Below are 110,596 nucleotides of genomic sequence, written 5' to 3'. Positions count from 1 at the left end.
AGGGCTTACTGTACCCATAGAAGTGTTTTGAGACTCGTACTTAGCCTTGTAGGTCTGGCCAGGATCTATTTCCCATATTGCATACAGTACGTTATCAGTTCCGTCGTTATCTGCTGCAACATACTTCTTACCTGCAGGAATTTTAGCTGTGGTTGCACTGCTGTCGGTATCCCAACCAACAAATCTATAACCAGTCTTAGCAAAACCAGCCTGTTCAACTGTAGGTGCTGTGAAGCCTACGTTTACACGAAGGTCTTCTCCGTCATCATCCTTATCTACTGTATACTCAGTTCTTACTCCATCGTTACCGTCATTTGACTTGAACAAAACAGAAGTAAGCTCTTCTTCAAGAGGACTTGATGGAATAGTTTCCTCGTAAACAGCCACAAGTGTTACCTTGTTGTCTGTTACTACTGAAGATGTGATTGTAAACGCTTCACCCGGAACGTATGTCTTGTTGCCAAGCTTCCATCCGGTGAATACCCATCCATCATTTACTGAAGGTGGAATAGCAACGATAACACCTGAACCCACTTCGTAGCCTTCGCTGTCTGTAGGCGGATTTGTTCCGTGCTCTCCAGCATCATATATTACATGAACATTTCCTGATCTCTTCCAAACGGCCTTGATGCTGATATTTCTTACTGTTGCATCAAAGTTATAGTTCTTGCCCGGAGAAACTGTATCATCAGGAGCATAAACCCATCCGGCTAATGTCCATCCTTCTTTAACAGTGTTCATAAGGGCTGTCTTATTAACTTTTTCGCCATAAGAAACGTCAAAGTCAGTGCTTACAGTCTCTGTTCCACCATCAAAGTCAATCTTTACATTACATATCTTTTCACCCCACTTAGCATATACGGAAACGTCAGCTGCAGGCATGGTGCTATTCCAATCAAACGGCTGAGTCAGAGTATCATCAGCATACCATCCAAGGAACTCGTACTCAGCAGTTTCAGTTCCGTCTTTAATAGGTGCCTGTGCCTTATAATTACCAAGTTCTGCCTGATAGTAAATATCTGAAACCACTTTAGACTCGGTATTAGGCTCACCTGCTATAGGATTATAGAAGAAAGTAAGACTATACTTGTTACGGCTAAAGTACAGGTATGTATTATGATCTATTGCAATAGACAAATTTGCATAAAGGTCCTGCTGATTACCATTTCGTCCCTGTTTGTACTTGTAAGGTGTGAATCCTGTATAGTAATCACCCCTCATCGTAAAGCCTTGGCCATTTTTTACTACAACACTATTGACCTGTTTATAACCGTTGAAATCATCAATACCACCAAACTGCTGTACATAGTAATATATTGTTTTAGCATCTGAACCGGGATTGTAGGTCTCTTTGGTAAGATACAATGTAGACTCAGTTGTAGTATCTGTAGTATCTGGTTCCCAACCATTAAACAGGAAATCACTAAAGAAAGTAACATGAACGTTGTCGTTCTGTCCTTTCCATTTCCCTTCCGGCCAATCATACGAATCGTCAGCATATTTCAGTGACTGTCCAAATAATCCGGTATATGTCAGGCTTCCATATGTAGTCTGTTTTGTATATCTGGTTCCTGTATATTCGCTTCCCTGGTATGTCCAGTAGACAGTTGAACCCCATGGAATACTTATAAAGCCTATATTTATATAATTTGTTTCTTCATTTCTTTCCAGCTGAACATACTGACCATTAATATATCCGTACTGAGTTCCATTTTCACTAGTAGTTGCTACATAGCTCTCAGTTGCAGTGCCACTGTTTGTGCCACCAAAAACAATATGCATGACCTTACGATCATAGTAAATATTTACAACCGTATCGCCCTTAGGTCCAATAGTTCCTGCAGCGGCTGTCTTGCTGGAAGTTATAGACATTCCGGCATAATAGAAGCCTTCCATGTTGAGTCTCTGATAACTTGCGTAAGAACTTGCAGGAACCTGCTCACCGGTTCTTCCGGTATGTGTATCATCACTCTGATAGAAATCATAGTGCTTTTCTGTATCACCGACACGATCAGTTACTTTCTGTTTCCATACAACGATTGTGAACTTTGTAGTCTCAACAGCAGTCCACTGAGCATAAAGTGTGATATCATTTGATCCCTCTTCAACAACATTCTGAACAAGGGAAGCCCATGATCTATCACCAGTCTCGGCTACCATATTGTTACCTTCAGGATCAAAACTCCATCCGGCAAATGTATATCCATTACGTGTAGGGTTTTCAGGTTTAGCCTTACCAAACACGTCGTCATACTCAAGGAACTGAGGTCCTGTATAAGAAGCACCACCGCCTATCTTAACAGGCTCATCCTGTCCCTCAACATCAACGTATGTATCATCGTTCTCATCGAAGTGTACCCAGTATGCGTCAACGATAACAGGATAAACGTCGCTTACTTCCTTGGCGTTTACTCTGCAATGGCCGGACTCATCTTTAACTATCAGCTTTGTAGGATCACCCTCTACAGTTGACCAGCCCTTGAAGGCCTGCATGTTAGTAGGAGCTGCTACTTCCTCATCGTCAACGATAACCCAAGGAATCTCTTCGCCTATTGCCTCAGCTGATTTTAATGTGTATCTTCCGCCGTTAACGCCATGGAATGTAACGTAGTATATCTTCTTATACTGCGCAACAACCTTAACTTCATCTTCTGCATAACCAGCTGTGCTTTCTATAACCATAGGAAGCTCAATAGGTGTTGACTCACCATCAACATACCATGCGATAAACACGCTGTTGTCTACCTGCGGAGGTATGCCGGGGTCATTGAGTGTGTCACCTTTCTTAACAGTCTGCTCATAGAAAACTGCCTCATCGTCACCATATACAAATGTATAGGTGATCATTTTGCGCTCAATACCCTGATCCTTGGATGCAACAATAAATACTGAGAATTCATCAACGTTGAATTCTACAGCAGTAACAACCTTAGTATCATCCTCAGGGTCGCTGTTTGCATCTTCAGTAGAAATATCTGCAGCAATCTGCTCTACGCTATCGCCATGATCATGAAGGACTGTAAACTCAGTTCCTTCAATAGTAGTTTCAAGTTCAAGATTTACATGCACAAACGTATCTGATGCAGGCTGGATCTCAAACTTCTTACCATCTTCATCAGTATAGTAGAAAGTGATATCAACGCCGACAGCTGCTGTTACGTCATCGCCCAGCTCGCTCTGAGCTGTTGACATAGCCTGGCTCTCACTAATACCATTAATCTTAACTTCTGTTCCCTCAGGGAAAGCACCTGTTTCAGCTTCAAGGGATACAATAAGTCCACCGGCGTGAACGTTAGTCCTCTCGATCTTAGGGAATTTTGTGATCTTTTCTGTCTCTTTGAATACAGCTGTGAAAGTTGCATCTTCTTCGATGTTCTCAGGAACGAATGTAGGAACCGCTGATACTTCTTTTCCGTCCTTATCAACCCAGTTAACAAACTCGAAAGCTTCGTTAAGAGCCTCTGCTGTACAACCCTCAAACTTAGCTGTCTCATCAAGGAGATCAATTGTCTCTGAATTAACTGAAAGCTTTCCACCACGCTCTGTCTTATAAGTAACCTTTACAAGCTTCTGCTCAGGCTCTTCTTCCTCTGCCTCAAATACAGCTGTAAAGCTTGCATTCTCTTCAAGGCCAGAAGGAACAAAGGTAGCGCTAGTTGAAACTTCGCTGCCGTCAGCATCTGTCCAGTTAACGAAGGTATAGCCCTCATCAGCTGTTGCTGTTGAGCCTTCAAACCTGGCATCTTCATCATTTATGTTGATCTCTTCAGAAGTAGAAGAAACGCTACCACCTTCAGTAGCACTGTAAGTAACTTTTACAAGCTTCTCTTCCTTTACCTCTTCGCCTGCCGGAATATCTTCTCCGTCTGCAGGAGCTGCATCGGGATCAACTACTGTGTCGGCAGGATCTACAGCTGTCTTGTCTTCTACAGGCGCTGTAGGATCAACCTCTGCAGGAGTCTCTTCTGTAGGCTCTGCGGGAGTTTCCTCTGCAGGAGTTCCATCTACAGGAGCTCCATCAGCAGGAGTCTCATCATTCCTCTCCTCTTCAGCTTCAGCCACAACAGGAGCTTCCTCTTGGACCTCTTCTGTGGGCTCAGCAAAAGAAAGATCAGACATTTCTGCCTCACCTTCGTCTGAACCACCTTCAGACTCCATGTCTTCGATTCCTTCTACGGCGTAAACTCTTGCGCTTGCAAAATCACTACCGAATGTAGTTGTTACAAGTGCGAATGCCAGTAGAATTGCCAGTAATCTGTTCCACTTACGTAACATAGAATATTACCTCCCTCATTAGATAAACTATTAGTATAGTAGAATGAGCTAAATTAAGATGTTTTGGCTTCGTCGACCTGTATCTGCGCTCCGCTTGCCATTGCCTCGTCCATCAGACGGATCAGCTCCAGCGCACTCCTGAACCTCTCGGTCCGGTTCTCTTCGGCCCAGATAACTTGTCCCTGCCAGGTACCACGCTGCCAGAACTCGATCTTTACAACGAAGGTGCCCTTTTTCCTGTCAATATTATGATTGGTATTGTTTATTGAATCGTTTGTTTTCATAGCAAAATCACCCCTCATGCATACCATTATAAAAAACAACCCATCATACCAATAATCATATTGTGAATTTTTTTTGTTAAATTTGTGAAAAAAGTGTGTCTTTATTTCATTATACTATTTATAAATATTTTATAAAACACATTTTTTCACAAAAACAGGACCCACACCTTTCGGCATGGGTCCCGATTCTTTTAGTTCCCGAGTGAAAAGAGCTTTTAGCTTATGCTTTATGCTTCCTCTTCATCTTCGTCTTTCTTCTTTGTAAAAAGAACTGTTGCTGCTACTGCTGCTGCGATGATAACCGCAATAACTCTTGCAGGAATATTAGCTGTATCCTCTGTTCTGCCTCTTCTTGCTCCGAGAACTGCTGCTACAGGTGCTGCTTCAGGTTCTCTTGTTGCTCCGAGAACTGCTGCTACAGGTGCTGGAGCTACCGGAGCCGGTGCAGGTGCTGGAGCCGGTGCAGGAGTAGGTGCCGGTGTAGGTGCAGGTCCCGGTGTAGGTGTCGGAGGTGTAGGTGTCGGAGTAGGTGTTGCCGGTGTAATGATCAATACTGCAGGAAGATATGTTACTTCGAAGTTACCCTGGAACTGTCCACCGGTAGCTGTTACTGCGTAACCATCAGGATTAACATCTTCTCCAACAACTCTGCTAACCGAATATCTAACAGTACTATTTACCTCAGCCTGAAGGTTAGGATTTGTAGGAGTTGCGGTAGCTCCCAATGCAGGATCAGGCTGTCCGTATTGCTTGGTGCCTCCGATTGCCTGTACTGTAACAGGTGCATAACCGATAACAAGCTCTGCGTTTTTATAACCTACATTGAAACGATCTGTTACATCTCCCTCATCTGACATAATCTGAGGTGTTCCGGAGAATGAAGTCGGATATGTAGCTACGTTTCTACCGCTTGCGCCTGAAGTAACGCCGTTAACAGTATAAGTTACACCATCAATTACAAACTCATTGTTTCCTGCTCTCTCAGATACATCTGCTGCATCTGCCACGATAGCCTGAACATAATTAGCAAATCTATCAATGAGATTCTGAATGAATGATCCGCTTTCCTCTACTGTTACATAGAAGCCTTCTACGCTGTTATCTTCTCCGTTGTAGGTTGTTGATCCGCCTATTGCATTAAGTGTAATGTTCTTCTTCTCTGCATAGTAGAATACAAACTCATTACCTTCTTCCTGGATCACAATAGTATCTTCTGTAGGTCCTACCACATAGAGACCTTCGATAGCTATTGCATGCTCAGTTACTTCTGCTTCATAAGTCTGATTCTCAACTATCTTATCTTCAGCAACTCTGTTTGTAGTATTCTCCTCATAGTAGTGTACTACGTAGCTAAGATCGTTTCTTCTTGTGTAGTAGAAGATGATGTCTTCGTTTACCACCTGAACTTTTCCGCTATAGGATGTAGGCTCAACCGCTACAAATCCCGGAATTGTTACAGCATTCTCTTTGATATCAGCTCCTAATGTAAGGTTCTTAACTACCTCATCAGGAATAAGAGGATCAGTCTTACCAACCTCATAGTAATGAACAGTGTAAGTTAAGTCTGTACGAGGCAGGTAGTAGAAGATTAATACGTTCTCTTCCTGATTAAGAGAAATTGTAATGGTCTGCGTAGCCCGGCTCTTTGCTGTATCAAGAACATATCCTTTATCATACAGATCCAATGCATTTTCAGTATGAGTGCTCTTGTATGCAACGTTTGGAACTGACTTAGTATTTGCTACAGTGGTCTCTTCTTCTATATCGGAGCGTAAGTACTTAACAATATAGCTATATTCTGTGCTGACAACATAGTAGAATATTATCTCTTTCTTGTTTACATCGAGTGTAAATGTCTGACTTGCGTCACCATCTACTGTGAAGCCCTCAACTTCAGGAGCATATTCTGTGTAGGATTTACCGTAGGTCTTGCCGGTTTCGGGCTTGTCTTCTGCTACCTTGTTTGTAGTTTCTACTCCATCTACCTTCTCGTAGTAGTGAACCGTGTACTCGAAGTCAGTTCTTGGAACGTAGTAGAAATCAACATGATTGTCTTCAAGTCCTATTTCAAGTTCTACAGGAAGGTCAACTGCCTCACGATTATAATTTACAAGAATCTCAGCTTCTTTTTCTTCATTTGGATTTACATAAACAGTATCTCCAAATGTCTGGCCATCTACTACATCAGGAACTGCAAGCGGTTTAGCTGCTGTGCCTTCTTCGCCTCTCAAATAGTAGTTTACTGTGTAAGAAAGCGTATTAATCTTTGTGTAGTACAGTGTTATTACATTATTTGCTTCAACGTCTGAAATTGTGATGCTATCAGCTGATGGACTGTCATATGAAAAGCCGGGGATTGTACCATCAGCCTTAATGAAGTTAGCTGCAACAAGGCTCTCTCCGTAATCCATTGATCCTGTATCAGGATCAGCAAGCTCATTTTCTGGTTTGCCTTTCTCTACGTGTTTAACAGTGTATCCATAAGATTCAGCAATGTAGTGTCCATAAACGGTCACATCTGCGCCATCGATAGTAACACTAGTGATCTTCTTGGTCTCATCACCGAAATCAGCTTCTGAAGCGTACCAGCCGTCAAATGTATGACCTACTACCTCTGCAGGCCGTCTCTCGAGTGGCTGAGTGTCACCATCTGAAAGACCTGTGTATGGATCAGGATCATCAGCAAGTCTTGGATCATCAACAAGCTCGAATTTAACCTGATATGTCTTTTCCCATACTGCGAACAGTGCCTGGTAAGGAGTTGCTTCATCTGCAGCTACTCTGGTTGCTTCGGTACTGAATGTCGAATCAGAGTAGAACTTACCGTCGTTGTAGTAGATAAAGTTACTTGCGCTAAGACTCTGAGTCCATTGTCCGTGATCCATGAATGCCTGAGCTTTAGCAGCGGTGTCGCCCATGTCAACCTTAGCCCATCCAAGGAACTTATCATTTTCACGTCCTTCAACACCGGTAGGTGCTGGCTGGATATCAACTGCAGCATTTATCTCAAGTGAGCTTTCCTCAATTGATTCAGACTCAAGTGTATCAACGTGGAAAGCCTTTGTTCCATTGTTATAGAACCATGGAATAAACGTAGGAGTCGGCTCGCCGATATCAACATACTCTGCTCTAAGCTGAACAGTATATGTATATTCGTCTGTTGTGCCTTCCTTAAGTTCTTTATGGGCAAAGTCACCCACTACTGTGAACTTCTCTCCCGGGTTGCAAGTGATAAGATTGCCATCGTCAGAGTATGCATCTACATACTTGTTTTCAGCCTCATCCCATTTCTGCATTACCCAGTATGCGAATCTCTGCTTAGTGCTAGGAGCTGTAACTGCCGGCATTGCTACTGCATCTGCCTGATCAACATAAAGGTTTGTATCTACAGGAGCAGGTGAAGAGGATCCGTTAACATCATACTTAACATTGATTCCGTCAGCGCCGTCAAATACTTTTCTCCACTTAGCGTAGAGGTTGAACTCCTTAGTGATCCAATCTCTGTCTACATCAGAATTGGAATATTCAGCGTAAATCTCGCCCCACTTATTCATTTTATCGGTTAAGTGGCTGCTCTTATCATATGCAAGATACTTATCTGCCCTATCTCTTTCATTGAAAGTAAAGGCGTCAGCATTGAAGAATCCGCTATATGTTTTGTCTGCTGCGTTGTAATCTGTGTACCAGCCAACAAATACATATCCATCCCTTATTCCGGAGGGAACGCTGATCTTACCACCATAAGTAGCACGGAAGTTCATTGCCTGGTCTTCACTTCCCCAATCAAGAGTTTCATCTGTTCCAGCATTGGGATGAAGGAATACTCTGTACTGAATCTGATGCCAGCCTGCATAAACTCTTATACCACCAACAGGCATTGTCTTTCCGGTAAAGTCATATTTTGTATTACATGTGGCATCGGTGTACCAGCCATCAAATACAAAACCTTCAGGTATGTTTTCAGGGACATATTCACCTACAGATTCAGGTATTTCTACTCCCTGACCGATTGTAGCACTCTCACCGATAACATTTGCACTGTTGTCTACAGGCTGTCTGTTTCCATAGACATATTTACCATCCATATACGTTACTTTATAACCCTCGCGTTTATACAGATAGCTCAGGTGATAATATGTGGTACCACTTTCCCTTGTAGTCCATGGACTGTCTGTCTCATTACCGGTAATCGGATTCCATCTATCATCATAGCCGATTGCTTTTTTACTAGAATCTGCAACTACAATATAACCTGTATGCTGTGGTGCATTCTGCTGAGCTACTTTTGTGTTGGACGAACGTACATCCATCACTTCTTTTTGGTAATACGTCACGCCGTTAACTGTATCCTTCTTAGCATCAGCCGGAATTGAAGGATCTGTCGCATCGAACTCATACCAGATATGATATTTCCATGCATAGTAAGAATTGAAACGAACAATAAGGTAATTATCGTTCTTCTTGTTGGTCTTACCAAGAATCTTTTCATCCAGAATACTTATGACACCCTTAACAGTATCAGATCCTCTTCCGGTTCCCGCTCCGGAAGGATTTGCCTCTTTCTTCAGCTCGGTTCCGTTCATCATAACAAAGCTGACAGCTTCAAGTCCTTGTCCATCACTTGATATATCGTCATAGGAAGGCCACTTATCTTCAATATTCTGCCCATAATAAGCATCAATATAGAAGTAATGTCCGGTGTAATTCCCAACCGGTTCTGAAAGAGTATCGCCATTATATGTGGGAGGTGCGCTGTATGAACGATTATGCCATGTAGCAACGCCCCAAACATCATTACCACTGTAAGCATTGGAATTCTCAGCGGTAGTATAACTGTTACCACTTTGTCTTGCAAAGTAGAACTTAAGTCTGTACTCAATTCTATCAAAGTAAAGATTAAGAACTGAATCTTCTTCCGGAGAAATTGTAGTACTCTTCAAAGGGTCTTTTCCCGGAGCTTCATAGTCGATATCTTCCTTATTTCCTTCAGTCTTCTCAGGATTGAAGAAGAAACCGATATAATGCTGCTCTTCCTTTTCAGGATCCGTTGCATTAGTAACTTTTACATAATCCTCGTCATCATAGTCAACAAACTCATAAGGAATTGCCGCATCAACGGTACCTTTTGCATGAACAACTTCCTTAAGGTCGTATCCGTCACGCTTTACATTCTGAGTCCAAATGATAACTGTATATTCAGCATCATCATTTGGTTTCCATTTAGCATATACTCTTGTTGTCTTAGTAATAGTTGTTTTGAATACAAACTTTTCGCCAAGGATAACGTTACCTTTTTCATCCCTCTTGGGATTTCCTTTTTCATCTTCTTCCTGTGCGAGATACCAGCCATCAAATGTATAACCATGTCTGATCATCTCGATAGTAGGCTCTGAAGTTTTTTCACCTTTCTTAATGAACGCAGGAGCTACATATGTGGCACCTTTGTCTTTTTCATTAAGTTTCTCAACAAATACAAGCCAGTGACCTTCAGGTGAATTAACTGAGAATGTTACATTACCTTTAATCTTGATAACATCCTCATTCTTAAATATAGTATTTGCATCATGTGCAGATACAATATTGTCATCTTCGCCTTCATCAAGGTGTAATGTCCATCCTTCGAAGTTGTGCTCTTCATCAACAGGTGTGTAGGACATATTTACTGTATATTCCACGCCACTTTCAGTGTCTTCTTCATCTGCTCTGAAATATACCTCTCCCTGACCAAGAACAACTTTATTTGACTCATCGGAAGACATACCTTCATCAATATAAGTAACAACATACTGCTTAAGGAACATAGCATAATATGTTAATGTAATTCCGCCTTCTTCATCGGCATCTTTTTCCGGAACTGTTGCAAGCTGCTCTGTTACCGCATTACGTATGTCATCAATATTGAGCGCAGCATCAAGATCTTCCTCAGAAGCAGAATAATCTTTATTCTCAGTCCATCCCTTGAAGATAACGCCAGGTTCAAGATTACCTACTCCGGGATCATAGACTACAGTATCAAGGTGCTCAGCAATGTCAGCCTGCTTAACATACATTGAAGCAACTTCTGATGTACCATTCTTGAATACAACCTTGATACGGTTGTCAGGATTGCGTTCGCCGGCAACTACATAAACTGAGAACTCATTTGAATCAAACTCTGCTCCGCCAGCGTCTACAGAAGCACCATCAATAGTCTCAGCTTCGCCATCATGCTCATGAACAAGTGAGAAGCTATCACCTTCAATCTCTTCATCAAGTGTAATCTTTACATGAACGTCTTTTTCATCTGCAGGCTGGATTGACTCACCTTCGTAGATAAAAGAGATATCAACACCCTTAGCTGCGCTGACATTGCCCTCTCCAAGAGCTTTCTCAGCAGTTGCAACAGCCTGGTCATCACTTATAGCACTTACACTTACTTCTGTTCCAAGAGGGAATGTTCCTACTTCAGCATCGATAGAAACAACCAGTCCACCCTCGTGGATATTAGGTACTGACAAAGCAGGCATTGTTACTTCTATGTCGTCAGAAGCCTTGAAATTAGCTGTGAAAACAGCATCTTCTGTGATGTCAGAAGGAACAAACAAGCTTTCCTCTGATACAATCGTGCCATCTTCGTCTGTCCAGTTATCAAATGTGTATTCCTTAAAGAGCGCGATTGCCTCTGAACCCTCAAACTTAGCATCGGGATCATTAAGGTCGATCTTCTCAAGGTACTTTGTAAGTCTTCCGCCCTTAGTTACTTTATAAGTAACCTTGACGATCTTCTCTACAACAGCTTCTTCAAACTCAGCCTTGAAGGTAGTGCTCTCTGTAATATCAGAAGGAACAAAGGTTGCATCCTCAGACACAGTCTCGCCATTCTCATCTACCCAGGCAACAAATTTAAAGCCCTCATCAGCTTTCGCTGTAGAACCTTCAAGTTTTGCTTCCTCATCATCGGGATCCAGTGTCTCTTTTTCCACAGATACTGTTCCGCCTTCGCCTGCTACATAAGTAACAACGATATCTTCTTCATCTTCCTCAGCCTCAGCTGCCTCAAATACAGCTGTGAACTCAGCGTCTTCCTCAAGAAGATCGGGAACAAATTTAGCGTCGGTTGATACTTCCTCGCCATCTGCATTTGTCCAGTTGATGAATACATAGCCTTCATCAGCCTGAGCTTCAGATCCTTCAAAAGCAGCATCTTCTGCATTTACATCGATTTCTTCAGAATCAACTGTTACGCTACCACCTTCTGTAGCCTTGTATGTTACAGTAACGAGTTTCTTCTCGGTTTCATCTTCATCTTCTGCGGGCTCTTCTTCCTCAGGAGTCTCTTCAATCTCTTTTTCCTCCTCTTCTACAGGAGTCTCTCCCTCAACAGCCTTCGCAGCTTCATCAGAGCCTGCTGCAGGTTCTGCAACAACCTCTTCTGTAGGCTCAGCCTTTACAGTATCATCGCCGGAACCCTCTTCAACAGGCGCACCCGGAGTTTCCTCAGCAAAAGAAAGCTCGGAGATTCTGCTCTCTTCAGGATCTGCAGCTTCTTCAGGCTCTTCGGGTTCTTCTGGTTCTTCGGGTTCTTCTGGTTCTTCGGGTACCACAACCTCTTCAGGCTCCGGGTTCCCCTCAGGTTCCACGTCCTCGACTCCATCTACGGCGTAAACCTTGGCGCTTGCAAAATCACTACCGAACGTAGTTATTACAAGTGCGAATGCCAGTAGAAATGCCAGAAATCTGTTCCACTTACGTAACATAGTTAATTACCTCCTCTTAAGAAACTATTACTAGAAGAATTAGTTAACTTTAAGATGTTTTTGCCTCATCAACCTGTACCTGTGCTCCGCTTGCCATGGCTTCGTCCATAAGACGCAGCAGTTCAAGTGCGCTCCTGAACCTCTCAGTCCGGTTTTCCTCGGCCCAGATCACTTGACCTTGCCAGGTACCATGTTGACAAAACTCAATCTTTACGACAAAGGTGCCCTTTTTTTTGTTTACATTCTGATTGTAATCATTCAATGAATCGTCCACTTTCATATAAAGTCACCCCTCATACGAATAATTATAAAAAACGACCCATCATACCAATAATCATATTGTGAACTTTTTTTGTCTTTTTTTTGAAAAATTTGTGTTCTTAGTTTCCGAAAACGCAGGAAATTTCGGTATTTAATTGCAGATATTGTGGTGGCAAGTTTCCAATTGTTTATAAACTGTTATTATTTCTTTTCGTTTATTTTATGGTTTCTTAATCGTTTTCGTACATTATTGCGCGTATACTAAATCTTGTATTATTTGTGAATGTGTTGGGAATTTTGTTGGAAAAAGAGATTTCAACTCTCGATTGGAATCGAGAAGAAAATGGAGAATGAGGTATGAGAAATTATAAAAATAATAAGATTCGTTTAATTGACTGTGTTTCTGATCTGGCGCTGGCCACCATCATATTGGGAATCGGAATGATGGTTCTGGGCAGCACAATGATAATAGGAAGCGCGATAAGGCTGACAAACGGCTACAGCTTATTCGGCGGTTCATCAAGCCTTCTGTTCTTTGGTATCACTCACGGTATTATGTTCATTGCCAACGGCGTACTGCTGTCACTGTTCTGTGTTATGGTGGCAACTACACATCCTCTGGCAGGTTCATTTACAGCACTTAACATCTTCGCACTTATCTGTGCGCTGTTTGATGTCATCGTCCTAATCACATGCGCAGCGCTCGGAGGCGGCGCTCTCGGGGCTGTTGTATCACTTGCAGGCATTGCTATTTCAGCAACTATCACATGCCTGATCAAGAAGCTCCGCACCGGTGCTGAGAAGATGGCAAGATCGCAGGCTTATAACGTGGTTTACGGATTGAAAAAGGCAGGTTGAACGACAGTTTGGATCATTATCATGTATAGAAAATGGCAGCCGGTGGGCTGCCATTTTTGTCGGTTTGTTTAGTTCAGATACTTCTCCGGTTCGTTCAGGAACACATCCGTAACCCCGGCTGCTTCGTATTTGTCAAAAGACATAAGCCTTCCGGTAGGCTGTTCCGGATACAGATGGCCTCCAAACCATGCACGTACTGTGCGGTTCTGGAGCTTCTCAATCGGAAGATCCAGATGCATTCCACCCGGATGAAGGGCGATGCTGCCTTTCTCGATATCGTCCCAGAGTGACTCAAGGCCAATTGCCTTGTAAAGGCAGTTGGAAAGAAGATCGTCAAGAACGCCCAGTTTGGCTGTAGGCTCTAATTCATGGACCTTCACCAGCGATTCGGGATAGAAACTTGAGTATACTATGGAATCCGCAAGGCCCATATCTCCCACGAGCTTCACAATCTTCTCCTCAATTCCCGGATAGTTGTAAACACTGGTCTTCAGCTCAATATTCAGGCGAAGATCTTTTTTTAATTCAGGTGCAAGGAGTTCCAAGACCTCTTTCATGGTAGGGATGGTCTCAGATTTCATTCTGCCGGCGTAGATGTGGAGCGCCTTAAGCTCTTTTAACGAATAATCACGTACGTAGCCAAAGCCATCAGTGGTGCGGTCTACGCGCTCATCGTGGATCACCACCAGTTCTCCATCGCTTGTGAGCTGAATGTCCAGCTCAATTCCCGCTAGATTCGGTATGTTCATAGCCTTCTCAAAGGCCGTCAGCGTGTTCTCGGGATACATCTGCGAGCATCCTCTGTGTGCCCAGATCTTCATAATATCATCTCCTTCTGTATCTAATCATCACTTAAACAGCGCCCTTATGGGATCAATCCCGGCAGCTGTCCTGTTCAGCTCATCCATGTTCTCCCTCAGGTAGGTCTCAAGATTTGCAACCTCTTCCTCAGTAAATCCGCGGTTCGCAGTAATCTTGCAACTCGGTATCTCGCCCTCCGCGAACCGGGTCTTGTCTGCGAAAGTCACATACACGACCTTCCGGCCGTCCTTCTTGCATGCAAGGGAAACCTGCATGTTGAGAACGTCTTCATTTTTGGGGGTAGTTGGCGTTTCCTTTAGTGGTTCCTTTGGGGGTTCCTTTGGGGTTTTAGTCCAGTCAATTGAGAAATCTTGCATGGGTGTTGTTCCTCGCATGTCAACTGCATGTTTAATGTATGGCATATATCATCTTATTCAATTATAAACTTAGATAAAAAAAATGGCTAATTCCGATTTCTGTTCGGAATCAGCCATTAGATCTACGGTTATTACTTTATTATGCTTTCTGCAATTTCTTGATCTGTTTGGAATGCTTGGTGACCGTCTTCTTCAGATTATCAATATCAATGAAAGCAACCTCGAACTTGTCAGATCCATTTCTGTAACGCTGATAAGTGTCAGAATAATTTTTCTGAATATCATCAAGAGTCTTAAGTGCGCCATTCTCAAGCTGTGTAATTCTGATAAAGGTTACATCATCCTGAAGTTTCTGGATGTCAGTCTTCATCGAAGTCATAGTAGAATCGACAGCATTAAATTTTTCATCTACTTCATAAAGTTTCTCGTCTATTTTGGCTAGCCTTGCATCTACTTGATCAAATCTAGCATCGAATATGTCCTTAATTGACTTTAAATCCTCTGTGGTTAATGCCATTTTCTCACCTCCTTTGCCTTATATTCTTCGATAATCATATAAGGTAAAGTCACTCACAAGAATCATAGAACTGAAGCGTAAGACAATTATAAACTACTAACATCAACTCATCAATCAGAACCTGGGAACCTTTGGGCGAACGCCCGGATACCTATATAACTATCTTTGTGCCGTGGCACAGAGAATAATATATCTGATATCCGATCAGCAGTCAAGCTTCACTTCAAATCCACTTCATTTTGATGACAGCCACTGTGAATATGAGTATTTTCGCCTTTTTAAAGATTTATCAAATCTTTTTCATCCTCACTCCTACTTCATGCCAATTTTTCGATTCTCCAAGTGCACACCACATTTTGCCATTGTTATTAAAGAGAATGTTATCATCATGTATAACTTCGTTATCAATAATGATATTCAATGATTCAAGAAGAATAATAAACTCCTGTGCATTGCTTGCCTTAAATCGCTCCGAAAAAGAATCGCTCTCCTCGCAGTCACCATTCCAGGCCTTAACATATTTTGAGTACATATCTATTACATCGATGTCATTTCCCGAATTAATGCTTTGAAAATAAAGGGCTATGAGTTCTGAAATCAATTCGTTATAGCTAGACCAAGAGAAGAATTCTCTTGTAATTCCGATTTTTCTTCTGTATGGCACAAATTCTAAAGGAGTGTGTAGCAATTCATCAAAACCAGACATATATTTTTCAAGTTTATAAAAGTCTGCATTTGATATCCATAAGCATATATGATCATTGCGTTCCCTTATTGAAACTTTTGCATGAAAAAGATCCTTACCTTCATCGACCAGAAATCTTATGGCCCTGTCAAACACCTTCAGAATATTTTTAGTTTCTTTAACAGAGATATAGGCTTTGAGCAATGACATGTCTCCACCGCTATTAGAGGCTTCTTTTTCAACGTCTACTTTTGCCCAATACTCATCATAAATATCGACTTGACAGTTCTTAACATTATCACTATCATCCGCATATTTCTTCAGCCCAACGACCATCTTTTTGATTTCACAAACCTCATCATAAAGCTTTCCAACATGCTGTATATCGTTATAAATCATTTCTGTATCAGCTGACTTACCATATTTTTCATATAGCTCTTTTAATCTTTCATTTAGCATTATCCTCTGCTGAGAACAATTAGCAGGGCCATACCAATTCCTAATTCCCGCATATTTAGAAGGCAGATATGTTCCCCACATAAGTGGTTCAGCATACTCTCTCCTCTCTCGCTCTCTTTTCCTCTCATTCGCCTCTTCTTCATTATACTTTTGAACATCAATCCAGATTCTTTTACTTTCTATTTCATTTTCTACGTTATCAGACAGTTCAATATCATAGTTATAATCTGTAATCTCAGCAAATTCACTATTGATCATCATTTCTTCAAAACACTTCTCAAGACAGATTGCCGTATCGAAATAATTTACATTTCCAAAATGCATAGGTCGCCTACACTCACTTAATTCAATACCTTGCATGTCACATATCTCATTGAAGGGTTCAACTAAATTCACCGGAATATCACTAATATATTTCATGCCATAGTGCACATCAGTGTTTACAGGAGCAAAAGATGTAGTGATGATCCCTGCCGTCATTTCATAATGGTCTATATTCAAAAAATCATCATAGAAACCAGATAGTTCTCTGTAATAACCATATTTTGAAGCATAAAGTATCGGCCTTGAAATCTCATCTATAATAATCAACGGGCGATAGTAGTTTTGCTGATAATGCTTCCCATATCTCAACAGCCTGACTATGTCGACCAGACTATTCCTTAGCTTTTCCACATCACATATACCTTCTTCAACATCCAAAAACCATTCCAAAGCTTTGTAATGCTCCAACTCACCTTTAACATTTTCATAAAGAAAAACATACAGTTCAGACATTTTCTTTCTAAAATAGCAAATAGCTTCCTCATATGTTTTACCAGAATAATCAGAAAAATCCAGTGATATCACAAAATGCCTGTCACAACAATTACTCGCTGTAGATTTCGGATCATATTCTTCATTGTACTGCTGTATAGCTTTAAGATATGAAGTTTTTCCTACGCCAAATGGTCCGCAGATATTTAGATTACGAAATTTTACCCTATCTATGAACTTAGTAAAATCTACTTTACTCATCGCGCTCCCCTTCCTAATATCAGACATTTATTACCAGTGTTGTGTTTATCGCATATGCTTATTACATATGGTATGGTATTTCTTTTTATCTGTCAATGGTTTATAATTGAGATGAGTAAATTCAATCCGAAAGGAGACAAGTTGAAGTGAAACCAATTCTAAATACGAAACGACTTAAAGAAAAAAGAGAAGAAAAAGGCTGGAGCAGAAATCAGGCATCACAAGAAATGGGTTTACTTCAAAGTGCCTATTCACGATATGAAAGCGGTCACACAATACCTTCCCAGTCTGTTTTGAAAATAATGGCTGTCACTTTAGGTACATCAATAGAGTATCTAACAGATAAAACAGATGATCCAGCTCCCAAAGAGCTTATCGTCAACACTAAAGATTACCGCCTTACGTTTATAATTGAATCCTATTCAAAGTTTTCAAACGAAGACAAAGACAGAATGTACAAATATGCCCAAAAAATATGCGGCTCAAAACGTTAACACGTTGAGCCGCACGATGGTGAAGTTTTTCTTTCCATTCCACCAACCTGTCCCCAATATTTAGTTTCAGCATCATTCAAGCCTCCTCTACGAATATTGCAGGGTGTGTTTTGTCATTTTTCAAAGGTAATGTTTCCACTTTAAGGCTTTCAGGCCACATTATTCCATGTCCATAGCTGTTATAAGTGCATGCTTGCGCTTATACTTGGAAAAGGCTCTTTGAAGATTATCTTAATCCAAGCGAAAATCAAATATTTCCTCGCCGCAATCATCACAAACCTTAACATTTGCAACTATTGTTGTGTCCTCACCTAAAACAGGATATGTTTCTTCTTTTTGTATTATGCTGAAGTTCTTGTGTTCGCAAGCCACTTCTCTCCTAGTCATAAAAAATCACCTCCAACTCTCATGTAAACCTAAAAACGAAGATTTCATTCTCATGTCAAAGTAACAGGCTCCAGTACAGGCAATTAAACTTCATCGCTCACAAAAGCGCTTTGTTGGATTCACGAATCCATCTCTTAATGTATTTCTCTGCTTTTCTAGCAATCATTCTGTTGTCCTCCTAAATCGATTTTAACCAGTCTGCCACTTTTGCAAAGAAATATCTTTAATTTTTGCCACTTTTTCAAAAAAATACTGGAGATTTTTGCCACTTTTGCAATGCAAAACGGGAAATGGGGAAATATCAACATTTCCCATTTCCCGTACAAGAAAACCACTTCATTGTTTACTTATTTTTGATTCCTTTTTTGAACTCAATGATGTAATCCATCGTCTTACCTGTTGCAACACAGATCTGTTCGTCAGTAAAACTCCCCGAAGTCAGCATGTTCTCTATAGTAGAGTCTATGCCTTTCTCTATACCCTTTTCTAAAACAACTTCACTCAAATTACACATAACATTCACCTTCTCTGCTGTATCTGTGGCCATCTCCAAACCATACCTTTCGGAGAGATGTTTTTTCTTAATACTCGCTTCTTCTTTCCTGAGAAGTTCTTCCAGCATAGCTATCAAAGCATTCTTGGACTCTCTGGAATTTTCATTACTTCTCAGCCTAATTATAACACCTTGCACTTTATCTATGTTGGGAAGATTCATACAGCTCCCAAATATACTCTCTTGGGTCAAGTTCATCCTAATTATCGAATCTTCGTTATCTCCCGCATCCATACAGATCCATATACTTCGGACTGCCTTCAGATTGTCATAGTCAGACTTAGAAAACTCAACTTCCTTCTGAGACGAAATCATACGCCCAAGATAATAAATTATCCTATTGTCCAGATGATAACCCAGCTTCGATACATCAGAGCTCTTCTGAGCCTCAATATTGATAAGCACTTTTATAAGATCATCACCACAATATACAGAGAATCTAATATCAAAAAATATCTTCCCTTCACCCAGGACATTATCTTCTTCCGAGCTTTTCTTGATCTTATCAGTGTTAGTATGTCCTGGTTCAAGTCGCACCTTTGATACTTCTGGTTCATCAATATTAGATATTATGATTTTAATATCTGTATCTTTAAACTCATCAAGAGTGTATTTGAGAATTCTTGCAAGAATCTGCTTATCCGCCAATAACTCTTTGACACTCTCATCATACCTTGCTCTTTCATAAGTAATATCAACTGCCTGTGCTATATTCGTCTCCATTCAAATACGCTCCGTTCTTATGTCTGGTAGAAGAATAATAGCACGAAAAGTTTAATCGAACAAGTGTTTGTTTTCGATAATTATTGCAACAAACTCAGCACCCCATTTGTTGACTGATTCGCCTGAGCCAGCATAGCTTGTCCGGCCTGCTCCAGGATATTATGTGCTGAGAGTTTCGAATACTCCTTAGCCATATCAGTGTCGCGTATCAGAGACTCTGCTGCCTGAGTATTTTCAAGTGTGTTGCCCACATCGTTATAGGCGTGCTCCAGCTTATTCTGGCTGGCACCGAAAATTCCGCGCTGCTCGGAAATGACCTGGAGGCCTTTCTTGGTCTGTTCTATAGCTGCTCTGGACATTGATGCCGAAAGCGTATTGGTACCTGCCATGCTCAATGAGTTAAGCGTCAGGCAATCCCACAGGAGCTCTATCTGCTCATCTATCGGGCTATTGGGTGATGCCTGTATGACCATACTCTTCTTAGGCGCTATAATCTCTATGTTCATAAAGTCATGTTCATCGATGGTCTTCTTACTTGCAACAGGGGTAAAAGACCTTGTGGCGTCTCCGTCGAAAGACAAGCCCAGATCCGCCGAGCCGCCTGAAGAATGCACTATCTGATAATGGGAAATATCATGATAGAATGAGAACGCATAATTATTGGCGTTACCTTCATTTTCAGCCACAAAGTTCTGTCTGTGAGTCAGTAATCCATCTTTAACCGTTACATCGCCGTCAACTGTATCCCAGTCAGATTCCACCGAAGTATTCATTTTAAACTGCGTCTCAAATGTAGTTCCGGCATCCAAAAGCTCTGCAACTTCTTCATCCGACAGCAGGGTTTCATTTTCGTACCTATAAGTGACATTTGTCCTCTTAAATGTCGTATCCCCTTCCTGTGAAAGACTGACAACAACTTGCTCTGTCTTATCTTTCATGTTGGCTGTACCAAGGGTTCCGTCATATTTTACTTTATATGTCTGCTTCCACTCATAGGTATCGGTTGTCTTCATGTTACCTATAGATGTGGTCTCAGTCATATCAAATTTGTAGTAGCCATCGCTTTCCGCATCATAATAATAGAATGTTCCCTGATTGGTCACTGTCGGCGGTGTGTCATAATCTACAAAAGCGGTTTTACTGTTCGTATGCTCATGTTCCGTCTCCTCACCGGAAACTTTTTCTATAGTCCAGGTTATCTTACCTGAAAGAGCTTCATTGGTGTCAAAATTACGCCCGTAGCCCCTCTGAAGACCAAATCCTACCTTTCCGCTGTCAGCAATCCTTTTGTTATATATAGCCAGCGAGGAACCATCACTGGTAGCAATTGAAGAAGATGTCTTCTTATCGACCAGTGTAGCAGGAGAATATAACGTTCCTGTAAACTTAGTCTCATCCATTGCATCAATAACATGATTCTGGCTGGATACATCTGCCAGGTTATAGGTAAATGCAATAGGCATCGCCGAATTTTTACTTATATATTCATACGTAGCCAGCGTATCAAAAGTGATCTGACTCTGGCCATTGTCGTCATTATCAATACCCCAGTCAACAATAGGAAATCCGCTGCCTGTTTCGTCAATGCCTATGGGGCTTCCGATATGCCTGAACTCTCCCCAGTTTGTAGTAGTCGATGATCCTGTCCCATTGGTCTTATCAGTTATATGCACTCCGTTCGTATTTGCAGAAATCACAAAATCATGGTCGAAATACGACTCGTTTGCTTCGGATGCAACCATTGTGGATCCGGAGTTATATTTAACAATAGGGCGTGTTGTGGTAGATGAAACCGAGAGTTCCCAATATGCAGGCTCAGTAATGCTGTTACCGTTTATTCCGGCCTGGATCCTCTCCATAGAATCTCCATCTGCAATGAGGAATCCTATAGACAAGCCATGATATTCAAAGGTGTAAAGTCCTCCATCAGTCCCGTCACCGTTAACTCCAAGTTCAGCCCATGTTACTGCAGGAACATTATTAACTGAAATACCTGTATCATCTGCAGTCCAGTCATAACGTCTTTTCACATCAGCAAGAGACTGTCCCGATTGAAGCGACAGCCTTACATGTTCACCATCCCATAGGTCAAATTCAACATCCTGATTCTTGGTAGCAATACCATTACTATTAAGACTCATGCCCTTGGAATTGAGTTCGGAAATGTTGTATCTGACATTATTAAATTCCAGACCGCCTAATTTGCCTGTATTATCGTAAAAGAGCTGTGTTTCATAAGGTTCAACTATAGGAATTACCGAAGGGTGGTAAGGCACCCTGAAAATGTAACCCTCGTTAAAGCTTGCACCATCAAATACATTCTGAATCTCTTTCTTTATCTGCTGAACTTCGCTGTCAATATACTCACGATCCTCATCCGTCAGTGTCTCATTAGCTCCTTTGATTGCAAGCTCACTGACTCTCTGAACCATATCATGAATCTCATTCAGATATCCATCTGCAACCTGGCAGAAACTGATTCCGTCCTGAATGTTATCAAGGTTCTGATTCATTCCGCGGATCTGCCTGCGCATTTTCTCACTGATAGCAAGCCCTGCTGCATCATCCGCAGCACGGTTTATCCTATATCCCGATGAAAGCTTCTCAGTTGACTTCTTCTTTACTCCTGTAGTCGTCTTGAGCTGCAGCTGAGTAAATGCAGAAGCCATGTTGTGCTGAATTACCATGCGTCTTCTCCGTAAAACACATTGTGGAACAAAGGGTATATTTCATTTTATATATCGGAAGGTAATTCTGAATTGTAATAGCTAGGATTAGATTTCATAGTTAATAAAATACACTATTAATAAATTTCTCAAATCTTGGTAAAGTCAATGACATGTATCCATACTGTGATCCATTCACCACTCCGCTCTCTATAAGCCTCTTTCTATAGGTAGTAAAAGTATTCGATGTCATACCTGTCATCTCTCTTATGGATTCAATCTTTACATTGGGTGCATTATTCTTCTGAGAGATAGTACTGATGGCTCTTAAGACTTTCTTATCACCCTCCGACAATTCTGACCATATCTTTTCATAAGCAAGTTCTGAAAGAGATATATCCAACTTCAGATAGATATCATCCCATAGCTTATTATCCTGCCTGATACCTGAGCAAAATGCGCTCCAACAGTGATATCCCAAAGCCTGAAAAGCCAAAGAATAACCTTTTGTATTAAAGGCCATTTCCTCAGCTTTTTCCCTGCTTACATCAAGTGTCTTCTGATAATCAGCACATATTGCTGTAATATTCAATCCATCCAGCTCTTTTTCTTTGGCCCTGTACAGGAACGTAAGAGATTTCTTATTTTTAATTGCCTTTATATTCTCCGATAATCCTGTCATCAGAACGTAGATGTCATAATCCGCTCCGGCATATGAAGACATTGCATGTGAGAACTTTGCCACATCCTCACTATATGTAATCTCATCAATGGTAACAAGGACCTTTTTCTTAGCTTTTTTCAAAACACCAAGCATTAGCTTAATAGCATCTTCCTCGTTTGATGCAACAAGCTCAGCGTTTTCAATATGAACACCTATACCAAGCACTGAGAAATCCAGTTTCGCCTTTACAAACAATGCTCTTATGACAGGAATAAGATATAGTCCTCGCGCAAGAGAATCAAGTAAATTGCTCTCAGGATTAATGTCAACAGTAATCCACTCATCCCGAGCATCTATTTTATTGCGTATATCTCCCATCATTACCGTCTTACCTGATCCTCTGACACCTGTGATGAACATGCCTCGATAAGTAGGAACATCCCTGACGTAGTTACTGATTATCTCATTGGTTATCAGTGTCCTTTCGATAAATTGCGGCGGAATATAGCTGAATTGCAGTGTGTATGGGTTCTTGGTCTCTTCAAATTTTTTCATGGATTTTGTCTCCTATCTAAGTATATATTTTACCACTACTTTCCACAACTTTCCACAACTCAAATTATTTTCCACAACTTTCCACAACTTTAAATTTCTTCCACAACCTTCCACAACTTTGGCGGAATGAACCATTTCCTGTTCAAGAAAACCTCTTCATTGTTTACTTATTTTTGATTCCTTTTTTGAACTCAATGATGTAATCCATTGTCTTACCTGTTGCAACACAAATCTGTTCGTCAGTGAAACTCCCCGAAGTCAGCATGTTCTCTATAGTAGAGTCTATACCTTTCTCAACGCCTTTCTCTATACCCTTCTCTAAAACAACTTCACTCAAATTACACATAACATTCGTCTTCTCTGCTATATCTGTGGTCATCTCCAAGCCATACCTTTCGGAGAGATGTTTTTTCTTAATACTCGCTTCTTCTTTCCTGAGAAGTTCTTCAAGCATTGCTATCAAAGTATTCTTTGACCATTTGAAATATCCTCATTTCTGACCTAATATAATATTAGAACACTCTTTCCGTTAACCACGACAAAAAGAACACCAACATATGAAAAACAGTACTGATTTTTTCCGCGACGAAATTAGAAATGGATTCTATATGCCAACGGCGATCAAGCAGTCTCTGGCTGCGCAGCTGGAGGTGCTCTCGATAATCGACAGCATCTGTACAAAGCATGACATCATGTACTTTGCAGACTGGGGCTCCCTCCTTGGTGCAGTTCGTCATGGTGGCATAATTCCATGGGATGACGATGTGGACATTTGTATGAAAAGAGATGACTACAACAAATTCCGTGCTGTGGCTGATGCTGAACTTCCTGAGAATTATGTCATTCATGACTACGAACGAAAAGAGAATCACTGGCTCTTTTTATCCAGAGTAGTAAACAATTCCCATGTATCTTTTGACGAAGATTATCTTCTAACACATCACAATTTCCCCTGGCTCTCCGGCGTGGACATTTTTGTAAAGGACTATCTTTACCGAGATCCCGCCAAAGAAAAAGAGCGCTGCGATGAAATAATGTATATCCTTGCAGTTGCAGAGGGAATCATCACCAATGACTATAATCCGGTCGCACTACGGAATAATCTTGCCCATCTTTCAAAGAAATACTCATATACATTTCCCAAGATAGAACCGGGGCGTGAGCTTGCTGTCGCCCTTTATAAGCTTGCCGAGCTTCAAATGGCGCGTGTTCCTGAAAAAGAATCTGATAGCATCTGCCAGCTTTTCCCCTGGGGTCTGAAAGGTAATAAGGGCGAGCCCAAAGAATATTATGAATCCGCTCTGCGTCTTCCTTTTGAATATACAGCTATCCCGGTTCCATCCAGTTATAATAAAGTCTTATCAAGGCGATACCGTAACTACCTAACAATCCGAAAGGGCACAGCTGCACATGATTATCCTTCATACGAGGCTCAGCGGAAACAGTTTATAGAATCGACAGGAGCTGATCTTCCAAAATTCACCTTTGACCAAAATATGCTCTCTCGCCCTCCTGTCGACAAAAGCTCTGGTTACAAAACCCTGGCAAATGAATGTATTGAGGGCTTTAATCTCTTATACGACAACGCAGTTTCTGCACTTGCCTCAGGAGATACAAACGCTTTCAGTCAGGCACTCAGCGATTCACAGCAACTTGCAACCGATCTTGGAAATACTCTTGAATATGCAAGAGGCGCAGAAGATCCGCATACCCAGGCAGTAGTCTCTATCCTTGAAAGGTTATGTGAGACAATATATAAATGCTATCAGGACGCGCATACACTTGCTCCCATAAAGGATGATCTGGATGAGCTGACGGCAGCCATCAATATCCATATTCTCTCAAGGAAAGAGGTTCTCTTCCTCCCCATCGGGGCCAAGGAATGGAATACTCTCTTTCCCATTTACCGGGATTTGTGCACAGATTCATCCGTGGATATTACTGTCATTCCGCTTCCTCTCATGTTCAAGGACTTCTTTGGCAAAATAATCATGAGTGATGAAGAAATCGAAGCCGAAGAACAGAGCCAATCTTATCCAAAAGGAGTCGTCACAGGCCGATTTTCAGATTATGATCCGGCGTTTCACTGTCCGGACCGGATATATATACAGTTCCCATATGACGGGACAAATCCCTGCCTTACTGTACCAGGCACTTTTTATGCAAAAGAGCTACTGCCGTACACCGAAGATCTCATTTATTTACCAATTGGTGCCAGCACCGAGTTCACCGACAAAGATCACATTGATCAGGCTCTTTTGACGTACTATGTAAATGCGCCGGGTGTAATCCTGTCCGACCATGTATATGTACAATCCGATAATATCAGAGAACAGTATATTAATTCCCTCAGTTCTTTTGCCGGCGAGGGCTCAAGAGATTTCTGGGCGAAAAAAATAACGGCCAGACCGGATCTGTTCCGCCTGGCATCCACCTGTTCCGAAACCAACAAGAAGGAGCTGCTTTTCTGTATCAGTTCCTACGAAGAATTCGAACACGGGGATTTATTTAAGTCGGCCATAATTAATAGGATGTCTGTATTGACTGCTGCCACAGACAAAGTCCATATATCTCTTTGCACCTATCCAGCTGAAAGCCAGGATTCCTTCGTTACAAGCCTTGCAAAAGAAAAAGGAATCGATGTCATCCAAATCGATCTGGACTCTCCCGATTCCTTTGTTTCAGATTATGATGCCTACTACGGCAGTGCATCCCCATTGGTTCCAGTATTCACAGCACAGAAAAAGCCTGTAATGATTGCTAATTTGGATATCGCAGATTCGTAATTCTAATTGCTTTACGCATTGTTGTTCATGTAGGAGACTTCCTCCTCCAGCGCTTTTAACAGAGCATCATTATCATGAGTGTCTCGAATTGCTATTCTCATGTAGCCTGACGACTTCGTCTTGAGCGTAAGGTCTTTGATCAACATGTCATGTTTTATCAGAAGCCTCTTCAGAAGATCTCCGGCAAACTTACCGTTTTTCACCTTGATCATTACATAATTTGCTTGTGAAGGAATTATGCGAATTCCCTCAATCTTATCCAGTTCATCTTCAAATCTTTTTCTTTCTTCTCTGAACCGAACAAGCGCTTTTCTGTAATCCGCCTGGTACTTCTCCTCAATCTGCATAAAAAACTCAGCAAATGAATTGATGTTCCAAATTGCCACCGCAGACTTAACTTTGCTGATTGCTTCCTTATCGCCTGACGCAAGCACACCCAGCCTAAGTCCCGGTACTCCATATGATTTAGAGATACTCTTCATCACAAATAGATTGCCATACTTATTCAATATTCTCTGGTCAATAAGTGTACTGTTTGGTTCATCCGCAAAATCCACAAACGACTCATCCACCACAAGACGAATACCTTTTGACTCAGTCCATTCCACAAATCTTAGCATTTCTTTCTTAGGGATATAGTTACCGCTCGGATTATCAGGATTGATGAGGATCATATTTTTGATCTCTTTATCATCAAAAAAGCTGATCAGATCATCAACAGTATATGAATAGTCCGGGTTATCCGGGGTATATTCAACGCTAAGTTCCTTTGAATATCTGTTTCTGTACTCATCAAACGTCGGAATAACAAAACCGGTTTTCCCCGCAAACTCCTCCAAAAGAGCCTTTATGAGCTCTGAGGCTCCGTTGCCTACAACAATATCATCAATTGAAACTCCGAAATTTTTGGCGGCAAGCAATGAGTTTACACGAAGTCCCGAAGGATATTGCGTAAGCAGCTTGTCAAAATTTGCCTTCATTTCGTCTTTAAGCCTGTCGGGTGGGAAATATGGATTAACAAGGTAGCTAAAATCAAGCAACCTGGGATATCTCCAGTATCCGCCATACCTTCCCTGCATAAGCAGAACTTTTTTATTCTCGTTGGGTATAAAAATGGATTCTGCAATATCAAGATCCTGGATATCATCTATCTCGTACCAACGCTGGCCTCTACTTATTCTCTTCGCTCTGATAACAGGCTTATCAAGCATTGTTATCACTCTCAGCACCTGCTCATAATATTCATTCTGCCCCAGTGCTGACTGGTACGCCTCAAGAAAAGGAATGTAATAGTTTGTTGCAAACTCCTTGCTAAACTTATATATGTTGATAGTTTTGTAATAATTTTTTATATCTTTAAAATCCAGGCGCTTTCCCGGAACAAAATCCGCAATGGAGTCATCCGGCGAGAGCTTAAGGCATGTGCCATCCATCCAGGATTCGTATTTATCAACAAGTGCAAGATTTTCTCTACGATCATTCACAAGATCTTCAAGGATCTCATCCTCAAAGATAATGTCCGATTCAAAAAGCAAAGTATCATCCTGCTTCATTTTGTCTCTGGCAAGGAAGAGGGAATAAATGTTATTGGTCTTGTCATAAACAGGGTTCTCTACATACTCTATAGGTACATTAACATTTAAAGAGCCTATAAAGTTCTTCAACTTCTCCCCTTTATATCCGACAACGACGACTATTCGCGACACATTCTGTTTCTCAATCTGCCCGAGCATTCTCTCAATCAAAGTAACACCATTTACTTTGATCATACACTTTGTATTGTGCGCCGTCAGTCCCTTAAGACGTCTTCCCATACCAGCTGCCAGAATAATAGCCTGCATACGTTTACCTCATAAGCTTAAGCACTTTGCAGAATTCTCTATGCGACGATTCATACCACGTAATACCTTGCCGTGACCTATCTCATAAAACTGCTCTACACCTGCATTTGTCATATTGATAATAGAGTCATACCACCTGACCTGACCGGTGATCTGAGCTATCAGATTCTTCTTTATTGTTTCAGCATCCCGGGCAACCTGCCCCGTGACATTCGAGACCACCTTACAGCGAGGCTCATTAAAATGAGTCTTTTCTATAAGCGGAGTCATTATCTCTGCAGCTTCTCTCATCTGAGGGCTGTGAAAAGCGGCACTAACCGCCAATCTCCTGACCATTATTCCCTCTCGGCCTTCCAGCGCTTTTTCAATCTGTTCAATTCCATTCTGTTCGCCGGAAACAACAAGCTGCTTTGGTGTATTCAGGTTGGCAATAACTACTGCTCCATTTGTATCTTCCACGAAAGGCGCCAGCTCATCCTCGGTAAGACCAATCACAGCTGCCATGGTTCCCTTACCGTTCTGTTTGCTCATGGCAAGACCTCTCTGCCGCACAAGTTTAAGTCCCTCGGCAAAAGAGATAACTCCTGCAGCATACAGCGCACTATATTCTCCAAGGCTGTGTCCCGCAGCGAAGTCGCAATTCAGCCCCTGAGCTCCGGCTTTCTCAAGGTACATGGCGCTACAAGTATAAATAAGAGGCTGCGAGTACTGGGTGTCACTCATTTTTTCCAAGTCGCCTTCAAACATCATGGACCTGATATCAAAATCCATGATATCTGCAGCCTGTTCCAGTATTAACTTTGCCTCAGGAATTGAATCGTATAAGTCTTTGCCCATTCCGGGTTCCTGCGAACCCTGTCCTGGGAAGAGAAATCCTATAGCCATCTATTTAGTCCCTTCTTAAATAATCAATTATCCGAGTTCAAGGTCTTTCATTAAGGAAATATTTCCATGACCAGGTAATATCAATGTGTCCGGGCTAATACTTTCCAGGTATGGACGAGTCCTTTCTGCGTAGTCACGTTTACTCCCTCCGGGCAACCTTGTAATTACATTATTTCCTTGTACGAGGCTATCTCCTGTCGCTAGTGCCACAATATCATCTTTATCATCACGCATTTCTATGCATATGCTGCCCGGTGAATGCCCCGGAGTTTCTCTGAATACAAGATTCAGATATCCCCACATTAACTCATCACCGTCATTAACACTTATATCTGCCAGGCATCTATAGTCATGATCAAATGTCTCAGCTGCCAACTGCTGCTCTTCATCGGTTTTGTTTAGAAACAATACATCAAAGTATTTCGACAAATTACTCTTTGGATAAGGCAAAGCATCCGTACAACGTGCCCCGGCAATCACCGTACATTTAACACTGTTATCACCTGCATATTTGCGAATATAATTAACTCCGGAAATATGATCATAGTGCTCATGTGTAAGAATCACCTTAATGTCTTTAATGTTATTGTCTTCCAAATACTTCAGGGCCTGTTCATTCACATGCGGATCAATGACAAGTGCATTTCTATCTGTCACTAATACATACATTTTAGAATCGATAACCGGAAACGAATAAACCTTTAGGTCCATTCCTGATATCTGCATATCTCCGCCCTCTGTAATATTGATTTTTTATTTTTTTGGAGAAATACACCTATAATTAATTATATAGTTTAACTTGTTTGCGTGCAATGAATGCTCGATATATAATTAATAATGTATCAATATATAAGTTGTGTCACAAACTGTGGAGGCCACTATGTGGGATGCCAAATACCGCGAAGACCTATTGAACAAAAGAGAACAGGCTAAAAAAGGCGGCGGAGAAAAGCGAATTCAAAAGCAGCATGAACTCGGAAAACATACTGCCAGAGAACGAATCGATATGCTGTTTGACCCTGGAAGTTTCGTAGAAATAGAAAGTCTAGTAGAATCCAGAGGTGATGCCTACGGCATGGCAGAAAAATGCATACCCGGTGATGGTGTTATCATCGGCTATGGAAAGGTTAACGGCCGCACAGTATATGCTGCAGCTGAGGATTTTACCGTTATGGGCGGAACTCTCGGCGAGTATCATTCCCGCAAAATCTGCCACATCATGGACATGGCCCTTAAGATGAAAGCTCCCTATGTAGCAATATATGACAGCGGCGGAGCCAGAATAGAGGAAGGAATTACCTCTCTTGATGGTTACAGTAGCATGTTCTATCGAAACACGATGGCTTCAGGCGTTATTCCGCAGATAGCTGTAATAATGGGTCCCTGCGCAGGCGGAGCCTGCTATGCTCCCGGACTGTCGGACTTTATTTTCATGTCTGAGCAGACCGGTCATATGTTTATCACCGGTCCTAAAGTTGTAAAAACCATTATGGGTGAAGATGTTACCAGCGACGAGCTAGGTGGAGCCAAAGTTCAGAGCGAAAAAAGCGGAGTCGTACATTTCAGATACGATGACGACAAATCCTGCCTTGATGGAGTAAAAAAGTTGCTCTCATACCTTCCTCAGAACCTTGATGAGCGTCCCCCTTACGATCCCAATACTGTTACGATAGACAACTCCTTAGAACTTGAAAACATTGTTCCCGATAACCAGCGCAAAGTTTATGATGTGACTAAAGTCATTGAATCTTTTATCGATAAAGATACCCTTTTTGAAGTACAAAAGGATTATGCCCCGAACATTGTTGTTGGATTTGCCAGACTAGATGGAGAAGTAATCGGAATTATTGCGAACCAGCCATATCATATAGGCGGGTCTCTTGACTGCGCAGCTTCAGAAAAGGCAGCAAGATTTATCAGATTCTGCGATTGTTTCCACATTCCTCTTCTCACCATAGAGGATGTCCCCGGTTTCCTTCCCGGAACAAAGCAAGAACACGGAGGAATCATCCGCCGTGGAGCCAAACTTTTGTATGCATATGCGGAAGCGACTGTTCCTAAGATTACTCTCATCACCCGTAAAGCTATCGGTGGTGCCTATATCTGCATGAACAGCAAAGGAATGGGCGCTGATGTTGTTTTTGCGTGGCCTATTGCGCAAACTGCAGTCCTTGGAGCAGATGGAGCTGTTGATATCCTGTATGGAAAATCACTCAAAGAAGACAATGATGACGGAAGTCGTAGAAAAGATCTTACTGATGAATATGAAGAAACTTATATGAATCCCTATATTGCTGCCAAGCGTGGATTCATCGATGAAGTAATTCTTCCTGAGGAAACAAGGGAAAAGATTGCTGATTCCTTTAGGGCCCTAAAAGATAAGCAGTCCAACCATGCAATTATTAAGCCACATGGAAATATACCGCTATAAAGAATAATTCTAGTATCCATTTATAGGCGGGAAGATAGCATACATCCTAACAAGCTTTAAATATCCGACAAAAAATCACTTAAGGTATAGAATCGCCCTTCCGTCACCATATCTTTTCCGCGCTGTTCCTTAACAAATGCAGGCTTGTAAACGTTTTTGAACATTTCTTCAATATAATCATTGTCAAACAATAACTCTGTTGACCTACATTCGCCGCTTTCCACATCAAATGTCAGCATGCGATTAGTACAATACGGAGGAATTGTTATTTCATTGCTACACCTGACTATGCCATAGAATCTTTTTCTTCTATTGCACACATCGCTGCTAATTCGTTCGAAATCATTTGGTAAATCAAAGGCCTTAACCAACGCGTTATCTTTTATCGTCAGTACGCTATTACCTACTTCAGGGAAAATATAAAGCCCGTTATCAGATGTTATCATCAACGGATATAAAAAGCCCTTAGCTGTATTTCCAAGAACTGTGCCGGCATAAGTCTTTATTCTCCCCAAACCCATATCATAACAATACACATTCCAGTCTTTATATGATGTGAAATATATTTTTCCATCAAATACGGCAATCGACGCAAGCTGTAAGCCCTTCATGGGAAGTTTTATAACTCTGTAATCATCGCTTTTAGTATCAAGACACACTATGTGTTCTTCCTGCCATAGTGGAATGTATAACTTGTCTTTATAGAATGCCACCCCACTCCAAAAAGCTGTCTTCCTATGCTTACCAGCATCTGAATATATGCTATCGTCTGGAGATTTGATGTTAACAACCTCTCTGCTCTCCAGATTGATTTTTAGTACAAAATGGCTTTTATATGCATAGCAAATCCATAGATTGTCTCCCTCAAGGAAACAATCTATTCCGGTGGCCTTTTCCCAATTATGAAGTTTGACATACTCAAAAGTTTCTTCTCGTGGGTCATATATACATAGATCCCTTGCCACACTCGGGACAAATACTATTTTGTTTTTCCAAATAAGCGCTCTTTGGTAAAGATTGATTGAAAAGACCATTTCATGCTCAAATTTACCTAGGAAAACAGTCTCTTTCGTCATCAAATTATGCTTGAAAAGTCCATTAAACATATTGCAGGAGAAGAACAGCCAATCACCAATTTCAATTCCAGCACAATAAGTAATATGTAAATCAAATGGGAATAAACTCATAACGATTCTCGTTTCCCTTCTTCACTTAAGCAATCCTACCATCGAGTAATTTCAGTTTCTCTTAGAAACAATCTATCAAAACAGCACCTACAGATAATCCCACACCGAATCCGCATAGAAGCATTTTCGTACCTGAAATAGTACTATCACTATCAATAAGACTATTTATAGCAATAGGAATCGATGAAGAAACAGTGTTACCTGTATTTTTCAGGCTATAAACCATCTGCTTTTCATTTATTCCCAATCTATGCTGAATATTCTTTAGCATATACTGATTTCCCTGATGAAACACAAAATAGTCTATATCCTCTTTATCAATGTCAGTACTGCTTAAAAGATCTTTAACAACCTGCGGTATCCGCTTTATAGAAAAAGCCATTACCTCCGGCCCATTCATCACAAATCCTGTATCTATATCCGGAACTATAATGTCATTATATCCAGAACCATCAGTCCAAAATGCAAACTTTCTCATACAATGTGCCATCTCCGATGTAACCAGGGTAGCAGTAGCTGCATCTCCAAAAATACCTCTGTTAGCATAGTCATCATCACTAATATACTTAGAGTATCTTTCAGAGGTAACAACTATTGCTTGCTTCGCTAAACCAGAATTTATATATGAGTATGCTGTTGATAGCGCATATATATATCCGGAACACCCCATATTAATGTCAAAGCATATCGTACGCTGTGGCAATGACATCCTGTCCTGAAGTACACATGACATGGAGGGAAGAGGATAGTCCGGTGTCTGTGTTACAAATATAAGCATATCTGATTGTCCAACATCTGCCTCTGCCATGTCTTTTAGATTCATCACTGCTTTATAAGCCATGTCTACACACAATTCACCTTTAGAAATATGTCTGAATTCAATTCCAAGCTTATCTCGTGCATAGTCACATGAAAAATCGGGACATTGCGCATGTATATCTTCATTACTGATAATGCATTCCGGTAGATACGTACCTATTTGCCAAAACTTATGATTCATTTATTCCTTCCGCTTTCAGCTTATCCACAATATATAATTCCAGCTCTTTAAAAGTGCAAGATGTATTGTCTTTAAACCTGGGATCGTTCAATAGTTCCAAAGAAATGCCTCTCTCATCTTCTACAGATGACTCTATGAATTCAATAAAGCATACTCGGTCCATGCTATCAAGATCAGAATTCTTTCCGATGAAGATCATCTCTTCAGAATAGTCATACTGACAGCTTGGATCCAGGTTAGCGTTCAAGTCATCTACAGCCCTTAATATTAAATCATGTACATATTCCATACTAAATATCTCCTAAGCATCCGCTTTATAATATTTCATCACTTGTTTGAATAGCCTATTATTTTCCCGGGATTTCCAGACACAATAGCATAATCAGGAACATCTCGCCCGACAACTGCACCCGATCCTATCACAGCACCTTGCCCAATACGAGATACTCCGGGAAGTATTATTGCACGTTCTCCAAGCCATGCTTTCTCATCAATGATCAATTGTGAAAAGCGAATTGGCTGTATTCTGTTTATATATGCAGCATGATCAGTCATGTGCGTGTGAGTGAGGATTAAAACGCCACAGCTGATCTTTACATTATTTTTCAGAATAATACCACCTGAATAATCTATTCTGCTGTCAGAAGCCAAGAGAACGTTGTCCCCTATCTTGATATCACACCCCTCATTATGGGCATTTGTATGTCTTCGCTGCAATTTAACATTATGTCCAACTACCAAGCCTTCCCCAACATCAAAGAATGCCTTATAGAAATATCGCCTAATACGAATCAACTTAAAATCAAAAAAAGTCATTCCTACAATATTCTGCATTATTGCGCGATATTTATATTTTTTTCTACCAGCATGATTGAGTTTGTTTTTAATTCCATCTGTTAAGATGTCACTGATTCTCATATGTATACTCTTTTCAAAAACCATTATATTGTCTGAATTATATCCGTGATGCGAATAATCTCCTCATTTCTTCCCGCAGCATATAAGTCATCCAATATAGTTCCAAACATGTATACCGGAGTGACAATAATACAGTCGCACTTTTTGAGGTTGTCAGCATTCTTTATAGAATAAATAGGTATACCTTTATATTCATTCTCACGAGGAGCCTTATCTATGAAAGCTTGGATTTTCACCGTTTCCTCTGGTAACAGATCCGCAAGCAGTTTACCCACCTGGCCACAACCGTAAACGATTATGGTGGACCATCCACGTTTCATTATATTTTCAGCAATATACGAAACATAATCGCGCCCATTCATTTCCGAGTATTGTCTAAGAAGCGAAACATATACCTTCTGATAACTGTCTAGCTTATTTCGATCCCTTTCCAAAATATCTATACGTCTTTTGAGGTCAGCAATAGCCTCTTTATTATTCTTATAATACTTATGTACCATAGTCCCTGCTACTAACAGCGCGGTACAGGCAATTGCTTTTCGCTTACTCAAAGCCTATTCCTCCTTAGAGAATTCCACCAGATATTTCTACAACTTCACCTGTAATGTAAGATGCTTCTTTAGATGCTAAAAAAGCAATGGCACAAGCAATCTCCTCTGGGCGTCCAAATCGCTTCATTGCTATATAGGATAATGTTTCGCCACGTTCCCTCTCATTAAGACTCCCAGTCATGTCAGTATCGATATATCCCGGGGCTACAGCATTACAAGTAATTCCTCTCGTCGCGTACTCCTTTGCTACACTTTTAGTAAGACCTATAATTGCAGCTTTTGAAGCAGCATAATTTACCTGACCCACATGTCCATACAACCCTGATATTGAGGAAACATTTACGATTCTTCCATATTTTTGTCTTATAAACTGCTTAGATACACAATGAATGGTATTAAAGCAACTTTTCAGATTAACTGATAAGACATGATCAAAGTCCTCATCAGACATATTCATTACAAGATTGTCTTTATTAATACCGGCATTGTTGACAAGCACATCAATTCGTTTAAACTCAGAGATTACATGATCAACCATATGTTTACACTGCGCCGGATCAGATATATCTGCTTGTATCACTGCTGCAGTTGCTCCGCATTTTCTTACAGCATCAGCTATTCTTTCCGCAGCTTCGACACTTTTCATGTAATTAATTATTACAGCATCAGCTCCATTTCTTGCAAATTCTATTGCCGTAGCAGCCCCTATGCCTCGCGACGCCCCTGTTATCAAGCACACCTGCCCATAGAAGTTCATACACCACCTCTTTAATCTACTGTCCCATTACTCTTTGTTCAAGCTTGAATATAGTATTTTTCCGGTACTGCTACGCGGTATCTTGTCAAGGCATCGTACCTCAAAATACATGTAATTTAAGCCTGTAACTTCTGACAAATGTCTTCTTATTTCTTCAATTGATGAATCTTCGTCAACATAGCACATCAGTTTCTTATCTGTACCGGTACATGCACAGTCAACGTCAAATGCCCCTTTTATGATCTGCTCACACTCGTCAAGTCCCACGCGATGCCCATTCAGTTTAAGGAAGCGCTTTTTTCTCCCAACAATATAGAAGAATCCATCGCTATCCATTTTTACCATATCTCCGGTTTTAAGAACCCCGTGACGTTCATCTCCTAATGCCAAATCCTCTGGAGATAATGCATATCCGAGTGTAACGTTTGGTCCCTCATATACCATCTCTCCCATCACATCAGGTTCCGTTATCTTGTCACCATTCTCATCTATCAGATATAACCGCCCTCCGGGAATAGCCTTACCGATGCACCCTGTCTTAGTCAGTGAATACTCTGCAGGAAGGTAGGCCATCCGTGCCGTACCTTCAGTCTGACCATAGGTTGGAATGAATTTTTTGCAAGTACGCTGTGCATATTCTGCAAATGCATGATATATCTCATCTTTGAGTTTCCCTCCACCCTGAGTGATAATCCTAATAGAAGGATACTCTCTGTTCAAAAAACGCAATTTGTATAATAGCTCATATGTATATGGAATGTTAGTGATACTTGTAACTTGATTGTCGTTTAGGAAGGTCCAGTATTCCGAATCCAAAACATTTTTATCAGTAACGAGCACAGTCGCTCCCACAAACAAATGACTGTATAACACAGAAAGCCCCATAGTGTAATAAATCGGTAGATCCAGAAGTGGACGTTCCGTCTCATCTATTTCAAAAAAAGCAGATATATTACGTGCCTGAGCTTCAATATTCGAATAGGAATGTCTTACAAGCTTTGGGCTTCCGGTGGATCCGGATGTCGTAAGCAGAAGTGATAAATCATCATGGATAGGATACACTTCATTACCGGTAGCAATTAGTGCGTACCCATAAGATTCAAATATAGATACTTCCCCTGATTTAAGGCTTTCAGAAGGTTTCCAGATATATGCAGGAAGGTATGTCTCTATCAGATTCTCCAATAGTGCAGAATCCATTCCCACATTAAGAAGAAGTGGTACATTGCAAGATAATAAGCAATTTGTGAAGCCGAGACAACCTCCAACATCATTTCTGCACAAAACAAATATAACAGAGCGCGGCTTGGTTAATGAAGAAAATGTTTCTGCCTCTGCTATAATATCACCGTATGTGAGTACGTTGCCGTCTGAATCTATTATTGCTTCTTTGTCTGTTTTTTTTGCATTTAAATCAAGGAACATAAAAGCACTTCCTTTATTATTCGCATAAGCGGTTTATTGCTTAAGGCTAATATCATAAATAAATCTTTCTAAAGTACCATAGCCCCCCCAATTGTCAGAACCTGCCCGGTTGTATATAACGACATGTCAGATGCAAAATACAAACATGCATCCGCTATATCATCAGTTTCTGCAAGCCTTCCCATTCCAATCTGAGGAATCACATCATGGTATTGCTCTTTTATGGTTGCTTTTAATCTTTCGGTGGCTACCATTCCCGGCGCAACTGCATTGACTCTCACTTTATCCGGTGCCAATTCCTTAGCCATCGATTTTGTAATAGATATTACTGCACCCTTACTGGCAGAATAAGCGATCTGACCGCGACTACCTTCTACCCCAACAATAGAAGAAATATTTATTATACTTCCGGATTTATTTGGTTTCATGAGCTTCATGGCTGCCAATTGTGACAATTCCATCAGTCCGAATACATTCACATCGAACATCTGCCGCATCTTATCTATTGATATCATCCCCAATAGCTCATTCGTAACCATTCCAGCATTATTGACAAGAACGTCCAGTTTCCCACATTCTTTTTTTATCCTCAAGACACATGCCTTTATTCCGGCGCTGTCTGTCATATCAAAATAAACCGGAATAACACTCCCTGCAGAATCAGTAGTAACTTCTGAAGACCAATCGTCTAAACATCCGCCAGTTCTGGCAGTGGCATAAACAGTAGCTCCTTCGGCAGCAAATTTTTCTGCTATTCGTTTACCAATCCCTTTAGATGTCCCAGTAACCAGGCATATTCTGTCTCTCAACAATTTGTCCATGTTCAATCAGTATACTCCTCAGTCTTCAAACATAATTCCGTATTTCTTTAGAATTTCTATACCCTGATCAAAAGTCTTGAAACTCAATAAATCTTCGATTTCAAACATAACATCAAACGCCTCTTCAAGAGCAGATATAAGCGCAATATGACCTACTGAGTCCCAATTTTGGCTCACCCCTCTTTCCAAAGACGAACAATCGGTCTCTTCCGGGATTGCCAACACATCGTATAATGTTTTTTTATATTTAGCTAAATTACTCATGTTTTTTCCTTCCAGCCTGTCAACTAAATATCATCTCACATTTCATGCAAGTTAAGAACACCCTCAGGGTAACAGTCACCCGTTTCAATAATGGGATATATATTGGCTGTGTTAAGAGAAAAGGATGTCACACCCCAAGCAAGCCCTATCCCAAAGCCACTGGCCAGTACCTTTATCTCGGACTTATTTCTATAGTTATCTATCCCTGCACACAATGCCATAGGTATTGAGGCACAAGAAGTATTCCCATACTCATGTAAAGAAATTGGTACCTTTTCTGCCGGCAATTTTAACTTCTTCATCATGCGCTTTATGATAAACATATTGGCCTGATGAAACGCAAAGACATCGTAATCCTCTATATCTGTATGAGTATGAGTCATATACGCTCGTATACTGTCCACTACATCATTTGTTGAAAAAGACAGCACGCCCAGACCATCCATAAACAGTTCATACTTGGTACGCATCACGCCATCAGAGCACTCTACGCTTTCCTCATCAGGCAACAAATCACGAAAGCCTCCTCCGGGAACTATTATAGTCTTAAACCTGAATCCATCAGCCTGAAGCACAGTCTCATGTTCAGCCATTTCATTACGTCCGAATAGAATAGCTGCACCTGCATCTCCCAACATCAGTGAAGTATGATCTGTTCTACTCACCATACGGTTTCCAGTATCTGCAACTATCAAAAGTCCATACTTAGAATCAGATGTCATCATGAGAGATTCCACTATCTGTTGGCCGTAGACAAAACCAGCACATGCCTGCCCAACATCTGTTACCATGCAATCAACTGATAATCCCAATCTCTTCTGCAGAACAGAAGATGTACCAGGCTTCCTATAATCCGTTGCATAGCTCACAAACACCAGAATCCCAATTTTCGATCTGTCTATGTCGAGCTTGTTGAGAAGTGTATCAGCTGCAGTAAAGCCCAAATCTCCTGCCGTCTGCCCCGCATACTGCCCCAGATGTATTGCATTAATCTCAGTTGAAGCCAGTACTCTGTCAACAGCTTCCTTGTCAAAGCGTTTCTCATGATCTGTACGGTCTTCTCTATGTTCAGGAACCGCACACAGTATTCCTTTAATTTCGACTCCACTAGTACGAAACAGCGCCATTATGCCTCCATAACTGATAAAATATCAGCAACAGTCGTAAATCCTTTAAAATCAGATGCACTCAGCTTCTTGCCAAACTCATCTTCAATCAAAACGATTATTGCCAATTTCGTCAAAGAATCATATTCCTCAATTTCGTCAAGTACTAATTCTGGTTTTAATGATCCTTCGTCCATCTCCATCGCTTCTTCCAATAACTTAAGTTTTTCGCTCTCAGACATTTTGCCCAAACCTCCTTATGTTTTGTTTAAGATGTTGTTGCACCACCATCAACCGGAAGTGTAATCCCTGTAATAAACCTTGCCTGTGGACTTAGCAGATACACGATAGCATTTGCAATATCCAATGGTTCAGCAACCCCCAAATATTGCCGCGAAAGCAGGTTATTAACTGCCTCAGCATTTTCATCACTGTTTTCAAGCCATGCCTTGAACATATTTGTATTTGTCAGTGAAGGTGCCACAGCATTTACGCATATTCCTTTTTTTGATAGCTCCAACGCCATACACTGAACCGCGGAATTCATAGCTGCTTTCGAACTGCAATACGCTATCCTTGCTTTATTTCCATGGAATGAAGATACCGAAGACACTCCAACAACACGAAGTCCTGGATTAAATCTCCCCTTGCGGCTGACTTGCCTCACACACTCGACAAACCCAAAAAAATTGGTATTAAAGACATTCTGCATAATTTCAGGCTTAGCCTGTGCAATGGGTGTAAATCTGCTAACTCCCGCGCTATAGACCAAACCATCAAGAGGTCCGGTCTCAGAAATAATGGAAGCGATCTTTAACCCTATGTTATTCAAATCTGAAATGTCCATTTCATATGCGCAGCAAGACTTTTCCCCTAATTCATTTTTTATTTCGCACAACTTATCTATATTACGAGAAATCAAAATAGTCTTGCCGCCATACTGATTTACCAACCTTGCAGTCTGCTCTCCTATCCCAGAAGATGCCCCAATTATCATTACATTTTTATCTTTAAACACATCAATCATCATAGAATTTATCCCATATCAGCTTTCACAAATCCAGTGATTTCTTTCAAATTCCTAGCCAGAATCATCTGTCGAACCACATAATGTATGTACTCTTCTTCGTCCATAATCCATGAATCATAGAAAGTAACCACTTTATATTTATCTTTTATCGGAATCATCATTTTATCCTGAACCGAATGATATATTAAAGCTTCATATCCGGACGAGCAGTCTATAATAGTCTGCAGCGTCGCATTATCAAGGGTTAATTCGTCATACCCCATTATTCCTAATATTGCATTTGCAAAATACGAAACAACAGGCTCATTCCATTCTTCCAAATTTCGGCACAAATTATTATTTAAGTGGTTTATAAGAAAATCATATAGTTTTATGCTGTCAGTTTTTTCACACTGTTCAATCCTTGTTAACTCAGCATCTAGTTTTTGACTAACTTCATATCTACTAATACAATCTTGTTCCAAAACAGTCCTGCAAATTGCAGCTTCCGAAAGCCCTTGTCGACATAGCGTCTCTAATACTCTATCAGTCTTATTACCAATAATTATATTATAGTTTATATCCGCCCTATCATATTCCCGATAAAAATAGTCGCTAAAAACATTCCTGTCTTCATCGAATTGTGGGAAAAAGCCTCTAAACCCATGATCTGCCAAACTATACGTTTCACACTCACGTTTAAGCATTTTTTCATTTAGAATTCTATTACTATATCCTTTTTTTTCAGATGATGAGTAATAATAGTAATCTGCCCAACGTGCAACATGAAGATATTCTACCCATTTATCAAGTCCATCGATAGCTGATTGTTTTTTCACATTACAATCTTCAAAATAAACAATGCTATTATTTGACAAAAACTTTTCGGATAGTTCCAAAAAACGCTTTACCTGTCTAAGCAGCTCTGTTCCCATCATAAGAACAACAGATTTCTCATTTATCCAAGCATCAACTAGACTTGAACTTACAAAATCAATATATTCGCGCTTTCCAGATTGTGTAAAATAAGTAAAAAAGGAAGAAAAATCACTACAAATAATATACCTACAATCATTAAAGCAGCCATCATCAAAATATAAAGTTTTAATTTTATATTTCTCTGCAAATGATTGATTTTCAATATCTTCAGGATAGAAAGATGCCACAGCAAATAGTTGTAGTGTATCATTGTACTTTTTTATAAAATCTTCCACAAATCGAACATCCCCGCACAAAACAAGCGGTTTTAGATCAATTTTGCCAAACTTTTCTATCAACTGCATTATTCCACAGCCCCCTGATTTTTATGCTTACCCTGGTATACTCTGCGTAGTGCTCAACATACTCTTTAAAATCCATAAGCTTGATACCATCAGCAGTCATAATCTCATATTTATGCTCCGGAGTTATAAAATCTAACCTCATGTGTTTCACAACACTTGGATATATCGGAACATCTCCGCTTTGATGCGGGTGATATGGAGCAGATAACTCGCACGCAGACAGGGATGAATCAGTTATTCCAATACAATTCAGTATTCCTTCTATAAGTTTCCAAATTATTGGTCGATTGGGATGCACATAATTCTGATAAAGCATTTCTCTTTGATAATTATCTTTGATATACTCAACAATTTTAACATCCATCCCTTCCTCACCAAGTTCTGATATATGGAAAGTTGTCTTTACTTTGCGAAGAACTTGCTGTTCAGAATAAAAATCCTCAGAGGAAAGTACCTTGATAATGTCAGCGGTAGATAATCCATTTTCTACCAGTTTATTAATATTTACATCTTCCTTTCTATATAATGTGTGGAAAAAATTAAGATCTCTTTTGGAGTTATATGGATAAATATACTCGGGGTTTCTCGCATATAAACGGGACTTCACATTTGGCCAATAAATAGGTACGACCAAATTTGAAACAGATACAAGTTTACAATCTTTCGAAAACATTTCTTGCGTAACATTAAATGTACTATCCTTTTCCATAATACGAGGCATATATATACATATATCGCAAAGTAGTTTTGCATACATAAGCTCTCGACTCAACATAATTGCCATCGGATCCTTAGATGCTTGCACAAATATCGAATAAAACTCTGAAGTAAACTTTGGAACCATACTAATATTCTTATATACGTCCCTTAGTATGCATGATCCATAAAATAAAGCTATCTTCCTACGATTGTACACCGCTGCAGCAATTCCCGAAGAAATAAAATCCGAAAACGGTTTTAGTCCATCCAACGTGAGCTGTCTGTCTATAGAATTGAATGAAAAATAACTGCATATTATTATATAGTCATCATTACTAATATCTTCCGGGGTATATCCACGAACATCTAACCTTTCCAAAAAACGTTTTTCTCCCCACTCTTTGGAATAATTAGTCATACAGCAAACTATATTAAGTTGGTCATGAAACTCTTCATAAAACTCTTCAGCCACTATTCCCACACCAAAAAGAATAATGTTTCTTGTAGCTATTTCATGAAGTATTATTTTCCTGGCTTCTTTTTTATCCACAATTCTCCTAGCTCTTCGATATCACCATTTTCCCATATTCACAGCATCTTTTATGAATCTTATCATGGAACTTTATGAGTCTATCTGCATTAACATATCCATAGGCTTTCTTATTCTCTTCTCGAAGCAACTTAACCAAGTATGACCTGATCTTTAAATAATCATCAGACTTGCCGCCTTTAGAGTGAACAATAAGCCCAGATATCACCGCAACATCATCTGCTTCAGCATAAGTAGCAATGTGTGCACAAACCTTCCCATCACGTTTAATGATTATGCTTCTCCCAACTCCTGATCTAATCCTATCCGCCAGTTGCTTTGCCAACCCATCTACAGAATAGTATCCGCCAATATCTTTGTTCGAGCATATCAAATTAGCTATGTCATATGCATCATCTTCAGACGCAACTGTTACGTCCTCCGAATTATTTTCATAGTATCCCTCATCATCAATTTGGTAGATAACACCATAAGAGGTTTCATATCCAGGTACTATTTTACACAAAAACTCTATAATATCCTTTCTTCCCTCTATCATAGAAACTGGATTTAAAGATATCAGATTTGCAACATCATCTATTATGTGTTGATCTGGCAAACCTTTGCAATAGAGCTGAAAGCTGTCATAATACTTCATTGAGACAAACTCTATTTTTCCATTCTTTTCTTCAATCCAAACTCCGATATTACTATTCTCAAATCTATACTGTTTTATATCAATGTATAGATATAAGCATTCGCTAATAGCACTGCTTAAATATTTAATTACGCGATCATAATCTTTTTCAGATGCTTTTCTCATAAATACTGCCACCAACTATAGCAACAATTAATAATATACAAATTTCACTTAAGCACTATTGGCCTATCAAATGTCAAATTGCCCCTATATAGTTTATCGGAGTCCTTACTCATAAAATTAACATCACGTGTTTTTTAATATTGCTTATATAGCAGTATCTCATTTGCAATTGCGCATAAATTGCCGTTTTGTCTGAATATTCTGTATATATTTTATCATTCTTTTTGTACCATTCCAATTAATTAAGTTGTGAAAAACTTTGCCTGAAATGTATTTCTAAATTCTACTCTAAAGCGCATACGAAATTAACTTTTTCAATTCCCGTTAGGAACTTCTAAATAAGATACTGATTATGAAGCATGACTGGTATCCCTTTTTCTGCACACTTTTCCGCAATCCAGCCTGCATCTCCATAAAATGCGTCCCATTTATCCATATGCTTAATTGCTTCTCCATCAGCATCATATATAACGTTTTCGCATGTGGATCTCATATTACTAACAACATCTTGAAAACGCTTATATAATTCATTATCTATTCTTTTCAATTCAGTATCAGCTTTCTCCTGAGGAAGCATAATAGCTGTCACCTTGTCAGCGCGTTCCGTTAAAACATCCAACGACTCCTTAATCTTCTCTAGGGCTTTATCACATCCTGATAGCAGGAAACTGATTGATATGTAATATATAATGACCTTATTTTCTTTTTCACCGGTAACACGTCTGTGCCACTCTTCATCCTCCTGGCTGCAAACAGGTGAAAAGTCTTCTTTTAGTTCCTCCATTAATACCAGTTTATCTTCCCAATACCTCCTAGTCTGCTCACCGGAAAAAGCAATCAATTTATCAATGTATATGTTCCGAATTTTCTCTGACTTCAAGATCACTTTATCCGCGCTGATTACAGCCGGCTGTTCAATAAGAGTTCCCAATGCCGTGCTTGCTTTATCTCCTCCTGTTTCAGGATCATCCACATCAAAACATGGCATATACACTAACTCGTCCGTATAATTCAGAAGGTTTCCAGAGTAAAAATACTCATGGGCCGTCATTGTTGTGCTCCAGCCATCATATGGTACTTGTATAACAATCCGGTCCGGATGCTCATGTTCAAAATCGTATTTGGTGCAGTCCTCTGTTTTAACATAGCCAGGAAACAGATCACGCTCGTCATGTTTGTCCCCTATCTCACCCTTATAATTTGCATCATAATAAAATATTGGAAGCACATGCACTTCCTCGTTTTCATCCTGCATAGCTTTACGCCATAAAGGTTCCATTGTCTTCCAATGCTTAGCTTTACATGGCAAAAAGACAACTTTTTTCATGGTACGATCTGAATGCGTTTCCGTAAGTCTCTTAATATATCTCCCAACAGATACCAGAAGTTGATTGCTATCGAACGTATATCTATATGGATTATGTCCTATTTTTTCTCTCAGCATCTCCTCTTGTTTTGAATATACCGGGTAATCATGCTCCCCACCGCTTTTGACAATCCTCATAAAATTCTTATATTCAATTCTAAGCATCTTAAGAAATTGTGGAGTCGCTTTAACGCGGCAGTTTTCAAACGGCAACTCAATGCAGTCTTCAAATAACTCTCTTGGAAACACATGATTATTTCTAGTAATAAACAGAGTCATCATAGCAACTCTTGAAGAGTCATTATCTTTGCACTCCGTATGAATTTGTGCAATTTCCCTCATGTACTTATTTTTTTCTCTTAATGTTTTTGCTAAAGAGCATCTTTGTATCAGCTCCTTAACTCTGGCCTTTCTATCCTCCTCTAATTTCGGATCATCATAAACGTTATCCAATGGAAAAATATCTATTCCGACCGTATATGGACATCCATAGAAATCCGCCATATGTTTCTCACCGGCGTCTATAAATGAACAGTTGACTATTCTCCCGGTAAACTCTGTATATTCAGGCTCGTTATCGAGAGTCAGGATTTTATAATCGGATGGAAGTTCTGAAACTGCCACTTCAAAAAACTTATCCCAATCCTTTCTGAGCATACTGATATCCAGATCATCATCCCATGGCACATACCCGGCATGCCTAACAGCACCAATAAGGGTACCGTAATCAGCAAACCATTTAAGTCCGTATTTGTCACAGATTGCTGCAATCTCATGCAGAACCTTAAGTTGAGCCGCCCAGTACCGTTTCATCATAGACGTAACAAAAAAACCTTCTCTGACCTCATCCTCAAAGAAGGTATTTGTAAATGAAAGATTGTCCAGTGAACTCTTCCTCATCGTCAACCTGCCTCCGCGTATAAAGACTCAAACAATTAAAATTCATCATTATTCTGACAGCAATTCTATTATGTTCTCATTATGATCTATGAGCCGCATAGTCCTGTAAAGAAGGTCTGTCACCACATCACTTTCAAATTCCGCAACAATACCGTTCGATATCAGAACACAGTAAAATAGTAAAAGGTATATTTCAGCCTTTTTAAATGTATCGGCATAATCCTTATTCACCACGTTCTCATTGTACATTATCCGCTCAAAAAGATAGCATCTGCAGATATTCTGGGCAAGAAATGGATAGTGTTTCTTAAGTTCTACATCTACCCGCTTTATATCATCCATGCTGATGTGCATATTTCCCAATTTCAATGTATCGTACTGCTCTACTGCCCCTATCTCGGATGCGATATCACGTAGCTTTAGCATAATCTCATCGATATTACTGTTTATAATACCATCATGGAATCCAATGTATTCCTCTCCAAGGCAACTGAACGACTCGAGTGCCGACCTATCCTTGTTGAATAGGCTCAGCGTTCTTTCCATCACTACTTCAGACTCCAGTTTAGGAAGCTTTTTACCCTTCTCATTCTTACTCTCATATAAAACTTCAGAAGTGAAGCGAATTATCCTGTCTGTAGAAACAATCATTCTTGCCACTTCCGGGCAAGATAAACCTATAGTCATGGTATAAACGTCTCCATATCCGGAAACAAATCTCGGATAAGATCTGCATGTATTCGAAAGAAACTCCTCTCCATAATCAGCATGAATACTACATAATCCATCATCTGTAATAAATGGGCATTTATGGTCTTTTTTTATAAGTGTGTGAGGGCGTTCAGAGCTGATTTTGTCGTTGATGTCACCCATTAGTTCCGATAATGCCTCATATGTTTTCTGGTCAACAGATATACACCAGTCTTCATCACAACAATTAGATGGGCAAGCAGAAGTAATGCAGTTGAACCCATCATATAATTCATTCTTCCAAATTCTCAGCATTGATTTTCCCCCTTATTTATATTCTAGTACTCAATTATGCACAAATACAAGAAAAAGGCTCCGGGGAGCCCCGGAGCCCTTTTGGTAGTCGCAATGTAGTAAACAGACGTTTAAAACATATAAACCTTTTCAGATATTAGCCAAGAAGTGAAAGAACACCCTGATTGGACTGATTAGCCTGTGCCAGCATAGACTGTCCAGCCTGTGCAAGGATGTTGTTATTTGAATACTTAACCATCTCTTTAGCCATATCTGTATCACGGATAGCAGATTCAGCTGCCTGAGTATTCTCAACAACGTTATCAAGGTTCTTGATTGTGTGCTCAAGTCTGTTCTGCATAGCACCGAGATCAGATCTCTGAGTTGAAACCTTCTCAAGAGCGCTCTTTACAGAATTGATAGCACTCTGTGCATTTGTATGAGAACTAACATCAAGTCCGCTAACACCGATTGTTGAAGCACTCATGCTTCCAATGCTTACAGCGATAGTGTCATGAGCACCGGTCTCAGAACCAACCTGAAGGTTCTTGCCAGAGAAAGTTCCGTCAAGGAGCTTCTGGTTATTGAACTCTGTAGCAGATGCTGTTCTTGTGATCTCAGTTGCAAGAGCATCAACCTCTTTCTGGATGTAAGAACGGTCATTTGTTGTCAGAGTATCGTTTGCAGCCTTTGTTGCAAGCTCGTTCATTCTCTGAAGCATATCATGTACTTCATTGAGCGCGCCTTCAGCTGTCTGTACTGCAGAAATACCATCCTGAGCGTTAGCAGAAGCCTGTGTAAGACCTCTTACCTGACGTCTCATCTTCTCGGAAATTGCAAGACCTGCTGCATCATCTGCTGCTCTGTTGATCTTGTAACCGGATGATAACTTCTCACTTGACTTAGCCTGAACACCAGTTGTGATGCCAAGCTGTCTGTTTGCGTTCATTGCTGTGACGTTGTGTTGTACTACCATAATTTTATTCCTCCTTGAATGTGTACGGTGGCTTCCTTGCCACTCGTTTGCTCGTTTTGAAATGGTCTTATGTGCTGGCCATAATACCATTCCTGTTTTGTTTTACACCTTTATTATCGTCTATAAATCTAAAAACTTAATACATAAAATTATTAACAAATTATAAACTTTTCAAAATAGGGCAAAATATGAGCTCCGTTTTCCCGGAGCCCATACTTATTATTGTGTATTAACTTCTTTTTTATATTACTGTAGGAGTGACAGAACACCCTGATTTGTCTGATTTGCCTGAGCCAACATAGATTGACCAGCCTGTGCAAGAATGTTGTTATTAGAGTATTTAACCATCTCTCTTGCCATATCTGTATCACGGATCTGTGATTCAGCTGCCTGAGTATTCTCAACTACATTGTCCAGATTCTTAATTGTATGCTCGAGTCTGTTCTGCATAGCTCCAAGATCTGATCTCTGTGTTGATACCTTATCTAACGCTGATTTTACTGAATCAATAGCTGCCTGTGCTGAATCGTGGGAGCTAACATCAAGTGAACCTACGCCAATTATCGTGGCGGTCATAGCCTCAATGCTAATCTCAATCTCATCCTGACCGGTAGCTTCTGATCCAACCTGAAGTTTCTTACCTGCAAAAGTACCATCAAGGAGCTTCTGATTGTTAAATTCTGTTGCAGATGCTGTTCGGGTGATCTCGGCCGAAAGAGCATCGATTTCCTTTTGTATATAGCTTCTGTCACTAGTTGTAAGTGTATCATTTGCAGCCTTTACGGACAGCTCATTCATTCTCTGAAGCATATCATGTACTTCATTAAGCGCACCTTCAGCTGTCTGAACTGTGGAAATACCATCTTGTGCATTTGAAGAAGCCTGTGTAAGACCTCTTACCTGACGTCTCATCTTCTCAGAAATAGCAAGACCTGCTGCATCATCTGCTGCTCTATTAATCTTGTAACCTGAAGAAAGTTTTTCGCTACTCTTTGCCTGAACTCCGGTTGTGATGCCAAGCTGTCTGTTAGCGTTCATCGCTGTGACGTTATGTTGTACTACCATATTCAATCCTCCATGAACGGGGCTCGCTTCCATGCTGCCTTTCCATCTTTTTTATTCGTGCAGACCTACTCGGAGTCCCTTCCACGGCTGCTTTGATTGGCTTTTACATTAAAGATATCGGCATGATTCCCATAATCTTAACCCTATTTGTATCTTTTTTTCATCTTTTTTTGTAATATTGAAACTTTTATACTTTTTTAGCTTTTCACTATAAAGAAAAAAGGACTTGTAGCCGATAATTAGGCCCAAGTCCTTTTGTATCTAATCATGACACAATTTATTCAGTTCTTTTTATCCATAAACTGCGGTGGAACATTCTTGTAATTGCTCATTGTCTGGTAATAATTAAACGCTGCCGATGATGAATTCTTACTCTGATTCATATGTTCTCTGGCAGAACTAAAATACTTCTCAGCAAGTCTTTTGTTCCGATGCTCGGCTGCTTCGATAGATGCGCTTTTCGCGGAAATCTCCTGAATAAGATTCTGCATTCTCCCAATCTGATCTGCATACTTTTCTTTGTTTTCGCCAACTTCCTCTTTTACCCTGTCAAACAGGCTCTGGAAACCGTTGTCAAGTGATAGAATTTCATCTATGAGACTTTCTTTTGCCTCTACAGTTTCATCAAAAGCATCCAAGCCAACATGTTCAGCATCATTTAGTATCTGCTTTTGTCTCTCACATTGTTCCTCAATCTTACTCAAGATACTTAGCTTTTTTTCAAGACTTTCCTCAAGCATATCAAGACTGATCGTAAGCATCTTCATCCCCCTTTAAGCATCCTTTACCATGATGTTATTGGCTTTCATAACAGCAACCCAATTATCCCTGATAGCATGCATATGCTCATTTACTTCTGCCACTATTTCCCTATCTTTGGCAATATTAGCTTCTACCAGGCGTCTGGCAATGTATGAATACATATTCTCGAAGTCTTGAGCAACAGCATATTTCATATCTAATGTATTACGAAGATAATCTATAATACGCTCCGTTTTAATGATATTGTCATGCGCTTTCTGAATATCATTTTTCTCTATTGCAAAGTCCGCAATATTTAAAAACTTAATGGCACCATCATAAAGCATAAGAGTAAGCTCCGGGCCACTTGCTGAATTCACCTTGTTGTTTTTATATTGAGCATATGCAGCCCTCTGTTGTGATGTTAGTACTGGCATATTATGTCTCCCTCATATTTTTTCATATAGTTGTTAATCTTGATGCTTATGAGCCACTACCGAAGAAACTTGAAAGCGACCCACTATTTGAATTGATCTTTGAAAGCATCGACTCCATCTTTGAAAACTGCTTATAATACTTATCTTGCGCAGCTTCCAATGCCTTCTGTGCATCAGATATTTTGGTATTGTATGCACTGTACTGAGATGCCATCAGCTTATCCTCATAGATGGTAAAGGCACTGCTGAACTGTGTGCCCTTCATAAGATCTCCCATCTTGGAGTAAAGTGATTTTGAAAGCTCTGTAAAGAAGTTCTGAACCATCTCAGGATCCGAAGAAATAGCAGCCATCAAAAGGTCTGCATTTCCACTGGAAACACTGTCATCCTTATCACCATCAATATGTAATAAGTCTCTGTCGTTCTCGGATGTAGAGAAATAACTTCCTGTTGAAATACCAAAGCTAGCAAGTGAAAGTTTCTGTGTGGTTCCATCCTTAAGCGCGACACTAAAACTCGAACTCATTATCGACTTCATAGCATTTCTGAGAGAAGAAATATTCTCATCGCCACTAAGAAGGCCATCCTTGATCTTATTCTCCCACTCCTCAACCTCTTTCTCAGACATCTGTTCCTTCTGATCATCAGTGAGCATGGAATACTTCTTGGCAGCATCAGCGTTATAAAGAGTAGAAAACTCCTTCATAAGGTTATTATACTCTTTAATAAGATTCTTTACACTGTCATAAATACCGCTGGTATCCTGCTTGGTAGTGAGGGTTATTCCGGTTCCCTCTTCTTTTGCAGTAATGGTAAGTCCATTTACCTCAAACACATTGCTCTCGGATGTGTACTCTACTCCATTGAGCACTATAGTAGCACTTGATCCAGCAATGTAGTTAGTACTGTCTTCTTCTCCGGTGCCACTAAGCTTAATACCAAGTGCATTCATTAAACCGGAAGATTCATCATCAGACACAAGATGAAATGCTGCCTTAGCACCCTCAGCTTGAGCACCAACATAGAACCTGCCATTCTTCTCATCATAATTGAAATCGACCTTGGTTCCAGTTTCGGATGATCTGGCATTTCTTACCTTACTTACTATTTGGCTGATTGAGTCACCCTCTTTAACATCAACTGAAATGATATCACGAGGATCATCTCCTATTCTGAATTTAATCTTTCCTCCACTTATTCCAAGATCAGTCAATGTATCTGAGGATTTGGCGGGATTTCCTTCTCTTCCCTCCATTTCAGTACCAGTAAGATAAGATGCCTTTGCAAGGCTTGTTATATCAAGCTTCTGAACACTATTCATTGCATTGCTGCCTGTCACAACAGATACTGCATTTGAATTACTTACAGAAGTTGTCTTCTTAGTATACGCGGCTGAAAATCTCATATTACTAAGCGCATTGTTATAGAAATCTACAACTTTTTTATTGAGTTCTTTCAGCTTATCCTGTTTCCAGGTAAGCTTCTTCTGTTCACCCTTGAAGTTATCGAGTTTAGTCTGTTTGGAACTGGTAAGTGCGGTGATAATACTCTCTGTATCCAATCCCGAGTTCATTCCCGTAATTCGTATAGGCATATTAATTCTCCTTTCTCAATCCGTGAGTGTGTTACTGGAAATCCGTTTCCATACAAGGGTTATCGCTTTTCGTCAACCATGATCCCGGCAATTTCCCAAACCTTGGCTATCATATCCAGCGTCTCTTCCGGTGGAAATTCCTTGATAACCTTCTTGGTTTCTTTATCAACCATTTTTATGGTCACACGATTTGTCTTATCATGGATTCCAAAAACAGCTTCAGCATTGGACTTAACGTTCTTGGTCATCTCTGAAATAGCCTTTCTGACCTTCTCGTTGTCCTCCTGGATCTGCTCCTCAGTCTCAGCATATTTTTCTCTGCTCTGTGTATATGTCTGAGTTCCATTTTGAGCATCATGACCTGAATCTGCAGAGTTATCAGCAGCTTCAACCTTAAGATCTATGGCAGGAGCCGCTTCCTGATTTACAACCTCAGACTGTGACTGACTCTGTTCCTGTACCTGTGTTCTTACCTGTGGCTGAGTCTGCTGCACCAGCGGACTAAAGCCGTTAATAGCATCCATTCCCATAATTTTATACCTCCATGACCTCCATGTCTTAGCCGGGTATCAACGTGTTCTATCGTTACATTTCTGCACAAAAACAAAATGTTTGTACACGATTTCTTATCCTTTATATCGGTAATGAAGATTATAACTTTATGTTTTTAGACGTGAAAAATGAAGAATTAATAAAAATTTTAGAATTTTACTCAGACTTTCCAGTAAGTTTTTTGAGCCCTTCGTCATTAGCATGTTCCAATGTATGCATCTGTTTTATTACTAATTGTCGTAGTAACACCAGTCGCTCTGACTGTGTTTTACCCTGATCAATAAGTATTGCGTTATAGCTCTCCATATTCGCCATAACAAGAAGCTGGTTTAATGTAGCATAATCTCGCATATTTCCTTTTTTATTCTTGCTTTCATCCCGCCATTGCTTGGCAGTTTTTCCAAATAAAGCTACATTTAAAAGATCAGCCTCACTCGCATACTTATACGCAATTTGCTCAGGGGTGAGTTCTGGAGGTATAAGGTTTTCTTTTACAGCATCCGTATGAATACGATAGTTGATCTTTGATATTTCTCGATTAAGATTCCATTTTAATGAAAGTTTGTTATTTTCATCCTTCTTCAGTCGCTGATAATCCTTCATGATGTACAATTTATATCCTGCCGATATCCATGAAGCAAATTCTAACGCAATATCTGAATGGGCGTATGTCCCACCATATCTTCCGGATTTGGTAACTACACCAATTGCTCCCACTCCTTCTATCCACTTTGTGGGAGACATCGTAAATCTGTGTAATCCAGCCTCATTTCTAAACCCCTCGAATTCGAGGGGTTTAAAATCAGGATTGTGCAATTCTTCCCACAATCCCAGAAACTCTATTGTTTCTCTGTTCCTCATCCAATTACAAATAGTAGCATTCGCATCATCGCTCTTATACTTGGCTATATCCGTCAAAGAAATAAACTCATTTTCAAAATCCAAAGTATAAATACGGATATCTACGCCATTAGCATGTAAAGTCTCATTTATCACTTTCTCCATCAATTTCAACCTCTTTTATAAAGTGTATTCAAATGTCCTTTTATACTTATCTTGTAGCATCACTCAATGATCTTAGGTAATCAGCAATATTATGATACTGACAACCATCTATGCCGATGTCTGATTTACCCTGGTATAAAGCAACTTTTTTTACTATTTTGCCATATTTTCTCTGTACAAAGTCACAATTCTCTTTTTTTAGCAAACTATTGTCCTGCACCTTGGTCGCATTATCATCGTGCAACATCTCATATAATTCACAAGTATCAGTTTTTGTATCATAGAGAACCATATATAATTCGCCTGTATCAAATTGAAGTTTAAACGTCTTTTTTGACTTAGGGAGTTCCTTCTGAGTTTCAAGAAATACAGTATCTTCAACCATTCTTCGTTTAATATCACCCAAAATCATATGTTCCATTTGAGTCTTTTCTCTTTCACTTAATGTTCTAGCCTCATTTGATTGCAGAAGCTTTAACACAAATGCTTCTGCCTGGCAATAGCGTATCCCCGGCTGTGTAAAGACATATCTTCCTAAAGGTTCAACATATTCAACAACTTCCATTTCCCGAAGATAATTCCTAACTTCCAACACCACCTCTGGAATTTGTTCCTGTTTCTTCAATTTGTCGCTGGTATCGCATAACTCCCCAGGTATTTCTTTATTTCCAAGAATTACCTCTTTCGTAAACTCATGATTCATATCCTGTATTACTCGATTTATAGCATTCGTCAATTCATCCGCTTCATATAATTTCTTTAAATGTCTAAAATGTCCTCCATCCTCATAAAACTTGAGCGAATGCTGAATATTCCTGCATATGGCCGTGTCTATATATCTGTGTGTGCTTTCATCGTCTCTAAATGAAGCCTCATCAGAATTAACATCTTTATTTTCAGAGTTCAGCTCTCCGGCTTTGAGCGTTCCTCCATATCTGATATACTCATCCACACTGTTTATCCCTAAAAGTCTTGCGTGCTCTCTAAAAGGAATAAACGTTGTGTGCACCGTCACTGCTCTGTCATACAGTTCTTCATTAGAAGCAATAAAGAGCCCCAGTGAATCCGAGCCCGAGAGAACAATTTTCATTCCACCGGCTGCATATACATCAGAAAACAGGGACGCTGAATCAATGAAATCATTTATCAACGTAACCTCATCAACAAACACATACCTAAAACCGTGTCTTCGCAGGTTTTTAAGATCCTTGTTAATATCTGCCATGGTGTCTGACTGCTTAGCCTTAATATATACAGCCTTGGAAAATTCCTTATCATTCATATTTAGAATGACTTGTCTAATAATAGTTGTTTTTCCGGTCCTTCTAAGACCATATAAAAGACATACGTTATCCCCTGCCGGGCTATGGATATATCTGTCAATAATCGCGTAACAGTCTCGTTTTTCAAATTCTCTCGCCACAGAAACCATATCGGAAAGCTCTTCTCCATACATGGCATTGGTCATAAGTTCCGGCTCCTGACTGTCATCATGATATCCGATATCATACTTTTCAAACTCTTTTGCCAGAGCCTTCAGCCTTTTCTCAAGCTCTCTCCGCCTCACTATCTTTTCTTTTAACCCAAATGCTTCTATTTCAGAAACTATATCATAATGTCTTTTCCCGGAAGCATCCTTCCATTGGTGATAGTAATAATACGTATTGTTTATCAGTTTCTTAGTCACACTACCTTTAGGAAGCGCATCTATTTCAGCTTGAAGCTCTTGTATTTCCTCATTCATAATACTTACCCTCTTCAAACACATTGGTTACATAATAATTTTAACCCACTTCATCCCGATAGTCTATGGGTTAAAGCGGGTTAAATTCTATTTTTTGTTAAAACTTCCGGAAGCAGTTTTGTATATGCAAATTTCTCAAACACTTTTTTCTGCCCGTTTATGGCAATCTCTTTTCTTTCATCCTCATGCTCAAGATAATAAGCGGTCTTCTCAATGAATTCATCCGGTGTCCGTACAATCACAAGGTCTTTATCCTCTTCGAAATATTCTGCGATTTCATCCTGGTATGTTGTGATAAGAAATCCTCCTGATCCAAGAACATCCATAACACGAAGAGGAATTCCGGATGGGATGCATCTGAAAGTCATGTTGATGTTGATCTTACTGTTGTGGAAAATATATGGCATCTGGGCATTGTAATCAGCAAGACCAAGGTTAGTTACTCCGGGTACAGGCTTAGCATCAGGCGTTGTGTACAGAGTTGTGTCAAAACAATCCCCCAGAGCTTCAAGTATTTTGCGGCGCTCAGTTACAGTTACCTTCTTCCTGATGATATCCAGTATTACACGATCGTAGTCTACGCTGTACTTACCGGTGTCTTCGAATTGAATAAAGCTTCTGAGCATCTCCATCATGGAGGCATCTATTAATCGCTTATCAGAGATAATGTCCTTTCCATATATTAACTGTTGCGCATCTATCACATCAGCGAGGTACTCTTTTATATCCTCCGGAAAAGTGGCCTGGTCAAAAAAATTGAATTCATTGTCATAGAGATTACCAAGAAAAGTGACATCGTGGAGATATGATTCAGGCTGCGTTGCAAGACCCAGACTTCTTAACCTCTCTTCATTCACTCCAAGAGGTGTATGATAAACATGCTTCGCTCCCTGAGTCTTCAGCTCTTCGCAGAGTCTTTTGTCAAAGATATGAATACGGTTTTCTTCATAAGTTATTGTGCCGGAATATAGCGGATAATGAGGGCAGTCGAACACCCAGGATATGTAGGAAATCTTATGCTCATGGCATTTCTCAGCGATTTCAGGAAAATAATCAAAACTGAAAACGCAGTCACAATCTCTTTTCCCAATATCGGCTCTATCGCGGAATGTCACAACCTCATGCCCGCGCCTTCTCATGGCATCCCGACAATCCTCACCGTTAAATTCATCCCAGTCGTAGTAAAGTATCCGCATCTGAATTTCTTGTCTCCATTGTCACGCTGTAAAAAAACGCCCTGCACGAGATGTGCAGAGCGCTTGTAATCACACAAAAATCAAAGCAGCTTCTTCAGAGCCTCAAGTCCTGCCACATCTGTAGCTTCCTTGTTCTCATTCTGAATCTGGATATAAACTTCTTTCCTGTAGATCGGAATCTCCTTAGGCGCGGAAATGCCGAGCTTGATCTGGTCTCCCCTAATGTCCAGAACAGTGATCTCGATATTATTATTAATGATGATCGCCTCGTTCTTTTTTCTTGATAATGCTAACATAGTTTCTCCCTCCGTGGTTTATGAATTAGCTTCTTTATTCTTCTTAAGGATATCGTAGATAGGGAACTTAACAGGATAATTGTCGTTATCAACAATTGCCTGTGTACCCTTCATATCCTTAACATTGATGACAAACGGTCCCATAAGGTTAACTGTCATCTTGGCAAGGTCATGCGGAACTGTAACTGTCACAAGAACAAGAATATCTTCATCATCAAGTTCACCAACATCTTCAATCTTGGTTCTGTCAATCTCAGGACTGTAGTCCGGGCACACAATAAGAGGATCCATAACAGGCATAGCAAAGCCCGGCTCATCAATTGACTGGAGCCACTTTATTGTATTGGTAGCTGCGCCATCCTCGTCACTCTCATCATGCATCAATGTGAATTTCTTTAAATCAGGAAAGCCGATTATACCATTTGGGAAAGTGATAATCTTGCTGTCTTCAATCTCTACTTCGCCGAAAATTCTTGTTATGAGTCTCATTTTGTAACCTCCATAGTCTCAAGTGACTTTGCTACACATTAATTATAAACGCAATTTCGTACAATTGCCACATTAATTCATACAATTTGTTGCTAATATACGGATTGCTCCGCAAAAAGTGTTTTTCTTATCATCAGATATAATTCATTAATGAAGTTTGTGATATCTTTCCTGTTGCCATCAAACTTGCCTCGTAGGTAACCTGTGCAGTAGTAAGCTTTGTTGCTGCCTCGGCTATATCGATGTCCTCATTCTCTGACTGAAGAGTCTTAAAGGTTGTAGTCTGGTTCATCAGTCTGGAGCTTACAAGGTCAAGTCTCTTAGATCTGGTACCATTGTCTGTAACAGCGATGTTTGCTGTATCCAGGGCCTTCTGCATTGATGTGATCTTGTGCTCGAATTCCTTCTGAATTTTTTCTCTCATGAAGTCATAAGCCTTTGTGGCTGATTCTATCTCGTTTTGGATCTTAGCCTTTTTGGTCTCATCGTCAGTAGAGTCAAGCTTACTCTTAAGGGTCTTTAATGTTGTATCAACCTGCTTAAGCTCATTGAGCATATTTGAGAGGTCGCCGACATCTCTTTTGACACTGGTTGTGAAAACCGCATCTGCTGTAGTGTTGACTACAACCGACTGAGCAAATCCAACATCATAAGCGATATCGTGATTGGCTGTACCCTTGTTATAAAGAATGCTCTTCTTGTTTTCATTGGTGTAGGTGCATGCGAAGAGGTTCTCAGGTCTGATGTCTCCGTTTGTCCACTCTTTCTTGTCATAGATTACATCGATACTGTTTGCATTGATGATGTCAGGAAGAGTCGCAAACTTTTCACTGAGTTCCTTGTTCAGAAGGACCTCTCCTGTTTTTGCGTTGAGATATGCATACGCACCGGTTTTATGTGCATAAATGTTATCGTAAGCTGCATCTATCTCAGCTTCTGTGCTTGTGCCATAAATAATATTTGCAGGTCCGATCTCAAGGCTGGTCTCCCGGTAAGATGAATGCACACTTCCGTTGCCTGTTAACTGTACAACCTCGTTGCTGTAAGTTCCGTCACCGTTTTCTACCGGGTACAAATTCTTAAGTGTAAGAGTTCCGTCGCTGTTTACTGTTGCCTGATATCCGCCGCCACTGAGGTTGATGGTATATGTCTGATCGATGGCGGGGAGGATCGGAACATCAACAGTCACTCTGCCTGCCTTTGTTGTGTAGGTAACTGTCGTAACGTCTCTTGATTCAATGGAAGTTATCGCGGAATCAACATTTGAATGATCCGGGTTATAGATTCCATCCGCATTGAGGGCAATCTGATAAGTCTTACCATTGCTCTCATCAAAGCCTTCAATCATGTAGGTTCCGTCTTCTTTATACTTGGCATTATATACAATGCCATCGCTTACGATCTCATAATCCGTTCCGTTTGAATTAGCCGGAATAGATGCGTAGTGTGTAACACCTTCCATAGTCTTAAAGGTGAGATTTATTGTGTCCATTGTACTTGCTACTGTACTGGTCGCCGGCTGCTGCAGAGTTTCTCTGAATTTGAGAGTTGCTGACTTTCCATCACCCTGAATATAATCCAGGTTGTCATAGGAGAGTCTAAGCCTTCCGGCAGTTCTTTCAACTATCTCGTTCTGCATGGTAGCTGCAGTATCATCGTTGAGGATAGTAGAGGAATCCAGTTTATACTTGCCGATGATCCTGGTTGATTCCCCGATGCTTCCTGCATTGAACTCATCATTAATATCTGTATAGGCTGCAGTTGTAGTCCTGTCAAAAGTAAGAGGAGTGTCTGTTCTGTAGCCTGTAAACACATATCTTCCGGCATAGTCCATGTTACCGGTTGAGTAATACTCTTTTGCCAGAGCATCCATCTGTGTAACGATCGTGGACAGATCATCCAGAGTCAGATCCTTGTTCGCGCCCTTTGTTGCCTGCTTTACACAGTCAGTAAGAACATCTGTAACTGTAGAAAGCGCATCAGCAGTAACCTGAAGCCAGCTCTCAGCGTCTTTTGCATTCTTCTCATAATACTGGGAGAGCTGAGTCACATTGCTGCGAAGCCTCAGGGCACGTATAGCGATGACCGGATCGTCTGACGGACGGGTTATTCTTTTTCCCGTACTCATCATGGTGTTAAGCTGATCCTCAGACACCTTGTTGTTATTTATATTGTAAAGGGAATTGTTCTGCATGATTTTGTTAGTAATGCGCATAGTAATCCTCCGAATGTAGACAATCCTTTGTCCCTGAAAATAAGCGCATCCATGCAGACCATATGATTTTCACTACGTATATCGACAGTTATGGTCAATAACTTAAGAACCGGCCGAAAAAAAATGAACCCCAGGGGGGTTCATTCGCACTTCAAGTTATACACCTGTCTCAAGTATCAGTCTGTCGTAGATCTCAGTTAGTGTCTGGATCATCTTGGATGAAAGTGTGTAAGCATTCTGGAAGTTAACCAGGTTTGAAGCCTCCTCATCCTCGTCGACACCTGTATCTGACAGTCTCTGGTTACTGATGGTATTCTCCAGAGAAGTATATGTATCTTCAAGAGTCTGTGAATTGGATTTATTCAGCGCCACATCCGCAAGAACCTTGGTCAGGAACTCGCCTGAAGTTGCGCCTCTGAAGATCTTCTTGGTCTTGAACATGTCTTTTAACTTAGTAAGATTGCCAAACTCGGATTCACCTTCTGTCACGTCAGACTTAGTCGCAACTCTGTCGGAGTTATCAAGAAGAACAGCACTGACATTGAAGTTGCCGCCCCTGAGTTTGTAGTAACCCTTGTTCTCTGAAAGAGTTGTGAGCTGCTCATAGCTGAGTTCTGCTGCCGAGTTATTATCCATGGATCCTGTAAGAGCAAACACACCTTCAAGCGAGTCTGAAGTGTATCCGGTGGTCATGATCTGATTGACCTGATCCGAGAACTGTCTGATCCACTCGTTCATCTGAGCCATGTAGTACGGGATTCCCTGATAGCTGTTTGAGTAGCCGATGCTTACACTCTTTCCGCTGTCAGGAATGCTGCTCAGACTGTCATTATCAATCTTAAAAGTATAAGTAGATTCTCCGTCATAATCCCAGCTGTCATATTTATATGTCTTTGCCCCGATCTTCATGGTTCCGAACTCAGGAATCGTGCACTTGGTCATATCCTTGAGGTAGTCGTTATCAACCTTGACCGTCACATAAACCGATCCGTCAGGAGTCTGCACCACGCCATCTGAAGGCGCTTTGCCATGGAAATAATGGCTGTTGTTACCGTCTCTCATAGCCAGAAGTCCCTGAAGCTCTCCGCCGATCAGCTGTGAATCCAGCGCAAAATCGGAAAGCTCATTTACGCTGTCGCCATCCTTATAATTTGCGCTGCCCCACTTGATATCAAAAAGACCCTTTACATCGTTCTGGTTTGTAGCACCGTCATCAGCGCGGGAAACACAGATCATCTTTCTGTATTCATAGGTATCAACCAGTTCGTATGAGCCTGCAACCCAGATCTGGTATCTTGTCGCACCGGTCTCTCTGTCCGGCTGTGTTTCATCGACAATCGGAGTCTCTCTTACCTCAACTGAAATCATCTTGGAGAGGTCGTCAACGAGAACGTCTCTTTTATCTCTAAGCTCATTGGCCTTGCTGCCTGTCATCTCAATGATATTGATCTGCTTATTTATGGAAGCAACCTCCTGAGCAATGGCGCTTACTCTGTCGGCACGAAGCTTGATCTCTGCATTGACATCCGCCTGCTCATTCTGAAGGCTTGTATATACATTGTTAAAATACTCTGTGACACTCTTTAAGCTTGAAACAAAAGCTGACTTGGTCTCGGTTGTTCCTGCTGCCGTTCTGACTGACTCCATCGCAACTTCCATCTTGCTGAAAAGAGATGAGAATCCTGTTGTTCCGTCGTCGTCCAGGTACTTCTCAACAAGACTGTTGTAATAGTTCTTTTGTGTATAATTTCCAAGCAGTGTCTCGTTCTGTCTGAACTTCACATCATAGAAGCTGTCCCTGACTCTCTCTATGGCAATGGTATCAACACCGGCTCCGGCACATCCGTATGTGGCAAAGACCCTGAGAGCCTCATTGGCTTCCTGGGTTACTTTCTGCCTGCTGTAGCCGTCTGTGCTGGCATTAGATATGTTGTTTGCTGTGGTGTTTAACGCTGCATTTGCTGCCCTGAGTCCGGAAGCTGCAATGTTAAGTCCAAAGAATTGAGATGTCATAGCCCTATCTCCTTAATAAGTGGTGGCCTGCGACTGCTCTTTTACGCACCGAGAGTATTTACAAGGTGCTCCAGCATTTCGCTTACTACATTTATATATCGGCTTGAAGCGTTGTATGCATTCTGGAACATGATCATGAATTCCATCTCTTCATCACTTGATACGCCGATGATCTGCTCTCTTGCTGCCTCTACAGCAGAAACTGTCTGCTCCTGTGCTTCCTTGATGCTGTTGTAGACATCACCTGAGTTTGCAACCTGTGATACAAGGCTGTTGTAATAAGTAATGAAGCTGTTTCTTGAGGTAACATTCGGATTAAGTGTGTACTGTTCCTTGGTAAAAGCCTCTTTTAACAGAGTAGTTGTTGTATTATCCTCGTTACCGTCTATGGTTCTGAAGGTGAAAAGAGTCGGTTCCTGAACAAGCTTTGGATTGATCTGGCTGTTCTTTATCGTAAAGCCCGTAAGTATTGATCCTGCAGGCTTATCCTTGCTGATATCGTAGTTGAGCTTGTCCTGCTCATTGGCACAAACAAAAAGTGTAAAGTCCTTGGCATTCCCAACTGTTCCGTCGATGAAAGCCGGGTTACTCTCTGCTGCTTCCATGATATCGTTGATGGATGTCATGATGTTATGGACCATCTGGTCGAACTCAGCCTGAACATTCATGATGACTGACTGTGAAATGTTTCTGTTATAGAATTCTGTATCTTCTGTTATATCGTGATAGGTTGCATTGTGATCGCCCCTTGCAAGGAGAACTGATCTGAGCTTGCCTATATCTGTGTTTGTAACAGTTGAAATATTCTGTGTAAGGTCATAGACATGCGCACCGTCTATTGAAACAACAGTCTTGGTGCCGTCCTTGTTATCTACAGTCTTGGCTGCGTACTCCCAATAAGGTGTCGCATATCCGGCGCTGCTCTCAAGTGTTGTATCAACTCCCAGATGGTTTACGTGATCGCTAGTAACAAATGTCGATCCTTCGAAAAGAACTGCAACATTCCCGAAAACATCTTCCTGATAGTCAATCTTGCCGTACTCAGCGAGCTGATCCAAAAGAAGATTTCTCTCATCCCTAAGGTCGTTGGCGCGCTCCTGTTTTCCCGACTCTATATCAACGATCTTCTCGTTTAATTCTCTTATCCTGTCGCCGTACTTGTTGATGGTATCGCACATTCCCTTAACTGTGGAATCCATGTTCTCCTGATATGCAACCAGTCCGTCGTATACGCTTTTTGCTCTTGTAATAAATTCATTTGCTCTTGTTACGAATGAAGACTGCGTAACGGCTGAGCAAGGGTCTTTTGCCAGCTCCTGGACTGATACCCAGAGGTTATTGATAGATTGAGCAAATTCAGAGCCATCCATCTCCTGAAGCTGATCTTCTATCTCTTCAAGGGCCTTGAGCGAAACATCATAAAAAGCCGACCTTCCGCTCTCTCTTCTATATGAAAGATCAAGGAAGTCGCTTCGTACCTGTTTACAATTATTGTAGTTTACGCCGGTTCCTATCTGTTTCCAGCCAATCTGTTCGATTCGCCTTTCAAGAGTCTGATAGGCTCTTGTTCCCTGAGAAACCTGCTGTCTTACGTATCCGTCGGTATCTACATTTGACATGTTATGCGCTGTGGTGTTCAGTGCATTCTGTGATGTTGTCATTCCCGACGCGCCGACATATAAGTTGGCCATGAGAGACATGTTTTATAACCTCCGTGCCCTAAAAAAGGCAAAATTTAAGACACTACCGCGAAAAACGGTATTCACCCGGGTGGATTATCTACATGCATCCGTCTCACCTCCTACCAAGTGAGACGTTACTGCTTTGCATCAAACCCGCCCGATGTGTAACCTAAACATTCGCCTGTAGTGTCTGCAGCTCTTGAGTAATTCGCCGTCTGTGGAGCCTGTTTCGCCGCCTGGATGATGTTCATTTCGAACTGAACCATCTCAAGTGAACTCTTTAAAAGTTCCTGGTTCTGTCCGTTTACACGTCTGACATTGTCAGCTACCTGCGTAAGCCGGTCTCGCTGCTTAGCCAGATTCTTCTGATCCACCGGTCTTTTCTCAAGTACCTGGATCAGATCGGTCAGTTTCAATGAATTAACATCCATGTTAAGTACATTGGCTATATCCGTCATGGCTTCGACTCTCTGTTTCTCGAGGCCCTGGATACTTCCTATTATGCACTGCTCCTCATCCGTGATTTCTGCAAGCGCCTCAAGATCACCTTTAATAATAACTGTGGTCTTTTGGCTAGATAATCCCAGTAATTTTTCGTACGCTGAACCTTCTTTATCAAGAACTTCAACGAGATTTTCCATAAGGCTTGCCACTGGAATCATCCTCCTGATATGAAATTGATGTGTGGGCTGTTATGCCAGCTCTTCAAACTTTGCCAGTAACTTATCAGCAAAAGCCTCTCCACTCACATCATAAGTACCATTTTTAATAGCAGCTTTGAGCGATGCAACCTTATCTTCCCTGATATCGGGGGCAGCGCTTACAGCCTGTTTCGCAACCTGGATATCTTTTCCAATCGAAGAAAATGATACAGTATCCCTGATATCATTGGTCTTCTTAGCTGCCTGTGGTTTACCTACTTTGCTGTTTGAGTAAATCTGCTGAACCTGACTGTATGCTTCTATTCGCATATCTTTTCCTCCTTCCCTGGAGTATTTTTTAAACTTCTACTACATTTATCGGTAGAAGTTCCCATTACTTTAGTTCTTTTCCCAAAATATTTCCCCCGAAAATTTCAGGAAATTTCATGGTAAAAATAGCTTCCAGGTCTTTATTAAAATGTTGTTAGTTTCCCATGTTTCCTTACATTTCGCGGGTTTTTTGGTTTATACCCGGTCGTTCCTTCAGTATGTATATCGGAAGGTTAAAAGAAAACTTTAGAGTTTTTTAAGAATTTTTTTTACTCATTTTGGCGTTACTGTATTCCGGATTTCCGGTAACGTCCTCATCAAACCACTCTGCCGGCTTATAGGCAGCTGCTGCCTCTTCTGAAGGGAACTCTACTTCCGCTATTATTGTTCCTTTATATGGTTCATCGAAGACATCAAGCTCTATTGTAAGCCCATTTTCTGCAGGGATCAGATATCTCTTTTTCCTGATTATGTTCCCGTCGGCCTTGGTGAGCATGTGCTCGTAGGATTCCTTGTCCAGAGGGAGGTTGTATTCTGTGGACCCGATGGGCTCCTGCTGTTCTGCGCTACTGCCATCTGCACCTTGCTGCGCTGATGTTTCTTCAGTAATCTTTTCTGCGTACATGCCTTTGTTCTTATAAGTCATGTAATATGAGTCATCCTCTCTGCGAACCCTTATGGCCGGATCTACATTCAGGTACCCCTGCTCTATAGTGTGGAACAGATACCGATCCAGATCCTCCGGAAGGTGCCTGACTGTGAACTTTCTCTCTATCTCTACGCCCATGACTGCTTGTGATCTCCTCTTAAATACTCTGCTTGCCTGAATCAGAGTGCGTACTCTGCATTCTTCAAGCCATATCAGCTTCTATTCTAATATGAAAAGCTGTTTTTGGCGACAGTATTATAGAATTCTGACCTTTTTATTCTTTTACAGTATGCCTTCTCTGTAATAATCTGCATATCACTATAGTATTTGATTTATATCATTATTTTCTAGTACTCAAATTCAAGCCTTTATCAATTCCTATTATAGAATCCAGGCAAATCCCTCAATTTATATGATAGAATAATCCCATGAACAGCAATGGTATCAGCCATCAACAATACAACAGTGCAAACCATGGGAGGTGTACGAAAATGGCAAAAACAGCGATATTCTTAGCAGAGGGATTTGAAGAAATAGAAGCCCTGACAGTAGTTGATCTGCTGCGCAGAGCAGGAATTGAAATAACAACTGCATCTATCACAGGAAGTAAGCAGGTGAGCGGATCTCACGGAATCAAGGTTGAGGCCGATGCACTCCTTGATGAGATCAATTTCAATGATACAGACATGATCATTCTTCCTGGCGGAATGCCTGGCACCAACAACCTTGATGCATGCGAACCACTAAAGGCGCAGATCAAGAGCTTCGCAGATGCAGGAAAGAGGCTCGCAGCAATCTGTGCAGCTCCACGTGTATATGGCAAGATGGGAATTCTTGCAGGCAAAAAGGCTACCTGTTACCCCGGAAATGAGGAATTCCTTCAGGGTGCTGATCCTCAGACCACAGAGGTTGTAAAAGACGGCAACTTCATCACCAGCCGTGGCATGGGAACTGCAATCCCATTCGGACTTGCTATTATAGAGGAGTTCCAGGGAAAAGAAGCTGCAGATGACATGGCCAAGAAGATTGTTTTCAGGCAGTAACAAACAATAATTTCGAGCAAATAATGCAATCAGTATAATAAAATACGGATATTTTCAAGAATTCTAAATCCCGCAAGCCCAGTGTTTGCGGGATTTTTCCGATTTTATACTTTCTTTAGGAAAAAACTTGTTGACAATTTGTTCTAGTTGTTCTATAACATACTTGTAACAAGAAATTAGCAGCCGACACATGAGAGTGCTAATAAGAGTTGCTAAAATATTTAAACACTACAACACAACAAAAAATATATATAGAAAAGGAGTGATAATTATGTTGATGCCTATGCTTTGGAGTAACAATGATATCTTTGATGAGATGGATAATTTCTTTAATGACGGATTCTTCGGTGGACAGTGCAGAACACCAAGAGAAGCAAGACCTTTTGAATCAAGCACAGGTCTTATGAGAACAGATGTTATCGAGAAGGATAACTGCTATCAGCTCGAGGCTGAGCTTCCCGGATTCAACAAGGAAGACATCAAGATTGATCTCAAGAATGATACTTTGACAATCACTGCTGCTCACAATGAGAACAAGGATGAGAAGGACGAGAACGGCAAGTACATCCGCCGTGAGAGAAGAAGTTCTTCATATCAGAGATCATTCCATGTTGAAGGACTTAAGCCTGAGGATATCATCGCTCAGTACAGGAACGGTATCCTCACCGTCAACCTTCCTAAGAAAGAAGCTATCCCTGAGAAGGAAGAGGCAATCCAGATTGAAGTTAAGGATTGATCCAGTGAAGTGATAACGTCATAATGAAATGACGAATTGCTATATTGTAACTAATTAACCAAACCGTATCATGCTAACCCCCATGGCCACCGGCCATGGGGATTTTTGTTATCCGGTAAGGCGTATTCCGCAAGCCCTATTTTATGGCAGAGAGGGTACTTTACTCCTTCCTGACAGGTAAACAAAAGAGAGGTTAGCAAGCCAGCTTGCTAACCTCTCTCTTCATGTCATTTACATCATCTAAACATCAATAGTTCTGAGCCTTCTTCATGAAGTAAGCCTGAGGGTGATTACATACAGGGCAAACCTCAGGAGCCTTAGGTCCTACTACGATATGTCCGCAGTTTGAACACTCCCAGATTGTATCGCCATCAGCAGAGAATACGATTCCATCCTCGATGTTCTTAAGGAGCTTTCTGTATCTCTCCTCGTGCTCTTTCTCGATAGCCGCAACCTGCTCGAAGAGCTCAGCGATGTCGTCAAATCCCTCTTCTCTGGCCTTCTTGGCAAATGAAGGATACATCTCTTTCCACTCGTAAGCCTCGCCGTCAGCTGCTGCATTTAAGTTATCAACTGTTGTTCCAATGCCGGAGAGGATCTTGTACCAAAGCTTAGCATGCTCCTTCTCATTAGCTGCTGTAGCTTCGAAGATCTGTCCGATCTGCACATAGCCGTCCTTCTTAGCCTTTGAAGCGAAGTACGTATACTTATTACGTGCCTCAGATTCCCCCGCAAATGCTGCCATCAAATTCTTCTCAGTCTCAGTTCCCTTAAGTTCGTTGGTTCTTGTCTCAAGATTAGCCATAAAATCCCCTTTCTGCGTTGGAAACGCAATACATTTGACGTAGATTTATTCTAACATAATCTGATATGAAAAGGTATATTTATACGCAAAAAGAGACGTCTGTAAGAGAGGGATTTACAATGGTCAGGCGTCTCTGTATAAACCTATTAAATTATCGCATTACCGGCACGGAATCCATTTACCTTGCTCCGGCCCAGGTCAGTCCGTAGAGCTGCTCCATGAGCTTTCTGAGCTCGTCCTTCATGCGGTTGCAGGCTGAAGCCTCGTCAACAAAGTTCAGTACCCCGATCTTCTCCTTCTTGTCCTGGAAGTACACTACCCATCCGTTCTCTGTCCTGTCAAGACAGATTCTGTTCTTGTGTGAGCCACCGATCTTGTAGAGTTTGCTGGGTACCAGATGCTCTTCAAAATAAGTTTTCAATTCCTTAGTATTCATAGTGCTCCTCCAATCTATGTCAAGCAAAGTAGTTTCCAACTAAATCGCATGTAGTTTTCATTACTACATATAATGTATCACATTACTACTTTTTTGACAAGACTCAGAAGAGCCCAAAATTCCTTTTATTACGCTTTATCAGCCAGTGCCAGAGCTGCCAGCGCAGCCCCCTGTCCCCATGGGTAATTGCCGTAGGTCTGGTAATGTACGCCAAAGTCATCGCAGGAACTGAGAGCACTCATAACCCTGCCATCTTCAGCACTGTTCAAAAGAGCCTTAAGCGAAGCCTCAACTTCACCTACAGAAACTCCCTCTCCATTCAACAGTCCATACACGATCATTCCGGTAGCTGATGTATCCAGATGTCCGTCGACTGCCTGAACCTGCCAGCCGTATCCGCCCTCAGGTTTCTGATATGTCAAAAGAGCTTTCGACAGCTCCCTGTACCATCGAACAAGACTGCTCGGATTGTCTCCGCCACGGGTTTCTGACCACTTGGCATACTCAGACAGCCCCATGATAAGCCATCCGGCTGCTCTTCCCCATGACAGAACACCTCTCTTTTCGCAGACTGCGCCGTCATCCAGAAGGGCATATCCGTGATAAGGAAGTCCGCTCTTCTCATCCAATCCGTGTTTCAAAAAGTTCTTGAGCTGATTCCCGGCCATCTTCCTGGCCTGCGCATCTCCAAAAGTTTTAGCGTATGCAGCAAGGAACATAGATGTCTGCCCGATTCCGTCAGCAAACACGTTGCAGGCACTTCTGTCTGCGTTATAAACAATTGTCTCCTCGCCGTCCAGCGCCGCACCTTGAAGATACTTGTATATTCTCTCGGCGATGCTCTTACACTCGCTTCTAAGTCTCCCGTCAGGAAGCTGCTCATAGAGCCTGATAAAGGCAACACCTGCTAGCGCATCATCTATATAAGAAATCTTCTTGTCGTACTTTTCCTTCCAGAGCCTGATATGCCCAAGAAATGCCTCATCAATCTTATCAACAAGGCCTTCTTCACCATCCGAGACTGCTCTCTTTCTTGCCTCCGCAAGTCCCAGTATCAGCATTCCCGCCGGCCAGAACATAGGGTCCTTGGTGCGAACGCTTCTTCCAAGAGCACTCTTGACCAGGTCCTTTGCCATCTGCCCGAGAGAAACCTCCATTATTGTCTCAAGCTCTGCAATGGCCTCGTTTATGATCTGTTTTTCTCTCTCAGTCATTTATCTCCCTCATCTGCCAAGCTTCTCACGAACCTTACCTGTGAGATACTTAAACTCCTCGCTTCTTCCGTACAGAACAAAGTAAACGCCGTTGAACAAAACGGTGATGATGATCGCCATAAGTATAAATGTAAGAATGTTCAGGTTTGCAAGAACCTTGATACTTATAAGCTGCGAAACCACCAACACAAACACAAGGCTTGCCAGGTACTTCGCAGTATCTGCAAAGTAGCTTCCTGCCTTCATATCAAAGCACTCCCTGTAGATGATAACCGGCTTTGTAATGTTTGCAATAAGTCCCGAAACGATGGTTCCGATGTAAATACCTGTAATTCCAAGAGGTGTTTGAACCAACAGGATTGATATCACCAGATTCACAGCACCCTGTATCAGCGCCAGATACTTATCCGGCTCAAAGACTCCGGCTGCAGTCTTATAGTTACTAAGGACAATTCTGTCACCCTTAAAGTAATAGTCAATCAGGATGCAGTAAACAGCTGCTGAAGTGAGGATCCAGTGATCTCCCAGCCATATCCTTATGAGCGGTGTTAAAAGAACCATAAATCCCACGCAGGAAAATCCATAAATCCAGGATGCAAAGAACCTGTAGACTTTGAACATGGAAAACTGCTTCTGCCTTGATTCCGTAGCAATGAGATTTCCAAAACTCGAAATAACCGAATTGAAAATTATATTTACGAAATTCGAAACCGTGCTGATAACCATGTTGTAGTTATCAACAACACCCGCCATAGCGACTTCAACAAACGTTGAAATAATAAGTGCATCGGTCTGAAGTCTTGCCACATCTCCCACCTTGTGGAAGACAAGGGCCTTTGTCTTTTTCCAGACCTCATCGCTCTCTTCTTTGGAGAGCTTCTCAACATTCTTCTCCTTGAGGAACGGATACATCTTGTCCAAAAACTTTGAGACAAAGACCTTCTGTATCAGCTGAACCACAGCATCTGTAAGGAGATAGAGCAGGAAGTTCTTCGTTACAATAACAACTATTATTTGAAGAAACACAACAATAACCTTTGTTATTGTAAGAATGTTAGTCTGAATGTAGTTCTTCTGCTCAGCATTTATGAGGCTGTACTTGTACGCCACAAAGTAACTGCTGACTGTATTGAACAGGAAGATCAGATAGTAGATAGTAAGTTCCCTGACTGATGTATTCTCAGGTGACCTTAACTTGAAGTACTGAAGGAACGGAGTAAGCAAAAGCCCTACAGCTGCAACAACACAGGCGATAATAAAGTACGCCTTGCGATATAGCTGCATATAAGACTTGATCTTCTCTTTCTCTCCTCTGGCAACAGGCCCATAGAGACTAAAGTTCAGCGCTGTTCCGATTCCCAGCTCCGCCATGTTAAGAAGCGAGAGGATATTTCCGTAAGTCGAGTTGATTCCAAGAAGATCCTCATTTAAGTGCATGATAAAGACAGTTCGCAAAATAAACGACATCAGCGCCGTTGCGATCTGTCCCACATACCCGAAGGCGATATTTCTTGTTGCCGACTTAACTCTGCCCATAAAACTTAGATGATACTTCCTTTTTCGTCCATAAGTATCCAGCCCTTCCAGTAATCATGCATGATATCCGGATTGACCGGCTGGTTATTTCTCATTTTGTACGTGCGGATAACTGTCTTATCAGGCCTTCTGTTGAGCCTTGCTCCCCAAAAGCTGAAGGTTGAATTCGCACAGATATTACCCTTGCAGTGGCTCATGAGCATAAGGTCCTGAACACTGTTCCTGCCGCTGTTCCAGTCAACGATCGTATATTTACTCTCATCTGAGAACTTCTCGCGGGCATACTCATGGTCGCTGGTGAATATGTAAAAGTGAGTATCAGGGTCTTTTACCGAAAAATAATCCATGGCGCCCTGATAATACTCCTCGGTTGCTATGTTTCCAAGAATCTCCACGTTGGAAGGATCCAGGTAGTCCCCTCTTCTTATGTGAACACTGACCGATGTTTCTTTTTCCATGCGCTCAACAAGAGCCATGTTCCTGGTATGAAGGTCAGGATCCGAATGCGCCGGGAATGTGTATTTCTCCCAAAGCTCTCCCATGATGTCGTCATAATACTTCTGACACGCGAAGTAGCCTTTGATATATCTGTCCTCCAGTTCGAATATCTCCGGATGGTACATCTCTTTTTCGGAAAAGACCTTTGGATTGGCCTCATCGCGAAGACCAAGTTTCTTCAGCATCTTGCCTGTCACATTTGCGATCATGCCCTGCTTCAGAAATGAATCTCTCTCCTCAGCCGTACACTCTGTGTAGTCAACGCCTTCAAACATTGAAAGCTCAAACTCCCTGGGTGCCAGCATATTTTTCTGGACACTTGGATCGAACCATGACAGGTCGAGCCTTACGTCCTTCCCCATGCCGCGAAGCTTGGTGTACACAGCATACTGCTGCATCTGGTTGCCAAGTCCTCCGGCGATCTGAATAATCAGCATATTATCTCCCCCAAAATAAAACTAATAATTTCAGCCATTACTGCGGCTGATAATAAACTCATAAGAACGGATCAGAGCCTGTGGATCATCAAGCTCCTGAACCGGAAGAACATAATTGTCACAGCTGCCAAAAAGGTCTGTGGCAATTCCCCTGCTCTTTACTGAGTAGCCTATAACAAGAGTCGGAACTCCGGTGCTGTAGGCTGCGATAGTGCTGTGCGTCCTTGCTCCCACAAAGAAACTGCACTTTGAAATATAGCCCTTTAAAACCTCCGCAGGACTATCCTCTATCATAACCGCTCTGCCTGTATCCTTAAATTCATTATAGAGCTCTGTGAGCGGTTTTCTGTCATCGCTGCTGTCCCAGACAACGTGCGGAACAAAGGCGATGTTATTATCTGTATTATCAAGAATATATCTGATAAAGTTCCTGTAGCCCTCTCTGACCAGATCGGGATTTTTGGCACGGTCAAGAACCATGGGGCTTAAATTGATGCCAACCATCTTGCCCGGAACAAATCCTTCAAGCGCCTTTGGCTCTGCCACCCCAAGCTCAAAGGCCGGGTCCTTGCGGAATATTATCTTCTTATCGGAAAATCCAACGCCAAGAAGTGCCTGGTATGTTATGGGTTCTCTTGCATAGATGTAATCGAACTCCATGAGGTCATTTAAAAGCGCAACATTCTTAAGAGATTCCGGCTCAATGGAGCATCCCCACAGGATCGTCTCAAATCCCCTCTCAAGGAAATAATCATGAGCAAGGATAAGGTCAGAAACCATCTCGGGATAACAGTAGTTGTCGCCGCCGATGGATATGGCAAGCGGAGTCTGTTGCGAACCGCACCTGTTGCATTCCTTAAGAAAAACCTTGTAAGCATCCTTAAATCTGTATCTCATAAAGGACTGCTTGTCCCCGGTAAACCTGCGCCATGCGTAGTAGACCACATGGGCAAAGAAGTCTCTGTCTATGTGCCTTTCGCTTGTCAGGATGCACAGCCCCTCTTTCTCCATCTCCCCAAGAGAATATTTCCTGTCCTCTGAGGCATCATTGGAAAACACCACCGGAATGGACGTCTTGTCCATATCGCAGCCCTGCTCAATCCTGAGCTTTCTTATCATCTTGAGAGTTGCGTTTGCAATGGCCTCGCATCCGTGATTCTTGCTGCCCGCATGCATATATAGAATTATTGGTCTGTTAAGGTCAATACTCATATTTATTCTCCAAAAGACATTATGCTTTGTGCCTGTTATAGAGCCTCAGATAAAGTTCGGGACTCGTCCTGAAAACCATAACCTTAAGTTTATGTCCAATCGGAAGCGCTCCAAATGCGCCATGTGTCTTAAGTGCATGTCTGATCTGTTCTCCCGACTCAGAGACAGCCTGCCTTGCAAGGTCGGTATTTCTTTTGTCCTGATCCAGAACCGCAACCTTGCCAATTACCAAAAAGGCTGTCAACACCTGGTTCACAGCAAGGCTGACAAAAGCATCCCGTGACATCTCACTGCGATATGGAAGGAGCTTATTCTCAGCCTCTTTCCAGGCCTCTATCTCTCCCATGTAGCTCTTTTTAAACTCCTGCTTCATTGCCCCATTAGCATTTTCTGTGTAGATATATTCACCGGCATCTATACACCTTATGGTATGTCTTTTGCCCTGGGAAATTGCAAAGTCCAGCAAAAAGAGAAGATCCTCTCCGATAGCCAGTCCTTCTTTAAAACGGATTCCTTCCTCCACAATGCTCTCTCTGTCAAAGAGCTTGCCCCACACGTGGGTGTTGGAATTAAGGACTGAATTCTCTATGTACTGAAAGCCGCTGAGCTTGGGCGTTCCGGTAAAGCTTCCGCCCTCGTCCACAAGATTGGTGCCCTCATCGGCATATCTCATGAGGTTCTCAAGATACCCCTTTTTAACTTCATCATCGGAATCAACGAAGACGATGAATCGCCCTGTAGCCCGCTCTATGCCTATGTTTCTGGCATGTGATACACCGTGGTTTTCGGTGTGGACCACCGAAATCCTGCCCTGAGCATCGTCCCTTGCAAGCTCATCACAGATATCTGACGAGCCATCAGTAGAGCCGTCGTCCACTAAAATAACCTCCAGCTCGCCTTCCTTCATAAACTGCTGATTTAAACAAGATAAGACACACCTCTTAAGTGTGTCTTTTGCCTGATATACAGGAATTATGATACTGACCAGAATCTCCCTGCTTTTTTCCATACTTCTCCCAAAAGACCGCGTTAGTACTCGGTCCAATTCTCCCTTTCAACACCACTGACACTGTCGAGTCCATAATGTCCGGCATAGGCCACATTGATCCAATGGCCCGGATCCTCGGTAATATCCATGGTATAAGCTGTGGTATAGCGGCATTCCCAATCGGGACGCAGCATCGGAACAACCACATCCTTGACACCTTCCTCGGCCATCTGTGCCAGATATGCATCTCTCTCATCGAATTCACGCTTAACTCTGGCTACGTTTGCACCGTCCTCGATATAAGTGAAGATCAGTAATACTCCGAGTATTGTAACAAGGCTTGTCGCAATGGTCTGTGCAACCGCCTCTTTATATCCCACATTGGCAAGCCACGCATAGCCTGATGCAACAGCCGTCATCAAAAACAGCCCTGCACCGTAGTATGCCCTGAGCTGAGTGCTGGATACTCCCAAAAGCGCATAGCATGTAGCCAGGAACAAGAATCCAAACAGCATGATTCCCGATGCAGTCCTGAAAAACTCTTTTCTGTCACCAAGCCTGTATGCAATAGCTATCACGATAACAATAAATGCAAATACAAGGGGCAGGTAGCCTTCCTTAATGTTGAGGGTAATCTTTAGGAACCTTGCCATAAGAGCCACATAGCCTGTATGTGCTTCCTCTCTGGTAACGGCTCTGATGAAGTTTCCGGGCGCAGTGATCATCAGGCCAAAGCCCAGCATTGCTCCCACAAGCCCTGATATCATCCACGGCTTTATGCTCTTAAAGCTCTTTGTCTCTCTCCACTTGGCCGCCATCATAACAAGTGCAAATAAAATTGCGCCTCCGGAGGTGTTCTCATTGCACCAGCCCGCAGCCAGTCCAAAGAAGAACATTCCTACAGTAAAGCCTATTCCTCTCTGCAAGTTCTCTTTGATCGTCTTTCTGAAGACAGTGACAAATCCCAGCACTATGCATCCTGTAAACAGATAATTGCAGGCTCCGTCTTCCCAGAAAACGCTGTCGCTGATGGTTGGATCAAACAGCCACAACAGCACAACTATAAAGGAATACACGCGAACATCGAATTTCTTTCTGTGATCAACATTCATGTAGATCAGTAACGAGATAACTACAAATACAATTGATGCAGCAACATCAAAAACAATCTTATTGCCTGTAAACAAAAATACTCTCAAAAGAAAATGTGCAACAGTTCTGCCGCTATGGCCCATATAATGGTCATACTCCTGAACAATCAGGTCAAAGAAATTATTGGCCCTGACCACTTCATCCATGTAGAGAATGTCATCTGACAGATACGGTGTCATATACACAAAAATAAACACCATTATGAAATTTGCAAAAGCTATCAGCCAAAACAGCTTTTTTCTAAGCGCTTCTGACATCTGTTTCCCCTTTATTCAAAAAATAATATCCCAGGTAAGAACCTGCTATAAGCAAAAAGAAATCACGGCCCAGATACCTTGTTACAAAGGTGGCCTCAACTATAGTATATACGGACACCGAGAAGATTATCAGCATGGTCCATATATCTTTTTTCTTCCGGCAAACATAGATTATTGCCAACAGTGCGATTACTATGAGAAGCGTAGGTATAATACCGTACCAGTAAAAGAGCCTTACCCAGCCCATATCAAAATACGAGTCCGTTCCGTGTCCGGAAAAGAGCTTCCATTTCGACAGCACCGCATCTCTGTTTGCAGCTTCATAATATACCGCACTCATTCTGTAATTTATTTTTTCCTCTATTTTCCAATAGAGGTCGCCTATGTCAAAAAACTTATCTCCGGCATAAACATGTCCCGACAATCCGGCAACAATGATCGCTGACACGATACAAAATACCGGCGAAACAAGCGTTTCCAGAATATATAAAGCCTTAACCTCCGAAAGCTTTTTAAAACATCTGAATACCACAGCCAGCACAAGAGTCATCACAAGTATCAGTGCACTGGTCCTTGATTTGGTCAGCCACATTATCAGAACCGAGGCTATTGCAGCCACACAATAAGGAATAACTCCGGCCTTACGTCCATATATCCAGATCCACATAAGTATCAGAGCAAAGAATGAACTGAACAATGTGTTGGGATGTCCAAAGCCAAACACATATCTCGTCTCCACTCCAACGCTTCTTCCAAAATCCTGTGTCAGTGAAACGTCTCCCAAAACACCTACGCTTGCAAGGAGCGCTATCAGAAGAAATCCGATGAGGCACACATAAAAGCAGTATTTCATCGCCTTTTTCAGATCGATATCCCTGGCTGCCACAAGGAGTGTAACAAGCCTCAAAATATCGTTCTTGCCCGAGATGTAGTAACTAAGCGCTGCTACCGCCCAAAGCAGGACTATTGCTGCCCATTCCTTTCTGTCATGCTTCATCACAAGTACTGCAAGAAATGTCAGCAGAAAAGTCACCCTGAAGACATAGCTCTCCATATGAAAAGGGATCTCACTCTTTTCCAGGATCATAATAAGCACTTCAATGGTGAATGCAATATAGAAAAGATATTCTGATATTCTTTTTCTGTTAGCAGCAAGCCATGTGATCATAGAAACATTCTTTTTATCTTGCGAATTGCCTTTCTGAAAAATCTTCCGACAGTAATATCAAATTTATGGTAAAGCTTGGAAAAAAGAGTTATCTTCGGCATTACCAGATGCTCGTATTCAGAGAGATGGTCAATCAGATACTGCGGATATGAGTCATCTATTTCAACTCTCTCAAACTTAGCATCCCTTCCGAAAATATCCTGTCCCAGGATCAGTCTGTCCATGGTCTCAAGAATGATCTCTCTCTCGTTGTACTCCTGATGAGCAGCGGCTTTGACCTTGACACCTATTCTGTCGATAGGATTCTTTTCATGATCTCCGCCCATGTATCCGAAATGCCATCCACCGTCAGCAACTCTGACAGCATTCTCATCCGTAACCTCGCAGAGATCTCTTAATCTTACGATTCCCTCCTTGGGAATATTGAGCATGGATGTAACTTTGGTTCCGAGCCACTTGCGCTTTTCCTGCGGAATATCCGGGAATTCCCTTGTAATCGACAAGAGCTTGCCGGACTTCTCCTCCATGTTAAGGAAAGCGTAGAAGTTTCTCTGTGCAAGGTGATAAACCTTTGTCTTATCAAAATTTGCAATTATCTTCTCGAGCTCAACAGGATTCGGGATCTCATCGCAATCGCCAAAGATGATGACATCATCCTCTGTTGCGCCGACTTCCTTAAGTCCCTCGATGAGGCGATTTTTCTGGAAGTAGTCCCTCTCGTGAGTAGTTCCTGTCGTGGGAGAATTATCCACCGTCACATAGACGATCTTGTCCAAAAACCTTTTGAACCTGTCTCTGTTTGCCTTAAAGCACAGGCTCTTTTCCTCTCCGGAAAAAGTCATGGTGGACTCCTCGATTATGAACTTGTCCACATATTTATCCAGAATGTTGAGCCTCAGCTCGAGTATATCCAGTTCGTTAAAAAAAGGTATGCAATCGTATACCATCAGTTTCCTCATTTCCTGCCAAGAAGCTTTTTGATGCCTCTCTTGATTCGAAGCTTTTTACTGTACGCTAGAAGCGCTTTATATGGGTCATCCGACATCTGAAGGTCGTGCACAAGGCTCGCCTCCTGAGGAGCCCACATTGGAAGCTCTCCGCCTGCGTATTTCCTGTAGAAGGGCTTTCTTATCAGGGTATCAAGCTCTGATCTTACACTCTTCCATGGCAGAGCGGATTTAAGGAGCTTACTCACCGTAATGGTACAGGTCAGGGCCATTCTCTTCCCTATAACCTTGTCGTACTCATTGTCTCTCTTCTGCCATTTCTTAGAATATCCAAGGAGCTTCTTCCATGCATATTCCTGCTGTTCTATGTATGCGGGGTAGTATCCTGTGGTAAGTCCCCCCGAGTTATCTTTTCTGTATGAGATAAGCGCCTTGTTGATAAAGAGTATCGACCTCGCTTCATCCAGTATCTGAGCTGTCTGGGTCAGATCCTCTCCGTGGTTGAACATTCCCGGAGTATCGGGATCGTCCTCTGAAATCAGCCTGTCCGCAAGGCTCTTTTTAAGGCTCTTGTTCCACATGGCGTTGAGGGAATCTCCCGCGCACATCACATCGTAGAACTCCCTCTTGCGATCTCCCAGGTACAGGGTTCCGTCAGTAAAGGGAAAAGAGAATTTAAGAGTCCCTTCACTTCCCATGTTCTCCGCATTGTAAAGAACCACATCCGGATCATCCCCTGAAACAGCTCCCGCAAGAGTTTCCAGTGCACCTTCTTTAAGTGCATCGTCGCAGTCAAGAAACACCAGATAATCTCCGGTTGCCTGCCTCATTCCACGCCTTCTGCCCTCATATGCACCGAGAGCTTCCTGGCGAAAAACCTTTACCTCACTGTGCCTTGCGGCATAGTCGTCACATATGGCAGCACTTCCGTCGGTAGATCCGTTTTCAATCACCACAAGTTCTGTCTCAAAATCACCCTTCTGAGCCAGTACCGAGTCCAGACATTCATTTAGATATTTCTCCCCGTTGTGCACCGGGATGATAACAGAAAACTTCATTGCAAACCGTGCTCTCTCTTCCACTTTTCGCTCTTACGCCAGAAAAGAAGCGGTCTCACCGCCATCTTAAAGCGCTTTTTGGGGCTGTAAAATCTTGGATATCCGCTGTTCTCGCCGCGCCACTTATGGAAAGCAAAAGGCTCTACGCCCTTGTTCTCCGGAATCATATGCTCTCTGCCAAAAAGAACTGCCACATCGAGAGGTGCCCATTTCAGGCCATGCTCTTCCATCTCGTTCTTGGCAAGACAGCACAGAAAAATATCCTCGTTGTAGTAATCATCAAAGCCCTTCTCCCACTTAAGGTTATGCGCAGAAGGATATTCAAGGAGTCTCTTGGACCTGATGGAAACACTGTTTCCTACGCGGCTGATCTCTCCCTTTTTATCCCTGTAGGCGTAATCGTTGGTGGGCATGGGAAACGGTGATCCGATATAGTCGTAATCAAGAAATTCATCTCTCCAGAGCTCCGGATGGATGACAAAACCATCGGCGTGGACCACCAGACAAAAGTCAGTATTTATATGGTCCTTGAGCTCATAGACCATCTTGTAATTGAACTTATCGATACTATCAAGCTTGCTGGTATGGCTGTACCTGATAGTCTTCGGCAAAAACCACGGCTTTTTGTCTGTGACCAGCACCGCGTCTCCGAATTCAATCCCACGCATGCTATAGCACATGGCCCTAACCGTCTCATATACATTTACACTTGTCATAGCCACCAGTGTAACGTTTGGCAGCTTTAATTTCTTCTCAGCGGACATTCTCTTCCAACCTATACATGAAATATCTTAATAAGACCTGTCCTTCTCTCAAGACTTCTTATGATCTTTTTGAACATATAGACACCGTAGAGCCACTTGGCCCTAACCGTCTGGCACTTATGCAAAAGCTCTCCGGGTCTTTGATTAAGCTTTTTATAAACCTTGGATTTCTTTTTATATTCCTCAAGCTCTTTCCTGCACTCTTCTGGGGAAAAGATCCTTCCCTTCTTGTCCATGTAATGGAAACAGCTGTAGATGTTCTGCTCCGAAGCCCAGTATCCGTCAGAAACATTGTGGCGCGCCCAGTATTTGGGGGCAATGGCATACTGCAGTTCATCGCTGGTCATGGCAGGGAATACGGCAAAAGAGCTGTTGGACAGAAGAAGATATCTTGCGTTCTTGATGGTTACATAATCCTTGCCGATATCGTTCCTTACTGCCTTGACCTCAGGAAGGATCTTGTAAGCTGCTGACACATCATCAGTAACTGCAAGAAACTCCATGTCGGGTCTTATCTTTCTCATCTGCCTGATTCCGTTCACCCAGTATTTGCGGTCAAGCCACAGCTCGGGTGAATTGGAATAGTCACCACACCTGAGGTGAATGATGCAGAGATTGTCCTTTGTATACTCGTGGGAGTCATACTCAGGCTTGATCTTCAGCCAGTCCTTAAGCTGATCTTTGTACTTTTCAAAATACTTCTCAGCCTGAAGATTTCCGTATAAAAGAGTATTATCCTCAACCTCGAAAAACCGGGGATCAATCCCGCTGACGTAGGCCCCATGTGTCATATCGTGCTTGGAATTGCCAAGGTATAACCTGTTGTCGTGATCCTCGAAGATCTTGTATTTATCCTTGTCTTCAGCCGGAATCTCTTTTCCCAGATCAATGTCCATAAAGTACATTCCGGTGTCGGAGTGCATGTTGTTGGCAAGAGCCCCGGGGTTACATATTCCGAAATCGACGCCCTTATCAAGAGCTGCTGCCCTGGCTGCGACATACCAAAAGAGCTGGTTGCCCAGACCAAAGCCATGTAAAAACTCGGTTCCTATCATCAGTGAATTACCGTTCTTCCCTCTAAACTTGTCTGTGCGATCTTCTCATCCTTAACTTCGTAGATGACATCGCACTTCTCAATAGTGTTAAGTCTGTGCGCGATAATGACCATGGTCTTACGGCCGTGGAAGCTGTTGATGGCCTCCATAACTGCTGCCTCGGTCTCGTTATCAAGAGCACTTGTAGCCTCATCAAATACCAGGATCTCAGGATTGTGATAAAGAGATCTGGCAATACCGATCCTCTGTCTCTGTCCGCCGGAGAGCCTTACGCCTCTGTCTCCGACCTTGGTATCAAGCCCCTCGGGAAGGCCTCTTACGAAGTCGGCCAGCTGAGCCTCCTCCATTACTTCCCAGATCCTGTCATCATCGATCTCCGATGCGTCGATACCAAAGGCGATATTCTCCCTGATGGACTCATCCACAAGGTAGATCGACTGCGGAATGTATCCGATCTGAGAAAGCCAGGAATCATAGTTACTGAAGATATTGCTTCCGTCACAGAGAATATCTCCCGACTGTACATGCAAAAGACCGAGAAGAATATCAACTATTGTGGACTTTCCTGCACCGGACGGTCCCATGATACCTACAGACTGACCCTTCTTGATGGTCATGTTGGCCTTGTCAAAGATCTTCACATCAGAGTCGGGATAAGAGAATGTGATGTTCTTAAGCTCGATCTCTTTTTCCAGATGAAGAGCAGGACCTGAAATTGCTGCTCTCTCAGCACGCATTGCCTTCTCTGTCTTCATGGACTCAGTGAGGTTCTGATATACAAAATCCAGACTGTACTGGTTATAAGCGATATTGGTGATATAAGTATTTATCCTGTTGGCTGAAGGCATGATCCTCATGGCAGCCAGACCAAAAGCTGTAAGCTGCGGAACCAGCTGGGATGCATCTCCGCCCCTTGTTATGTAGATAAGGACGTAGAGAATGACAACCGCCATGAAAACTGTCTCAATAAGGACTCTGGGTACGTTGTTAAGGACCTGGTAATCTCTGTCGATATCTGCGCCGATCCTTCCCTGCTCATAGTAGTTGCGGATAAAGAAATCCTGTCTGTTAAGGACCTTAACATCCTTAAGTCCGTAAATAGCCTGAAGTCTCCACTTGGCAATCCTGGACTGGGTCTCCTGATTGTGTCTTCCGATAGTGTTGAGCCTTGGCTTTAAAAGCTTGGTAATGATCAGTGTAAGAAGCAGAAGAACCACAACTATAAGCACTGTCATCTGCCAGTTTACGAATAAAAGCACAACTCCGAGACAGATGGATACAATAAGCTCTGTAGTAAGAGAAAGAAGCGAGAGCATAAGATTAAAGGTCTTGGGGATATCGGAGTCCGTTATCCTGAAAACCGTAGGGATATCTGCTCCGAGATAATCCTCGTAGGGCCTGTTCAAAAACTCTCTCATGACCCTGCTGATCATGTCGTTTCTGGCTCTTGAAATAAAGGTGTTCTGTCTGTAGACAAGGAACAGAAGATATGTGTTCTTTACCACAAACAAAATGATAAGAAGTACTAAAAGAGCACAGGCAAGCTTTGTTTCATTATCAAGGCCCATGGAAGTTAAAACTCCCGAAAGCCACGGGATCTTGGCAACCTTTCTGTTAAGATCAGCCGGGCTTAAGATAACCGAAACAACAGGAATGATCATTGAAACGCCCAGCGTCTCAAAAACCGCTCCAATGAGTATAAGGACAGCCAGAATTACAAGCTGTCCCTTTTGTTTTTTATCAAATATGTAATTGATCTTGGCAAGCAAGCTTACCTTTTTTGAATCGTTCATTATATAGCAACCCTTGTCATCCGCTCAGTATAGATGTCATCCATCTTTTTGTTGTTAATCCACTTGGATGGAGCGATGACCATCTTTTCCGGTGAATCATTGAGCCATGCTGACCACCAGCTGAAAGAGCTGTTGGCAATGATGTGGTGCTTGCATCTGCTCATAAGAAGCATGTCTGCCACATCGGTAAACTCACCTTCCTGAAGCTCAACAGTAATGAAGTTGGGCCCCTTGAAGTGGTCCTTACACCACTCCTTGTCATCGGTAAATATGAAGAATACCGCATTGGGATGCTTCTCTCTTATCTTGCCGATGGCATTCTTGTAATATTTCTCCGAGCACAGGTTATGGATCTTGATATGCTCGGCATCCACGTAGTCAGTCCTGCGAACATGGATACTCACTGATTCGCAGCACTCGATCTGCTGAAGTGTAGACCAGCTCACTGAATCATGCATGATCTCCTGAGGGCGCTTTCCGAAAGCTTCCTGTATCTGCTCTATAACCTCAGGTGATGTAAAGTACTTCTCAGACTGCCAGTAGCCTACAAGGTAGGCATTCTCTGTCTCCAATATGGCGGGATCGAAGATACCCTCCATCTCATCAATCCTGTATGTCTTGCGTCCTGTGAGCTTTCTTCTGATCCTGCTGAAAATGTCCATCCTGGAATCGGTCAGTTCAACTACCTCTTCTCTTGTGGCCCTTTCATATTCCACCCCGAAGCGGTCAAGCACCGGGACTCTTAGCTTATCATTTACAAAGCCGGACACATCATCGATCTTGACTTCTCGTCCTCTATGTTTAAGTTCCTTGTATAAGGCGTACTGAAACATCTGGTTGCCCAGTCCGCCCTTAAGCTGAATGATTATCATAGATCCTCCCTGTAAAAACGGCATACCACATTACATTATATCATATTCTAGCCATTGCTCAAACATGAGTATGTACCATATCAGTGGCTGGTATGCGCCATCCTCTTTGGCAAAGTCGTTCCAGATCTTATGAACAACCTTAGGATTAAGATAGCCCTCTCTTTTCAGCTTATCTTCAGCTATCAGATCTTCGGCCCAGCTCTTAAGCTCAGGGGTCTTCAGCCAGTCGGCTATAGGTATTGAAAAGCCCTTCTTGGGCCTGTCTACAAGCTCTTTCGGAACATGCCTGTAGAGAACATTTCTCAGAACCTGCTTGCCCTGTCCGGTTGCCGGATCTCTTAAAAGACTCATAGGAAGACTCCAGGCAAACTCAACCACATCGGGGTCGAGAAGCGGGATCCTGCTCTCAAGAGAAACTGCCATTCCCGATCTGTCCACCTTGACGAGGATATCATCGGGATGGTACATCTTCATATCCATGAGCATGATGTCGTGATTGACTTCGCCAAGCACGTCTCTTCCGGACTGATTAAGCTTATACGGAAGATGAATATGGTTTTTGGCAACGTCAAATCCAAGGGGCGTGCGCTCCGTCTCAGCCTGTATCCTGTACAGATCCTCAGGGCTCTTTGCCTGCATAAGTCTTGCCTTATTTAGGAAGACCTCATCTCTTTTTGCCTGTCTTGAATGAGCGAACATCTTGCCCGCTCCGCTCCTTAAGCCGACGGGGATGCCCTTCATCTTATTCCATATCCTGTCCACTGAAGCATATGAATTATATCCGCAAAAGAGCTCGTCGCCACCGTCACCTGACAGAGAAACCGTAACGTGCTCTCTGGTCATCTTGCTGACAAGATAGGTCGGTATCTGTGATGAATCCGCAAAGGGTTCACCATAGATATGCGGGAGCTTGGGGATAACGTCTTTTGCATCCTGCTCTGTGATATAGAGCTCTGTGTGCTGAGTCCCCAGATGTGCCGCAATCTCTTTTGCCACCTCTGCCTCATTAAACCTGGGATCAGGCATGCCTATGGTAAAGGTCCTTGCCTTGCCATCACATACCTGCTGCATCAGGGACACAACCGTACTTGAATCGATTCCCGCCGAGAGGAATGCTCCGACAGGAACATCCGATACGAGCTGTCCCCTTATAGCCTCCATAAGGCGCTTTTCCAGCTCATCCGCTGCCTCTTCGGCTGTTCCCTTAAACAGGTTCTGCTGCCCCTTTAAGGCAATCTCTTTAATATCGTAATAGGTATCAAACCTGTATGTTCCGCCGGATCTCTGAATGCCGGTAATACCGCCCGCATCATCGTCTGTATGCACCGGTCTGAAGTACGAAAATGGCGCAGACACTGTCAGTATCGTACCGGGCTCAAGCTTATAGATATCCTGATAAACAGTATAAGGAGCCGGAATATAGCCATGGCAGAAATAGAGATTTAAGGCCTCCTCAAATATCTTGTTTTTGAAGCCTTCTATGGCCATGATGGCACTGATCTCTGATGCAAAGACAAAGTTTCCGTTTACAAAGCCGTAGTAAAGCGGCTTTTCTCCGATCCTGTCCCTGGACAGGCTTATCTCATGGGTCTCCCTGTCATATACCGCAAGGCCGAACATGCCCTTGCAGAACTTAAGGGTCTCCTTTATTCCAAGGCTCTCAATGGCCTCCAGCAAAACCTCTGTATCAGACGTTCCGCGAAAGCTGGTGACATACCCCTTTTCCTTGAGAAGGTCAGCAAGCTTATCCGCATTGTATATCTCGCCGTTGTAGACAATTACTGTCCTTCCGCTCTTTGAGACCATGGGCTGCGCACCGGCCTCGGAGAGATCTCTTATGGCAAGTCTTCTGTGTCCAAGCCAGACTCTCTCCCCCGGTCCTGACCAGATGTCACCGGCATCGGGGCCTCTGTGAATAAGCCGCTCTGTCATACGTCTTATATTCTTTTCACCGCTGTTTCCAAGTCCGCAAATTCCTGCGATTCCGCACATATTTTTCCCCTTTTAGTCTATCAGCGAATTGTAGTCGTAGTTCATGAGCAGGTCTTTTTCCTCATCGAGGTATTTCTGTACATTATCCCTCGTGATCCTGATGGAAGAAGCTTCCTGTCCGTTTTCTGCCTCTGCGATCTTCTCGATTATCCAGGAACTGACATTCTCGTCGTAGTGCGCCTGATCCCTGTATCTGTCAAGGTCGGCAGTTATGTCTGTCTCCATGGTAAAGCTGTATATGTGGATGTTGTCATACTCCAGCATCATCTCGATGGCCTGCTTTTTGTACTCAAGCTCTTTTTCCAGATCTCCGTCCTCCTTAAGCCCACCGAAATATGCCATGGAATAAGGCGGGAAGAAGTAAAGGAAAGTGGTCTCCGGATGCTGAGATGCTACGCTGAGGACATTGGATTCAATATTCTCAGTCACCATCTTCATTTCATCTTCCCGGACACCATTGATCTGCTCAGGTTCTGAAAATGATGATCTTCCTGCAAGGGCCTCCTCTTTGCTGAACAAATTGTGGCTTGCAGTATAGCTGTAAACATCAAAGCTTGTATGTCCGCCCTCTTCGCCCTTAAGATACCCGATGAGCATCGGGATCGTGTATGTTACGACAGCGTCTCTGTTTAAAAGATATTTTACATCGTCGATCGGATTCCTGTTGGTCAGGTACTCCGGATACTCACCCATATCAAGCCTAAGCTCATCCTTGTCCCTTACAAGAAGGGTGTAGTCAAGTCCCCTCAGCACATATCTTGGTGCATGTCCGCTCTCGTAGGAGACCTTAAGGTTTTCTTCGATTTCCTTATAGGTAGCTCCCGAAAATGGTACCTTGATGGAATTTGTTCCAAAGAGCCTGTCAAACTGCGATGCAGAAAAGTTCTCTGTCATAGATGTTCCGGTAATGATGGCGTCATAGTCAAAGTGCTTGGTGATACCATCGTTCTGATAGCGCTGCTCTTCAAGATCATAGAACAGATATGGCCTCGGACTTCTGTAATGGAAAAAAGGGTCTGTCCAGAAGACACATCCGCCAATGGCCAAAAGAGATACAGCCAGCAATATTAAGCTTGAATAAAACCACTTTTTTCCGCTCATAATAAACCTTTTCAGAAATTAAAGTAAAGGAAGGTTGATACCGAACTCAGAGAAACAATGCAAAGAGTGAGTATCACCCATGTAAATACCAGTGAGAGCACGTTTGTCCTGTACTTTCTCTCGTAGTTGTTCGGCATACACAGACAGATGATAAGAGCTGCCAGTGTTATAAGTATGAAACCGCACCAGAATACCATATTGTCGTTTTCCGGAAGGTGCAGAATGCTGAGCACATATCTGAACTTGGGAAGCCTGAAGCCCTCCAGTATCTCTGTCCTGACATCTGTGAAATCAAACTTAAGTCTCCTCAGGATCAAAAGCCACATGGTAACTGAATCTGACCTGAACAGGAGCCATGCCACATTTATAAATGCAAAGGTCACAATCCACTGGACCGCCTTTATAAGTCCGCAAAGCGCTTTCCCCAATATACCGGACAAGCTCTCGGCTCCGTGATATATCTTTTTATAAATACCGGAAGTGAGCTTATTGAAGCACTGTGCCAGTCCATGGATCACGCCCCACAGGATGAAGGTCCAGTTTGCTCCGTGCCAGATTCCGCTTATCAGGAACACTATCATTATGTTCAGATAAGTTCTGGCTTTGCCCTTCCTGTTTCCGCCAAGCGGAATGTAAATGTAGGTGGTAAGAAATCTCGTAAGGGTCATGTGCCAGCGCTTCCAGAAATCTGCAACCGACAGCGCCTTGTAGGGCGAGTTGAAGTTCATGGGGATCTTTAAGTTAAACATGGATCCAAGTCCTGTAGCCATGTCGCTGTATCCGCTGAAATCAAAGTAAATCTGGAAGGTATAGGATAACATCAGAATGATTATCTCTACTCTTGTAAGAGCACCGTCTCCCATCGGGAAAAGAGCTGCCTTCTGCATTGCAACGTCCACCGCAGAGCCGAAGGTATCCGCAATAAGGACCTTCTTGGCTAGTCCTCTTGCAAACATCATTATGCCCTTGGAGAGATTGTCGTAATTTATGTGATGTCTGGAATTCTCCCTGAACTGCGGAACCAGTTCTTTGTGAAGAACAATGGGTCCTGCCACAAGCTGAGGGAAGAAGGATACAAACAGAGCATATTCAAGGAATGAATAGCCCTTTGCCTCCCCTTTGTATGCATCCACAATAAAGGATATCTGCTGGAAGGTAAAAAAGCTTATACCCAGCGGCAAAGTGATATGGCGCAGTACAAAATCCGTACTGAATGCATGATTGATATTGTCGATGAAAAAGTCATAGTACTTGAAATAAAAGATAAGACCTATATCAAAGATAAGCCCCAGAATAAGAAGAGCCTTTCGCTTTCCCTGAGTAACACCATCTCTTTGCATCAGCCTGTAGACAAAATAGTTGACCAGTATGCTGGCGCAGATTATGGGAAGATAGCCGATGTTGAAATAGGCATAGAACCAAAGGCTCATGACAAGGAGAAATCCTTGAGCCGCTCTGTCTTTCTTTATATGATACAGCCCAAAATATCCCAGCAGAGTAATGGGCAGAAAACACAATATAAAAATATACGAATTAAATTGCACTGCTCTTCACACTGCCTTTCCAAAACTGTAAGTTACTTATTCATTACCCTTTCCAGGTAATCCTTCCACTGACCGTTTATTATGTCAGGGTTATACTCATCCCTCACCTTTACGGCATTTTGGGACATCTTTGCTGAAAGCTCTCTGTCTGTGATCACTCGCCTAAGCGCATCCGAAAGCTCTTTTACCATCTCTTCGTCACCCGCCATAGGGATCAAAAGGCCGTTCTCACCGTTTTCGATAAGGTCTCTCGGTCCGCCGCAGGGACAGTCAGTTGAGATGCACACAAGTCCGAGGGACATGGCTTCGATAAGGGCATTGGGATAGCCCTCCTGCTTTGATGTCAGGACAAAGATCTCAGACCCTGCGATCCTTTCAGGGACATCACTCACGCGTCCCATGAATTTCACGCTGCCAGGAGCTGCGCTCTCAAATTCTTTTCTCTTTTCGCCGTCTCCGTAGATAACTACGCGGTAGTCCGGGAATTCTTTTTCTATCTCTTTAAATGCCTTAATGAGAAGGATCTGATTCTTGTTGTCGTCCAGCCTTCCCACGGTTACTATCTCTTTTGCCCTCTCTTCAAAGGGTACAATGCTTCTGCTTATGAAATCCGGATGGATCGAATTGGGCAGTATCTTAGTCCTGACCCTGCTGTCAAAATACTGAGCTGCCTCTGTAGTCTGGACCACAACGCCTGCTGCCTTGGGGAAGTAATGTCGCATGGAGAGGTTAAGGCGCCCCTCCCCGTACTCTCTTGAAGGATTTGACCTTACCGAAACCACCACCGGGATTCCAAGGCCTCTTGCCGACTTTATCGCCATAATATTGTTCTTACCAAGGAATGAGAGGATAACATCGGGATGAAGCTGCTTCCAGGTATCCTTAAGTATCTGCTCTCTCTTAATGAAATTGGCGATGCGTCCGCTCCTGTCATTTAGGGGAAGTGCTGTAAACACACGTTTTATGCCGTCTGCAGAATCGTCAATCCACACCTTGTGTTCCATGTCATTGGGATCAAGTACCGTAAGCTCCCTGCAGCCCTCAGCCTTTTTGCGATGCCAGGTTGCATGCGGTACGTCATACTCCTCCTGTCCCAGGTAGGTCGTGACAAATGTCACACGATATCCCTGAGAGTAAAAGTACTCGGCCAGATTACACATAACCCTCTCTGCTCCGCCCTTGACGAGGGAGCCTATATACATAGCTATATGCTTCATAAGTACCTCTCATACCACTGCTGGAAGTTAAAAAAGCTCCAGGTAACTCCGGAGAAATTAGCTCCGCTTCCGTGTCCGCCATCTCCCGTAGCCAGATAGTCGCGGACAAACTTTGATACATAAGCTGCATCGAATATTCCCTGATCTTTAAGGAAATCTTCCTGACTGAAGGTAAGGAGCTTCTCCTTTAATGGGCCTCTGAGCCATGCATCTATGGGCACGCTAAAGCCCTTCTTAGGCCGCTCCAGCAGCTCTTTTGGAATATAGTCATAAGCGATATCCTTGAGGATATGCTTCTTGTCGCCGTTCATGTATTTAAATCTGTGAGGTATGGCAAAGCTGTACTCCATTACAGATGTATCCATGATGGGGCATCTGCACTCCAGAGAGTACTTCATGGAAGCTCTGTCCATCTTGACCAGAATATCCCCCGGAAGATATGTATCCATATCAAGGAGCATCCTCCTGATCACCCAGTTGTCCACACCATAGCGTGACTCTATGGGGTACTTGCATGGAAAGGCTTCCGAATTTGACAGATCAAAATCTCCCGCCTCTTTGCCTGTCATAAACGCATGGGCAACCCTGAGATAATTGTCCGATGCCAGCTGTGATTTGGTCTCCGGATTTCTGTTTCCCGCGATGGTCCTTACGCTAAAGGGCATCCTGTCCATTAACGTTCCGCTTCCGAGTGGAAGTTTGCCAACGGCATTGGCCACTGCTCCAAGGCCGTCCAGCTGCTGCGCTTTTGAGAGCTTCTCATATATGTTGTATCCGCAAAAGAACTCGTCGCCCCCATCACCGGAGAGAGCAACCGTCACTTTCTCTTTTGCAAGCTTACATACCAGCATGGTGGGAATCTGCGAGTCGTCCGCAAAGGGCTCATCGTAGTATCCGGGGATACTCTCCACCAGATCAAGCATCTCTTTCTCGTCGATATAAACTTCCGTATGATCTGTTCCAAGGTGCTTTGCAACTTCTTTTGCAAAGACAGCTTCGTTGTATTCGGGCTGGTTAAAGCCTATGGTAAATGTCTTGACCGGAGATGAACTGTTCTCCTGAGCAAGTGCAGTTATCAGCGATGAATCGTAGCCTCCCGAAAGGAAGGTTCCCAGAGGAACATCAGCTATCATCCTGTCCGATACTGATTTCCTAAGTCTCTTTTTCAGCTCCTCTTTGGCCTCATCGTAGGACTCAGCCTGATGAGAAGACATGGCATCATAGGTCTTTTTGATATCCCAGAACTTGTCCTTTTTGACTTCTCCGTTTCTGAAATAGAGAACGCTTCCGGGCTCCAGCTGCCACACGTCCTCAAATATACTCTCGGGAGCATTTATATACTGCTGGAAAAGATATCTCGAAATAATGCTATTTCTGATCCTCGGTACAAAACCCGGGCAGGCCATAATAGGCTTAAGCTCTGAACCAAAGACAATGTTTCCGTTTTCAAGCCAGTAGTACAGGGGCTTTTTGCCGATCCTGTCCCTTGCAAGGATAAGCTCGCCGCTCTCCCTGTCATAGAGTGCTATGGCAAACATTCCGTGGATGTGGTTCAAAAAGTCTTTTCCCCACTTAAGGTATCCCGCGAGAATTACTTCTGTGTCGCAGGTGGATACGAAGGGATAGTCCGAGAGCTCTTTTTTCAGCTCAAGGAAATTGTAGATCTCGCCGTTAAACACAAGTGAAATCCTGCCGTCTTTAGACTCCATTGGCTGATGTCCGAGAGGTGATAAATCCTGAATGGAAAGGCGCCTCTGGGCAAGCCCCACAGTGTATCCGTCCGTTCCGGGATAGAGCATGACTCCGTTGTCGTCGGGACCTCTGTGGATCATGGTGTCATTCATCACACGCAGTTCGTCTTCAGTTATTCTGTTTTTTGAAATGTATCCACAGATTCCGCACATACTTTATCCGTCCACAATACTTTCAAGATATTCCTTCCACTGCGCAAATACTGCATCTGCGCTGGCTTTCTTCTCTATCTCAAGAGCCTTTTTACCAAAGCTCTCTCTTAAATCTTTATCCTCTATAAGCCTGCAGATCCTGTCTGCAAGAGCATCCTCGTCACCTACAGGAATCAGGAATCCGTTTACGCCGTCCTCAATGACTTCTCTCGGTCCGCCGCAGGGACAGTCCGTCGAAACCACAGGCATTCCCATAGCCATGGCTTCCAGAAGGGAGTTTGGCATTCCCTCATAGTCCGATGAATAGGCGTATACTTCGCCCTTGGGTATCTCTTTTTCCAGACTGTTGCTGGCACCCATAAGGAAGATGAAATCCTCCGCATTATTGTCAGCAATTATCTTCTCAAGCTTCTGCCATGTTCCGTCCTTGGAATCGGGGCCGTAGACTCTGAGCACATAGTCAGGGTGCTTCTCATGTACCTTCAGAAAGGCCCTTAGCAGCATTGGCTGGTTCTTGAAATCCACAATACGCGCGTGGTGCATAACGGCCTTTTCCTTCACTTCAGGGTGAATCGCTCCAAAGTACTTGTCGGTTATGGGATTCATAATGACTCTGGACTTCTCCTGAAGATATGGCTTAAAGAAGTCTCTCTGATCCTGCGTCTGGTATACACAGCCTGCAGCCTTGGGGAACAGCCACTTTATCTGGAGCTTGTCTGTAAAGTGGTCGTAGTGGCCTATAGGATCGATCCTGATGGAAATGACAACAGGAGTACCTGAATTTCGCGCTGCCGTCAACGCCCTGTAATTGGCCTTTCTTGCAAATGCCACCAGGACATCGGGTTTATACTCTTTTACAAACTGCTTAAGGTATTTGATCCTGAGGAAAAACTTGGCGATCCTGTTTTTGTTCTCGTCGCCTTCCTTGAGCCCCACATGGACTCTCGTTACAGCCGGATCCAGCACAAACTCATTCTCATCGTACCACTCGGTTGCCACATATACCTTGTAGCCTTCGGATGCGAAGCGGTTTGCGAGATTGGTCACAACACGCTCAGCTCCGCCCTGGCACAGGCAGTTTAAATGAAATGCAATGCTCTTCATACACTTACTCACTCGTATCTCTTAAGTATCTCATGGATACTCTCTTTATATTTGTCGGGAGCGTAGATTGCTGCCCTCTCAAAGGACTTATCGGAGTACTTCTTAAGAAGCTCTTCATCGTCAAGGATCTTCTCCATCTGCTCTGCAAGAATCCTCTCGCCCTCTGTTACATACTCGGGATCAAAGTTCTCTTCCTCATCCATATCCGGAACAAGGATACCGAACTCGCCCATGATCGGCTTATCTATGCTGCTGCCGTCAGGAATCTCTTTTATCAGGTTCTCATACTCTGCATCGGAGAGCAGAATCTCTCTCGGTCCTGTCTTGCAATCGGCGGAGATAACAGGCTTTCTTAAAGCCATTGCCTCAAGCACAGCGTTGGGGAATCCCTCATGGTTGGAGCTGCAGACATATACGTCGGAAGCTGCAACATATGGGAAAGGATTCTTTTTAACACCGGTGAAAGCCACCTTGTCCTTGATCTTAAGGGCTTTGGCCAGCTCTTTGTACTTATCCCAGTTTCCCGATCCAAGGACCAGAAGCCTTGCCTCGGGATGCTTGTACTGAACCAGTGAAAAGGCCTTGACCAGATGCCATATGCCTTTGATATAGTCATTTCTCGCCGAGCAGGAAAAGACCTTTATATCGTCTCCCAAAAACGGGTAATCATCCGGGGTTTCTCCGGCTCTGTTCTGTATATCCTGAATATCCAGAGGATTGTAGATATAGGTGCTTCTGTTGTATTTGAAATCAGACTGAAGCTGTCTCACTATCTCTTTTGAGCATGACAGAACCTGGTCCGATTTTCGGCAAAAGAGCTTAACCTGCCTCGGGGATTCAAGATCGGTCTGACACCTGAGGCCCGTCAGGACCTTCTCCCCTGCTCTTGAAAGAGAGTTTACATAGTTGGCTGAGCTTCCGAAGCTGTAGCAGATATCAATGTTTCTCTCCTTCTTGATCCTGCGTGCCTTCTTTACTCTCTTAAAGACATTCATCACCTTGTTGACAATACCCTTCTCAGAGGGCACATCAATGTCGATGACATCAAGTCCTGTAATGTCGTAGTTGATATCCTTGGAGCTGAAGATGAGAATACATACGTTATAGTATTCCTGCATGAGTCTTGCGGTCTTTATGCAGACTCTCTCAAATCCTCCCTGGTGGAGCATAGGCACCATCAGCATAAGGTTTTTCTTTTTCTGATCCATTAAAAATGACCTCTCTCGTAGAAATATCCCATCATCCTGGCCTGAGCCTTGACATCAAACCCTGCGGCTCTGAGCTTGCCCAGTATGTAATCAGAGCTTCCTGCCCTGTCACCGATTGAAAACATGGATGCACGGTGATGGCTCTTAACAGGCTTTTTGTCAGGGACATTTACTGCCTCAAATCCGGTTCCCGCATCAAGTGCGTCTATATCCGGCATATCATCTGTCTCAAAGACGCTCTCCCTTCTCTCACCTGCAATTGCAGTAAAGGTCTGGTTGAGCCTGATCTCCTCCTGAAGAGGATCTGAATGATAATCCTCGCGAAGAAGAAGGTCGTCCAGTATCTTCCTCGCCCAGTCTCTTGGCTCTGAATTAATACTCCTCATTGAAACCAGTTCCGTCACGTTAACTTCCGGTGTAACGGAATCCGATACCAGACACTGAAGTCCTGCTGCCTGGGCCTCAACCACACTTCCGGGAAGTCCCTCATATCTTGACGGGAAGCAGAAGTAATCCATGGCCTGATAGTAATCGCTGGCATTGGACTTATTGCCGGCAAAGATGCATCGGTCGTAAATATGGAGCTTCTCAGCAAGCTTCTTCATGTCCTCCATAAGAGGGCCCTTGCCCAGCATAAGAAGTCTTATGCGCATACCGTGCAGCATGCTGTACTGATTGAGGTCGTCATTATCAAGAAACCTGCAGAGCTGAGCAAATACATTCAGCAAAAACTCGTGGTTCTTGGCATACCTGAAACTTCCTACGTGACCGATCACCAGGGCATTGGACACCCCGAGTTCGTTCCTTATTTTTTCTCTTTTCTCCGGATTATAAGCAAAGTGCTTAAGGTCTATGGCATTGGGTATTATCCTGACAGCTCCGGCCTTTACAAGGTCCTCACCGAATACCGAGATTCCGGCTTCTGTGGAGCAGGCAAAGTTATAATCAGTTATGCCTTCCTTCTGAAGAGGCTTTCTGAGTATCCTGGTGGCTATTCCCTTAACTCCGGCATCCACTCCCGCACTTCTTGCATGGGCGATGCAGATGGGAACCCCGGACTTTTTGGCAATGGGAAGATATATGGCCGAAGTACTGGTCATATGCCCCTGAACCACCTTCCACTCATTCTTGTGGCTCTCAAAAAATCTCTTGATGGCTGCCTTATACTGAGCCATATTTGTTCCGGTGAACTTAGGAAGGCAGAAAATCCTGCCTCCGAGTTTATATACGCTATTATCAAAATAGTCCGGCTCGCGAACTGCCATGAGTTCATCTGAAGTCGGACTCTTTTTTCCTGTCTTTTCAGGCGAATAATGGACAAGAAAATCAAACTGGATCTTATCTCTGTCCATGTTTCTGTACAAATCGATTATTCGGCACTCCGCTCCGCCAACTCCAAGGCCCCCAAGCACATGAAGTACACGTATCTGACCGTATCCATTTTCCATCTACTCACTCCGCTCGTATCGGGATGTATTTACTATCCCTTTAATTTACGCAGTTGAACTGCCAGGTATTTAGCTTTGGCAAGTGCATACTGCTTAACCTGACCAAATGTATTTCTATCCTGTACTTGTCTTGTGAAGAACTCAGAATAGGAAACAACCTTGCCTGACTCAAGGAGTTCTTTTAACTTATCAAAATCCTTGTCATCCATGGTGTTGGCATGGTATACGAAGGTCACTATTCCATCCCCTGTATCCTTGAGAGAATCGCTTCTCTTAACTGCAATCGGGTAAAAGACAAAGTCCAGCGCCCTGAAGGGTTCCGTTCCAAAGCCGTCTGTGATACGGTTGAAGCCGTTTTTCTTAAGGGCTGTGAGAGTGTTTCTGTCAAAAGAGTGGGACGGCGCCATGAAGATATCGGTCTCAATACCGTTGGTCCTGAATATCCTCTTGGCCTTGCGGATCATCTCATCCTGTCTCTCGAAAGGAAGACCTGCAAACTCGCTCTTGCCGCCAATGGGGAAAAGTCCCGGATCCTTGGTGGTATAGAGGTGTTTGTAACCGTGCATGGCAATGATCCAGCCCCTGTCTCTGAGCTGCCTGATATAGTTCCAGAAATCCTCTCTTGCCGGATTAATTGAAAGCTTTTCGTCTTTGTTTTTTGGAACTACTCCGATGAGGGGCGTTATGCGGTGCGCATCCAAAAGGTCTTTAAACCTGTTAAACTTGCCCCAGTCCATATCCGGAGTAATGTCGTCCATTCTGATGGCTATTTTCATAAGTTTTTCTTATACCATTCAATCGCAAGCTCGATGCCTGCCTTAAAATCATAGGATGGATCGTAGCCAAGGTTTGTTCTTGCCTTGGTGATATCTGCATTTGAATCCCTGATATCTCCTGCTCTCGGAGGTCCGAAGATTGGCTCTACATCCATTCCCAAAGCATCTGTTAAATGATGATATACATCGATGAGGAACTCTCTTCCGCCTGCTCCGATGTTATAAGCTTCTCCCGCAACATCAGATGAAGCAAGGCATGCACGAAGATTACCCTCGATAACGTTGTCCACATAAGTAAAGTCCCTGGACTGCTTGCCATCGCCGTTGATGGTAGGAGTCTCGCCGTTCATGAGCTGGCGAAGGAACTTGGGAATTACAGCTGCATATGCGCCGTTTGGATCCTGTCTTCTTCCGAATACGTTGAAATATCTAAGGCCATAGGTATCAAGGCCGTAGAGCTTCTTGTAAAGCTTGCCGTACTCCTCGTCTGTCTTCTTGGTAAGAGCATAGGGTGAAAGAACATTGCCCTCCTGTCCCTCTTTCTTGGGAAGGGTTGTTGAATCACCGTAGACAGATGAGCTTGATGCGTAGACAAATTTCTTGACACCGTTCTGTCTTGAAGCCTCCATCATGTTGAGGGTTCCTCTGATATTGATCTCCTCGTATAAAAGAGGCATCTCAATACTCCTCGGAACGCTGCCCCATGCAGCTTCGTTGAGAACATAGTCTACGCCCTTAGTAGCTTCCATACATGCATCAAGATCTCTGATATCCTTCTCGATGAAAGTGAACTTAGGGTTCTCCATAAAAGGCTCAATATTCTCAATATGTCCTGTTGAGAGATTGTCCATACATCTTACTGTGTAGCCCATATCAAGAAGGGCCTCACATATATTTGATCCGATAAAGCCCGCTCCGCCTGTTACCAGGAACACAGAATCAGCGGGGAATTTCAACTCTTTGTAACTCATTATTAAAGCCTCCAGTAATCGTATTCAGGAGCCGCAAACTCATTCATGTCGTAGATGCCCTTGATATCAAGGAATACCTTGGTCTTGTGAGATGCTTTAAAGAACCCGGCAATGTCTGCTGCCTTGTAGTCCTTGAAGTCCTCATGTGCAACCGCAACGATAACAGCATCCATATCCTTAACCGACTCAAGAGAATCAAAAGTAATTCCGTAAAGTCTCTTGGCTTCGTCTGAATCCGCCTGAGGATCAACAACTACAGGTGTGATTCCGTACTCGCCGAGCTCGTTGTAAATATCGATAACCTTGGTGTTACGTGTATCAGGGCAGTTCTCCTTGAAGGTAAATCCAAGGATTGCAACCTTGGCATTCTTGACCTGGATATCATTGGCAATAAGCCTCTTAACCAAAGACTCTGCAATGTACTTGCCCATGTCGTCGTTGATACGTCTTCCTGAAAGGATGATCTGTGAGTGATATCCCAGCTCCTCAGCCTTGTATGTAAGGTAATAAGGATCAACACCGATGCAGTGTCCGCCTACAAGTCCGGGGAAGAAGTGAAGGAAGTTCCACTTTGTTCCTGCTGCCTCAAGAACGCTCTTTGTATCGATTCCCATTCTGTGGAAGATCATGGAGAGCTCGTTCATGAAGGCGATATTGATATCGCGCTGTGAGTTCTCGATAACCTTGGCAGCCTCTGCAACCTTGATGGACTGAGCCTTGTAAACACCTGCAAGAGCAACCAGGCTGTAAACCTTGGCTACCTGCTCAAGTGTCTCCTCGTCCATACCTGATACGATCTTGGTGATGGTATCAAGTCTGTGAACCTTGTCGCCGGGGTTGATACGCTCAGGTGAATAACCGACCTTGAAATCAACGCCGCACTTAAGGCCTGACTCCTCTTCAAGGATAGGAACACAGATATCCTCTGTAACTCCGGGATATACTGTTGACTCATATACGACTATTGAACCCTTTGTAAGGTATTTACCAAGGGTGTGGCTTGCGCCCTCAACCGGTGTAAGATCCGGTGTATGATCGTCATTGACAGGTGTGGGAACTGCCACTACATGGAACTTGCACTCACGGAGCTTCTCAGGATCAGCTGTGAACTCAACCGATGTCTCTTTGATTGCATCGTCTCCTACTTCTCTTGTGGGATCAATTCCTCTCTTATAAAGCTCGACCTTCTCGGCATTAAAGTCATATCCCACTACCTTGATCTTCTTGGCATAGGCAACTGCGATGGGCATACCTACATATCCAAGTCCTACAAGTGAGAGTTTCTCTTCTCCGGCAAGGAGCTTCTCATATAAATCCATTGTATTTCCTCCAAATCTAACATTAACCTGTAATGTCTTTTAACTCTTCAATATACGTCAATATTATACTACGCCTGTCAAACTTCTGCTCGACCAGTGTTCTTGCTGCTTTGCCCATGTTTTCCCTGTCTTTTTCGCTAAGGGTAAGCATGTGCTCGATCTCTTTTTCCAGAGCCTCTGTACTGCACGGCTCGAACAAAAATCCGCTCTTTCCTTCATCAACGCCTTCCTTGCAGCCGCTTATGTTGCTGGCAAGGATCGGTCTTCCGCAGGCAGCAGCCTCTAAAATGACATTGCTCATGCCCTCATGATATGAAGGGTGAACAACCACATGGCTTTTGGCCATGACTTCGTCGACATTGTCGATGTGACCGTAGTATTTAAGGCATCCTTCCTGCTCAAGGCTCTGTATCAGAGGTTCGTATTTCTCGCGCTCATCCTCTTCGTACTCGCCAACCAGTTCAAAATGGACATTCTGATGTTTTTTCGAAATGTCTTTGGCCGCCTCAAGATATTCTCCGATGCCCTTGTCTCTCATGACGCGAAGCACCGCCAGGAATCTTATGCCATCTTCCTCCGAAGGATATTCCCTGAAGGGATGCTGGGTAAGGTTTACACCCGAGCCCGGAAGAAGCCCCGCATTGTTTACTGCAACGCCCTTCTCCTGAAGGATAGCCATGTTCTTCTCATTCTGGAAAAAGACCTTTTTGGCCTTCTTCATGGCAACTCTGTACATGACTATCAGCACCTTGCTGACAATTCCTCCGTTCTCAATGGCCTTGCCAAGTCCGGTGATATTGCAGATGTATGGGACCTTGCAGGCTTTTGCCGCCATCGATCCGTATATGTTTGGCTTGATCGTATAAGTCAGGACAACGTCCGCCTTGAGCTGTCTTATAAGCTTCTTGTAGGCCTTGTACAGTTTAATATCCTTGAGCGGATTCATACCGTGTCTACTGAGCTCCGTCTCGTAGAGGTTCCATCCAAGGCGCCTTAATTTATCGCAGTTCTCATCCGGAGGAACCGAAATGAAAACATCGTGGCCGTCATCCATAAACTGCTCTATCAGCTCTTTTCTGAAAAGATAAAGCCCGTTTGCATAATTTGATAAAACAAGGATCCGCATGATCAGATCTCCCTCATTCTCTCCTTGATACTGCTGAGTTTGTCGATGACAACGCTGTCATACATCATCATCACCACATCCTCGTCATAGTCTCCTATGCATGGCGTATTGGCGGTTTTCTCTACCACATTATTGTAGATGAACCTGATGAAATCAACACCGGCGCCGTAAGCATGGAGATATGCCCCGCCGAATCTCGGATTGATCTCTGAAAGATAGTACTTGCCATCCTGGTAAAAGAGATCCATATCAAGAGGTCCGTTGAAGTTAAATACCTTCATTGCGTCTTTTACAAAATCAAAGAGCGCCTGATCCTTGAAGGAAATGGTCTTGTTGGCACCTCCGATGGTTGTTGATATCTTCTTCTTGGAGAAAACGGCTATGACCTCGTGGCTGATGGTATCAACATAGATATCCGCATCCATGTCTTTTCCCGTCATAAGCTCCTGAACGATAAGAGACGGATCTCTTGCCATGAGCTCGGATAAAAGCTCCATGGATTCAACTCTTCTGGCGCCCACGCTACCGCTTCCTGTTCTGGGCTTAACAAATACGGGGAAATCAATCTCCTTATTGTCGTAAGCAGCCTTAAAGTCCTCAATGCATCCGAAAGTCCTTACAGTATTGATGCCCTTCTCAGTGAGGTATTTGTACATCTCATACTTGTCAAAGCAGAGCTTGGCTGTATCTGTATAGGGAGCAAGAACCTCTACTCCGATCTTTTCAAATTCATCTCTGTGATCTGCAAGGATTGATATCTCGGGATCGATGAGGGTTGTGATGGCATCAATCTTTTCCTCTTTGCAGATCTTAAGGATCATAGGGATATAACCGGGATCCGTTATCAGCGGAACCTGATAGCTCTTGTCTGAAAAAGCCAGGGCAGGTGCATAGGGCGAATTGTCTGTAACAACAATGTTTACCTTATCTCCCAGAGTATTTCTGAAATCCTTTAAAAGTTCACAGCGCCTTCCGACGCTGCAAAATAAAATGTTCATAGATCACTTCTCCTTGGGTTTTGTTCCCGTAAATGCCTCCATTGTGGCATCTGTTTCACTGTTTATGCCACTTCTGTCAAACACGACAGCAATGGTCTTAAATACTATTTTCAGGTCAAGTAAAAATGAGAGGTTGTTGACGTAATAGACGTCCTTCTCAAATTTGTCCTCCCAGCTCAGAAGATTCCTTCCGTTGACCTGTGCCCAGCCGGTCAGTCCCGGCCTTACGTCATGGCGATGATGCTGCTCCTCGTTATAAAGGGGCAGGTATTTCACCAGAAGGGGCCTTGGTCCTATAAAGCTCATATCACCTTTCAGGATGTTGAAAAACTCCGGAAGCTCATCAAGGCTAGTGGAACGGAGCTTCTTGCCAAAGGATGTGAGCCTTACTTCATCGGGAAGCAGATTCCCGTTCTCATCCTTTTCATCCGTCATGGTCCTGAACTTGTACATGTTAAAGATTTTCTCATCCTTGCCGGGTCGCGGCTGTTTAAAGAGTACCGGGCTTCCGAGTTTGGTCCTTACAAGGATAGCCAGTATCAGGTACAGCCAGCAAAAGCATACAATGATGATCAGGGATATCAGTATGTCCAGCAAGCGTTTGATATAATTTTTATACATATTATTCGAAACACTTTCTTACGATTTCAATAATCACATCCTGCTGCTCAGGTGTCATCTTGTTGTCACTTGGAAGGCAGAGGCCTCTGTTAAAGATATCCATTCCCACATCAAGGACTGTTCCCTCATCGATGTAGGCATTACTTCTTGCTCTTCCTGTACCCTGTCTTGTCACAAAGCCGTTCATACGGTAGATGGGCTGCATGTGCATAGGCTTCCAGATAGGTCTTCCCTCTGCATTGTATTTCATGATGGTTTCAAGGATCTCAGTAGGGCAGCTCTTGCCGGGCTCTGTTTCATAGAGTACGTCCTTCTCGCCCCTTACCTGTTTGCACATGGCATCCTTGTCAATCAGCATGCATGAGAGCCAGAAATTGGGCTCGGAATTGGCTGCATCAAAAGGATTCATCACAACAGGAAGGTCCTTAAAGCCCTCTTTATATCTCTCGTAGATAGCCTTCTTCTGTGCAATGTGCTCCTCAAGGTGAGGAATCTGGCCTCTGATAAGACCTGCAATGACATTGCTCATGCGGTAGTTATAGCCAAGCTCCTCGTGCTGGTACCATGCTGCGTCTTCCCTTGACTGGGTTGACCACTTTCTGATCTTGTGTGCATCCTCTTCACTGTCAGTAAGGAGCATACCTCCCGCTGAGCCTGTGATTATCTTGTTTCCGTTAAAAGATATTATGCTGACATCACCAAAAAGACCTGTCTGCTTTCCTTTGTAGGTAGCTCCCAAAGACTCTGCAGCATCCTCAACGATAAGCGCTCCGTGCTTGTCACAGATGCTTCTGATCTCGTCTACCTTGCCCGGTGTTCCGTAGAGGTGAGCAACGACAACCATTTTCACATCCGGGTATATCTCGAATGCCTTCTCAAGAGCCACAGGGTCCATATTCCAGGTATCATACTCAGTATCGATAAACACTGCTTCTCCGCCCTCGTATGCAACGGGGTTTACTGTTGCGTCAAAAGTCATATCGGAGCAGAAGACTTTTTTGCCCTCAAGCACTCCATGTCCTACCCTGGCCTGACCATAGAGCTTCTCGCCCGCAAGTCTGATGGCAAGATGAAGAGCTGCGGTTCCTGCTGAAAGAGCCACCGCATTCCTGCAGCCGATCTTGGCACAGATCATCTCCTCTACTGCATTGATGTTGGCACCGACAGTTGAAAGCCAGTTTGTGTCATAGGCCTCCTGAATGTATTTGATCTCATCGCCATGAGTTGTTGGCGATGAAAGATAGATCTTTTTCTCAAAGGGTTTAATTTCCATTGATCTCCTCCGTGGTCTTTTGAAGGGCCTCTTTTCTCTCTCTTGTCATTGTGTATCTGTGAACATCGGGATGATAGGTCTCAACAATCTCTTTTACCAGATCTCTTATCTGAGGTGATTCCTCTTTTGCCGCCTGATTGAGCTTCTCAAGCTGAGAGAAGAACCTCATCTCATCCATCTCGATAGGCTTACCGATGTGGATCATCTTGTTGGCTGTATCCTGAAGTCCCTCCTCGTCCATGAGCATCTCTTCATAGAGCTTCTCACCGGGACGAAGGCCTGTAAACTCAATCCTTATGTCCTCACCAACCTTGTAACCCGAGAGTTTAATCAGGTTCTCAGCAAGGTCAAGGATCTTGACGGGCTCACCCATATCAAGAACGAAGATCTCTCCGCCTTTGGCAAAGGCTCCTGCCTGAAGCACAAGAGAAACCGCCTCGGATATGGTCATAAAGTATCTGATGATGTTAGGGTCTGTTACGGTAACAGGACCTCCGGCAGCAATCTGCTTCTTGAAGAGCGGGATTACAGATCCGTTTGAACCAAGCACGTTACCGAATCTGACAGCAACGAATTCCGTGTCATAGTGCTTATTGAAGGTCTGTACGATCATCTCACAGATTCTCTTGCTGGCCCCCATGATGTTGGTGGGATTTACAGCCTTGTCAGTGGAGATCATTACGAACTTCTTGGCGCCGTTTGTAGCTGCAGCCATAGCTGTCTTCCAGGTTCCGAATACGTTGTTCTTGATGGCCTCGTTAGGGCTGTCCTCCATAAGCGGAACGTGCTTGTGTGCAGCTGCGTGATATACGATATCAGGCTTGTATTCCTCAAAGATCTTGTTGATCCTGACTGTGTTACGTACCGATGCAATGAGCACCACAAGGTTCATGTCAGGATACTTGTACTTGAGTTCCTGCTGTATCTCATAGGCATTGTTCTCATAGATATCAACTATGATAAGAGTCTTGGGGTTGTGACCTGCGATCTGTCTGCAGAGCTCTGAACCGATGGATCCGCCTCCGCCTGTAACAAGGACAACCTTACCCTTAACATAACCTGCAATTGAATCGATATCTACGGTTATAGGATCTCTTCCAAGAAGGTCCTCTACCTCTACATCACGAAGACGGGAAACGTTAACTTCACCGTTTACCAGCTGGTACATGCCGGGGAGGGACCTGAGCTTACAGTTTGTGTTCTTACAGATATCCAGGATTTTCCTGAGCTCTGCTCTTGAAACTGAAGGCATAGCCACAATGATCTCGTCGATATCGTAGAGATCGGCGCACTCCTCAATCTTCTCTCTTCCGCCTACAACACGGATTCCCTGGATATACTTGCCCCACTTGTTGGTGTCATCATCTATGATGCACTTGATGGTCATTGTTGAATAGTTGCTTGTAAGTATATCCTTGATAATGATATTGGCAGCCTCTCCGGCTCCGATTATCATAACCGCCTTACTGTTGTTGCGGTTCTCAGCCATGTGCTTTTTGCTCCTGAAGAACCTGTAGGAGAATCGGCTGGCAAAGATAGTTATTACCAAAAGAGCTGTGTATATAAAGTAATAACTCTGCGGAACCGGCTGAGTGTGGGACTTGAAAAACTGAAGTCCGATGGCATTTATAACGCCTGAAATAACGCACGCCATTACAAGGTTCTGCATCTCTCTCTCGCCCGCATAAGCCCAAAGGCTGTCATAAAGCTTGAACAGATAGAATATGACCAGCGTGATGATTATGTTTATTGGCAGGAATGTTGTAACAGGAGTAAGGAAATGCTCCGGTATGTCCCCAAACTTGAAATCATACCTCATAAGTACTGCCACATAGCTGGCCATGACTATCATCAAGATGTCATAGATGATAAGTACTATTCGTCTATAAAATTTTGCGAAGTTAAACGGTTCTTTTTTCTTGTTCATTTCTCTTTTACCTTATACGTAAGCGGAACCAGGGCCATCATAAGTGCCAGGGTCATGGGATTTGAGTACTGGAATACCCACTCCGAAAGACCTGCCACAAAGAATCCTATAACCACTGCGCTTGTAATAAGTGACAGAGGTTCGTTTTCCCTGTTTCTGCTGTAGTATCTGATGCCTGATGCAAGTGCGATGATCAAAGTGATGGTATAGAGTATACCCACCGGTATTCCGTGATCATAGGCCACCTGTAAAAATGTATTGTGAGCATGGACAGCTATCTCTCCGTTTATGAGAGTTGCACCCATCTCATCATGTCCCCACATATTGAGCTGCTGGATATATGATTTCGCAATGGAGATACGTCCGTTGGAAATTACATCAAGTGCATTGGAGGTGTCCACATACCCTTCAAGCTCATCAAGGAGCATTATGACTTCCGCCCTGGTCCTCATACTTGATGCCAGAAGCATATCAGCCCCGGGAACATCTATCCTGCCCGACTCCTGATTGGCAGGGTTGTCAGGGCTCTCATTCCAAGGCCTTCCGTAAAAATCATACAGAGGCTCACCGGTGCCGTTTATATCGTAATTATTTGGATCCATGGGGAATGTATATTCTCCCATATCCATTCCGAATATCTTGTTCTCAAAGAGATTGACGAATCTCTCCACGCACATAAAGTTGGTGCTGTCCCAGTCTGCGCCGCCTCTTATGAACTCATCCGCATCATCTATCGGGTAAAATACCGGATCAGCCACCATTGTGGGCAGTATCCTCTGAAGCGTAAACGCTGCGGGGAAGCACAGTATCAGAGATATAAGGAATACTCCTATTATCCTGAAAAACTGCTTCTTCTTATATGAGATCACTATACAGATCACAAGCAGCACACATACGGCTATGGCAAGATAAGCTGTTCTGGAAACGGTAAATATCGCATAGGACATGATAAATCCAAAGAGCACTATTTCCTTCCAGGCTATTACTGCTATATCTTTCAGCTTCGCATCGTTAGGAAGCGAAACGATCTTGACTATAAGCATTACTGTCGCAACCGCACCCATGAAGGTGAAGTACTCAGCCGTAACAGTAACCGTGTGGAATATAAATGCAAATCTTCCGCTGACATATCCCGGGAAGTACCTGTGAAGGTAGCAGTAGATCAGGGATATGGCAAAATTCATCATAAAACCGCCGGAAAGTATCTTGTAAAAGTCCTTTTTCTTGTCCCATACCGCAAATCTTATAAACAAAAACAGTGCAAATACGGCGAGGTATATTCCCCAGAGTCTTGTGTTTCTGAGGATAACCATTGAAACAAGCAGCACTCCCATAAGTATTCCGAAGAAGGAAGGAACTGCATAGGTCTTTTTGCTGTGAGAAGCTCCGTACCTGAGCTCACTTATCTTGAGTATTATCAGCCTTATGAGGTTGATCACAAGTAATCCGCCCAGGATCAGAATGATCATGTTGTACTTGATAAGGGCATTCTGCAGGTCATACTCATTGACGTCCTCAGCGACCTTGTGAAGGTTGTAGTAATGTACTCCGAATACAGTTGATATCAGCACCCACACGAGATTGTAAATATTGAAGAACTCTCTCAGCGTGAAGGTAAACAGCAGCATTACAATAAGCCAGATGCTCATACGCCTCTCGGACAGATAGTGATAAATGTCATAGAGATCGTTCATATAGCATGAAGCGTACCAAAGAGCCATAGCCATGGAGAACATGATGAATATGTACTGCAGTCTGTCCTCGTTCTTAAGGCTCTGCCAGAAGGATATGCCCTCTGTATGTATTATGACCTTATGATTGATGGCATAGAACACTATGGCTGCCGCAATGATAAGTCCAATCTCGTAAAAGACAATGTCCAAAGGCCTGCTGTCAAAGACCTTGAGCGGAAATACCATTATCATCAAAGCCCCGAAGATAAGCGCCGCAACGGGATTTGCCGAGTATTCCAGCACCTTCTCCACAGTTATCAGATTGTCTTTATCCAGGTGCTTTTTGTAGTAAGCACGCGTACATAAGCAGATTGCTGCGGCAACTGCTGCTATACCAAGTATTATTGCCAGGGATACTGTCTTATTAAGTGGCAGTCTGTATATGTATTTAGCTGCCAGATGTCGTCCTTCAACCTTTTCGTAATTCCATGTAAGATCGCCGACATAAGCCAAGTCAGCCGGAACATCTTCAAGTGCCAGATAATACTTGGATCTGCACTCTGAAAATCTCAGCATGTACTCTTTTCCCACCTCGATATTCATCTCCATGGGAATCCTTACATATCCGGGGATAACCGCATCTCCGGTATCCACATATGTAGTCAGCAGGATCGCACCGTTCTCATCACACAGACTGGCAGTCATGTATCTGCCCTTTTCAACGTTTGTCACATAGACATCAACGGAGCTGAGTCTGTCATACTGTGCTATGAAGGTCTGATAAATTCTGTTGTTCTCGAAGTTTATCCCCTCAGTCTCTCCCACTATGGTTCCGCCGCCGGATGTCTCCAGGGTCTGGGTAAATATTCTGACAGGAAAAACAATAAGTATTCCGATTAATGCAAAAATAAGCGTAACAATCTGTATTGCTCTGCTTTTACCGATTACTTGTCTCATATTAAAACCTTTTGATGTTTACTGGCATTATCGCAGACTCTGCGCATAATACTGCATCATAGTATGATATCACACATGACTGTCTATATCAAACCGCCTCAGATACCGCTGTCGTACCCTTTCCCGTTATCACAAGAAGCGGAATGCACAGCCATAAATACAGGACATATCTTACCAGATAAGTGGGCCCGAGAAGCACCGTGCAAAATGTAAGTATCATGGGCATAAACGGAAGTATACTGCCAAATCTCTTTTTATAAAGCCTGTATGCAAATACAAACATAAAAATAAACACATAGAGCCCCGGTCCGAAGAACAGGTGAAGCACCGGTGCATCCTGCTGAAATGAGCCGATGGACAGATATCTGTACAGGTTATCTATGGCAGGGATAAAGCTCTTTCGCTCTCCGGGAGGCTCAACCTCATAGCCGAAGTATGAGCTGTCTTCATAGGTGAAGCTGTAAACAGTATTTCCTTTATAAACATTTATTATTGCCGGAGGATACCAGTATCCGTAGGAAGTAAGGAGCCATGCGTTGACATAGGCCATCGGGTGCTTTATTAGCTGCGCCTTCCATATCTTCCAGAAATCGGAACTGTTCTGTTCGTAAAGTTCGTTGTTAAAATCAACCTTTACCATGTCAGAGACCCTGGGCGTGTACTTGTCAAGATTGCTCTTAGGTATATAGGCTTCTATCAGCTCTTTTTCCTGAGAAGACAATGTATCGCCGTCATAGGCGTAAACTCTTGCCAGCTGCATGATAGGTACAGTCAGCATCTCCTGATGGTGTGTACCTTCTGTTCTGCAGGCCGTGGAAAGAAGGCCTGAGAGCACAAGATAAAGAACTACCGGTGCGATCAGCATTCCAACCAGCACAGGCTTTAATCTCTTCCTGAAATATATAAGCGCAAAAGGAATAAAAACCAGATACGCATAAAAACCGTTGTGTCTGAACATCGGCATTAATACTGCTGTCAGCACAAAGACGATCAGCTTCTTTCTGTCTGAAAGAAATCCGTCGGGGTCATTTACAAGTTGGATCAGGAACGTTGTTAGCAGGAGCAGCAAAGCCGAAAAAAGCCCGTCCTTGCAGGAGCAGAGCGTATACATGACTATTGTCGGAAACAGTCCGTAGTATAGGACCCACAATATCCTTGATTTCTTTCCAATTCCTCTTTTCTGCATGTAGGTCACAACATAGGCAAATATTGCAGTTATCACCAGCATCTGAAGGAAAATGTATGCAAAGATTCCTGCGTTCCAGGAGCCTGAAAGCTTGTGAAACAGAGCAATGATGCCTCCAAGCAGAAGCACATGCAAAAGCGGATGATGGGTGGTAAAAGACCTTGTGAGCACTTCATTAAGCTCATCCTGAGCATCATACACAAAAAATCCCGGGAACTCTGCAAGCATAACAGGAATACTGAGAAGTATCATGGCAAGATGATTGATGAAAAACTCTCTTGGCTGAACTTCTGCTGTTTCATTGCCTTTTGGAAGCCTGATGATCCCGAAAAGCTTGCCGCCGTTTAATGCGCTGTCATAGTTTCTCCACACATATCTTGTATCAATAGTGAAGATAAGAATGAACATAAGAAGAATGGAGATGGCATTGTTGTCGCTCAAATTAATGGCATCTCCGCTCTCAAGCTGATATCCGAATATTAAAAAAACACTTGCCAAAACGCCAAACAAGCCTGACATAAGCCAGGCCATTTTTGCATCCTTAGTCATTTTCATCGCGAGTCGTCTCCCGAATCACAAACTGTGGATTCTTATTCTGTGATATATACAATCTTCCGAGATATTCGCCGATCATTCCAAGCATCAGCATAATGGCTCCACCCATGAATACAACGGCACTCATAAGAGCTGAGAAACCGATCTGAACGTCCGGAAGAATAAATTTCTTGATAACGGTGTAAATTCCGTAGAGGATACCAAGCACCGCAAATACTGCACCTGCAAAGGTTGCAATTCGAAGAGGCTTGATACTGAAGGCAGTAAATCCGTTGATCCACAGGGCAAAGAGCTTTCCAAGAGTATATCCGCTCTGGCCGACTTCTCTTTTTCTGTGAGTCACATCAACATTTACTATATTCCTGGTGGTGCGAAGGACAAGACCGATAACGTATGGGTATGAACTCTCATACTTGACCATCTCATCCACCACAAAGCGCTTAACAGCGAAATAGCTGGATACATAGAGGTCCTTGGGCTTACCAAGCATCGCACTTGCCATCCACTCGTTCATGGCTGTTCCGAAATTCCTGAACAGGTTGTGCTGCTTGTGGCTGTATCTTGCATATGCAACATCGGCTCCGTTTTCAAGCGCCGCAATGAGCTTATCTGCTTCATCTGCAGGGGTCTGCCCGTCGTCATCAAGGCACACGATATAGTCTCCGGCAGAAGCGTTCAAAGCCGCCATGATGGCAGCATGCTGTCCGAAGTTTTTGGCGAGGTTGATTCCCAGAACATTCTTAAGAGCGCTCTTTTTGGCAATCTCGCTTATCTTGCCCCAGGTGTTGTCCGGAGAACCGTCATTTACAAGGATCACCTCATAGTCAAAGGAATCCATCTTCTGCATGGTCTCATCTATTTCCCTGACAACGTCCTCAAGGGTATTCTCTGATCTGTAGCATGGAATGCAAAAACTGATTAATTTCTTAGACATTTAATTCTATGGCCTCTCCCGTTTATAAACTCTTTTCCATTATTATCATATCACCTTTTTGCCCATCACTGCACAGGACCTGAGGTACATCCTCTGTTTTTGTAAATCCCGCATGGAGATAGCTCTTAACTGCAGGGGCGTTTGATGAAAAAGCTCTTAGTATCACCTTTTTAAGACCCATGACATCCTTGGCATATTCAAGGGCAAGATCTGCTGCCTCATTGGCATATCCCTTTCCCAGGGCGTCCTCTTCTCCGATATAAATGCCGTACTCGGCTGTTCCCTCTTCTTTGTCTATGTCGTGGAAGTGGACAACTCCTACAGGCCTCGGAATCCTCCTGTCAGGACGCTTTTCGCAGATTATGAACTGAACAGCCTTCCCCGTATCTATATTTTTTTCTTTCCAGGCTCTCTGTCCGTCCACTGTGAAGTCTTCACGGTATACATGGTTGATCCTGACTCTGTCCTTGTTTCTCCAGCCGACTATCATGGGAATATCTTCATTATCGAAGAGCCTGAGGCTAACCAGCTTTCCTTCTTTTAAAAACTCGTAATCTTTCATCCTTATCTCCATCAGTTCAATTCCGTCACCTTATAGATGTAGAAAACATCCGCAACTGTATCGACCTTATCAATGTCTGTATCCACACCCTTTTCCGTATAGTAATCGGAAAGCCAGTCAATTCCGGAGCTCTCTTTGGTGACCACATAAACTCCGTCTTCAAGGATGGCATCATGCATGGACGTAAACCCGTATGCCTTCAGCTTGTCATAATAAAGCGGGCTCTTTGATGCCCAACCGCCCATCAGATCATGATTTGCAAGACTGTTGTCAACGCGGTCAAACATCTTCTCGGAGAAAGTCCTCTCTCCTTCATCCGTCGCCTTAACAGACGTGTAGACATCCATGAAGTAAAAACTGTCTTTATTTTGAGCAAAGTAGTCGTAGAGGGCATCGTAATGAGCTCTCATCACATCCCTCGCTGCCATCTCATCCCCAATAACACTCATCTGGTTCGGGATAAAAACAGCAGATGCTATCGTTGCAGCCAGAAGCGGCGCATAAGCATATCGCGCGTTATCTTTTGATTTTATAAATATCATGCCCAGAAGCACAAATATTTCCATCAGATACAGAGGGTGTGTTATCCTGATTGGATCTCTTCCCCTCACAATTATGTACAGCCACAGTGTGGATCTGCAGGCAAACAGAAGCAGTACAGAAAATACACCTGTAATCTTTTGATGCTTTTCTCCCTGCAGGCAATAAATAACAATCGCCATCAAATAAAGAACAAGTGCTATTATATTCCAGGGTGAATCCGTCATGGGATACTCATAGCTCTTTTGATAAGCCACGTGCCTTAATCTGTACAGGTATGAAACAGTGCCTGACTTAAGGCTCTGAAGGAAAGGTGTCTCATCTGTCTTCTGACCTGAAGCGTAATCAGCAACAGCCCACAGTGTATCTGCGTTTATCTCATCGTCTATTCCGTAATTGTAGTTCACAAGAAGGCGCTGTTCCGGCTCTGAAAGGCCAATACTGTCAAAGAAGTCCTTATTCTCAGCATAATCAGGTATGTATTGGAAGTCGTACAGCTCTGTCCTGGCATCAAACAGGTTATTAAACTGCTTCCACTCAGGAGATGAATATCCTATCCTGTGTGCCAGCGCAGATACTGCTATCCCAAGCGCAATGAAGACGCACAGCTTAAGATGCCACATGAAAAGAGCTTTCTTCTCGCCATAGCAGGACACCGGAATACCATCGTGACAATTGGTTACCAGATAACTTCTCATAATGAGCCATCTGTCAAACACAGCCACTCCGACTATAGGAAGGGTCAAAAGAAGCATCTCAGACCTGATGAGATAGGCAAGGATTATGAGAGCTGTCGCTAGTACGATATCTCTTTTGCCCTCTCCTTCGTGTGTAACTATGAGAAATGCCGCAGTGGCGGACATAAAGCCAACAGTGAAGGTGTACTGTACAAATACAAAGTGTGAGCCTACAGTTCCCAGCATAAACAAAAGCACGCCAAGAGCTGCCATGATCCTGCCTATCCTGTCCTCAAATATCGAAAAAGCACGGCTTGTCACAATGTACACGCACAGAAACTGAAGTGCACATAAAAAGATGCCATACCAGTCAAGGCCTCTATAAACCCTGTAGAGCAGGGCAATAAAGGCGCTGATCGGATACAGCATCTGAATGTTATGTCCGGCAGGAATCCCGGTGTAGGACCCTGACAATATATCTTTCATGAGCACATCATCATTGAGGTCAAA

92 protein-coding genes (1 of these 92 running past the window's edge) are annotated in these 110,596 nt (G+C 42.8%); 6 read left to right on the top strand and 86 right to left on the bottom strand.

Translation table 11 applies throughout. From position 1 onward, the window contains the following. The 4 genes from G590_RS0111700 to G590_RS0111685 all read right to left on the bottom strand — a co-directional run. Window positions 1-4,275 (bottom strand): InlB B-repeat-containing protein (locus G590_RS0111700; protein ID WP_026494098.1); only part of this gene is annotated, 4,275 nt, incomplete at its 3' end. Window positions 4,276-4,328: 53 nt separating this feature from the next. Then, window positions 4,329-4,559, bottom strand: coding sequence for a hypothetical protein (locus G590_RS0111695; protein ID WP_022765854.1), 231 nt, complete (start codon window positions 4,557-4,559; stop codon window positions 4,329-4,331). A gap of 227 nt (window positions 4,560-4,786) precedes the next feature. Next, on the bottom strand, window positions 4,787-12,295 hold the full coding sequence (locus G590_RS0111690; protein ID WP_022765853.1) for an InlB B-repeat-containing protein: 7,509 nt from the start codon (window positions 12,293-12,295) through the stop codon (window positions 4,787-4,789). 49 nt (window positions 12,296-12,344) lie between these two features. Next, window positions 12,345-12,575 carry a hypothetical protein gene (locus G590_RS0111685; RefSeq protein WP_022765852.1) on the bottom strand — a complete coding sequence of 77 codons (231 nt, stop codon included), beginning with the start codon at window positions 12,573-12,575 and terminating at the stop codon, window positions 12,345-12,347. Between the two features lie 338 nt (window positions 12,576-12,913). Between G590_RS0111685 and G590_RS0111680 the strand changes: the two genes are divergently transcribed. Beyond that, entirely contained in the window at window positions 12,914-13,414 is a 501-nt protein-coding gene (locus G590_RS0111680; protein WP_022765851.1) for a hypothetical protein, read from the top strand. Window positions 13,415-13,482: 68 nt separating this feature from the next. Here G590_RS0111680 and G590_RS0111675 read toward each other — a convergent pair whose 3' ends face one another. The 4 genes from G590_RS0111675 to G590_RS0111660 form a co-directional block, all read right to left on the bottom strand. Next, window positions 13,483-14,235 carry a glycerophosphodiester phosphodiesterase family protein gene (locus tag G590_RS0111675; protein WP_022765850.1) on the bottom strand — a complete coding sequence of 251 codons (753 nt, stop codon included), beginning with the start codon at window positions 14,233-14,235 and terminating at the stop codon, window positions 13,483-13,485. Window positions 14,236-14,262: 27 nt separating this feature from the next. Further along, window positions 14,263-14,637, bottom strand: coding sequence for a hypothetical protein (locus G590_RS20715; protein WP_155828755.1), 375 nt, complete (start codon window positions 14,635-14,637; stop codon window positions 14,263-14,265). A 94-nt stretch (window positions 14,638-14,731) separates the two neighbouring features. Then, window positions 14,732-15,109, bottom strand: coding sequence for a hypothetical protein (locus G590_RS0111665; RefSeq protein ID WP_022765848.1), 378 nt, complete (start codon window positions 15,107-15,109; stop codon window positions 14,732-14,734). A 289-nt stretch (window positions 15,110-15,398) separates the two neighbouring features. Continuing rightward, on the bottom strand, window positions 15,399-17,270 hold the full coding sequence (locus tag G590_RS0111660; protein WP_022765847.1) for an ATP-binding protein: 1,872 nt from the start codon (window positions 17,268-17,270) through the stop codon (window positions 15,399-15,401). A 146-nt stretch (window positions 17,271-17,416) separates the two neighbouring features. Here G590_RS0111660 and G590_RS20710 point away from each other — a divergent pair, with 146 nt between their 5' ends. Then, window positions 17,417-17,764, top strand: coding sequence for a helix-turn-helix domain-containing protein (locus G590_RS20710; RefSeq protein WP_022765846.1), 348 nt, complete (start codon window positions 17,417-17,419; stop codon window positions 17,762-17,764). Window positions 17,765-17,995: 231 nt separating this feature from the next. Here the strand turns inward: G590_RS20710 and G590_RS21105 are convergent, their stop codons facing one another. The 5 genes from G590_RS21105 to G590_RS19345 form a co-directional block, all read right to left on the bottom strand. Then, window positions 17,996-18,151 (bottom strand): YgiT-type zinc finger protein, encoded by a 156-nt coding sequence (locus G590_RS21105; protein ID WP_081641067.1) that lies wholly within the window; start codon window positions 18,149-18,151, stop codon window positions 17,996-17,998. Between the two features lie 343 nt (window positions 18,152-18,494). After that, window positions 18,495-19,427, bottom strand: a complete 933-nt coding sequence (locus tag G590_RS0111645) for a hypothetical protein (protein ID WP_022765845.1) — start codon at window positions 19,425-19,427, stop codon at window positions 18,495-18,497. 80 nt (window positions 19,428-19,507) lie between these two features. Further along, window positions 19,508-22,114: a flagellin N-terminal helical domain-containing protein gene (locus G590_RS21985; protein WP_022765844.1), complete on the bottom strand. Its 2,607-nt coding sequence runs from the start codon at window positions 22,112-22,114 to the stop codon at window positions 19,508-19,510. 100 nt (window positions 22,115-22,214) lie between these two features. Then, on the bottom strand, window positions 22,215-23,312 hold the full coding sequence (locus tag G590_RS0111635; RefSeq protein ID WP_022765843.1) for a hypothetical protein: 1,098 nt from the start codon (window positions 23,310-23,312) through the stop codon (window positions 22,215-22,217). A gap of 163 nt (window positions 23,313-23,475) precedes the next feature. Then, on the bottom strand, window positions 23,476-23,766 hold the full coding sequence (locus G590_RS19345) for a hypothetical protein (RefSeq protein WP_022765842.1): 291 nt from the start codon (window positions 23,764-23,766) through the stop codon (window positions 23,476-23,478). A 103-nt stretch (window positions 23,767-23,869) separates the two neighbouring features. Between G590_RS19345 and G590_RS0111625 the strand changes: the two genes are divergently transcribed. Then, window positions 23,870-26,098 (top strand): LicD family protein, encoded by a 2,229-nt coding sequence (locus G590_RS0111625; protein ID WP_022765841.1) that lies wholly within the window; start codon window positions 23,870-23,872, stop codon window positions 26,096-26,098. 11 nt (window positions 26,099-26,109) lie between these two features. Here G590_RS0111625 and G590_RS0111620 read toward each other — a convergent pair whose 3' ends face one another. The 3 genes from G590_RS0111620 to G590_RS0111610 are packed head-to-tail and all read right to left on the bottom strand — an operon-like array spanning window position 26,110 to window position 29,550. Next, window positions 26,110-27,939, bottom strand: coding sequence for an aminotransferase class I/II-fold pyridoxal phosphate-dependent enzyme (locus G590_RS0111620; protein WP_022765840.1), 1,830 nt, complete (start codon window positions 27,937-27,939; stop codon window positions 26,110-26,112). 9 nt (window positions 27,940-27,948) lie between these two features. Next, entirely contained in the window at window positions 27,949-28,824 is an 876-nt protein-coding gene (gene fabD, locus G590_RS0111615) for an ACP S-malonyltransferase (RefSeq protein WP_022765839.1), read from the bottom strand. 27 nt (window positions 28,825-28,851) lie between these two features. Then, a complete protein-coding gene (locus tag G590_RS0111610; RefSeq protein ID WP_022765838.1) occupies window positions 28,852-29,550 on the bottom strand; it encodes an MBL fold metallo-hydrolase in 699 nt (232 codons plus the stop codon). Window positions 29,551-29,704: 154 nt separating this feature from the next. Here G590_RS0111610 and G590_RS0111605 point away from each other — a divergent pair, with 154 nt between their 5' ends. Then, window positions 29,705-31,255, top strand: a complete 1,551-nt coding sequence (locus tag G590_RS0111605; protein ID WP_022765837.1) for an acyl-CoA carboxylase subunit beta — start codon at window positions 29,705-29,707, stop codon at window positions 31,253-31,255. A gap of 56 nt (window positions 31,256-31,311) precedes the next feature. On the opposite strand, the gene G590_RS0111600 is transcribed toward G590_RS0111605, so the two are convergent. The 34 genes from G590_RS0111600 to G590_RS0111435 form a co-directional block, all read right to left on the bottom strand. After that, a complete protein-coding gene (locus G590_RS0111600) occupies window positions 31,312-32,442 on the bottom strand; it encodes a hypothetical protein (protein ID WP_022765836.1) in 1,131 nt (376 codons plus the stop codon). 61 nt (window positions 32,443-32,503) lie between these two features. After that, entirely contained in the window at window positions 32,504-33,442 is a 939-nt protein-coding gene (locus tag G590_RS0111595; protein WP_022765835.1) for a ketoacyl-ACP synthase III, read from the bottom strand. Beyond that, on the bottom strand, window positions 33,432-33,731 hold the full coding sequence (locus tag G590_RS0111590; protein ID WP_022765834.1) for a hypothetical protein: 300 nt from the start codon (window positions 33,729-33,731) through the stop codon (window positions 33,432-33,434). Before G590_RS0111590 ends, G590_RS0111595 begins: the two co-directional genes overlap by 11 nt. 38 nt (window positions 33,732-33,769) lie before the next feature. Then, window positions 33,770-34,360: an acyltransferase gene (locus tag G590_RS21785; RefSeq protein ID WP_304412285.1), complete on the bottom strand. Its 591-nt coding sequence runs from the start codon at window positions 34,358-34,360 to the stop codon at window positions 33,770-33,772. 23 nt (window positions 34,361-34,383) lie between these two features. Further along, a complete protein-coding gene (locus G590_RS0111580) occupies window positions 34,384-34,911 on the bottom strand; it encodes a hypothetical protein (protein WP_022765832.1) in 528 nt (175 codons plus the stop codon). A gap of 13 nt (window positions 34,912-34,924) precedes the next feature. Continuing rightward, window positions 34,925-35,668: a 3-oxoacyl-[acyl-carrier-protein] reductase gene (fabG, locus tag G590_RS0111575; RefSeq protein ID WP_022765831.1), complete on the bottom strand. Its 744-nt coding sequence runs from the start codon at window positions 35,666-35,668 to the stop codon at window positions 34,925-34,927. A 27-nt stretch (window positions 35,669-35,695) separates the two neighbouring features. Next, a complete protein-coding gene (locus G590_RS0111570; protein ID WP_022765830.1) occupies window positions 35,696-37,093 on the bottom strand; it encodes an AMP-binding protein in 1,398 nt (465 codons plus the stop codon). A gap of 68 nt (window positions 37,094-37,161) precedes the next feature. Further along, window positions 37,162-37,914 carry an SDR family NAD(P)-dependent oxidoreductase gene (locus G590_RS0111565; protein WP_022765829.1) on the bottom strand — a complete coding sequence of 251 codons (753 nt, stop codon included), beginning with the start codon at window positions 37,912-37,914 and terminating at the stop codon, window positions 37,162-37,164. Window positions 37,915-37,932: 18 nt separating this feature from the next. After that, window positions 37,933-38,178, bottom strand: coding sequence for an acyl carrier protein (locus G590_RS0111560; protein WP_022765828.1), 246 nt, complete (start codon window positions 38,176-38,178; stop codon window positions 37,933-37,935). A 35-nt stretch (window positions 38,179-38,213) separates the two neighbouring features. Beyond that, window positions 38,214-39,305, bottom strand: coding sequence for a 3-oxoacyl-ACP synthase III family protein (locus tag G590_RS0111555; RefSeq protein ID WP_022765827.1), 1,092 nt, complete (start codon window positions 39,303-39,305; stop codon window positions 38,214-38,216). Continuing rightward, window positions 39,305-39,526: an acyl carrier protein gene (locus G590_RS0111550; protein WP_022765826.1), complete on the bottom strand. Its 222-nt coding sequence runs from the start codon at window positions 39,524-39,526 to the stop codon at window positions 39,305-39,307. The genes G590_RS0111555 and G590_RS0111550 overlap by 1 nt, the downstream gene beginning before the upstream one ends. Before the next feature lie 26 nt (window positions 39,527-39,552). Next, a complete protein-coding gene (locus tag G590_RS0111545; RefSeq protein ID WP_022765825.1) occupies window positions 39,553-40,314 on the bottom strand; it encodes an SDR family NAD(P)-dependent oxidoreductase in 762 nt (253 codons plus the stop codon). A gap of 5 nt (window positions 40,315-40,319) precedes the next feature. Further along, the gene (locus tag G590_RS0111540) at window positions 40,320-41,576 is read right to left on the bottom strand and encodes a hypothetical protein (protein ID WP_022765824.1); all 1,257 of its coding nucleotides are present in this window, start codon (window positions 41,574-41,576) and stop codon (window positions 40,320-40,322) included. Then, the gene (locus G590_RS0111535; RefSeq protein WP_022765823.1) at window positions 41,545-42,825 is read right to left on the bottom strand and encodes a WcbI family polysaccharide biosynthesis putative acetyltransferase; all 1,281 of its coding nucleotides are present in this window, start codon (window positions 42,823-42,825) and stop codon (window positions 41,545-41,547) included. The genes G590_RS0111540 and G590_RS0111535 overlap by 32 nt, the downstream gene beginning before the upstream one ends. Window positions 42,826-42,832: 7 nt before the next feature. Further along, on the bottom strand, window positions 42,833-43,627 hold the full coding sequence (locus tag G590_RS0111530) for a hypothetical protein (RefSeq protein WP_022765822.1): 795 nt from the start codon (window positions 43,625-43,627) through the stop codon (window positions 42,833-42,835). A 334-nt stretch (window positions 43,628-43,961) separates the two neighbouring features. After that, complete coding sequence (locus G590_RS0111525; protein WP_022765821.1) at window positions 43,962-45,893, bottom strand: LicD family protein; 1,932 nt, start codon at window positions 45,891-45,893, stop codon at window positions 43,962-43,964. 48 nt (window positions 45,894-45,941) lie between these two features. Further along, on the bottom strand, window positions 45,942-46,898 hold the full coding sequence (gene fliB / locus G590_RS0111520) for a flagellin lysine-N-methylase (protein ID WP_022765820.1): 957 nt from the start codon (window positions 46,896-46,898) through the stop codon (window positions 45,942-45,944). Between the two features lie 136 nt (window positions 46,899-47,034). Beyond that, window positions 47,035-47,853: a flagellin N-terminal helical domain-containing protein gene (locus tag G590_RS0111515; RefSeq protein WP_022765819.1), complete on the bottom strand. Its 819-nt coding sequence runs from the start codon at window positions 47,851-47,853 to the stop codon at window positions 47,035-47,037. A 246-nt stretch (window positions 47,854-48,099) separates the two neighbouring features. After that, window positions 48,100-48,918 (bottom strand): flagellin N-terminal helical domain-containing protein, encoded by an 819-nt coding sequence (locus G590_RS0111510; RefSeq protein ID WP_022765818.1) that lies wholly within the window; start codon window positions 48,916-48,918, stop codon window positions 48,100-48,102. A 281-nt stretch (window positions 48,919-49,199) separates the two neighbouring features. Beyond that, window positions 49,200-49,679 (bottom strand): hypothetical protein, encoded by a 480-nt coding sequence (locus tag G590_RS0111505; RefSeq protein ID WP_022765817.1) that lies wholly within the window; start codon window positions 49,677-49,679, stop codon window positions 49,200-49,202. Window positions 49,680-49,691: 12 nt separating this feature from the next. Then, window positions 49,692-50,096: a flagellar export chaperone FliS gene (gene fliS / locus G590_RS0111500; protein WP_022765816.1), complete on the bottom strand. Its 405-nt coding sequence runs from the start codon at window positions 50,094-50,096 to the stop codon at window positions 49,692-49,694. A 46-nt stretch (window positions 50,097-50,142) separates the two neighbouring features. Then, window positions 50,143-51,690: a flagellar filament capping protein FliD gene (fliD, locus tag G590_RS0111495; protein WP_022765815.1), complete on the bottom strand. Its 1,548-nt coding sequence runs from the start codon at window positions 51,688-51,690 to the stop codon at window positions 50,143-50,145. A gap of 59 nt (window positions 51,691-51,749) precedes the next feature. Beyond that, complete coding sequence (locus G590_RS0111490; protein ID WP_022765814.1) at window positions 51,750-52,220, bottom strand: flagellar protein FlaG; 471 nt, start codon at window positions 52,218-52,220, stop codon at window positions 51,750-51,752. A gap of 178 nt (window positions 52,221-52,398) precedes the next feature. After that, window positions 52,399-53,247 (bottom strand): KilA-N domain-containing protein, encoded by an 849-nt coding sequence (locus tag G590_RS0111485; protein WP_022765813.1) that lies wholly within the window; start codon window positions 53,245-53,247, stop codon window positions 52,399-52,401. 46 nt (window positions 53,248-53,293) lie between these two features. Continuing rightward, a complete protein-coding gene (locus G590_RS0111480; RefSeq protein ID WP_022765812.1) occupies window positions 53,294-54,991 on the bottom strand; it encodes an AAA family ATPase in 1,698 nt (565 codons plus the stop codon). 80 nt (window positions 54,992-55,071) lie between these two features. Next, the gene (locus tag G590_RS0111475; protein WP_022765811.1) at window positions 55,072-56,187 is read right to left on the bottom strand and encodes a glycosyltransferase family protein; all 1,116 of its coding nucleotides are present in this window, start codon (window positions 56,185-56,187) and stop codon (window positions 55,072-55,074) included. Window positions 56,188-56,267: 80 nt separating this feature from the next. After that, window positions 56,268-56,483: a carbon storage regulator CsrA gene (gene csrA / locus G590_RS0111470; RefSeq protein ID WP_022765810.1), complete on the bottom strand. Its 216-nt coding sequence runs from the start codon at window positions 56,481-56,483 to the stop codon at window positions 56,268-56,270. Between the two features lie 18 nt (window positions 56,484-56,501). Continuing rightward, window positions 56,502-56,972, bottom strand: coding sequence for a flagellar assembly protein FliW (gene fliW / locus G590_RS0111465; protein ID WP_022765809.1), 471 nt, complete (start codon window positions 56,970-56,972; stop codon window positions 56,502-56,504). Between the two features lie 133 nt (window positions 56,973-57,105). After that, window positions 57,106-59,187 (bottom strand): flagellin N-terminal helical domain-containing protein, encoded by a 2,082-nt coding sequence (locus G590_RS20700; RefSeq protein WP_022765808.1) that lies wholly within the window; start codon window positions 59,185-59,187, stop codon window positions 57,106-57,108. A 156-nt stretch (window positions 59,188-59,343) separates the two neighbouring features. Next, window positions 59,344-61,200 (bottom strand): flagellar hook-associated protein FlgK, encoded by a 1,857-nt coding sequence (locus G590_RS0111455; RefSeq protein ID WP_022765807.1) that lies wholly within the window; start codon window positions 61,198-61,200, stop codon window positions 59,344-59,346. A 41-nt stretch (window positions 61,201-61,241) separates the two neighbouring features. After that, window positions 61,242-62,900, bottom strand: coding sequence for a flagellar hook-associated protein FlgK (gene flgK, locus G590_RS0111450; RefSeq protein ID WP_022765806.1), 1,659 nt, complete (start codon window positions 62,898-62,900; stop codon window positions 61,242-61,244). 116 nt (window positions 62,901-63,016) lie between these two features. Beyond that, complete coding sequence (locus tag G590_RS0111445; protein ID WP_242829775.1) at window positions 63,017-63,544, bottom strand: flagellar protein FlgN; 528 nt, start codon at window positions 63,542-63,544, stop codon at window positions 63,017-63,019. A gap of 30 nt (window positions 63,545-63,574) precedes the next feature. Then, entirely contained in the window at window positions 63,575-63,853 is a 279-nt protein-coding gene (flgM, locus tag G590_RS0111440; protein WP_022765804.1) for a flagellar biosynthesis anti-sigma factor FlgM, read from the bottom strand. Window positions 63,854-64,109: 256 nt separating this feature from the next. Beyond that, window positions 64,110-64,640, bottom strand: a complete 531-nt coding sequence (locus G590_RS0111435; protein ID WP_022765803.1) for a CYTH domain-containing protein — start codon at window positions 64,638-64,640, stop codon at window positions 64,110-64,112. A 353-nt stretch (window positions 64,641-64,993) separates the two neighbouring features. Here G590_RS0111435 and G590_RS0111430 point away from each other — a divergent pair, with 353 nt between their 5' ends. Further along, window positions 64,994-65,545, top strand: coding sequence for a DJ-1 family glyoxalase III (locus tag G590_RS0111430; protein WP_022765802.1), 552 nt, complete (start codon window positions 64,994-64,996; stop codon window positions 65,543-65,545). Between the two features lie 271 nt (window positions 65,546-65,816). Further along, a complete protein-coding gene (locus G590_RS0111425) occupies window positions 65,817-66,281 on the top strand; it encodes an Hsp20/alpha crystallin family protein (RefSeq protein ID WP_022765801.1) in 465 nt (154 codons plus the stop codon). A 247-nt stretch (window positions 66,282-66,528) separates the two neighbouring features. On the opposite strand, the gene rbr is transcribed toward G590_RS0111425, so the two are convergent. The 36 genes from rbr to G590_RS0111245 all read right to left on the bottom strand — a co-directional run. Beyond that, window positions 66,529-67,086 carry a rubrerythrin gene (rbr, locus tag G590_RS0111420; RefSeq protein WP_022765800.1) on the bottom strand — a complete coding sequence of 186 codons (558 nt, stop codon included), beginning with the start codon at window positions 67,084-67,086 and terminating at the stop codon, window positions 66,529-66,531. A gap of 178 nt (window positions 67,087-67,264) precedes the next feature. After that, window positions 67,265-67,522, bottom strand: coding sequence for a hypothetical protein (locus tag G590_RS19330; protein ID WP_022765799.1), 258 nt, complete (start codon window positions 67,520-67,522; stop codon window positions 67,265-67,267). A 128-nt stretch (window positions 67,523-67,650) separates the two neighbouring features. Next, a complete protein-coding gene (locus tag G590_RS0111410; RefSeq protein WP_022765798.1) occupies window positions 67,651-68,736 on the bottom strand; it encodes a glycoside hydrolase family 88 protein in 1,086 nt (361 codons plus the stop codon). Between the two features lie 9 nt (window positions 68,737-68,745). Then, entirely contained in the window at window positions 68,746-70,272 is a 1,527-nt protein-coding gene (locus G590_RS0111405; RefSeq protein ID WP_022765797.1) for a lipopolysaccharide biosynthesis protein, read from the bottom strand. Between the two features lie 5 nt (window positions 70,273-70,277). After that, a complete protein-coding gene (locus G590_RS0111400; protein WP_022765796.1) occupies window positions 70,278-71,207 on the bottom strand; it encodes an alpha-1,2-fucosyltransferase in 930 nt (309 codons plus the stop codon). A 30-nt stretch (window positions 71,208-71,237) separates the two neighbouring features. Further along, window positions 71,238-72,419 carry a polysaccharide pyruvyl transferase family protein gene (locus G590_RS0111395; protein ID WP_022765795.1) on the bottom strand — a complete coding sequence of 394 codons (1,182 nt, stop codon included), beginning with the start codon at window positions 72,417-72,419 and terminating at the stop codon, window positions 71,238-71,240. A gap of 19 nt (window positions 72,420-72,438) precedes the next feature. Further along, on the bottom strand, window positions 72,439-73,428 hold the full coding sequence (locus G590_RS20695; RefSeq protein WP_022765794.1) for a glycosyltransferase family 2 protein: 990 nt from the start codon (window positions 73,426-73,428) through the stop codon (window positions 72,439-72,441). Between the two features lie 20 nt (window positions 73,429-73,448). Further along, window positions 73,449-74,816, bottom strand: a complete 1,368-nt coding sequence (locus G590_RS0111385) for a DUF3329 domain-containing protein (protein ID WP_022765793.1) — start codon at window positions 74,814-74,816, stop codon at window positions 73,449-73,451. Then, entirely contained in the window at window positions 74,800-75,984 is a 1,185-nt protein-coding gene (locus G590_RS0111380; RefSeq protein WP_022765792.1) for a hypothetical protein, read from the bottom strand. The genes G590_RS0111385 and G590_RS0111380 overlap by 17 nt, the downstream gene beginning before the upstream one ends. Further along, complete coding sequence (locus G590_RS0111375) at window positions 75,981-76,931, bottom strand: hypothetical protein (RefSeq protein ID WP_022765791.1); 951 nt, start codon at window positions 76,929-76,931, stop codon at window positions 75,981-75,983. The genes G590_RS0111380 and G590_RS0111375 overlap by 4 nt, the downstream gene beginning before the upstream one ends. Before the next feature lie 8 nt (window positions 76,932-76,939). Beyond that, entirely contained in the window at window positions 76,940-77,989 is a 1,050-nt protein-coding gene (locus G590_RS20690; protein WP_022765790.1) for a glycosyltransferase family 2 protein, read from the bottom strand. Beyond that, window positions 77,986-78,753, bottom strand: coding sequence for a DUF5672 family protein (locus G590_RS19315; RefSeq protein WP_022765789.1), 768 nt, complete (start codon window positions 78,751-78,753; stop codon window positions 77,986-77,988). Before G590_RS19315 ends, G590_RS20690 begins: the two co-directional genes overlap by 4 nt. Before the next feature lie 11 nt (window positions 78,754-78,764). Then, window positions 78,765-79,808: a glycosyl transferase gene (locus G590_RS0111360; protein WP_022765788.1), complete on the bottom strand. Its 1,044-nt coding sequence runs from the start codon at window positions 79,806-79,808 to the stop codon at window positions 78,765-78,767. Continuing rightward, window positions 79,808-81,601, bottom strand: coding sequence for an ABC transporter ATP-binding protein (locus G590_RS0111355; RefSeq protein WP_022765787.1), 1,794 nt, complete (start codon window positions 81,599-81,601; stop codon window positions 79,808-79,810). Before G590_RS0111355 ends, G590_RS0111360 begins: the two co-directional genes overlap by 1 nt. After that, window positions 81,601-82,473, bottom strand: a complete 873-nt coding sequence (locus G590_RS0111350; RefSeq protein WP_022765786.1) for an alpha-1,2-fucosyltransferase — start codon at window positions 82,471-82,473, stop codon at window positions 81,601-81,603. The genes G590_RS0111355 and G590_RS0111350 overlap by 1 nt, the downstream gene beginning before the upstream one ends. Before the next feature lie 30 nt (window positions 82,474-82,503). Next, window positions 82,504-84,465: an asparagine synthase (glutamine-hydrolyzing) gene (gene asnB, locus G590_RS0111345; protein WP_022765785.1), complete on the bottom strand. Its 1,962-nt coding sequence runs from the start codon at window positions 84,463-84,465 to the stop codon at window positions 82,504-82,506. A 12-nt stretch (window positions 84,466-84,477) separates the two neighbouring features. Next, the gene (locus G590_RS0111340; protein ID WP_022765784.1) at window positions 84,478-85,566 is read right to left on the bottom strand and encodes a hypothetical protein; all 1,089 of its coding nucleotides are present in this window, start codon (window positions 85,564-85,566) and stop codon (window positions 84,478-84,480) included. An 11-nt stretch (window positions 85,567-85,577) separates the two neighbouring features. Further along, entirely contained in the window at window positions 85,578-86,996 is a 1,419-nt protein-coding gene (locus G590_RS0111335; RefSeq protein WP_242829774.1) for an MBOAT family O-acyltransferase, read from the bottom strand. Window positions 86,997-87,142: 146 nt separating this feature from the next. After that, complete coding sequence (locus tag G590_RS0111330; protein WP_022765782.1) at window positions 87,143-88,327, bottom strand: glycosyltransferase; 1,185 nt, start codon at window positions 88,325-88,327, stop codon at window positions 87,143-87,145. Further along, window positions 88,324-90,231: an asparagine synthase (glutamine-hydrolyzing) gene (asnB, locus tag G590_RS0111325; RefSeq protein WP_022765781.1), complete on the bottom strand. Its 1,908-nt coding sequence runs from the start codon at window positions 90,229-90,231 to the stop codon at window positions 88,324-88,326. The genes G590_RS0111330 and asnB (G590_RS0111325) overlap by 4 nt, the downstream gene beginning before the upstream one ends. A 3-nt stretch (window positions 90,232-90,234) precedes the next feature. Continuing rightward, window positions 90,235-91,347 (bottom strand): glycosyltransferase, encoded by a 1,113-nt coding sequence (locus tag G590_RS0111320; protein WP_242829773.1) that lies wholly within the window; start codon window positions 91,345-91,347, stop codon window positions 90,235-90,237. Continuing rightward, the gene (locus G590_RS0111315; RefSeq protein WP_022765779.1) at window positions 91,344-92,543 is read right to left on the bottom strand and encodes a glycosyltransferase; all 1,200 of its coding nucleotides are present in this window, start codon (window positions 92,541-92,543) and stop codon (window positions 91,344-91,346) included. The genes G590_RS0111320 and G590_RS0111315 overlap by 4 nt, the downstream gene beginning before the upstream one ends. Then, window positions 92,543-93,991, bottom strand: coding sequence for a glycosyltransferase (locus G590_RS19310; RefSeq protein WP_022765778.1), 1,449 nt, complete (start codon window positions 93,989-93,991; stop codon window positions 92,543-92,545). The genes G590_RS0111315 and G590_RS19310 overlap by 1 nt, the downstream gene beginning before the upstream one ends. A gap of 32 nt (window positions 93,992-94,023) precedes the next feature. Next, complete coding sequence (locus G590_RS0111305; protein WP_022765777.1) at window positions 94,024-94,767, bottom strand: DUF2334 domain-containing protein; 744 nt, start codon at window positions 94,765-94,767, stop codon at window positions 94,024-94,026. Continuing rightward, on the bottom strand, window positions 94,764-95,738 hold the full coding sequence (locus G590_RS0111300) for an SDR family oxidoreductase (protein ID WP_022765776.1): 975 nt from the start codon (window positions 95,736-95,738) through the stop codon (window positions 94,764-94,766). The genes G590_RS0111305 and G590_RS0111300 overlap by 4 nt, the downstream gene beginning before the upstream one ends. A 2-nt stretch (window positions 95,739-95,740) precedes the next feature. Beyond that, window positions 95,741-97,057, bottom strand: a complete 1,317-nt coding sequence (locus tag G590_RS0111295) for a nucleotide sugar dehydrogenase (RefSeq protein ID WP_022765775.1) — start codon at window positions 97,055-97,057, stop codon at window positions 95,741-95,743. A 22-nt stretch (window positions 97,058-97,079) separates the two neighbouring features. Further along, on the bottom strand, window positions 97,080-98,183 hold the full coding sequence (locus tag G590_RS0111290) for a glycosyltransferase family 4 protein (protein ID WP_022765774.1): 1,104 nt from the start codon (window positions 98,181-98,183) through the stop codon (window positions 97,080-97,082). A 2-nt stretch (window positions 98,184-98,185) separates the two neighbouring features. Beyond that, window positions 98,186-99,181, bottom strand: a complete 996-nt coding sequence (locus tag G590_RS0111285) for an ATP-grasp domain-containing protein (protein WP_022765773.1) — start codon at window positions 99,179-99,181, stop codon at window positions 98,186-98,188. Between the two features lie 3 nt (window positions 99,182-99,184). Further along, window positions 99,185-99,802 carry a sugar transferase gene (locus G590_RS0111280; RefSeq protein ID WP_022765772.1) on the bottom strand — a complete coding sequence of 206 codons (618 nt, stop codon included), beginning with the start codon at window positions 99,800-99,802 and terminating at the stop codon, window positions 99,185-99,187. A gap of 1 nt (window position 99,803) precedes the next feature. Next, the gene (locus tag G590_RS0111275; protein WP_022765771.1) at window positions 99,804-101,075 is read right to left on the bottom strand and encodes a DegT/DnrJ/EryC1/StrS family aminotransferase; all 1,272 of its coding nucleotides are present in this window, start codon (window positions 101,073-101,075) and stop codon (window positions 99,804-99,806) included. Further along, entirely contained in the window at window positions 101,065-103,002 is a 1,938-nt protein-coding gene (locus G590_RS0111270) for a polysaccharide biosynthesis protein (protein WP_022765770.1), read from the bottom strand. The genes G590_RS0111275 and G590_RS0111270 overlap by 11 nt, the downstream gene beginning before the upstream one ends. Beyond that, entirely contained in the window at window positions 102,999-105,632 is a 2,634-nt protein-coding gene (locus G590_RS0111265) for an O-antigen ligase family protein (protein WP_022765769.1), read from the bottom strand. Before G590_RS0111265 ends, G590_RS0111270 begins: the two co-directional genes overlap by 4 nt. Before the next feature lie 88 nt (window positions 105,633-105,720). After that, the gene (locus G590_RS0111260; protein WP_022765768.1) at window positions 105,721-107,373 is read right to left on the bottom strand and encodes a DUF6020 family protein; all 1,653 of its coding nucleotides are present in this window, start codon (window positions 107,371-107,373) and stop codon (window positions 105,721-105,723) included. Continuing rightward, window positions 107,360-108,307: a glycosyltransferase family 2 protein gene (locus G590_RS0111255; RefSeq protein ID WP_022765767.1), complete on the bottom strand. Its 948-nt coding sequence runs from the start codon at window positions 108,305-108,307 to the stop codon at window positions 107,360-107,362. The genes G590_RS0111260 and G590_RS0111255 overlap by 14 nt, the downstream gene beginning before the upstream one ends. Before the next feature lie 22 nt (window positions 108,308-108,329). Then, window positions 108,330-108,869, bottom strand: coding sequence for a GNAT family N-acetyltransferase (locus G590_RS20685; protein ID WP_022765766.1), 540 nt, complete (start codon window positions 108,867-108,869; stop codon window positions 108,330-108,332). Between the two features lie 11 nt (window positions 108,870-108,880). Next, a protein-coding gene (locus tag G590_RS0111245) for a hypothetical protein (RefSeq protein WP_022765765.1) crosses the window boundary here: on the bottom strand, window positions 108,881-110,596 show its 3' portion. Its footprint extends 93 nt past the window's final position; the window shows 1,716 of its 1,809 coding nt (coding positions 94-1,809); its start codon lies off the right edge, out of view; it ends in the stop codon at window positions 108,881-108,883.

The organism is Butyrivibrio sp. XPD2006 (assembly GCF_000420865.1).
GTDB lineage: Bacteria > Bacillota > Clostridia > Lachnospirales > Lachnospiraceae > Butyrivibrio.
This window is presented reverse-complemented; position numbering and strand designations above follow the sequence as displayed.

Bases quoted from the DNA above. Each gene is read 5' to 3' on its own strand.
- G590_RS0111690 (WP_022765853.1), bottom strand. From the start codon at position 12,295: ATGTTACGTAAGTGGAACAGATTTCTGGCATTTCTACTGGCATTCGCA.
- G590_RS19330 (WP_022765799.1), bottom strand. From the start codon at position 67,522: ATGAATACTAAGGAATTGAAAACTTATTTTGAAGAGCATCTGGTACCC.
- G590_RS19310 (WP_022765778.1), bottom strand. From the start codon at position 93,991: ATGGAAAATGGATACGGTCAGATACGTGTACTTCATGTGCTTGGGGGC.
- G590_RS0111385 (WP_022765793.1), bottom strand. From the start codon at position 74,816: ATGTCAGAAGCGCTTAGAAAAAAGCTGTTTTGGCTGATAGCTTTTGCA.
- G590_RS0111305 (WP_022765777.1), bottom strand. From the start codon at position 94,767: ATGAAAATAGCCATCAGAATGGACGACATTACTCCGGATATGGACTGG.
- G590_RS20690 (WP_022765790.1), bottom strand. From the start codon at position 77,989: ATGAAGTTTTCTGTTATCATCCCGGTGCACAACGGGGAGAAATATCTA.
- G590_RS0111260 (WP_022765768.1), bottom strand. From the start codon at position 107,373: ATGAAAATGACTAAGGATGCAAAAATGGCCTGGCTTATGTCAGGCTTG.
- G590_RS0111540 (WP_022765824.1), bottom strand. From the start codon at position 41,576: ATGCAGTTGATAGAAAAGTTTGGCAAAATTGATCTAAAACCGCTTGTT.
- G590_RS0111555 (WP_022765827.1), bottom strand. From the start codon at position 39,305: ATGGCGCTGTTTCGTACTAGTGGAGTCGAAATTAAAGGAATACTGTGT.
- G590_RS21105 (WP_081641067.1), bottom strand. From the start codon at position 18,151: ATGACTAGGAGAGAAGTGGCTTGCGAACACAAGAACTTCAGCATAATA.
- G590_RS0111525 (WP_022765821.1), bottom strand. From the start codon at position 45,893: ATGAGGAAGAGTTCACTGGACAATCTTTCATTTACAAATACCTTCTTT.
- fliW (WP_022765809.1), bottom strand. From the start codon at position 56,972: ATGAGACTCATAACAAGAATTTTCGGCGAAGTAGAGATTGAAGACAGC.
- G590_RS0111355 (WP_022765787.1), bottom strand. From the start codon at position 81,601: ATGAACGATTCAAAAAAGGTAAGCTTGCTTGCCAAGATCAATTACATA.
- G590_RS0111485 (WP_022765813.1), bottom strand. From the start codon at position 53,247: ATGGAGAAAGTGATAAATGAGACTTTACATGCTAATGGCGTAGATATC.
- G590_RS20685 (WP_022765766.1), bottom strand. From the start codon at position 108,869: ATGAAAGATTACGAGTTTTTAAAAGAAGGAAAGCTGGTTAGCCTCAGG.
- G590_RS0111275 (WP_022765771.1), bottom strand. From the start codon at position 101,075: ATGGAAATTAAACCCTTTGAGAAAAAGATCTATCTTTCATCGCCAACA.
- G590_RS0111680 (WP_022765851.1), top strand. From the start codon at position 12,914: ATGAGAAATTATAAAAATAATAAGATTCGTTTAATTGACTGTGTTTCT.
- asnB (WP_022765781.1), bottom strand. From the start codon at position 90,231: ATGTGCGGAATCTGTGGATACATTTCAAAAAACAGAATAACTGAAGAC.
- G590_RS0111595 (WP_022765835.1), bottom strand. From the start codon at position 33,442: ATGAATCATAAGTTTTGGCAAATAGGTACGTATCTACCGGAATGCATT.
- fabD (WP_022765839.1), bottom strand. From the start codon at position 28,824: ATGGCTATAGGATTTCTCTTCCCAGGACAGGGTTCGCAGGAACCCGGA.
- G590_RS0111400 (WP_022765796.1), bottom strand. From the start codon at position 71,207: ATGCTGATTATTCAGATCGCCGGAGGACTTGGCAACCAGATGCAGCAG.
- G590_RS0111410 (WP_022765798.1), bottom strand. From the start codon at position 68,736: ATGACTGAGAGAGAAAAACAGATCATAAACGAGGCCATTGCAGAGCTT.
- G590_RS0111335 (WP_242829774.1), bottom strand. From the start codon at position 86,996: ATGAGCCTTTGGTTCTATGCCTATTTCAACATCGGCTATCTTCCCATA.
- G590_RS0111515 (WP_022765819.1), bottom strand. From the start codon at position 47,853: ATGGTAGTACAACACAACGTCACAGCAATGAACGCAAACAGACAGCTT.
- fliS (WP_022765816.1), bottom strand. From the start codon at position 50,096: ATGCCAGTACTAACATCACAACAGAGGGCTGCATATGCTCAATATAAA.
- G590_RS0111280 (WP_022765772.1), bottom strand. From the start codon at position 99,802: ATGTATAAAAATTATATCAAACGCTTGCTGGACATACTGATATCCCTG.
- G590_RS0111675 (WP_022765850.1), bottom strand. From the start codon at position 14,235: ATGAAGATCTGGGCACACAGAGGATGCTCGCAGATGTATCCCGAGAAC.
- G590_RS19315 (WP_022765789.1), bottom strand. From the start codon at position 78,753: ATGTCCGCTGAGAAGAAATTAAAGCTGCCAAACGTTACACTGGTGGCT.
- G590_RS0111285 (WP_022765773.1), bottom strand. From the start codon at position 99,181: ATGAACATTTTATTTTGCAGCGTCGGAAGGCGCTGTGAACTTTTAAAG.
- G590_RS0111350 (WP_022765786.1), bottom strand. From the start codon at position 82,473: ATGATAATCATTCAGCTTAAGGGCGGACTGGGCAACCAGATGTTTCAG.
- G590_RS0111605 (WP_022765837.1), top strand. From the start codon at position 29,705: ATGTGGGATGCCAAATACCGCGAAGACCTATTGAACAAAAGAGAACAG.
- G590_RS0111610 (WP_022765838.1), bottom strand. From the start codon at position 29,550: ATGCAGATATCAGGAATGGACCTAAAGGTTTATTCGTTTCCGGTTATC.
- G590_RS0111645 (WP_022765845.1), bottom strand. From the start codon at position 19,427: ATGGAGACGAATATAGCACAGGCAGTTGATATTACTTATGAAAGAGCA.
- G590_RS0111255 (WP_022765767.1), bottom strand. From the start codon at position 108,307: ATGTCTAAGAAATTAATCAGTTTTTGCATTCCATGCTACAGATCAGAG.
- G590_RS0111635 (WP_022765843.1), bottom strand. From the start codon at position 23,312: ATGAAAAAATTTGAAGAGACCAAGAACCCATACACACTGCAATTCAGC.
- G590_RS0111475 (WP_022765811.1), bottom strand. From the start codon at position 56,187: ATGCGGATACTTTACTACGACTGGGATGAATTTAACGGTGAGGATTGT.
- flgM (WP_022765804.1), bottom strand. From the start codon at position 63,853: ATGCGAATAGAAGCATACAGTCAGGTTCAGCAGATTTACTCAAACAGC.
- G590_RS19345 (WP_022765842.1), bottom strand. From the start codon at position 23,766: ATGCTTGAAGAACTTCTCAGGAAAGAAGAAGCGAGTATTAAGAAAAAA.
- G590_RS0111590 (WP_022765834.1), bottom strand. From the start codon at position 33,731: ATGGAATATGTACATGATTTAATATTAAGGGCTGTAGATGACTTGAAC.
- G590_RS0111625 (WP_022765841.1), top strand. From the start codon at position 23,870: ATGAAAAACAGTACTGATTTTTTCCGCGACGAAATTAGAAATGGATTC.
- G590_RS0111430 (WP_022765802.1), top strand. From the start codon at position 64,994: ATGGCAAAAACAGCGATATTCTTAGCAGAGGGATTTGAAGAAATAGAA.
- G590_RS0111375 (WP_022765791.1), bottom strand. From the start codon at position 76,931: ATGGTATACGATTGCATACCTTTTTTTAACGAACTGGATATACTCGAG.
- G590_RS0111300 (WP_022765776.1), bottom strand. From the start codon at position 95,738: ATGAGTTACAAAGAGTTGAAATTCCCCGCTGATTCTGTGTTCCTGGTA.
- G590_RS0111560 (WP_022765828.1), bottom strand. From the start codon at position 38,178: ATGAGTAATTTAGCTAAATATAAAAAAACATTATACGATGTGTTGGCA.
- G590_RS0111435 (WP_022765803.1), bottom strand. From the start codon at position 64,640: ATGGGCGTAGAGATAGAGAGAAAGTTCACAGTCAGGCACCTTCCGGAG.
- G590_RS0111565 (WP_022765829.1), bottom strand. From the start codon at position 37,914: ATGGACAAATTGTTGAGAGACAGAATATGCCTGGTTACTGGGACATCT.
- G590_RS0111455 (WP_022765807.1), bottom strand. From the start codon at position 61,200: ATGACATCTCAATTCTTTGGACTTAACATTGCAGCTTCCGGACTCAGG.
- G590_RS0111685 (WP_022765852.1), bottom strand. From the start codon at position 12,575: ATGAAAGTGGACGATTCATTGAATGATTACAATCAGAATGTAAACAAA.
- G590_RS0111295 (WP_022765775.1), bottom strand. From the start codon at position 97,057: ATGGATTTATATGAGAAGCTCCTTGCCGGAGAAGAGAAACTCTCACTT.
- G590_RS0111545 (WP_022765825.1), bottom strand. From the start codon at position 40,314: ATGATGATTGATGTGTTTAAAGATAAAAATGTAATGATAATTGGGGCA.
- fliD (WP_022765815.1), bottom strand. From the start codon at position 51,690: ATGCCTATACGAATTACGGGAATGAACTCGGGATTGGATACAGAGAGT.
- G590_RS0111570 (WP_022765830.1), bottom strand. From the start codon at position 37,093: ATGTTCCTTGATTTAAATGCAAAAAAAACAGACAAAGAAGCAATAATA.
- G590_RS0111660 (WP_022765847.1), bottom strand. From the start codon at position 17,270: ATGAGTAAAGTAGATTTTACTAAGTTCATAGATAGGGTAAAATTTCGT.
- G590_RS20715 (WP_155828755.1), bottom strand. From the start codon at position 14,637: ATGCCATACATTAAACATGCAGTTGACATGCGAGGAACAACACCCATG.
- G590_RS0111505 (WP_022765817.1), bottom strand. From the start codon at position 49,679: ATGCTTACGATCAGTCTTGATATGCTTGAGGAAAGTCTTGAAAAAAAG.
- G590_RS0111620 (WP_022765840.1), bottom strand. From the start codon at position 27,939: ATGCAGGCTATTATTCTGGCAGCTGGTATGGGAAGACGTCTTAAGGGA.
- asnB (WP_022765785.1), bottom strand. From the start codon at position 84,465: ATGTGCGGAATCGCAGGAATTTGCGGACTTGGAAACAGCGGTGAAAAG.
- G590_RS0111315 (WP_022765779.1), bottom strand. From the start codon at position 92,543: ATGGATCAGAAAAAGAAAAACCTTATGCTGATGGTGCCTATGCTCCAC.
- G590_RS0111395 (WP_022765795.1), bottom strand. From the start codon at position 72,419: ATGAGTATTGACCTTAACAGACCAATAATTCTATATATGCATGCGGGC.
- G590_RS0111600 (WP_022765836.1), bottom strand. From the start codon at position 32,442: ATGAGTTTATTCCCATTTGATTTACATATTACTTATTGTGCTGGAATT.
- G590_RS0111665 (WP_022765848.1), bottom strand. From the start codon at position 15,109: ATGGCATTAACCACAGAGGATTTAAAGTCAATTAAGGACATATTCGAT.
- G590_RS0111445 (WP_242829775.1), bottom strand. From the start codon at position 63,544: ATGATTCCAGTGGCAAGCCTTATGGAAAATCTCGTTGAAGTTCTTGAT.
- G590_RS0111530 (WP_022765822.1), bottom strand. From the start codon at position 43,627: ATGAGAAAAGCATCTGAAAAAGATTATGATCGCGTAATTAAATATTTA.
- G590_RS0111425 (WP_022765801.1), top strand. From the start codon at position 65,817: ATGTTGATGCCTATGCTTTGGAGTAACAATGATATCTTTGATGAGATG.
- G590_RS0111380 (WP_022765792.1), bottom strand. From the start codon at position 75,984: ATGATCACATGGCTTGCTGCTAACAGAAAAAGAATATCAGAATATCTT.
- G590_RS0111550 (WP_022765826.1), bottom strand. From the start codon at position 39,526: ATGTCTGAGAGCGAAAAACTTAAGTTATTGGAAGAAGCGATGGAGATG.
- G590_RS0111265 (WP_022765769.1), bottom strand. From the start codon at position 105,632: ATGAGACAAGTAATCGGTAAAAGCAGAGCAATACAGATTGTTACGCTT.
- G590_RS21985 (WP_022765844.1), bottom strand. From the start codon at position 22,114: ATGGTAATTCAGCACAACATGGCTTCTGCATTTACTCAGCTGCAGCTC.
- flgK (WP_022765806.1), bottom strand. From the start codon at position 62,900: ATGTCTCTCATGGCCAACTTATATGTCGGCGCGTCGGGAATGACAACA.
- G590_RS0111360 (WP_022765788.1), bottom strand. From the start codon at position 79,808: ATGATAGGAACCGAGTTTTTACATGGCTTTGGTCTGGGCAACCAGCTC.
- G590_RS0111270 (WP_022765770.1), bottom strand. From the start codon at position 103,002: ATGAACAAGAAAAAAGAACCGTTTAACTTCGCAAAATTTTATAGACGA.
- G590_RS0111695 (WP_022765854.1), bottom strand. From the start codon at position 4,559: ATGAAAACAAACGATTCAATAAACAATACCAATCATAATATTGACAGG.
- rbr (WP_022765800.1), bottom strand. From the start codon at position 67,086: ATGGCTAATCTTGAGACAAGAACCAACGAACTTAAGGGAACTGAGACT.
- G590_RS0111510 (WP_022765818.1), bottom strand. From the start codon at position 48,918: ATGGTAGTACAACATAACGTCACAGCGATGAACGCTAACAGACAGCTT.
- G590_RS0111480 (WP_022765812.1), bottom strand. From the start codon at position 54,991: ATGAATGAGGAAATACAAGAGCTTCAAGCTGAAATAGATGCGCTTCCT.
- G590_RS0111290 (WP_022765774.1), bottom strand. From the start codon at position 98,183: ATGCGGATCCTTGTTTTATCAAATTATGCAAACGGGCTTTATCTTTTC.
- G590_RS0111330 (WP_022765782.1), bottom strand. From the start codon at position 88,327: ATGAAGCATATAGCTATGTATATAGGCTCCCTCGTCAAGGGCGGAGCA.
- G590_RS0111490 (WP_022765814.1), bottom strand. From the start codon at position 52,220: ATGGGAATGGATGCTATTAACGGCTTTAGTCCGCTGGTGCAGCAGACT.
- G590_RS20695 (WP_022765794.1), bottom strand. From the start codon at position 73,428: ATGGAAAAAAGCAGGGAGATTCTGGTCAGTATCATAATTCCTGTATAT.
- G590_RS21785 (WP_304412285.1), bottom strand. From the start codon at position 34,360: ATGAGAATCAGTGACATCTTAACAGATGGAATTAAAAACAAACTCAAT.
- G590_RS0111340 (WP_022765784.1), bottom strand. From the start codon at position 85,566: ATGAGCGGAAAAAAGTGGTTTTATTCAAGCTTAATATTGCTGGCTGTA.
- csrA (WP_022765810.1), bottom strand. From the start codon at position 56,483: ATGTTAGCATTATCAAGAAAAAAGAACGAGGCGATCATCATTAATAAT.
- fliB (WP_022765820.1), bottom strand. From the start codon at position 46,898: ATGCTGAGAATTTGGAAGAATGAATTATATGATGGGTTCAACTGCATT.
- G590_RS20700 (WP_022765808.1), bottom strand. From the start codon at position 59,187: ATGCGCATTACTAACAAAATCATGCAGAACAATTCCCTTTACAATATA.
- G590_RS0111405 (WP_022765797.1), bottom strand. From the start codon at position 70,272: ATGGGCAGAGTTAAGTCGGCAACAAGAAATATCGCCTTCGGGTATGTG.
- fabG (WP_022765831.1), bottom strand. From the start codon at position 35,668: ATGAACTTCTATGGGCAGGTGTGCTTGATAACAGGGGCGTCGCGAGGC.